The organism is Parapedobacter sp. 2B3 (genome assembly GCF_041925275.1).
Lineage (GTDB): Bacteria > Bacteroidota > Bacteroidia > Sphingobacteriales > Sphingobacteriaceae > Parapedobacter > Parapedobacter pyrenivorans_A.
Map to the genome: position 1 here is coordinate 57,672 of NZ_JBHEUZ010000013.1, position 102,551 is coordinate 160,222.

Below are 102,551 nucleotides of genomic sequence, written 5' to 3' on the forward strand. Positions count from 1 at the left end.
TACTTCGGGGTCGAATCCCGAGTACCGGGTAAACGTTGCCACGTTCTGTGCGCTAAATGACACCCGTACGCTTTGCAGTACTTTTTGCCTGGCGAGTAACGACGGCGGCAGGTTGTAGCCGAGGGTAATGTTCTTGATGCGGATGTAAGAGCCATCTTCCACCCATTTGTCGGTGTGGCGCTCATAATTCCCATTGGGCCCGTGTGAAATCCGTGCCACATCGGTACCGGGGTTTTCTAGCCGAACCACGCCATCGTCACCCGCGATGGGCCGTGCATACTCCATGGCGTGTATCATCAGGTTCCGGCTTAGGTTGATGTTGTTCGGGTTTGAGTTTACCCGGGCAATGTAGTTATAGATGTCGTTTCCGAAAGCACCGGTGAACAGGATGCTTAGGTCGACGCCTTTATAGCTGAACGAATTGGTAAAGCCTGCAAAGAATTTGGGGTATGGGTTGCCGATGTAAGTTTGGTCGTACACGTCGATGATACCATCCGGGGTGCCGTTGGGGCCGCTGATGTCTTTGAATTTGACATCGCCCACCCAAATGTTGGCTTCGTTGGTGGGCATCCGGTTGCCGTTGTTATCGGCCGGTACGGCACTGTCGTTGATTTCTTCCACCGATTGGAAGATGCCTTCTTCGATATAGCCGAGGAATTGCCAAGGGGCTATGCCCACCACGGATTGCTGTGTCCAATTATCCAGCCACCAGGATGTGCGGTTGATCTGGGCAGCGTCGGAATAGAATTTTTCGATCGTTGTTTTGAATCCGGAGATGTTGAAGTTGGTCTCCCAGGTGAATTGTTCATTCCTAATGTTCGTGGTGTTGAGCGTGATCCCCCATCCTTTATTCTGCAGCGACCCGATATTCACCTGCGGGGCCGCTACCGCGCCGGTGCCGTTGGTGCCCATATACCAGGGCAGCGGGTTTTCCATCAACAGGTTATCGGTGTTTTTGATGTAATAGTCGGCCTCGAGCTGAATACGGTTTTGCAGGAAGCCTATATTCAAGCCGTAATTGTAGGTGAGTGTCTCTTCCCATTGTAATCCCGGATTATTATACCGGCTAGGTAGGAAGCCCGTGCCGGTGGGTGTGGCCCCCGGTTGCATGGGCGAGTAAATGTATCCGCTGCCGCCTTGGTTTCCCGTGGTCCCGGTTTCAAACCGCAATTTCAGTTCGCTGATGGCGGGGATATTGAAAAATGGTTCTTGGGATACGCGCCAAGCTGCCGATACCGACGGAAATACGCCCCATTTATTTTCCTGTCCAAAATTTACGGAACCGTCGCTCCGGATGGTGGCCGAAACGATATACCGGTCGGCATAGTTGTAGTTAACCCTACCCAGGTAGGATTCCATCGCCCATTTACCGGAGCCGCCGTTGGCTAATGACGTCAAGGGATCCCCTGCTTCCAAGTCGAGGATGTCATTGGTAAGGAACCCTGTACGCCTACCGCCGAGGTTCTTCCAGGTGGATTCCTGTGCCTCATGGGTAACCATTACGTTCAGGTGGTGATTGCCGAACTGCTTGTTGTATTCTAACAGTTGATTCCAATTCCAATAGGTATTGAGGTTGGCGCGGCTTTGCAACGAAGCCGTGGCATTTTCGGCCCAGCCGATTTTATAAACGGGGATGTAATACGACGAGTTGGAAAAACCGAAGTTGGTATTGAAGGACGACCTGAATTGGAGCCCTTCCATCAGGTTGATCCCCAGATTGATGCCCCCGATAAATTGCCGCCTAACCAGGTTATTGGTTGTGAGGCTAGCGATGGCAAGGGGATTTACGGGAGCAAAATTATTGGCCCCGTTATTTTCATCGCCGCCGCCCCATGAACCGTCGAGGTTCTTAACGGGGATTTGCGGTGTCAATCGCAAGGCATTGGATATGATGTTTTCCTGGCTCGTCGTGAGGTTTTCATCCGTTTGGCTGAAACTGAGGTTGGTGCCTATGGAAAACCAGTCCCGGGGTTTCGTATCTACGTTGAGGCGGGTGCCGTACCGGTCGAACCCGGATCCTGCTGCAATGCCTTTTTGGTTGAGGTATTCGCCCGAGAGGTAATACGTGGTTTTATCATTTCCACCGCTAAGGCTCAACTGATGTTTGTGCATGGGCGCATTGTTGAACAACTCCCCTTGCCAGTCGGTACCTTTTCCCAACAGGGAAGGGTCAAGAAATTCTAGCGGCGTTTCGCCTCCCGCTATTTCGTGGTACTCGCCTACCATCTGCGCATATTGCCGCAGGTTCATCACTTCCATCCGGGGTGGGGCCGTCTGGACGGTATACTGGACACCGTAATCGATCTTCGTTTGGCCCGCTTTGCCACGCTTGGTAGTAATCAGTAGTACACCGTTGGTGGCTCTCGAACCGTAGATGGCGGTAGCCGAGGGTCCTTGGAGTACTTGGATATCCTCGATGTCGGCTGGATTAAGCCCCGCCAGCGGATTGGAAGAGCTCTGCTCGCCGAAAGATACCGCCTGACCGGCAATTTGTACGCCATCAATTACATACAGAGGCTCATTGGTACCGTTGATGGAGTTTATACCCCTGATGTTTACCGATATCCCACCGCCCGGCTGACCCGAGTTCTGGGTGATATAAACGCCGGCGGCACGTCCCTGGATGGCTTGTTCGATGGTGGTATTTATCGTTTTCCCGATATCATCGGCTGTTACCGTGGTCTGTGCACTAGTGAGATTACCGCGCTTATTGGTACCGTATCCGACTACGACAACTTCTTCTAGCGAGGAGGTTGCACTCGACAATGCTACGTTGATAATGCTGCGGTTGCCAACGGGTTCTTCCAACGTTTGCATGCCTAAATACGAAAATACGAGAACAGCATTGTCCGAGGGTACTGTCATCCGGTAGCTGCCGTCGGCCGCCGTGGATGTGGATTGCGATTGGCCCTTCACGCTGACGGAAACTCCGGATAGCGTCGCTCCGGACTCATCCGTTACATTTCCGCTTACTTGTCGCTGCGTGTTGCCTTGCCCGGCTACGAGCTTTGCGATAGCTAACATCACGAAAAGCAATCCTGCATTTTTTAATAAATGTGGAATCATAAGGTTAAAAATTGGTGGTTAACACTACTATCAAATATAGGCTGATTTTTGCTGTACTATTAATACTATTTTTGCCTATTGTTGTGAAAAATGGACAGTGATGTTTCCGTGTTTCACTGGTTTTCTTGTAAAAGATACACTTCATGGAATTTGGATTAAACAAGTTGTTCGTGTCATTGTAATTTATGTGGATCGTTGTGCGGTCTCGATGTTTATATCTATGTAATGGCGAGCAAATGGATCATCTGTAGGCAACAGCGGCTGTTGTGGTAAGGGCATTTCCAAAATCCGGCTTTGTCTTCGTGCGCCATTATGTGCCCGTTTTCATCCCTGCCCCAATACCACTCGCCGTTTTGATGGTCGATGAGGTTCTCCTTGGTGTATTGCCATACCCGCGACGCAATTGCCATGTATTTGCTGTCGCCAGCCAATAGCCCGGCGCGGTAGAAACCGACCAAAGCCTCTGCTTCTACCCACCAATGTTTCTCGGCAACCAATGTATTGGTAGCGGCACTGAATTCATAGAGCAAGGCACCCGATTGGTCTACCCACTTCGCGCTGGTGGCAGCCAAGCGCAAGGATAGTGTACGTACGGTATCGCTGAGTTGTCCATCGTCAACGGCGCGTGCCGCTTCGCAGAGCAGCCACGATGCCTCTATTTCGTGGCCGAACGAACGGAGGGATGATTTGGTTTGCCAATACTCATCAAAAAACAGGGAGAGGTGGCCATGGGGGTTGATAAAATGCTTTTCGAACAGTTCGAGTATGGCAATAATCCGTTGTTTCAGGGCATCATTTGGCCATATTTCATACAAACCCGTGTAGGCCTCTAATATGTGGAGGTGTGTATTCAGGGTTTTCTTTTCGTTGTCGTCTTTTTCACTAAGGCTCAGGTGTGCGGTGGGCGACCAATTCCTGGCAAGGGCCTCTATATATCCGCCATGGCGGGTATCCCAGCTGTATTTTTCAATGGCTTGGTACAGCGTTTTGGCAAGAGCTAGTACTGTACCGTCGTTATTGACTTTATAGTACGCTGCTAACCCGTAAATGGTAAAGGCCATGCCGTAAATCTGTTTGCGGCTGTCGGCCGGACTTCCATCGGGGTATACCGACCAGTATACGCCGCCGTACTCGGCGTCGATGAAATGTCGTTGGATGTATTGATAGGCAGCGTCTGCCAACTCCAGGTATCGGGGTGTGCGGGTATGGCGGTATCCTGCCGAAAAGGCCCACAAGATACGGGCATACATTACGGAACCCGAAACGGCGAGCGGATAAGGTGTGTCGGTATGGTCCACCTTCGGGTAAAAGCGGGCATTGGCACTGTCAAAAGCGGTGCTAGCCCAATAGTCCAATATGCGTTTGAGTTCACACTCAAATTCACTGACCTTCCAACCGTGTGGCTTTGCCGTGTTCAATATGTTCATTTTTCTGGGTGAGTCTTCTTATGTTGTCTACGGATCGCGCTGAAATGAACCCGTCTTCGGGTGTGTTTTTCACATAGTCGACCAGTTGTTCAATGGAGCTCGTTGCTACATGCATGCGTGTGTCTGATGATGCGTAGTAGATGTAAACGCGATCATCATCTACGATCCAACCGTTGCAAAACACAACATTAGAAACGTCGCCGATGCGTTCATCGCCCTCCGGTGCCAAAAAATAGCCGCCAGGCTTATGGATGATTTGTGAAACATCGTCAAGGGCTGTCATAAACAGATACAGCACATACCTTAGCCCCGCGGCTGTGTGGCGCACGCCGTGTGCCAAGTGTAGCCACCCCATGGGGGTCTTCAGCGGTGCAGGACCTTGGCCATTCTTAGCTTCGTATATGGTATGGTACTTCTTTGCATCGATAATGTGTTCGTCGTGTACTGCGGCATTTTCCATGCTGTCCGTTAGCGCAAATGCTATCCCGCCGCCCTTGCCGGTTTCGATGAAACCGTCCTGTGGACGGGTGTATAAGGCATATTTGCCATTTACAAACTCGGGGTGCAGCACGACATTGCGCTGTTGCGGTGAGTTTGTTTTCAGGTCTGGCAAGCGCTCCCAATGTTCCATATCCCGCGTGCGGATGATGCCGCACTGGGCAATGGCGGCAGATTGGTCGGCTTCGGGTGCGTCGGGGTTGCGGCGTTCGGTACAGAATAGGCCGTACACCCACCCATCCTCGTGGTGCGTAAGCCGTATATCGTATACGTTGGTGTCCGGATCGCCGAATTGGGGGATACTGATGGGATATTTACGGAACCGGAAATTGTCGATTCCATTGGGGCTTTCCGCGATGGCAAAGAACGATTTGCGGTCGGAAGCCTCTACACGTACCATCAGTAGGTACCGTCCTTGCCACTTGATGGCCCCTGCGTTGAATGTGGCATTGATGCCGATGCGCTGCATGAGGAATGGGTTTGCCAGGTGATCGAAATCATACTGCCATTCCAACGGCGCATGCGCTGCCGTGAGGACGGGGTACTTGAATCGGGTGTATATCCCATTGTCCGGCCATATGGCTTCGTTTTTCCTGCCAACGAGTTCCCCATGCTTATTCACGAGGGCTACCCTTTTTGCTTCGAAATCAGTTATTGATAATGACACGATCTTGTTTTGAACTTATTAATTTTCCAGTTTATTCCACCAAGTTTTCTTCAGGGTAATAGCTATAACGGCCAAAAGGGCTACGGTAACCCATAGTTCGGTTTCCATTTTCAGTACCAAATACATGGGCAAAATGGTGAGGCACAGCTGCCCGATGATGCCAAGCACCACGTTGAACAGATCCCTGCCGAGGTTCTTGTTAGGTATAAATGCGGGGTCTTCCGCGAGTACCATCAGCCGGACGGGTTTCCAGAAACCCCATGGCTTAACCGTGCGGTAAAATTCCTTCAGCACTTCGATATCGGTGGGTTTGGTACATAGCGACCCGATGATCGACCCTGCCAGCGACAAGGCAAAAAGTAGCGGGAAGTAATAGAGGTCCAGGAAGTCGAACAGCAACGGGAATACCAATGCAGGTAGAATGCCCGCTAGCATACCCCAGAAGAAGCCTGAAGCGTTGAACCGCCACCAGTACCATTTCAGCATGTTGGCAGCGATGTACCCGCCATACAATGCCGATACAATCCATTGCAGTACGCTATTTACGTCTTCCGCAAAAAAGCCTAGTGAAATGCCGATAACGGCAATGCCGACGCCGGCGATGTAATTGGTGTTGCGGATGGCCCGGTTCGAGGCGTCGGGTTTGAGGTATTTGAGGTAAATATCGTTGGTAAAGTAAGCTTGCGCCGCATTCAAGGTGCCTGCGAACGTGCCCATAAAGGCCGCCATGAGACCCGCTAGCAACAGCCCCATCAATCCTACCGGTACAAACTGGAGGATGGCGGAAGGTAAAATCCGTTCGAAGTCGACACCCGTGGCGGTTTGCAGATCGAGCTGGTTGTAGTACAGGAGACCCAACACGGCAAAGCCGATCACCATGGCGTAGCGGATGGGCAATAATACCACGGATACCAAACCACTCATCTTGGCAGCATCTTTGGGCGATTTCGTGGAAAGGATTTTCTGCATATCGTAGTTGGGTGCCGGGCCGGCAAGGCTCGCAAAAACGCCTTTGAAAAGCATCATCATGAAGAATATGGTGAACAGGTCGAACCCATCACTTTGGATTTTCGTATTCACCTCGTCAATGATGCCCGTCCAGTTCAGGTCGTCCAGCGTCCAACCGAAAAAAGGCGAGAGCCAGCCGTCAGGCACGCTAAGTGGCGTGAGGGCCAGGTGTTGTGCCGCGATAACCGCTACGACAATGGCTGCCGCCGACATGATGGTGTATTTGACCACATCGCCGATGACGATACTGGTCATACCCCCCAAGATGGAATAGAACATGGTGAGCAGGCAGAAGACCACGCCGTAAAAATGGGGTACATAGGGTGGCTCAATGGTGAATGGGAGATACGGCTCAACACTGTTCCAGGGAATGAAGATTTCGACAAACTTGCCCAATCCAATAAAGCCATACGCGAGGAAACCGAAGCAACTGATGAGCGCGAAGATGACAACGATGGTATGTGATGCCATTACAGCTTGCCCTTTGGTTCCAAAGCGCGTGCCCAGCCATTCCGCGCCGGTGGTGACATTGCTCCGCCGCAGCCATACCGATAGGTACATCATCAGGAAAATCTGGTTAAACACCGGCCAAAGCCAAGGTATCCAGATGCTTTTCATGCCATATACGAAGGCGAGCGTGACCATCCACATGGTGCCGGATATATCGAACATATCGGAGGCGTTAGACATGCCCAGCATATACCAAGGCAGTTTTTTGCCGCCCAACAAATAGGACTCCTTGTCGCGTTGGGCGCGTTTCTTCAATAAAATACCCAAGGCGATCATGGCGGCCAAATAGACCAGGATAACGATAATATCGATGGTTTGGAGTAACATGGCCGACTATGGTTTTGAGGGTTGATAGATATGGAGGGGAGCAAGCCCATCTTCGAACAGTACGTCCGGTAGCTGGTGAAATTTGCGGAAATCATCGGCAGCCGGATGGGTTGGATACGGCGCGTAAAAGTGGTTGGGGCGATTAATGGCATTGCGCCATAACAATACCCACGCTACGGGAGAATCCTGGAGGGTAGGGTAAAGTACCTGCGTAAACCAGTGGGGGTTGGGGATTTGCTCATACCCGGTTTCGGTAATGGCGGCAACCTTATCGCGTTCTTCAGCGATTTTTGTAAGGATACGCAGGCTGTTGATCATCCGCTCCTTATAGGCGGCTTCATCGCCCATGCAGTAGTCATCGAACCCCAAGATGTCCACATAGTCGTCGCCGGGATAGCGCGACAGGTAATGTGCTTCTGATTGGATGGTACTGCTGGAATAGGCAAACAGCAAGTTTGTCAGCTCCTTTCTGTTACGGAGGTAATTTACGGTATATTGCCACAGCGCCTTGTACTCCTCCGGTGTGCAAAAGGCTTCGCCCCACCAGAACCAACTCCCTGTATGTTCATGGAACGGGCGGAAGATGATGGGGATGGCGGTTCCACTGTCGGTTTTCAGGCTTTTGAAAAACGTGGCCAATCGATCGAGGTAGTCATTATAGGTGTCGTGGTGCAGGCCATTCGGCAAGATCTCGGCGATGCTGTGCTGCGTCGTGTCCCATGCGCTTTGTCCGTTTACGGGGTTGGTGGCATGCCAACTGATGGTGTTGATGCCGCCCCGGTTGTAGGCCTCGGTTATCCGGATGCGCATCAGATCGAAGGATACGTTGTCTAAATTGGCCGGCTTGCCTATTTCGAGGTGCCCCAGGTCCCATCCATAAATGGCCGGATATGCGCCCGTGGTACTTTTCACGTCCGACTTGCTGGGCTCAGCAGACCAGTCTACGCCGTAAGCCGTGGCATCCTGATGTCCCAATAATACGTATTGGCTACCTAGTGATTTCAGGGCGGCTAGTAAAGCGGCGGTTTCGGGTGAACGCTTTTCGACAGCCGTGCATGAAGCAAGGCTGACAGCAGCTACTAACATACCGATCTGTTTAACAATGTTCATTTCGGATCAATAATCGGGTCAATAATCGGGTTATTACGAAAGCAAACATACGGGATGCCTGCCGTCCGAAAATAATACTTTTTTAGCGTTTTGTAATAAACTTCTTGCCAACTCCCTTTTTATGCTGCTTCGGTAAGAACTTCCTTGGCGCGTAAAGGTGTATTATTTTTACATGGCCGCTTCTTTGTTTTCGGGCAACTTTAGCTAAGTTTGTACGGCCAGTTATAAGAGATGCCCATGACCCAGAAAATCACCAGGGAAGTAACGCCGCTTACGGAAAGTGACTGTTTTACACTCTTTTGGCGGGTGAAGGAACATTTTGATTTTCCACTGCATTACCATGATGAATACGAGCTGAACCTCATCCTGAATGCCGGGGGAGCGCGGCGCATTGTAGGCGACCATGTAGGCTGTATAGACGATGTAGAATTGGTGCTGGTAGGTTCCAATCTTTACCATGGATGGTTTGACGATGCGTGCGAAAGCAAAGAGATCACGGAAGTGACCATCCAGTTCCACCGCAATCTGTTCAACGAAGACTTCCTCCGCAAAAACCAGCTGAACTTTATCCGTAACATGTTCGACAAGTCGCAGCAAGGTATCCTGTTTAGCCGCGAAACCACCCTTTCGCTCAAAGACCGGTTGATGGGCCTTAAAGCCAAAACGGGCTTCGACTCGGTATTGGAACTGATGGCTATCCTGCACCGGCTTTCCCAATCGGAGGGGACACAAATGTTGAGCAGCGTCGGGTTCGATGACCACCACGCCCGGTCGAACAGCCGGCGGATCGTGAAAGTATTCGAATACCTGAACGAACATTACGGCGAGCCCATCACGTTGGCCGATATGGCGGCCCACGCCCATATGCATGAGGCATCGTTCAGTAGGTTTGTTAAAAAGAGCACCGGGAAGACATTTATCGATAGCCTCAATGAAATCCGGCTTGGGCATGCTACGCGATTGCTTATCGACACCAACCAAACGATTGCCGAAATTGCGTACGGCTGCGGGTTCAACAACATTTCAAACTTCAATAGGATATTCAAACGGAAGAAAAACTGTACCCCGCGGGAGTTCAGGGAGAACTTTTCGGGAGCGAGGGTTTATATCTAGCGTCGTAGGTCTTTAGTCGTAGGTCTCCGCAGTCGTAAGCCGATGGTCCCAGTGCAGGAGTTTCCTAATATTGTCATAATGTAACCCGTAGTTTGTAACTAACCGATGTAAATCGATACTTTTGTGGTTGCTTTTCAGGAGTTTTACGATGCGGAAACCTTTGGTGCTGTTTTATTTCCTTGTTTTTTATGCCACGGCGCAGCTGGTATGGTGGGGGGTGCTGCTTATTGAGGCCCAGCCCGACCGGAAGGTGATGATCATAGGCGAGGGTATATTCTTTATGCTGATTTTCGTGGTAGGGGCACTTAAACTGAAAAAAGCATTCGTGCGCGAGCATAAAATACAACAGCAGCAGCAAAATTTTCTGCTGGCGGTGACCCACGAACTCAAATCGCCGCTTGCCTCCATCAAGTTGGCTATCCAAACCATCCTCAAGCGAAGCCTGAGCGAAGAGCAGCGCAACCAGTTCCTATCCAACTCGCTCAAAGACATCGAGCGGCTGGATGATTTGGTGGGCAACGTGTTGATTGCCACTAAACTGGAAAACCTGCGCTATAACTTCCCCAAAGAAGACATTGATCTAAGTGAGTTGGTAAAGAACGTTGCGGGCCGCCTGCAAATCCACTCCTGTACCACACAGGTTATCAAAACCGAACTCGAGCCAGGCCTTCAAATCGAAGGCGATCGGTTTGCCATCACCAATGTGGTGACCAACCTGATTGAAAATGCCGTTAAATATTCACCACCGTGTGCACACGTATCGGTAAAGCTAGCACAGGGCAATGGCCACGTCATATTCAGCGTGTCAGACCACGGTATCGGTATCGAGGATACCGAAAAGAAATTGATTTTCAATAAGTTTTATCGGGTAGGTAACGAGGATACCCGAAAAACGAAAGGGACCGGGTTGGGATTGTACATTGTAAAAACAGTGCTTGAGCGGCATCGCGCACAGATCAGCGTGAAAGATAACGCCCCATCGGGAAGTATTTTTGAAGTCATGTTTCCGCTAACGAATGCCGTTGTTCTAGCGGCAGCGGAGAACCGGGCTTGCGAGCTCGCCGAAGGTAAAACGATGAAGTAACTTTATCTAAGTTTAATAATCACTATGCAACAAACGAAGCAACGCATCCTATTGGTGGAAGATGAGGAGCACCTGTTGGATGCCATCAAACTCAACCTCGAATTGGAAGGTTACCGGGTGTCTACCGCCACCGATGGGAAAAAGGCGCTGAAGATATTCAAGGAAGAGCGGTTCAATTTGGTGATATTGGATGTGATGATACCCGAGATTGACGGGTTCCAGGTAGCCGAAACGATACGGCTGCAAAATACGGAAGTGCCCATCATGTTCCTTACGGCCAAAAACAGCAGCGAAGACCGTATTACCGGGCTCAAAAAAGGGGCAGATGATTACCTCGTGAAGCCATTCAACTTGGAAGAATTGATCCTACGGGTGGGGATATTGGTACGCCGCGGGATGAAAGGGGATGACCTCAAAGAGCTCAATTCCTATCAGATAGGAGAAAAGACTATTTATTTCAACTCGTTTGAGCTCCACCATGCGGACGGCACGGTGACCTCCTTGACCAAAAAGGAAACCATGCTGCTCAAACTGCTCATCGAGCGGCGCAATGAAGCGGTATCGCGCGAGCAGATATTGGAGACCGTATGGAACTACGACGTGTACCCTTCTACGCGAACGATCGATAATTTCATCCTCACGTTCAGGAAGTACTTCGAGCCCGACCAGAAACACCCGATATACTTCCATTCCATCCGCGGGGTTGGTTATAAGTTTACCGACAATCAGCAGGCGTCATGATGACAAGCCGGGCACGTACCGTTGTCTTGGTACTTGCATTTCTGCTGTTGGCGTGGGCGGTCTATACGAAGGCATACCAAGTTGCTGCGATGGTGGCAGGAGCCATAGGTTACCTGGTATGGAGCCATTACCGCGAAGGTACGGTCTTTCTTGCTACCCAGGCGTTCCAGAAAAAGGATTATGAGAAAGCAGGGCGGTTGCTGTCGGATATCAAGCAGCCCGAATACCTGCGCAAAGGGCGACGCAATTACTACGAGTTTATGTGTGGCAATATTGCCTTGAAGGCCGAAGATTACGACGCTGCGGAACGGCATTTCCAGATTGCCTCTAGGCTCCCTTTCCGCCGCCCGAATGACAAGGCTATCGTCCTGGTGAATCTGGCCAACATCAATCTGCGCAAGAAGGACTACGAGCGGGTACGGGCCTATGTCGATCTTGCGCGCACATTGGAAGTAACCTCCCGTGTAGCACAGATCATCAATAAAATCGAAAACGAAATACCAAAGGAATAAGCGTGACAACTAATTTACAGAACGATTTGCTCATCCGGGCGGCTTTTTCACAGCCCACTGAGCGCCCCCCCGTTTGGATGATGCGGCAAGCGGGCCGGTTTATGAAGGAATACTGGGATATAAAAAACAAGTATTCTTTTCTCGAAATGTGTAAGACGCCGGAAATTGCGGCCGATGTGACCATGCTCCCGGTGGATTTGCTGGGGGTGGATGCTGCCATCTTGTTTTCGGATATCCTCGTTACAGGCGAAGCGATGGGTGGGCAGCTGAGCTTTGAGCAAGGGGTGGGCCCCCGCTTTGCCAATCCGGTCCGCACACAGGCGGATGCAGCGGCGCTGCGTACCGATGTGTTGGATAAGTTGCAATACGTAGGTGATGCCATCCGCGTCATCCAGCAACGTTTGGAGGGGCGCATTCCGCTCATCGGGTTTGCAGGGGCACCGTTCACCGTATTGAGTTACCTCGTAGAGGGCGGCTCCTCGCGCGATTTCAAGCGTACCAAGTTGCTACTCAATAACGAACCTGAGCTGGCGCACGTCATTTTGCAGAAAATTGCCGATGTGACGGTCGATTACCTCAATATGCAAATCGCTGCCGGGGTGAATGCGGTGCAGCTCTTCGATAGCTGGGCGCTGGCGCTGTCATGGAACGATTACCAGGCATTTGCCCATGCATATAATACGCAGATTATCTCCAAGCTCCATCGGAAGGACGTTCCCGTTATTTCATTCTGCAAAGGAAGTTCGGTGTTTGCGACACTCATGGCAGAAGCCGGTCCCGATGTGGTTTCCGTAGATTGGAACGCCGACCTGCGAAGCATCAAAGATAGCTTACCACAGGGCGTTGCTGTGCAGGGCAACTTGGATCCGTTTGTTTTATATGCAGATAAAAAGGTCATCAAGGAGAAAATATTGCAACTGTTTGAGCGCATGCGCGGACAGGATGGGTTCATCTTTAATTTAGGACATGGTATCATGCCGGATATCCCATTCGATCATGTGAAATACGCAATTGAAGTGGTGCGGGAGTTTAAGTATTGACGTAACCGTATCCTGATTTGTAACGGTACGTTTTCGAAACACAAATAGGCAAAACGCAAAAAGCAGTATGTTGTACCTTTACGCAAAAGCCATACACATCATTTTTGTTATCTGCTGGATGGCCGGGCTCTTCTACATGGTGCGGTTGTTTATCTACCATACGGAGGCACGTCAACGGCCGGAGGCAGAATACCAGGTGCTACATGGGCAGTTTGTGGTGATGGAGCGCAAACTTTGGTGGATCATTACCACGCCTGCCATGTACCTGACGGTAGCGGCGGGGCTCGTGATGCTCTACGTGAACCCGGCGCTCCTGCACATGGGGTGGATGCATGTGAAGCTGGTTTTTGTGCTCGGTTTGGTGGCGTACCACTTCGTGTGCCAGCGTATGCTATTCAACCTGCGTGCAGAAACGAGTACGTGGACTTCCTTGCGGCTGCGCTTGTGGAATGAGCTGGCTACCGTGCTGTTGTTTGCCATCGTTTTCGTGGTGGTGCTCAAAAGTGCCCTCCACTGGATTTATGGTGTAGCGGGCCTGTTGCTGCTGGGTGTGATGTTGATGGTTGCCGTGCGGTTATATAAGAAAATCCGGGAGCGGGGTTCGGACAACAGCAAAGCTTCTTAGCCAATAGGCAGCGTTAAATCCACTTTTCATTATCTTTGTTCGCTCGGGCGAAACAATCCGCGTTTCGCTTGGTTTCTTAAAAGTCCGTATTACATGAAGTTCCAACTCACATCCGAATATATACCCACGGGCGACCAGCCCGAAGCGATCCGTCAACTGGTGGAAGGCATCAATGCCGGAGAGACGTACCAAACCTTACTCGGGGTCACCGGATCGGGGAAGACGTTTACCGTGGCCAACCTCATCAAGCAGACCCAACGGCCTACATTGATATTGAGCCACAACAAAACGCTGGCGGCACAGCTTTACGGCGAGTTCAAGCAGTTCTTCCCCGAGAACGCCGTCAACTACTTCGTTTCCTACTACGATTATTACCAGCCCGAGGCGTACATCGCTTCGTCCAATACCTATATCGAGAAAGACCTGGCCATCAATGATGAGATCGAGAAACTCCGCTTACGAACCACATCGGCGCTGATGTCGGGCCGCCGCGATGTGATTGTGGTCTCTTCCGTAAGTTGTATTTATGGTATGGGTAATCCCGAGGATTTTTCGCGCTCGGTATTCCGGTTTGCCGTAGGCACCGTCATCAGCCGGAATGCCTTCCTGCATCGGTTGGTAGAAATACTATATGCGCGTACCACCACCGATTTCAAGCGTGGAACCTTCCGTGTCAAAGGCGACACAGTTGATATTTTCCCCGCCTACATGGATGAGGCGTACCGCGTTTCTTTTTTTGGCGACGAGATCGATGAACTCACCGTCATCGATCCTATCTCGGGCAAAACGCTGGAGAAAATGGAAGACATGGCGCTCTTTCCGGCAAACCTGTTCGTTACGCCGAAGGAAAAATTCACCCAGTCGCTATGGGCGATTGGTGAGGAACTGGAGCTACGTAAGGAGCAACTCTTGCTCGACGGGAAGCCGTTGGAGGCCAAACGCCTTGAAGAGCGGGTAAATTATGATCTTGAGATGATGCGCGAACTGGGGTATTGCAGCGGTATTGAGAACTATTCGCGTTTCTTTGATGGGCGGCAACCGGGTATGCGTCCGTTCTGCCTCTTGGATTATTTTCCCGATGACTACCTGACGGTCATCGATGAGAGCCACGTTACGATTCCGCAGATACGGGCCATGTATGGCGGTGACCGCTCGCGGAAACTCTCCTTGGTGGAGTATGGGTTCCGCCTGCCAGCCGCTTTGGATAACCGGCCGCTGAATTTCCCCGAGTTCGAGTCTATCGTTGGCCAAACCGTTTATGTGAGTGCCACACCTGGCGATTACGAATTGCAGCAGACGGAAGGCGTGGTGGTAGAGCAGGTAATCCGGCCTACGGGACTGCTCGACCCGATGATCGAAATTCGTCCGGTAGTCAACCAGGTGGACGACCTGCTCGACGAGGTGGACCGCGTAACCAAAGAAGGGGGCAGGGTACTGGTAACCACGCTTACCAAACGCATGTCTGAGGAGCTCACCAAGTACATGGCCAAGCTGGGTATCCGCGTGCGCTACATCCACTCGGAAATCAAAACACTGGAACGCGTGGAGATTTTACGCGGACTGCGGCTGGGCGAGTTTGATGTGTTGGTAGGCATTAACCTACTACGGGAAGGACTGGACCTGCCGGAAGTAACGCTGGTAGCCATCTTGGATGCTGATAAAGAAGGTTTTCTGCGCTCGGAGCGGTCGCTTATCCAAACCATCGGCCGCGCCGCCCGTAATGATAAAGGTCGCGTCATCATGTATGCGGATACGATTACGCAGAGCATGCGGGTTACCATCGACGAGACCGACCGTCGCCGTGAGAAACAAATCCGGTACAATGAAGCGCATGGCATCACGCCCCGCACGGTGGGCAAATCGCGGGAAGCTATCCTGGAGCAGACCTCGGTGGCCGACTTCAAAGGGGAGGGGGCCAAGATTTACGTGGAACCGGAGCCGACGAGCAGCGTTGCTGCCGATCCGCTGGTGCAATACATGAGCAAGCCGCAGCTGCAGCAAGCGGTCGATAAGGTACGTAAAGATATGAACAAAGCAGCCAAGGAGATGGATTTCCTGCAGGCGGCCAAGCTGCGCGACGAGCTGTTTGCGCTGGAGAAAACATTTGCCGAGCTGTTTGGTGAAGGGTGAAGTTGTGAATAGTTAACTTGCGATGTCGCCAAGCATCTATGATTATCCGTCAAATCTGTGTAATCCGCGTTCAATGACGCGCTGGTCAGCTCATCAATGAAACCGCTCGGGATCAAAGGACTGAATATCGGCGGATGTCCTTTCCTCATGTGCGAGTTCGGAGACAATCTTGCCGGCTGCCGGCCCGAGACTAAGGCCCATCATGCCCATCCCGCCGGCAATAATCAGGTTGGAGATTGATTTCGCTCGACCGAGATAGGGAAGCCCATCCGGCGAGCAGGGACGGAATCCATGCCAAACCGACTTCTCGTCGGGCATTGGCAGTTCATACCCTGCATAATACTGTGGTATGGCATTCACAATGCCTTCCACCCGTTTCCGATTAATGCGGTGATTGATGGAGGCGAGTTCCATCGTGCCACCGATGCGCACCTGCCCGCCCATGGGCGTGATTGCCACGCGGGCTTCCAGCAGCAGTGCGGGGTGCCGTAACTTGCCTTCGAATGCCGATGTCATGAAGGAGTAACCTTTGCCGGCCATCATCGGGATGGTGATACCTGCCTTATTGGCCAATTGGTCCAACCAAGCACCGCCGGTAAGTACGATGGTATCTGCCGTATACTCTTCGTCTGCGGTGGTTACCCGCGCGATTTTATCGCCGATGCGCACGAACCCCGTAACTTCGGCATGGGAAACGAGTGCTACGCCCAACTGCCTAAGCTGCTTCTGAAGTGCCGCCATCAACGCCGGGGGATAAAGATGGGCATCGCTGAGAAAATGGGTGGCGCCGAACACATCAAGCTCGACATCCGGTTCGAGGGCCTGCACTTGTTTACGGTCCAATACATCGACCTTAAGGCCCAAATCGGTGGCCCGTTCGGCCAGGTGGATTTCCTCTTCCCACGTTTTTTCTGTTTTGCACAGCATGAGGATTCCCCGGCGTGTTAGGCCGAAATCGTTACCCAAGTCGGATGCCAAGCCGGCGTAAAGGTCGCTGCTGAGGTTGTTAAGTGCGAGGATATAGGGTGCCGATCGCGTTACGTGCTTTTCATTGGCGTGGCCCATGAATTTGAGCCCCCAAGAGATCATCGAGCGGCTGAGGGACGGCTTCATGTAAAAGGGGCTACGGCTATCGAACAGCCATTTGATGCCCTGTGTTACCACGCCCGGTGCAGCCAGCGGTGTGAAATGGCTGGGCACAATCATCCCGGCATTGCCGTAGGAACAGTTGCCGGTGAAATCGTCCCGATCTAATACAGTAACTTTCCAGCCATCTTTGGCCAGGTAGTAGGCAGATGCGAGGCCGACGATGCCGCCGCCCACTATCAGGGCACTTCCTCGGGATTGGATGGCGGCAGGTATATGACTAATAGTCATTTTTTTGAAATGGGTTTTGAAATTAAACTAACGACTTACGACCAATGACTTACGACTTATGATTAAATAACCTGAAAGCCATGTGCATACGGATCGTCGTCGTCGATAATGATATTGTTGTAACCGGTTACCATGGCCCAGCCTTCTATCCCCGGCACGATGGCCGGCTTTCCGTCGCCGAAAGCGTTGGATATTTCTTCTTCTATCGTGCCAGTAAATTTGGAGCCGATGATGCTCTCGTGCACGAATGTGTCCCCCACCTTGAGTTTACCTTTGGCATGCCATTGCGCCATGCGTGCGGATGTGCCCGTGCCGCAGGGCGACCGGTCGATGGCCTTATCGCCATAAAAGACCGCATTCCGGGCGGTCGATGCTGAGTGGAGCGTGGCCCCCGTCCATTGGATATGGCTGAGCCCACGGATGTTGCTGTCTTCGGGGTGCACGAACGTATATTGGTCGTTCAGCCGTTGCCGCAGTGTCCGGCTCCAACTGATGAGTTGGTCGGCCGTATAGTGTTCCAATCCGGCGAAACCCGGTTGCGGATCGATGATGGCGTAGAAATTTCCGCCATACGCCACATCGACGGTCAGCATACCCAGATCGGGGCATTCAACGGTCAAACCCTCCGCGGCCAAGAAGGATTTTACGTTGGTGAGTTTCACCGATTGGACCTTTTTGCCTACTTGCTCATACACGACGGACACCAGTCCCGCCGGTGTTTCCAGCCGGAGCTTGCCGGGTGTTTTCGGAATAATCAACCCTTCTTCAATAGCGATGGTAACTGTGCCGATGGTGCCGTGGCCACACATGGGCAGGCATCCGCTGGTTTCGATGTATAGTACGCCTGTGTCGTTGGCCGGATCGACGGGCGGGTAGAGGATGCTGCCGCTCATCATGTCGTGGCCCCGCGGTTCGAACATCAGGCCTTTCCGTATCCAATCGTGTGCCGCCAGGAAATGAAGGCGGCGCTCCATCATGCTATTGCCCGTCAATTGCGGGCCACCCCCGGCTACGAGCCGCACGGGGTTCCCACAGGTGTGGGCATCGATGCAGAAGAATGTTTTTCTCATGAGTTGCCTTTTGTTTTTTGCGCTTTGCTTTTTTGCGTCAGCCGACTGTATTTTTAGTCAATTCGCCGTTCACCGTACGCCAGATGCCCAACGGATTGGAGTTTTTCAGTTCATCGGGCAGCAGCTCATCGGGCCAGTTCTGGTAACTGATAGGCCGAGCAAAGCGCTTGATGGCATCGGGCCCCACCGAAGTGAACCGGCTGTCGGTGGCGGCCGGGTATGGACCGCCGTGCTGCATCGATCCGCAGACTTCCACGCCTGTGGGGAAGCCATTGAACAGCAAGCGGCCACTTTTATCCGCCAATGCTGCAATGAGCTCCCGGTGGTGTTCCAATTCAGCAGGCTCGGCCAATACGGTCGCCGTGAGCTGCCCCTCGAGTTGGTTCGCTACGGCTAAAGCCTCCGTTGGTGTGTCATACGTTACCACAAGCCCGAACGGGCCGAACACCTCTTCCCCCAATTTCGGATTAGCCAAAAAATCCTGTGCCGAAACAGTGGCGACCGTGGCGTTGCCATGGGTTTGCGGTGTGGTCTCATCCACGGCAACCAATATATCTATTCCCACTTGGGCCAGCAAGTCGGTCTTGTTTTTATGGTAAGATGCCGCAATGCCCGGATGCAGCATCGCGGCGGGCGCTACTTGTTCGATCTGTGCTTTCAGGGTGTCAAGGAAACGCGGTAGCTCCGCGTTGTTGGGCGCTACGAATACACCGGGGTTGGTACAGAATTGTCCTACCCCCAAGGTAAGCGAACCGGCATATTGCGTGGCCACTTCTTCCGCACGGGTGGCTAGTCGCTCCGGAAGTAGGAAAACCGGGTTGACACTACCCATTTCGGCAAATACCGGAATCGGCTCCGGCCGTTGGCTGGCCAGATCGAACAGCGTCCTGCCGCCGTAGAGCGAGCCGGTGAAACCGACGGCTTTGACAAGCGGATGCTTCACCAGGTATTGGCCACCGGTGGCACCGTCGGTGGCTATGGCGGCAAAGAGGCCGCTGGGCATACCCGTTTTTTCCACCGCACGTTCAATGGCATTGGCCATGATAGCAGATGTTTTGGGGTGCCCCGAATGAGCTTTGAAAATAACTGTGCAACCGGCTGCGATGGCCGATGCCGTATCACCGCCGGCGGTGGAAAAAGCAAACGGGAAATTGCTCGCCCCGAATACAACCACGACACCTAGCCCGGTATACGCTTTGCGGATATCGGGTTTGGGTGGGGTGCGGTCTGGGATAGCCGTGTCGATCTGCACAGGTAGTACATTGCTATGCACCAACGCATCGGCATAGCAACGCCATTGGTATACCGTGCGCGCTTTTTCGCCTGTGAGGCGGGCCTCGGGGAGGTTTGTCTCCGATTGGGCGGCGGAAATCAATTCCGCGCCGAGGGCCTCGATTTCATCGGCAACGGCATGCATGACCGCCGCACGTTGCTTAATGGTCAATTGCCTGAAGTTTAAAAAGGCTTCCTGCGCCCGCTGCACGTAGGGGTCGATTTCCTGAATGGGGATGTTTTCGCTCATGATACTTGCTCAATTGTTTTCCGGAGCGGTAAATTTAAGTAATCTGGCAATACCGGACGAGTGGCGATGGCATCGCTGATAATTTTTTGTACACGGGCAAGCTCTTCGCCTTCCAATGGTAACCGTGGGGCCCGTACGTATTCATTGCTCAGCCCTTCGGCCGTCGCGGCCAATTTGATATATTGCACCAACCGGGGGTGGATGTCCAGTTCCAATAGAGGCATGAACCAACGGTATATGGCCAATGCTTCGTCTAACCGGCCCGCTTCGGCCAACCGGTAAATGGCAACCGTTTCGCGCGGGAACGCATCGACGAGGCCCGCCACGGAGCCATGGGCACCCATCAATTGGCTCTCCAAGGCGATGGTATCTACACCGCCCAATATCTTGAACCGATCGCCGAAACGGTTGACCATACGGGTAATGTTGGTCAGATCGCGCGTTGATTCTTTCACGGCATTTATATTCGGAGACGCTTCGAGCTGTTCAAACATTTCCACGGTTACATGGATGGCATAGTCTACCGGGTTATTGTAGATCATAATGGATAGGCGGGTTGCGGCGGCAACTGTTTTGAAGTATTCCACCACTTCGCGGTCGGACGCCCGATAGCGCATGGGGGGGAGCAGCATCAACCCGTCTGCACCAAGCCGCTCGGCTTCCTTGGCGGCATTAACCGCTTCCGCCGTGGACTGTTCCGCAATGTTAAGAATGACAGGTATATGCTGTGGTACATGTTCTTTTGCAAATATCAAGAGGTCGTATTTTTCCCGTGTACTCAACGTACTGACTTCTCCCAAGGAGCCCGCGATGATGAGTCCGGCGACACCTGCGTCGATCTGCGCAAGGAAATTCTTTTTAAACATGCCGTAATCGATTGTTCCCGCTGCGTTGAAAGGCGTCAGAAGTGCTGGATAAACCCCGTGCCAAAGTTCAGTTTTGTTCATGTCTTTGTTATAGTGTGTATTAAATTTAATGACGGGTGCCGATGCCACCCAGAAATGATTGATGCAAATATAGAGGTACCCCACCGCCTAAACCACCCGCTAATTAATCAATGCTATGCATATATTAACAAACAGGTTTATTTCATGTTGCTGAGGTATTTGGATAAGTATTCTTTTGGCGATGTGCCCGCTATGCTCTTGAATACCCGGTTAAAATTGGTGATGCTGTTAAAGCCGCAATTATAAGCTACTGTGGCAATGCTGTCATACTCGCCCGATGTGAGCCTCTTGCATGCTTGGTTGATGCGCATTTCGTTGAGGAATGTGACGAAGGTAACGCCTGTATGTTTCTTGAAATAGCGGCAGAAGGCTTGTGGGGTAAGATGGGCCTCTTCGGCTACATCCTCCAAGGTGAGCACGTTTTGGTAGCGTTGCAGCACGTAGTTATAGATATTGCCCATACGCATCCCTTCGCCATCGGTAATGGGTTCGCCACTGAATGCCGACAGGTGTTTTGGCTTGGGACTCATCCGGCAAAAGGTGCGCAGCATATGCAGGAAATGCAGCATTTGATCCATGTCGTTGGACTCCTTGAGTTTAAGGATGTGCTTGGAAACGGAGTGGAAATGGGGCTGCGGCAGTTTGAACCCCCCTTTGTATTCCTTGAGGAATGCATTCAGCTGGCTCAGCTCGGGCAATTGGAGGAAGTTGGCGAGGTGGCCATTGGGGTCGTAAAATACGGATATCGTATGGATGCCGTCATCGGCGGTCTGGCGACTGCTCTTAAATACGTGCGACTGGTTGGGGGCAATCATGAAAACGTCGTCGGGCCGGAAGGAATGCATGGTATTGTCGGCAATCAGCGTACCTTCCCCCCTGATAATCCAGATCAATTGTGCCTCCTTGTGCCGGTGCAAATATGGATAGAACTGAGGTAGGGTGTCTTCCTGTACAATGACAGTTTTGTCGGGTGTTACCGGAACGGTAAATTGAAGTGTCCTCATAGCATTGTATGATTGAAAGCCTCGTATAAACGTACGGATATTAACCTGATTTTTCCAACTATTTGGATAAAATGGTTAAAATATGGTTATTTGTGGGTAATAACTGGATAATACGAGAACATTGACAAAACGGATGTACGTATTCATATCATTTTTTAATAGAAAACTCTCCCTGCAAATCCATTACCATTGTTTTTCCATTGGGTGTTTTTAGTTGATACCACGGGGCATTTACCGTTGGAACATGAGAAAAATTGGCTTTTCCGAAATGGAATTTTCGGTTTTCTAACATGGCTTTCGGGTAGGTTTTGGTACGGTAAAGTCCAAAAAGAGACCAGGTTTTTACGGTTATTTCCGATTTATTTGTTTCGCTTTGAATGATTTCGAGGACGTATTTCCCGCTCAGCCAAAGCATACAAACCAACATTGCATTTCCCATCACGAGCATAAAAATCAGCCATGCAATTCCGGATGCTTTGGAGCTGTATTCTTCGAAAAACCCGTCCAAATCTGAGAAAATCATATAGGACACGAAAACTGACAATGCCAATGTCAGCACGCTTACTAAATGCAACGTAATAGCTCTTTTGTTATGGTATAGCATTTTTAGTCTATTTGGGTCTTTCAATAAATATTTTTAACAACAGAAACGGCAGAATGACCCATGTGGAAGCCCACGTATTTTCGAGATTGAAACGAGGCACTATTGCCAACTGTATCAAAGCTCCCAAAATAATGGAAACATGAAGAATAATGTGTCTTCGGCTGAATAATGGCATCTGCAAATTCGTATTGTCGGTCTGCTTACGGAAGTAAATGTATTGCGCCAAAAACAAAATCATATTGATATTGAAATACCAGTTTCGGAACATTATAACGAGGATATTTTGCCCGAGTAATTCACGGTTGTTCCAATTCAGCATAAAGCCGAATAGCAACACGATAAACACCACATATACAAACAGAATAAAGAAACTACCGAACGATATTTTTATGAAATCAAATTTCTCTTTGATGGTTTTCCTTTGCCAGATAAGACAGGTGAACTCTACCACAGTGCGAATAAGCTCCTGAAACCAGAACAGATAAATGATATAGAATACCGTTACCTGCCCTTGGGCAATGCCCAATAGTGTAATGACGAGTATGGTTAATATATCTACTTTATGGAGTTGCTTCATTCTTAATCTTGGTTTTTTCTTGCTTCTTCGGTTTCCTGTTTTTGTGGCAAAATATAGTCAGGGATTTCGTAGTTTTCCAGTGTTCGGGGCCGGTTTACACGGGTCGACATGTTGAGGTAAGACCACGCTCCAAGTAGCACTAACATAATCGGCAACAGCTTACCTGATAGCGGAATAATCGACCAAAGAAAATACAACAACAAAACAGACGCGACTATCAAAGCGATATTTCCAGAAAATGCAGACGGTTTTTGCCCGGTATTGATGATACAACTAGGGTTTTGGGATTTCAGGTTTTTGACGAATGCTTTTACAAATGGCGTATAGGTGTCGGCTCTGTCTTCAAATTCAGCAAAACCAACATAATGTGTGGAAAGTATCTGAAATACGCCCCTCACGGCAGTGATTTCGCAACAATAATTATTATGTCGGTAACGGAAGTAAGGCTGCGCCTGCAAGCGGATACTTAGTATTTCTTTGTACGGGATTTGCAGTTCGCTATGTTCATCGGTACGTACCACGCCTTGCTCTGTGACTGTCCAATGGCAAGGTTTTTCGAAAGCCGATTTGCGAAAGGCATATGTCAGTCCGATGCTCATTTTTTTACATTTAAACGTCTTTATCTTTGGTCGGGTTTTAGCGGGACAGGCTCGTTCCCCGCCAAGCCTCCACTACAGGCAGTACAACAGCAAGAGCATTGTAAGGGAAAGCAACAAACCTGCAACGAGGATTATCTGGGTTGCCCGGTTTCTTTATTTTCCAAGCAACTCTAAATAGGTTTTAGCACTCTCGTGTCCTTTATCTGCTGCTTTTTTATACCAATTATAGGCTTCGGCATCGTTTTTTGTTACGCCTCTTCCCGTAAAATATATCATACCTAGTTCATGCATTGCATCTGCATTTCCATTGTCTGCCGACTGCTTGAACCATTTCATTGCTTCGACTTCATTTGGCATTGCAGCCGTTTCTTGCATACCGAAGCGATAATATAAACCGACACTGTACATCGCTTCCGCGTTTCCTTTATCTGCCGAAAGTTTATACCATTTCATTGCTTCGGTATAATTTTTTACTTTTTCGGCATCATTTCCTTTTTGTAATTCGGTACTTCCGTTTTCTCCATATATAGTTTCATATAATGCGATTTCTTTCTCTAATGCGTTCAACATGATTACTGCCGTCAGGTTTCCTTTGTCTGCTGAAATTTTATACCATTTAATGGCTTCGGTATAGTTTTTTGCATCGTGGGCTTCGGTTCCTTTGTATAAATCTGATCTGCCGTCTTTATCAAGTTGTTGCAGGTATTTTTCAGCGGTTTCATTTCCTTTGTCTGCCGAAAGTTGATACCATCTGAGGGCTTCACTTCCGTCTGCATTTACACTGGTTCCGTTTTGGTGCATAGTCCCGATATTATACATGGCATTTGTGTTTCCTTTGTCTGCCGAAAGTTTATACCATTTCATTGCTTCGGCATAATTTTTTGCGTCAAAGGATTCATTTCCTTTTCTAAATTCGGCACTTCCGTTGTCGGTTTGCGCTGCAAGCTGCTGCAGGGCTTTTTTTGCACTTTCATCTCCTTTGTCTGCAGCTTTCTGAAACCATGCTATGGCTTCGGTTTCATTTTTGGCTACACCGAGACCATTGTAATACATTGCACCAATATTGAACATTGCGAGTTCAATTCCTTCGTATGCGGATTTTTTAAACCAATTCATTGCTTCGGTATAGTTTTGTGCCATACCTTGACCTTTGTAATAAAAAAAGCCCACGTTGTACATAGCCTTTGCGTTTCCTTTGTCTGCCGAAAGTTTATACCAATTCATTGCTTCGGCATAATTTTGTGCTTTTTCGGCTTCGTTTCCTTTTGCCAATTCGGTGTTCCCGTTGTCGGTTTGTGCAATGGTAGTTGTAGCGATTGTTGCTGTAGTAGTATTGCTCGAAGCAGAGACAATCCATTTTCCTTTTAGTCCGTATCCTATTTGTGGAGCATTGGTTGGATGTTGTCCGCCTGATTTCCAGTTATTCACGGTGTTTGTCGCAAGTGCCCTTACCAACGCTTGTTCATTTTTTGACAAATGGGTTTGCATCAACATTTTGGCGTCATCCAGATTTTTCACTTTCAGAAAAAAGTTATACGCTCCGTAAAAATCATAATCCACCAACTTTCTCAGGTGTGGAACGGTTTCGCTGATAGCGGTCTGCTTTCCTGCTTCGGCAGTACGGCTGTCAAAAAGCGCAGCAAGGGCTTTGCCCCTGTCCGTAGATTTTTGGGCTTCATCGGTAAGGGTCTCTATACGGCTCATTTCTGCCTCGTATTTGCCAAGAGCTTCCTGTGCATTTGCTGCCATTGCTCCGAAAAGCAGAAAGCAGATCGTGATTATTATTGTTCTCATATGTTGCTGTTATCCCGTATTGGTTGTTTTTAAATCTTGCTTTACTTTCCGCCAAGTTCGTTGTATCGCTGCATATCGGCGATGGCTTGCTGTGTCAGTCCCAATGCTTCATAAACCTTTGCCCGGTGGCGATAAGAATGTGCGGCTTCATATTGTATTGCCCCCAATCCTTGCGTAAAATCGTAGGCGTGATGATATTGGGGCTGTATCACCACATTGCCTTTGGCATCTTTATAACCGTAAAGCCCCCTTGTGTCCTTGAACGCTTTTAGGTCTTGTGCCTGCAATGCCCCGGCGCCGAACAAAACAAGGCAAATCAGGATGGGTATTCTTGCATTCATAACGGGTTGATTTTTAATGCCAAAAATACGCAAGTCCCATATTTGAGCAATACGGAAAATTACGTATTTATAGCCCCGCTATCCGTACAAGATTGCGGGTTCATCCGGCTAGCGTGAGCCATCACCTTTCCCGATTGTTTTCAGCATTCCCGAATAATTTTCAAGCGGTAAGTAGCGAGCTCATTGAAATTCTCGTTACTACCTGAAAGGCCAATTTTGAAAATTGGCAGGTTAATTGAAGAGTAACAGTTGTTTTTGACTTATCTACCAAAATAAATAACAGAGCTAAATGGCTATATTTAATGGAAAAACGATTATTTTAGGAGCACCAACTGCGTATGGTTTTTCTGAAATTATTGAGCGGGAGTTAAGGCATCAGGGTTTTGAAGTGTTTAATTTGTCGCTATCTCCCGGTCATTTCAAATACAGGAATATATTCGAGCGATTAAACGCTTATCTACATCGGAATTTTCTCGGCCATCCGGATTATAAGACTTACCTCAAATTTAAGCGGGTGGAGGGTGAGATGTTGGATCGCCTGGCCGAAATGCCCCGAGTGGATTATGCGTTGCTTATCCGCCCGGATCAGTATTCCGAAGATATCATCAATATGGTCAGCCTCAAGGCGAATAAAACAATCGGTTACCAATGGGATGGATTAAGTCGGTTTCCTGAGGTGTATAAACGGATTAATCTATTTGACCGTTTTTTTGTCTTTGACCCGAAAGACGCCCAACACCCCGCCATGCTACCTATCACGAACTTCTACACCAACTCTTTTGATGTGGAGCCTAGCGAAAAGCATAAATCGGATGTATATTATGTGGGCACTTACATGAAGCGGCGTGCCTCGCAGTTAGAGGAAATCATCACTACATTGCAGGCACGCGGACTTTCCGTGAGGTACCATATCTGTAAATCTAGGAAGCGGAAACCGTGTTTTAAACATCTTGATACGACGCGGAAGGATTTAACATACGGGGAAAATCTTCGGTTTGCATTCAACAGCAAGATATTGCTCGATGTTCTTACTACCCAACACCATGGCTTGTCGTTCCGTGTGTTTGAAGCCATTGGATTTGATAAAAAACTGATTACGACGAACCAAGAAATTAGGCAGTACGACTTCTACCATCCCAATAACATCTTCGTATGGGATGGGCAGCCGTTTGAAAAATTGAGTGCCTTTCTGGCGGCGCCGTATGTTAAATTGAATCCCTATATCAAAGAAAAATATAGCTTTAACCGTTGGATAAACCATTTGCTTGGCGAAGGGTCGGTTGAGGAAGTGAGCGTACAGAGCATGGTGTTGGAACCGGCGTTGGCTTATTGAGGTGGCTTCCCCTGCTCGTAACGGCTTTTCGCAAAGACAGGTTATAAAATAATTTTATGGGATATTTCGAAGGTAAGAAAATCATTTTAGGTGCTCCTACAGATTATAGCTTCTCAGATACGATTGAGAAGGAGTTGAGGCACCAAGGTTTTCAAGTGGTGAATATCTCTTATTTACGGCAGGGTAAGTTTGCGTATAAGAATATCTTCGAGCGACTTAAAAGCTTTGTTCATAAGAATTTTCTGGGGCATAAAGACTATAAAGATTACTTGAAGTTCAAGCGTGCAGAAGCATGGATGAAAGAAAAATTAGCGCAGGTGTCGCATGCGGATTACGCATTTCTTATTCGGCCTGATCAATATAGCGAGGAAATTATTCAGATGATCAAGCGTAAGGCGGCGATCATGGTGGCTTATCAGTGGGATGGGTTAGATCGATTTCCGGCTGTCAAATCGCTCGTAAAGTATTTTGATCGGTTTTTTGTGTTCGACCCCCATGATTTAGATGGACAGCATCTGCTTCCGATTACGAACTTTTACACCAGTTCATCCGTACCGCATGCGGATCCGGCGTTGGCTTCGGATGCCTGCTTTATAGGTACCTATGTGAGTGGTCGATCCCAGCAAGTGGAGCAGTTAATTGCAGAACTCACGGAAGTGGACCTACACGTGCGTTATCATATCTGCCACGGTAAGAAAGCGCACCCGGATTTTAAAACACTAAAAACGACGACGGAAAAGTTAACCTATCAGGAAAACCTCAAGCGAGCCTTTAATGCCGATATTCTTATTGACATCAATAACCAAGTGCACAATGGGCTGTCTTTCCGTGTTTTCGAGGCCATAGGATTTCAAAAAAAAATGATTACAACCTCACATGAGGTCAAAAAGTATGATTTCTATCATCCCAATAATTTTTTTGTTTGGGGGGATCATAGCAAGGAAACGTTGGATGCGTTTTTAGCTGCGCCGTTCGTTCCGCTGCCGGCCGACATTAGAAAAAAATATAGCTTTGAAAATTGGATTCGGTATTTGTTGGATGAGGGGGAGTATTCCCCCATTTATCTACCAAATTAATGTTGGTAGATTTAATTATCTTGGCTCCTAAAGAAGCCACGACCTCTTAACGTCTTTTATTATGTCAAATAGTTCAGGCCCGCAATCGATTTTGTTTTTTACTTCTTCTTCTGCCAGAACGGGTTCGGAAGTTCTGCTTTTTAGCTTGCTGACTGGGCTTGATAGAGACACGGTTACCCCTTATGTGTATAGTTTCAAAAAAGGGGAGCTTTTGGCAGAGTTGCCGGGTGATATCCCATATTATTTGCCTTACAGCAAGGAGAAAAAATGGTGGAAGAGGGTATGGAGGAGTGTTTTAAAAGGACTCAATATAGATCCGGTTGTCTATCAATTGAGAGCTTTACAGCGAAGCGTCAAAGCTGCTATTTGGTATGTCAATACCATCGTGGTGGACGAGCGGGTTTTAACTTTGGGCCAACAGCTAGGTGTTCGCATAGTTACTCATTTTCACGAGCTTTCTAATGCCTATCGATTTATCCGTAAAGATCATCTTAAATTAATTCTTCGGCACTCAGAAGTATGCATAGGTTGTTCTAATATCGTGTGCGAGAAAATCCGTGATATGGGGCATGAAAATGTTCTTTTGCAATATAGTTTTATTGATGAGTCAGCCATTGACCAGCAGCTTGAAAATGGAGAGATTAGCCGGGAAGAATTGGGCATTTCTCCGGAAGTTTTCGTTTGGGTCATATCAGGCACAGTGACCTATGAAAAGGGGTTAGACTATCTTCCGCAGATTTTAACCGCTTTGGAACGAGAAAACTGTTGTATCTTATGGTTGGGTAGAATAAACGAGGACGGGTTGTATCATTATGTCCAATCCGTGGTTCAAAAAAGGTGGCCGGGAAAAGTAATTTTTACCGGTGAACTCAAAGAAAGATATTATCAGTTCATTAAGCTCGGTGATGGGCTCTTAATGCCTTCTCGGGAAGATTCCTTTTCCTTGGTTATGTTGGAAGCGGCATACCTTGGGAAACCCATCGTTTCTTTTAATTCCGGGGGGGTCAACGAATTTGTAAACGAAGCTCGAGGCATTGTAGTTGATTCATGGAATGCAACTGATTTAGCGGAGGGAATGAAAAAAGTTATGGCAAGAAGACTAAATAATGATTCGATAAGCCACGACTTTGAGTTTACTAAGCGGAAACAACTTGTGCACTTCCATAACCTGATTAGGACGATTGGCCCTGCCCAAATTTAGGGGGAACTCGCTAATTATTATTAACCCATGATGATGACGGTTGACCATCCTGCAACCCCAGCTGTTTCCGTACTTATGACGGCATATAATGCGGCCTTGTATATCCGCGAGGCCATTCAAAGTGTATTGGACCAAACTTTCGGTGATTTTGAATTAATTGTGTATGACGACGGTTCCACGGATGGCACATCAGCTATTGCTAAGGGCTTCGGTGATCCCCGGATTCGGCTGATAGCCGATGTGAATAATAAAGGGATTACCCATGCCCGGCAAGCGGCGTTGAGAGCGGCGCGCGGAAAATATATAGCGATTTTGGATAGTGACGATGTTGCTTTTCCATCACGTTTGGAAAAACAGTATCAGTTTTTGGAAGCGCATCCCGACGTGGTGCTGTGCGGCGGAAATGCCGTCGTTATAGATGAAAGCGGAAATACGACTACCCAAGTACTAATCCCTTCATATAAACCTGAAGAACTAAAGGTCAAACTGTTCTTCAATAATATTTTTGTTAACTCTACCGTAATGTACAGAAGGGCGGAGGTATTGTCATTGGGCGGTTACCGGGATCGGGAACCGGCAGAGGATTATGACCTTTTTGTGCGTTTGGCAGACGTCTATGAAATAGGTATGCTCGTTGAAGAATATTTCGTCCGATATCGGCTGCATTCCAATAATAGTTCCTACATCAAGCATAAAAAGCTGATTGAACACGTACGTGAAATTAAAAGAGAACAATTGGCGTCAATCGGTGTAGCAAATACCGAAACTTACGTTTCTACTTTTGAAGCCCTTATAAGGGGCGAGTTTAAAGACCGTGCCATTGAAGATTTCTATGAGCTATTAGTGGCACTCAAATCAGCAAACTTGACGTCTAGCAAGCTCCCGCAAACAATATTTGAAAAAGAGTTGTTCGACCGGTGGTATCTGATGGTTACATCTATGATGCCCAAAAAGCAGACGGCGTCTTATTTGCTTAGGAAGGGCCTTTTCAAGGTGTCCCTAACTTCATTCAAGCAAAAGCGCCGTATCTTTAAATTTTGGTTGAGATCATTAGTTGGTTAGCTATGCGGTTCAGGCGATTTTGGCAATCGATAAAGGGCGGAAGCCAGGGGTTGCCTCGACACTTCCTCTCACAATATGAACGTTTGTCGGCCCAAGGGCTGGCTACGAACACCCGTTTTCGCCTATCCCCGGATTTGTTTTACCCGTGCCTGAATGACGCGACAGGGGAAACCGCTTTCGACAGGCATTATGTCTACCATCCCGCATGGGCAATGCGTATCATAAAATCCATTAATCCCGATCGCCACGTCGATATTTCTTCCACATTGCATTTTTGCACCATGCTTTCCGCGGTCGTGCCAACTGATTTTTATGATTATCGTCCCGCGGACCTCGTGTTGGACAACCTGACATCGTCTTTCGCGGACCTTATGAACCTACCTTTCCCGGATGATAGTATTGCGTCCGTCTCTTGCATGCATACCGTGGAACATATCGGACTGGGCCGGTACGGTGACCAACTTGATTACGACGGTGATCTGAAAGCGATTGCCGAGCTCAAACGGGTTGTCTCACCGGGTGGGTCGTTATTGCTTGTTGTCCCACTGGGGCGCGAAAGTATCCTCTGTTTTAACGCGCATCGGATTTATGATAAGCAGCAGGTGCTGGCGCTGTTCAGTGATATGGAATTGGTTGATTTTACATTGATTCCGGAAGACGGCAAAGATGGTGGATTAGTGCCCAACCCATCTGATGAGCTATTAAAAAGGCAGTTTTACGGGTGCGGTTGCTTCTGGTTCAAAAAAAGAGGATTGCCCAATGAAGGTCGTTGAATTTCTAGGTGGCCTAGGCAACCAGCTTTTCCAATACGCATTTTTCTGTGCATTGCAGCAAACCTTTCCAAAAGTCCGGGCAGATCTGTCCGGATACGATTCCTATGGACGTCATAATGGTTTTGAGTTGGAGCGGGTTTTCGATATCCGTCTGCCGCAACTGACGCCTTGCGAGCGACGGCTTTTTAACTGGGAGGACCGCCGGTGGGTGTCGCGCAAGCTGCGCAGGATTTACGGAACAAAAAGAGCATATTACGAAGAGAAGGAACTATTCGGATATGATGGGGCGATCTTCGGGGATTGGAAGCATCGTTATTATTGGGGGTACTGGCAGCACATTGGCTATATCCGACCGGTTGCCGACCAGTTGCGCACCGATCTTCGTTTCCCGGCCTTTGCTGACGCGAAAAATATCGAGTTGGCTAACATGCTTGTGGATGGAAACACGGTGAGTGTACATATCCGCCGAGGGGATTATTTGGGTGATCCCTTGCTGGGTGGGATTTGTGACGCCGATTATTACCAGCGGGCTTTAACTTATATCAGACAGCATGTCGATTCCCCTCTTTTCATCTTTTTCTCTGATGACATCCCTTGGTGCAAGGGAAATTTGCCGATTGCCAATGCCCTTTTCGTGGATTGGAATGCAGGCATGGAGAGTTTTCGTGATATGCAATTGATGAGCTTATGCAGGCACCATATCATTGCCAATAGCAGTTTCAGCTGGTGGGGCGCGTGGTTCAATCCGTATCCCGGCAAGATCGTTGTTTCGCCTAGCCGCTGGGTAACGATGGACGAATTGGATCTTTCCGGCATCATTCTGCCTGGATTCCATACTTGCTAGGCAGCAATTAACAGGCGTGGCTGACCGTGCTTCCGGATTTCGTGCCGGCTTTTTGCACTGTCATGAATTTTTTTGGAGCACTCACAGATTAGCTTATCTTTACCGGCTCCAATGAATCGGTATGCACAATAATTTCAAGAAAAGTATTACCCTTTTTTTTAATTCCTATTGGCTGGTTGAGTATGCCATGCTGCTGCGGTATCAGAGGTTTTCTTTCCGGACGTCGGATAAAAAGCCGATGTTGATTTCGATGGTAGACAGCAGAAGGCAAGCCAAGGGGCTTACCGATCGGTTCAAGGGTATGATTAGCACTTATGCATTGGCGAAGGCTACAGACGTTCCCTATCGTTGCATCTATAACCATCCGGTTTGCCTGACAGCTTTTCTGATTCCCAACCAATACGATTGGCTACCGCAAAAAGGAGAGTTAGGGGAAACGGTAAGGGACATGCGATTCAAGTTGATGCGGAAGCAACGGAAAATCAAACGTCTTTTGAATGTATTGCCCTTAAAAAGGCAGGTGCGTGTATACGCGAACGTCGATTACTTGGACGAAATCAACCGGATTTATCATACATCCTATAAGTGGGGCGAGCTTTTTGGGGAGCTGTTTAAAATCACCGCGCCGTTGGAGAAACACTTGCAGTTGCACCTCAATCGGATCGGTGGCCCTTATATTGCTTGTGTGTTCCGCTTTCAAGCCTTGCTGGGCGACTTTAAAGAATATCATTTCAAGCCGCTTGGCGAGACTGAACAACGGGAGCTGATTGAAAAGAACAAGAAAGCTCTTAGGCAAATAACAGAAGGAAGCACGGTGCCGGTGTTGGTAACTTCCGATAGCTCCACCTTTATTGACGAAATAAAAACACTGGACAATGTATATACCATTCCGGGCAAGGTGGTGCATATCGATAATATGGTAGATGAAACAGAAGAGGTTTATATGAAGTCGTTCGTTGACTTTTTTATGCTGGCTAGGGCACAGAAAGTGTATAGCATCGGCACGAAAATCATGTACCGGACCGATTTCCCAGCGTATGCCGCCAAGGTGAACGATGTGCCGTTTGAACGTATCTTAATCAGCGAGTATGAGTAGCAGCCATGTGAAGAAGGCGATTGTCCGTTTTTTCAACGCCTATGGGTTGAAAGAATACTACATGGTGTTGAAGCACTACCGATTTTCTGCTAAGCTGGTCGGCAAGCCGATGTTAGTTTCGGTGGTCGACAGCCGCCGGAAAACGAAGGGGTTGACGGATCGGTTTAAGGGGATTGTAAGTGTATATGCGCTTGCCAAGGTGCATGATGTGCCATTCAGGTGCATCTTTAACCACCCGATGGAATTGACCGACTTTCTGGTGCCCGATACATACTGTTGGGTGCCGACGCCGGGCGAACTGAGCGAGTCGGTATGGGAAGTCCAGTTCCGGATTATGAGTAAGCAACCGCCGTTGCGGCGATTGACCAGCCTGTTCCCTTTGAGAAAGCAGGTGCTGATATATGCTAAGGTGGATTATCTGGAGTTGATAAATCGGAGGTATAAACGGCACTATCAATGGGGGCAACTCTTCAACGAGCTATTTAAGCCGACCCCTCTATTGGAAGATCGGTTGCAAGCGCATCTTCGTAAGATAGGGAATGTATTTTACATTGCGTGTGTCTTTCGCTTCCAAGCCTTGCTGGGCGATTTTAAAGAGTATCATTTCAAACCGTTGCCGGAAGCGGATCGGGAGGAGCTGATAGCGAAGAATATCAATGCACTGCGGCAGCTTGCTGACCAGACCGATATGCCCGTATTGGTTACCTCAGACAGCTCGTCGTTTATCGAAGCGGTGAAAGGCCTGAAAAACATATACACCATCCCGGGGAAGGTAGTACACATAGACAACGTGGCCGATGCGGAAAGCGAGGTGTACCTGAAATCTTTTGTCGATTTCTTTATGTTATCGCGGGCACGAAAAATATATAGCCTGGGCACCGACATCATGTATAAGACCGATTTCCCGAAATATGCGGCGAAAGTCAATAACATCCCGTTTGAGCGGATTCTGATCGAATAACATGCTTCAAAAATAAAATCCCTAATTTTGCACGTTTAACGGGCCAGTATGGATATCGATTTTGTAATTACCTGGGTGGATATGAACGACCCGAAATGGCAGCAGGATTTTGCTTCCTACTCGGGCAAAATAGACAACAAGAAGAATGAGGTAACAGAGGCCCGTTTCAGGGACCATGGCCTGCTGAAGTATTGGTTTCGGGGCGTGGATAAATTTGCACCCTGGGTGCGAAACATCCATTTCGTTACCTGTGGTCAGCAACCCGACTGGCTGGATACCAGCCACCCGAAACTCCGGATGGTCAACCACGAAGATTATATCCCTAAGCAATTCCTGCCCTGTTTTAATTCCAGCCTGATTGAAATCTACTTGCACCGCATACCGGGGCTGGCAGAACATTTTGTTTATTTCAATGATGATTTTTTTATCATCAGCGACCTTCCACAATCACGGTTTTTTACTGATGGGGTGCCCAATGACATTGCCGCCTTCCGCATGAACATGGGGCTATCGCTATGGAGCAAATGCTTGAAAAACAATATCGAAATTATCAATCGGCGCTTTGATAAACGGGAGGTGACGGCGCGCGACCATGACAAATGGTTCCATGAAAGCTATGGAAAAAAAGCGCGCCTTACGCGACTTCTCAAACCTTATGGAAAGTTTGTGACGCTGCGGACGCCACACAACGCGCAGCCGTATACCAAAACAACGTTTGACGAGGTATGGGATTATGCAGGGAAAGAACTGACCGAAATGTCATCGCACCGTTTCCGGAGCCCGGAGGATTATACGCAGGAGCTTTTCCGCACCTGGCAGATATGCCGATCTAATTTCGAACCCTATAATACTTATCAGGACACGAAAATGTTCCCGCTCGTTTTCCGGGCGCCCCAGGCGATAAAAGCCATACGGGAGCAGTCATACAAATTGGTATGCGTGAATGACAATGAGCACATTATCAATTACGACAAGACCATGCAGGCAGTGAGCGATGCGTTCAATTATATATTACCCGAAAAATCAAGCTTTGAACGATGAAGATTTTAGTGACCGGTGCTACGGGTTTCATTGGGTTCCATTTGGTGAACGCCCTACTGAAAAGAGGCTACCACGTGGTGGGTATCGACAATATAAATGATTACTACGATGTGAACCTGAAATATGGGCGTTTAGCGGAATGTGGGGTACACCGGCATGCCATCAACGACAATACGCCCGTTCAAAGCCAAACCCATCCGGCTTATACATTTCAAAAAACGGACATCACCGACCTTGCTTGTCTTTCCGAATTGTTCGAAATCCATCAGTTCGACCGGGTTTTCCACCTCGCTGCACAGCCGGGCGTCCGCTACTCCATGGAAAATCCCCATGCTTATGTACAATCCAATGTGGTTGGGTTTGTCAACATGCTCGAATGTTGCCGCCATCATCAGGTCAAACACTTCGTTTACGCCTCCAGTTCATCCGTATATGGCACCAATACGAAAGTGCCTTTCCATGAGGACGATCGGGTAGACCACCCGGTAAGCCTGTATGCCGCCACCAAGCGGAGCAATGAATTGCTGGCACATACCTACAGCCACCTGTATCAGCTGCCCACCACCGGGCTGCGCTTCTTTACGGTGTATGGTCCCTGGGGCCGGCCGGATATGGCGCCGATGTTGTTTGCGGATGCCATCTGCTCGGGTAAACCCATCAAGGTATTCAACGGCGGCGATATGCATCGTGATTTTACGTATATAGACGATATTGTTGAGGGTGTTGTGCGGGCAGGCGAACAGGTTCCTGCCGCCACCGATATCGTTCCTTACTATCGGATTTTTAATATCGGCAATTCCCGGCCTATCCATCTCATGGAATTTATCCGTATCATGGAAACGGCGTTCGGCCTGACGGCCAAACTTGATATGTACCCCATGCAACCGGGCGATTTGAAAACAACCTACGCCGATACGTCGGCCCTGGCAGAAACGGCCGGCTATAAACCCGATACGCCGCTGCACGACGGTGTCGGCCGATTTGTATCCTGGTATAACGACGTTTACCGCTAACTATTTCTCGCAACTCGACTTATCGGGGAACAGTGCTTCCAGAAAAGGCTTGATTTTTTGCCGGTCGTCATCCGTTACACGTTGATTGTCGTTCAGGCAGAAGAGCTTGGGCCGGTAACGCTCCATGTATGCCATGAAATCGTGTTTATAAACCAGCATGCGGCTTGCCTCCCCGCGGCCCACGTATTTAAGATGGCCATGGCCGATAGCCAGTGCGTAGTATGAAAACGCCGATCGGTGGATGTCGCCAAACGTGCGCACGTGGTGCGTCTGCGACTCCGCCACGCGGTCGGAAAAAACGCGCTCCACGGCATCCCGGTAATCGGATTTGAGGAATGCATCAATGTTGTGGTGTGGCACGCCCGAGTAATAGGTGCCGAACTTCGCCTCCACCGCACGGGCCGAGTCGGCCAGCTTCTGCGCATACTGCCCCAACTTTTTACCCACCAGCCCCTTAAAAAAGGTCGTCAGCCGGGGATGCCACCGGCCGAAAAGCTTTCTTTTTAACCGCACGAAGGGGTAACCGTCGTCCGCAAAGAAAAAATCAGGGTGCAGGTCCGCATTAAAGAACATATCGTCGTTGGCGAACAGAAAATGTTCAGACAGGCCCGGAATCCGATACAAGAAATACTCGATAACGGTTGAGTTGAAAGAAGGTAACGCTGCCGGCGGCATAATAGTGGTATGATCGACCACCTGTATGCGGGGGTTGCTGGTATCCAGCCATGCCGGCTGCTGGTCGTCCGTGACGATAAAAACACGCCGAATCCAAGGGGCGTGCTTTTCTACCGACCTTAACGCGTACCGCAATTCGTCGTTATTGACATAGCGCCCCTTGTTGTTGGTCTCGGAATGGTCGCTCAATATGCCCGTAGCCGCCCTTTTTTTGGCTTGCCATTTGGGGTCGTTGCCATCTACCCACAGGTATATCAAATCTATATCCTTGTGTTGGTTGCCCATTTTTTTGGTGTCTTTCCCTAATCAGCAATGCCGCGCAGTACTGAAAAGATGGCACAATTATAATCATTGTGATTGTATTTACCCTACAGGTGGATGCATTAACCCTGTGTTAACTGTGGATGTACTTATTATACAACGCTTGATTTCACCTTTTCAAGCACTTATCTTTGGACAAGAGAAGGGGCTGAACCATTTATCAGCCGAAAATAGCGGCATGAGTTGTTCACGGAAATTTACCCGGCTTCATGTAAAAGCGGCTGTGTTTTTAAGTCGCTTCATCGGCTGGCTGCAAGGCGGCGATCCGCAAAGGAGTAAACATAAGGGCGACTTACGCAAGGCAAGCATATTGACGGACTATTTTGCCCGGAAATATTTGACGGCAACCGATGGCCTGGTTCAACAGGAAGTGACCGTAGCAACGCCGGAAACCATCTGGCAATTCTGGGATAACCCTGCCGGACGAACGACGCCGGAAATCGTGAAGGCTTCGTTGGGAAGCGTCGAGAAATTTAAAGGCAACTTTGCGCACAAGGTATTGGATAATGCGACGATGTCAGCTTATTCGGATTTGCCTGGCTATGTCATGGATAAATTCAAGAAAGGGCAAATTGATTATACCCATTTTTCCGATTTGCTGCGGTTGAACTTATTGAAAAATCATGGTGGCATCTGGCTGGATGCGACAGGCTATATGACGGATACTGTGCCGGGGTATATTCTTGACGAAGATTTCTTTGTATTGCTGACAGGAAAATTAACGCATTTTCCCTATTCTTTTATACAAAGCTGCTTCATACGCGCTAAAAAAGGCAGCTTTTTGTGCGATGCATGGTATCAACTGTGCGTGGAGTATTGGAAAAAGGAAATCAAAAAACTGGATTATTTTCAACTTCACCTGATGTTTAAAGCACTGGTCGAGAACGAACGGACAGCAAAGGATTTGTTCGAACAAATGCCCCATATCGCCGAAGACGACATCCAGCAACTTATAGGGAACAAGTTGCTCGAAAAATTTGACCCGAACGAATGGAGTCGCATAAAAGAGGTTTCCTTTTTTCAAAAGACTACCTATAAAGTGCCACAGGGAACCGACTACTCCGGCACGTATTTATCAGCACTAAGCAAAACGCAACTATGAACCCGATTCAAAAAATCAGTGTGATCATTCCGGTTTATAATGTAGAAAAATATGTGTTGCCCGCATTAAACACTGTTCGTTTTCAAACTTACCAGAATTTGGAGATTATATGTGTCTTGGATTGTCCAACCGATAAATCGGAAGAAATAGTAAAAAAAGTAGCTATGGAAGATAATCGCATAAAATTGGTCGTGCATCCGGAAAACAGAGGTTTGCCTACCGCAAGAAATTCGGGCGTTGAACATGCAACCGGTGAATACATCCATTTTATGGATTCGGACGATTTAATAAGCCACGATTTTTACGAGATTTTACTGAACGCGGCAACTGAAACAGGCGCAGATGTTTGTGCTTGCTCGGTATTCAATGAGAAAAAACCGAAACAAAGCATCTGGTTTACGAAAGCGGAGGTATTAACGGGGCAGGACAAGATGCATAAATCCGACGTGTTGTATAGGGGGTGGGCATGGCGGTATTTAATCAGAAAAAGTTTTTGGGACGCGCATGGTTTCTCCTTTCCGGATTTCGTCCCCATGCAGGATATCGTTGTTGCCATTTCAATGATATACTACGCCAATAAACTTGCCGTCTGCCCGGATGCGGTTTATTTTTACAAAAACCGGAGCGCTTCCATCCTGAACAGAGACAAAACGGGAGACCATCCGGCGCTTAAAAAGCAATGGAAGGAAAATGTAAGGAATGCCCGGAGGGCGATAAAAGACTTGGTGAGGAACTATAAGATTAAACGTCCGCTAAAGCATGTCCTAAGGGAAAAGGAGCGTATAAGGGGCAGGTTCATCTGCACCAACGACCCGATAACATACGGGGAATTCGATAAAAAAATCAGTGTGATTATTCCGGTTTATAACGTGGAGAAACACCTGGCCAGGGCGTTGAGTTCGGTTCGGTTCCAAACATACCGCAATTTGGAGATTATCTGTGTGTTGGATTGCCCGACGGATAATTCCGCTGAAATCGCTACCCGGATCGCCGCTGAAGATGAGCGCATCACGCTGGTAACGCACCCAAGAAACTGCGGCTTGCCAGCCGCGAGGCATTCGGGTGTTGAAAAGGCAACGGGGGAGTATATCCACTTTATGGATTCGGACGACTGGCTTAGCCCTGATTTCTATGAAACATTGATACATGCCGCGGAAAAGGCACAAGCCGACGTTGCGGCCTGTTCGGTATATTATGAGAAAAAGCCGCACAAAAGTATTTGGTTCCGGAAAAGCGAAGTCCTGGTAGATGCCCACGATAAACTTGAAAAAACAGAAGTGACCATGCGTGGGTGGGCCTGGAGGTACTTAATACGGAAAGATTTTTGGACAGAACAGCAACTTTCTTTTCCCGATTTAGTGCCCATGGAGGATAAGCCCGTCATGATGGAAATGATTTATCATGCAAGCAAGGTAACGTTATGCCCAGGTGCGTTCTACTGCTACAAAAACCGGGAAAACTCGATATTGAACAAGGAACTTGACCCGATTATAAGAAAGCGCGGTAGTGAAAACCGTCGGAAAGCACGCGGGGTTATAAGCGGTTTTATGAAAAAAAATAAGATTAAACAGCCGAGTAGATTGAAGTATTACCTACGGAAATATATGGCAATAGGCCTGTAGCGGTGTTTTTCGGTTTTGCGACAAGCAGAAAATTAAAGCGGAGGAAAAATAATGCGGGTTTTTGAAAAAATCGGTAGTATACACAGGCAGCTAAAAAAGGCTGGAAAAGCAAAAAGGGACCTCTCGTTGCAGGCCGAAGTGGCCGAAAAGTTGGATGGGTATATCGCGGAATTTCTAAACGGGAGAATAGAAAAGGTGGTTACCGTTGCCAAAAAGCCAGAACTGGTTGGGAAAAAGATAATCTGGCAGTTTTGGCAACAGGGAGTAGATGAAAACACCCCCCAAATAGTACGCACGTGTTTTGATTCCGTAAAAAAGTACCGCAACGGATATGAGGTGATTATCCTGTCGAAAGACACCTTACCTGAGTACATCGATGACTTGCCTGCTTTCGTTTGGGAAAAATTCGGAACTGGTGGATTTGATTTCCCCAAAATAGCGAATCTTGTGCGGTTGCAACTGCTTTCGGCCTATGGCGGTGTTTGGCTTGACTCGACCATTTACCTGACGAAGCCGCTGGCGGAAAGCTGGCTCCGACAGGATTTTTTTGCGCTTCAACGCTCTGAAACACCGCCTCCCGATGCCTCTTTTTTTAATAAAACCGACCCCTTATTTTTCAATTGGAGCCCCACCAGCCAGGTGAAGTTGCTTAATTCGTTTATCGTAGCGAGACCTCGCCACAAAATCATTGACGATTTGCTTTCCATTCATCTCGCCTATTGGAAAAAAGAGGCAGCAATCAATCATTATTTCTTTTTTCAGCTGCTGTTTAACCGCATGATGCGGAACGCGGAGTGGAAAAACCTGAACTGTGAAATTGTCGGGCACACCGCTTGCCACAAGTTGCAATTGGTCGCATTCGACAAGTTTGACCGGCAGGTTTATGAGAAAGTCATCGAAAAAAGCAACTTGCACAAGCTATCGCTTTACCTTTCAAGAAAAAGACTGCCTACCGGGTCATTTGCCGATGTGATCATTAACAAGAAAAGCGAACAATAGGACGACCTTGTCAACGTTGTATTGGAAAAAGGCTATCACGGAAAAAGCAAACCGTAAAGCACAACACCAATAAAATAAACCAAAAATGCCAACGCCAATATGTTCCCGTGTTGGGAGGAATAGATTGGTGTTCTTTCAGATGGATTCAAATGAAAAAGTTTCTTCTGAAGAAAGGCGAACAGCGCATACATAATCATTGCCAGGAGTGTGCCCGCCAACACGCCGCCTACGACATCTGAGATGAAATGTACACCGAGATAAATTCGCGAATAGCTGATTAATATGGCCCAGACAAGTGCCACAAGTGTTACCCAGCGATTCCGGAAGAGCAACGACAAAAATACCGCAAAGCCAAAACTGTTTGTCGCGTGCCCCGAAATGAAGCTAAATCCGCCACCCCGATATCCATTCACGGTATCCACGAGGTCTTTGAAATCAGGATGATGGGTAGGCCGAAGCCGCTCAAAAAAGGGCTTCATGAATCCGGATGAAAACTGGTCGCACAACACAATCATCAAAACGAAGAAAAACAGCGCAAGTGCTGCCTCTTTTTTCGACGTTTTGTAAAAAAGAAACAGTGCCACAAACGCATAGAACACAAACCATACGCTGGTTTTGCTTACAATCCACATTACATGGTCCCAAAAAACAGAATCGCTGCCGTTCAGTAAAAAAAACAGGTCGCGCTCATAGGGGAGTATGCTTTCTATAAATTCTTTCATTCGGCATTCTTTGATCAGGGATCAAGATTACACAATATTCCTGAAAGATTCGGGGAGTTTTACCACCAATTTCCAGTTTGCCATTGCTGGTTTATTCCACGCGTATGGCGGCCTTACCCACGTTTGGACAGAACGCGCCAGGGGGAGCCATGTATCTCCCTGTTGGGCCTTTTTTTTGGTGACAAAATCGATGGTCTTTGCCCTTTTTTCGATGTGCCGCTTGCGCCCCGTTGCCATCCGGTCTTTATCGAGGAACCGTTGCTGAATGATATCGTAATCCACGGAGCCAAAATGTAATAAATAGAGGTTGGGGTCGATGTTGAAATTATGCCCTAGAACCCGGTGGAAGCCCGAACCCCAACTTACCGGGCGTGATATGACCGATGGTTTGGTGTACCGCGACGATACCAACGCATACTGCCGCTGCACCAGAAAAGGGAGGGTGTCATCAAGTTTAGCCTCTTCGCCCAGCTTCTGTCCAACATCCAGGCCTAGGCCCGACACGGAAGGTGCAATCTTAATTTCGCTTAGGTATTCGACCAATGTTTTTCCGCACCGGGGGTCTACGGCCAGAAATTCATCGGCATCGACTCCGATGACCAAATCGTAGTACTGGAGCAGGTAGGCCGCTACCTCCGAAAGGAACCCTAAGCGACGTTTCTCTGCGCGGACTACATGTTCCACAATACGCTTTTTATGCTTCACATTCACTTTTCCCGCGTTTTTCGGGATGGGTTGGTCCTCCCCGTCGAGGAAGACATACAGGTGTTCCTCCCCGAGGTGTTTGGCATAATAGTCAATCCAGCGGTTTAAGAAGAAGTCGTCGTTACGCGCCATGGTCAGGGCACATATTTTTTTTATTCTACCCATTGTTCAACAACGTAATTTAAATGTCGGTATGCAGGTTATCTTTTCATTTCTACAACTGCTAAATTACGGGGCGAATATCTGCCCAATATTTAGGGAATATTATATTATTGTGAAACGGTGAAAGCCTTGATATTTTTGTTCATATTTTTGTGTTTTCTTCAAATCGGTACGGCGGTTGCTATACATAGGGGTAATTAATAAATTGAGGGGGTATGATGGCTAAGCATTTATTCATAATCAGGCACGCAAAATCAGATTGGAGTTTCGATGTGAGCGATTTCGATCGGCCGCTCAATGCGCGTGGGTTCAAAAATGCCCCCGAAATGGCTAAGCAATTGGCTGATTATGCCATTAAACCCCAACAACTGGTCAGCAGTCCGGCCAAACGGGCCGTTACCACCGCCCAGGTATTTGCGGAGCACCTGCATGTCCCTGTAAACGAGATCAAGCTCGAACCGCGGATTTATGAAGCCCTGCCGAATACCCTGTTGCAGATCATTGGCGAGTTGGACAACCACGTAGACAGCGTAGCTTTTTTTGGACATAACCCCGGCCTCACGTTATTGGTTAATTACCTGGCCGACGAAACGATCTACAACCTCGTCACATGCAGCATTGTCCATCTCCGTTTCGATGATGTAGACGATTGGGCATCGATATCGGGAGGAATGGGCACCAACGTTTGGTTAGCGGAACCCGGGGGAGAAGTCTGAACACCTTGTTCCCGTGTTCGACAGAAAAATTGTATCTTTACCCCCAGATGCCGAACAAACTCCATAGTGAGACCTCGCCCTATCTGAGGCAGCACCAGTTTAATCCCGTTGAGTGGTACCCATGGGGCGAAGAAGCGCTGCAGAAAGCCAAAACCGAGAATAAGCTTATCATTGTCAGTATTGGATACTCTGCATGCCATTGGTGCCATGTGATGGAGCGCGAAAGCTTTGAAGATGAAGCTATCGCCACGTTGATGAATGAACACTTTATTTCCATCAAAGTGGATCGGGAAGAGCGACCCGATATCGATCAGATCTACATGATCGCAGTACAGCTGATGACCGGCCGGGGAGGCTGGCCGCTCAACTGCGTTTGCCTGCCCGATGGCCGGCCCATTTATGGGGGTACCTATTTTCCGCCGACGGATTGGAAGCAATTTCTAAAGCAACTGGTTGCCATGTGGAACGAGAACCCGCAATTGGCAAACGAATATGCTGAGCGGCTAACCGCTGGTATCCAGCAGAGTGAGCAACTCCCTTTAGCGCCCGTTCCTGACGGCTATGCTAATGAAGATGTAGTTCGTATTGTTACCCCCTGGAAAGATCGGTTTGATAAGAAAGAGGGAGGGCACCGCGGAGCACCCAAATTCCCATTACCCAACAACTGGCTGTTTTTACTGCGTTACGGCGTACTGATGGACGATGCCGACGTGATAGATCATGTTCACTTCACGCTCCGAAAAATCGCTTCTGGTGGTATTTACGATCACGTTGGCGGAGGATTTGCGCGGTACGCCGTAGATGAGCGCTGGCATATCCCGCATTTCGAGAAAATGCTGTATGACAATGCGCAGCTGGTAAGCCTTTACGCCGAAGCCTGGCAGCACCGGCCGATAGCTCAGTATAAACGTGTTGTCAGCGAAACGTTGCAGTGGGTGCAACGTGAGATGACCAGTGCAGAGGGTGGTTTCTACTGCGCGCTGGACGCGGATAGTGAAGGCGTGGAAGGGAAATTCTACACCTTTCAACAGCGTGAAATTGAAGAAGTGCTGGGCGAAGATGCCGAGTTGTTTATTCATTACTTCGGGGTAACCGAAGCCGGTAACTGGGGCGAAGAACACACCAATGTATTGAAAATCGACATCGACGCAGATAAGATGGCTCAAGATGCGGGGTTTTCAGCGGGAGAATGGAAAGCCGTTTTGGTTGCGGCCAAACGCAAACTGCGCGACTACCGTAGTAACCGGGTACGTCCGGGACTGGATGATAAATTGCTGACCGCATGGAATGCGATGATGCTTAAGGGATTTGTTGATGCCTATCGTGTTTTTGATATGCCCGAGTATCTCGATGTGGCATTGGCGAATGCAGCATTCATCAAGAGGCAGTTATATGCCGACGATGGCGGCTTGTGGCGCCAACCACCGACCAATGGTAAGGGCATCGCCGGTTTTCTCGATGATTATGCATTTACCATCGAGGCCTATATTGCGTTGTATGAAGCCACCTTCGATGAGGCGTGGCTGCACGAGGCGAAACGGCTCATGGCGTATGTGCTGGCTCATTTTTACGACGATGGTGCTTCGGCTTTTTTTTATACATCGGTGCATGCAGAACCGCTCATTGCCCGGAAGACGGAAACCATGGACAACGTGATCTCTTCTTCCACTTCGACCATCGCCCGGCAGCTTCGTTGGCTCGGATTGGCGTTCGACGAACCGCGGTACACGAATATAGCAAACCAGCAGCTGGCCAATGTGGTGCCGCATATCGGCGCATACGGGTCGGCTTATGCCAATTGGGCAGCGCAGTTGCTGGAAGAAGTCGGCGGAAGCCTCGAAATCGTCCTTACTGGCCCCGAATGGCTGGGGTTCCGCCGCGAACTGGATCGACATTACGTACCCAATAAAATGATATTAGGCGGAACAAAAGGGGGGCTCCCCTTGTTGGCAGGACGAATAAGCGACGTGACAAGGGCTTACGTGTGCCGAAACAAAACATGCAGTCTGCCCGTGGAGCAGGCCGATGAATTATTGCAATTAATTACAAGTTGATAAACCGGTCACGCGTGGTGCGCGACCCTAATTTAAAACAAAATGACTATAGCACCCAACAGCGTGGTAACGCTGACGTACAAACTCCACACCGTTGAAAATGGTGAGAAAACCTTTGTTGAAGAAGCCGGCAAAGACAATCCGCTGGACTTCCTGTTTGGCGCGGGTATGATGTTGCCGAAATTTGAGGAAAATATCGCTGGTTTGGGAGCTGGGGATACCAAAGATTTTGAACTGGCTGCCGAAGACGCTTACGGTGACGTCAATGAACAGGCCATTGCGCCACTTCCTGCCGATATGTTCAAGGAAAGCGGTCTTCCCGCTGTAGGCGAGATTTTGCCACTACAGGATAATCAGGGTAACCAGTTCCGTGGTAAAGTGACCGAGGTGAGTCCGGAGACCGTGGTGGTAGACCTTAACCACCCCATGGCGGGCCAAAACCTGCACTTCGCCATCGAAGTATTGTCCGTTCGCGAAGCTACCGAAGATGAACTGTCTCATGGCCATTCGCATGGTCCCGACGGTACGCACGGGCATTAGTCAGTACGATTTATTGTTTCGTTGCCCGGAGCATCTCCCGTTTGCCGGGTGCTCCGGGCACTTTTTCTATGATAAACCCAAAAGACCTCAGCGTGCGTTTGAGGTGGCCGGTAATGGCGTAGGTAACGAATACCCCGCCGGGCTTTAGCAACGTGCAGACGTGTCGCAACGTTTCTTCCGTCCACATTTCCGGCTGGTGCACAGCCGCGAAAGCATCGAAATACAGCACATCGAACCTTTTTTCAGTGGTAAATTCCATCGCCGCGCAGTGCGCAATTTCAAGCGAACATCCATCGAGGATAACCTGCGGTGCTGCTAAACTGTCCGTATACCGGGCGAGGAAAGCTGTCCATACCTCCCGACTGACGTAATCATCGTATCCAGTTTGTGATAGGGTGGGGAGCGGTAGTGGATACGCTTCAACGCCGGTATAGTCCAGCGAAATGCCCTTCGCGTAGCAGCTATCGGCCGTGAAGAGAAAATTGAGTCCGGTGCCAAATCCGATTTCCAATACGCTGACTGCCAGCGGCTGGTGCTGCTCCATGAAATGGCCGAGGCCCATGCTGAGGAACACATGCCTGCTTTCCTGTACCGCGCCGTGACGCGAATGATAATGTTCGCCGATGGCGGGATGATACAACGTTTTGGAACCGTCTGCCGTGACAACAAATTCGACCATGTCGTGCAAACTTAAAATAAATCCATTACTTTAGTGGCATAAAATATGGAAGGGCGGCTATCCAATTTCCTGAAAAATTACGGCAGCATTTTGCTGCTATTGCTCGGTATTATGGTGGGAAGCATCGTGGGTGGTTTTTTCCCGGGCACGGTTGTTTGGCTCAAGCCGCTAGGCGATATTTTCCTCAATCTGCTATTTGCTGCGGTCATCCCCTTATTGTTTTTCGCTATCGCTTCTGCGGTTGCCAATATCGATGGATCGCAGAAATTGGGTCGCATCATCTCGGTGATGGCCGGGGTGTTCCTCGGTACGATCGTCATCGCGGCGATATGCACCATCATCGCGCTGTGGTTTTTCCCTGTGGAAGCTCCCCAAGCTGTACAGGAAGCCAGCAGCGAGCTCCTTCAGGGCAATCCCGACGATACGTGGGGCGATAAACTGGTACGGTTCGTTACGGTGAATGAGTTCTACAAGCTGCTCTCGCGGGAGAACATGCTGGCCTTCGTGATTTTTTCCTTTCTCGTGGGTATTGCCACCATGCGGGCCGGAGAGGCAGGCCAATCGTTCCGTACGTTCCTCACTTCGGGCAATGAGGTGATGAAGCACCTGCTTATATTGATCATGAAAATCGCGCCCATCGGTTTGGGCGCTTATTTCGCATACCAGGTTGGCACGATCGGTCCGGAACTCTTCGGGTTCTATGCGAAGCCGTTGGGCCTTTATTATGTGTTGGGTGCCTGCTATTTCATTGTTTTCTTTAGCATCTATGCATATATGGCAGGCGGCAGGCCCGGTATCAACCGGTTCTGGAAAAACAACATCCTGCCTTCGGCTACTGCCGTGGGAACCTGCAGTAGCATCGCTACCATGCCCGTGAACCTATCGGTAGCGTCTAAAATGGGTGTGCCACCCGCTGTGGCCAACGTGGTCATCCCGCTGGGCGCAACGTTGCATAAAGATGGATCGTCGATGTCGAGCATCGTAAAGATCTATGTGGCGTTCGTACTGATTGGTTGGAACTTCTTTGACCCCATGACCCTGCTTACCGCTATCGGCATCACGGTACTGGTCAGCATTGTGGCGGGCGGTATTCCCAATGGCGGCTATATCGGCGAAATGCTGATGATTTCGGTGTACGGGCTTCCTGCCGAGGCGATTCCGGCGGTGATGATCATCGGCACGTTGGTTGACCCGATGGCGACATTGCTCAACGCTACCGGGGATAACGTGGCGGCCATGCTGGTGGGGCGGTTTGTAGGGGCGAAGGGCACGGCCGTTTTAGCTGTTAGGGAGAACGCAGACGGTAGATTGGACGCAGATGACACGGATCGAGCGGATTGACACGGATTTACTTTTACCCTTTGTGCAATTCCAAACATCGCGTAGCGGCGGTGCCGGTGGGCAGCATGTCAACAAGGTAGAAACGAAGGTGACGTTGTTATTCGACATCGCGGCAGCTACGGTTTTTTCCGAGGAAGAGAAAGTACGTATATGGAAGCACGTATCCAACCGGATGCAGGCCGACGGCTTCCTGCAGATCAGTAGCCAGAAAACCCGGAGCCAGTTGCGGAATAAGGAACTTGCCCTCCTGAAGCTGGCTGAATTGCTTTCAAAAGCCCTGAAAATAGAAAAGCCACGCAGGGCCACCAAGCCCTCCAAAGCCGCTGTGCAGAAGCGCCTTGATGCCAAGCGACAGCAGGCGCTACGAAAGATCAATCGGCGGAAGGACTGGTTCTAAAACCGATACCCCATCCCTACGGAGCCATACCGATGGCGGAAAAACATTCCCGGAACCTCCTTGGTGTAGAAAATGTATTGAAGATGCAACGAGAGTGCCTGCTTGGCATACATCACACCAACCTGGTTATACCATACCCACCGGGCAGGAGTATGTGTTACCGGCCCCTTGTCGCGCAGGAACATGCCCCCTTGGAGGGTCGCATCGTAACCCACGAAATGCAGACGCGGGCGGTAATATAGGAAAAGCTCCCTAGCCATCGGGCTGTTGCGTGCCTGCAATCGGCTGGACGTATATACAGATTGGTGCAACGGGTTGATGCGGCCGAACCGGAAACTGGGAGCGACCGAAAACCCTGTATGATTGAAGCCCAATGTTGCCTCAACATGCCCGGACACGTCAAACCAACTGGCCGGATTCCGATATAGCAACCCACCATACCGTGCAGCAGCATCTATGCCGAGCGCGTCTTTCAACTGGTATTGCCAACCCGCAATGTCGTAAAGCCGAAAAGCCTTGTGGATACTTTCCTGGAATTGTTCCCCGAGGGCCCGCTGGCCAATCGTGCCGATCTCCGCGGTGACCGATACGAACTGCTCGCTCTCAAAGTAGCGATCGAAACTGGCAGCAAGGAACAGATAGGCGGTGATGGGGCGATCCACTTCCTCAATGTAGTGGATGTTGGCCGTATAGGCATTGTACATCTTCTGCCCGATCGTAATGCCCCATATCCGGTTGGCTTCGGCGGCTGCTAGCTTGGTGCTATCTGCCGTTTTGCGGATACTGAAAAATATTCCATTGGTATAATATTGGTCTTGTTTATTGAACAGGTAAAGGTCGTTATCGTTGCGGAAGTTGAACTCGGCGCGGGGATGGTGTTGAGCCATGCATAGCGTAAAGCCAATCAGCAATACCGATACCATGCAGATTTTACCGATGCGAAACAGGTGGCTGGTCATTGTATAGTTAGTGGCGTCATCAATCGTCCCGAAGGCAAACATACGGATTTTTCCCCTACACATTCAGTTTAGAACGATTCTAAAAGAGCCCAATCGCTTGCATTATTCGTGCCTTCATTTTCCAATTCGTAATTTTGCAATCCGGTATTAATCCATTGGAGGATAACGACATGAAGAAAAGTTCAGTAATAGGTATCATCGTTATCGCGATAGCCATTGCCATGATTATTGTGATATATGCAGATTCGAGCACGTACTCCACCTTTAACGAAGCCAAGGAGAAGCAAACCGAACTGTATGTGGTAGGTGTGCTCAACAAAGAGAAGGATTTGCATTACGATCCGAAGACGGACGCCAACCACTTTTCGTTCTATATGTATGACAATGACAGCACGGAGTGCCGGGTGGTTTTCCGGGGCGCGAAGCCGCAGGATATTGAACGTTCCGAGCAGATTGTATTGACGGGCAAGATGGTGGGCAATGAATTCCATGCAAGTAAGATTTTGATGAAATGCCCATCCAAATACAACGAGGATGAGGTAGAAGTGATAGAGGCGTCAACAGCGAGCACCATGGGCGCCGTTGTGCTGCCAACCGGTAATCGTTAGTGTACGTAGATGGATATAACTTATGTAGGCGAGAGCCTGTTGCCGGGTAAAATCGGCCAGTTCTTTGTCATTCTTTCCTTTGGCTCCGCATTGCTGGCATGCGTGGCGTACTATTTTGCCACAAAGCAACGAGAAGACCGTTCGTGGTTGCAGATTGCGCGGGCGTCGTTTTGGGTCAATGTCGTATCGGTGGTGGCTATAGGCTCTTGCCTTTTCTACATCATTTACAACCATTTATTTGAATATCATTATGCCTGGGCGCACTCGTCTATGTCGCTGCCCACCCATTACATCATTTCGAGTTTTTGGGAAGGGCAGGAAGGAAGTTTCTGGCTCTGGATGTTCTGGCAAGCATTATTGGGCACTGTGTTATTGTTTAAGGCCAAAAGCTGGGAAAGCCCCGTGATGACCGTGGTGATGCTTTGCCAGGCCGTGCTGGGTTCCATGCTTATTGGTATCGCCATCTTCGGTGAACGCGTGGGAAGTTCGCCCTTCATCCTGTTGCGGGATGCCATGGAGGCGCCGATTTTCACCGACCCCAATTACCTGGGGATGATTGCAGATGGCCGTGGCCTCAATGCCTTACTGCAGAATTACTGGATGGTCATCCATCCACCTACGCTGTTTCTGGGGTTTGCCGCCATGATTGTTCCCTTTGCTTACGCAACTGCCGGGTTGTGGACGCGGCGTTACAAGGAATGGATCACACCGGGTCTGCCGTGGGCACTCTTCGCCGTGATGACTTTGGGGGCGGGCATTATCATGGGTTCGTTCTGGGCCTACGAGGCACTCAATTTCGGAGGGTTCTGGGCTTGGGATCCGGTAGAGAATGCCTCCATTATCCCCTGGTTTACGCTCATCGCCGCGGTACACGTCATGGTGGCCTACAAGAACTCGGGGCATTCTTACTTCACCGCTACGTTTCTGGCGATGGTAAGTTTCGTGCTGGTTATCTATGCGTCCTTCCTTACCCGGAGCGGCGTGCTGGGCGAGACATCGGTGCACTCATTTACCGATCTAGGACTGTATTGGCAACTGGTGGCATTCAACTTGATTTTCCTAGGGGTGATGGTTTATTTTCTCGTAACGCGCAAGCGCGAGATGCCGTCGCATCAAAAGGAGGAAGATATCTATTCGCGCGAATTCTGGTTGTTCATCGGTGCGCTGGTGCTTACGGTAGCCTGTGTGCAGATCATTGCATCCACTTCGGTACCCGTATTCAATGCCGTCTTCGGTACGGACGTGGCTCCCCCCATCGATCCGGTGCAGCATTACAATAAGTGGCAGGCCGGCTTTGCCGTGGTGGTGGGCTTGCTTTCTGCATTCACGCAGTTCATGAAATACAAGCGGACCGACGTGCGTAAGTTTTTCACGGCAGCCATCGCGTCGTTGGTGGCTGCGGCGTTGGTTACGGCCATCGTGGTATACGTCACGGGTGTATATACCAATTTCATGTATATCCTGCTCGTATTTTCCGCAGCCTACACCATCGTTGCCAACGGGAAGATATTGGGCGAAGCCATCCGCGGCAAATGGAAGCTTACTGGGTCCGCTGTCGCCCACATCGGTTTTGGGTTGTTGCTTATCGGTGCGCTCGTAGCGGCAGCTACCAACGAAGTGATTTCCGTAAACAGTGCCAATTACATCGCTGTAGCCGGTTTTGACCAGGTGGAAAATCCCGGCGACAACTTATTCCTTACCGAGGGCGAACCTGTGCAGATGGGCGACTACCGCATTACCTACGTAGGCGACAGCGTGGCGCCGCCCAACGTGTATTACAAGATTAACTACGAAAAAGTCGACGAAGAGTCAGGCCGGATAACCGAGAGTTTCCAGCTACGGCCGTTTGCACAGAATAACCCGGATATGGGGGGGCTGATCGGCACACCGGATACACGCCACTACCTTACCCACGATGTCTATACACTCATTACCGCCGCCATGTCTGATTCGCATACACAGGCACAGGGCGATGGTACCCCGACCGGCTTTGAAAATTTTGAAGAGCCGGCCGTGTATGAAACCAATATCGGCGACACCCTGCGGTACCGCAACGGGTACATCGTGGTTGAAGGCATCAACCGCAATGCGTCGGTGCAGAACATTCCGCGTAAGGAAGACGATGTCATCGTCGGACTGAAGGTCAAAGTACATTCCGTAGGCGGCGAGACCTATGATGCCGAGCCGGTATTCCTTATCCGGGATGGCAATACGTTCGATCTGTTCAAGGATGTGGAAGAGCAGGGCCTCCGGCTTCGCTTCAGCAACATCATGCCGCAGAAAGACAAGCTGGAGCTGATGGTGTACCAGAAGCCCGTGCCCGAGAAGCGGTGGGTGGTATTCAAAGCCATCAAATTCCCGTATATCAATTTCTTCTGGTGCGGTGCCATCGTGATGACGATCGGTTTCCTGCTGTCTATCATCCGCCGCAACAAAGAAATCAAACCACAGAAAGCCTGATGGATATCGTACTGCTCGGTAGCGGCAACGTGGCGACCCACCTGGGCCATGCGCTGGCGCGGGCAGGTCACCCAATCAAGCAAGTCTACAGTCGAACGCGGGTGCACGCGCAGACCCTAGCGGCCAGCTTGGGGGCTGAGGCAACCAATGACCTTGCAGACATCCGTACGCAAGCTCATGTATACATCGTCGCTGTGAAAGACGACGCCCTTGCCACCGTGGTGGCACAGTTGCCCGTTGCATTGAAGGGTATGGTGATACACACAGCCGGGAGCGTAGATATGGCCGTGTTGGCCGCCACTAAGGACTATGGCGTGTTATATCCCTTGCAGACATTTTCGAAAGCGAAGGCCGTAGACTTTTCTACGATCCCCATTGCGGTGGAAGCTTCGGACGAAGCTGCTTTGGTACGGTTAGAAGCATTGGCGGGTAGCTTATCGGATCGTGTTTTTCGCTGCGATTCCCAACAGCGCCTTTCAATGCATGTCGCGGCCGTATTCGCCTGCAATTTCACCAACCACCTTTACGCCATTGCCGCGGATATCCTTAGTGAGCACGGCCTCGATTTCGACGTCATCCGGCCGCTTATCCTCGAAACGGCCCAAAAGGCGATGGAGCATCCACCCAAAGAAGTGCAGACCGGCCCCGCCGTGCGGAATGATGTGCATACCATGGAAAAACATTTGGCGCTGTTGAAAGTTAACCCTGCACTGGCGCAACTTTACCGGCTCATCAGCAAGCGGATTGGATAAGTTTGACCGTTGATGGAGTTGTGGAAATTCGATGAACTGATCGAAAACATCCTTTTGGAAGTCGAAAATTATTTCAACGGTACCTTCAACGGAAGTATCCGTATCAGGGAATTTAAAGATACCATTGTCAAAATGCCGTTCGTTTCCGGAAAATTGTAGGGAAGCTACTTAATTCGTATTTTCGCGCCCATGGACAACCAACTGGTGCTGTATAACACGCTAACAAGGGCTAAGGAAAAATTCGAGCCACTGAATCCACCTTTTGTAGGAATGTATGTCTGCGGCCCCACTGTATACAGCGATGTACACTTGGGCAATTGCCGTACGTTTGTATCGTTCGACCTCATATTCCGTTACCTCCAGCACCTTGGATATAAGGTGCGCTATGTGCGTAACATCACCGATGCGGGCCACCTGGAGGGAGACAACGACGAAGGCGACGACAAGTTCGCCAAGAAGGCGAAACTGGAACAATTGGAACCCATGGAAATTGTACAGAAGTACACCTTGGGCTTCCATGAGGTTTTGCGGTTGTTCAATACGCTGCCCCCCAGTATCGAACCTACGGCTACGGGCCATATTTCCGAGCAGATTGAGATGGTTAAGGGAATCATCGACCAGGGCTATGCCTACGAAGTGAATGGTACCGTCTACTTCGATGTCGAAAAGTATGTGAAAACATACGATTACACCATCCTTACCAATCGCAAATTGGACGACATGCTAAACAACACCCGCCCGCTCAACGGGCAGGATGAGAAGCGTGGCCGCCTTGATTTTGCCCTCTGGATCAAAGCGAAGCCTGAACACATCATGCGCTGGCCTTCGCCTTGGGGTATCGGTTTCCCCGGATGGCATATCGAATGTTCTGCCATGAGCAGTAAATACCTGGGCGATCAGTTCGATATTCATGGTGGCGGGATGGACCTCGCCGCAACGCACCACACCAACGAAATCGCCCAATCGCAGGCCTGCCACCATACCCAACCGGCAACCTACTGGATGCATACCAATATGCTGACAGTAAACGGCACACGGATGTCTAAGTCGGCAGGCAATGGGTTCCTGCCCCAAGAGCTTTTCAGCGGCAGCCATCCGTTACTGGAACGTGGCTACTCACCCATGGCCGTGCGGTTTTTTATGTTGCAGGCCCATTACCGGAGTACGCTCGACTTTTCCAATGAGGCGTTGGAAGCGGCAGATAAAGGCTATAAAAGGTTGATGAATGCCATGGCGTTGCTACCTAAACTGAAACCGGCTACTAAAAAGACCCATGTGGGCATCGATGATTTGAAGCAACGCTGTTATGCAGCGATGGATGACGACTTCAATAGCCCGGTATTGATAGCCGAATTGTTTGAGGCTGTGCGCATGGTCAATAGCGTATACGACGGTAAACTCGCCATGGATGAGCCCAGCCTAGCGGCATTGACTGCGTTGATGCAGGATTTTGTACACAATGTGTTGGGCTTGGTTGATGACAATACGGGTTCTGATGATTTCGAGAAACTGATGGAAGTCGTTATCGGTCTCCGGAACGAGGCAAAACAACATAAAGACTACGCCACATCAGACCGGATACGCGAAGGCCTCAATACGGTAGGCATTCAACTCAAAGATAGCAAAGAGGGTACGCTTTGGAATAAGATTTGATTGGTTGAGTTGCTTTTTAAAGTTTATTTATCAAACCCCTGGGGAATGACCGTTATTAGTAGGATTGGTTTTATTGTTTTGTTGCTTGTTGGCTCCCATTCGGTGAATGCGCAGGTACTGGGTAAGGTTGGAAGTTTATTGATGGCAGACCGTACCGCGGCGAGGCTTTCCGAAACGAAGGGGCCGTATGCGGCATGGAGCTCCGTAGTGGACCGCAATTCGACTTTTTTTACCCCCAAGCCCATTGATGCCCTCGAATACCTGAATAGCCGTCCGAATATTCCCGACGTGATGACGTGGAGGCCCACCTTCGCAGCCATTGCCAAGAGTATGGAGTTCGGTGTAACCGCAGGAACCCTTTCTTTCCAACGCATCGGCGCCATTAAACGATATGGCGAATACGTGACCGTATGGCGGCGCGACCGCAAGGGCAATTGGAAAATCGACCTCCGTGCCCAGATTGAACACCATGGTGGTAATGAGGAACCCGATCTTCACTACGTTGAGCCTGACAATAAAGATTACACGCGATTTAAAACGAAGGAGCGGATACAGCAGCGTAAAGAAATCGTAACGAGCAATGATCAATTGCTGTCTACTGTGCTCAAAACAGACGCTGCGATTGCCTACGGCGAGTTTTTGGCAGAAGATGCGCGGCTCTATTTCCCATGGAAAACTCCCATTATCGGCAAAGCGGCCATTCTCGATTTTGTGAAAGAGCAGGATTTGGCCGTACAAGCGAAATCGCTGGTAGCTAATCGGTCGTACAGTGGTGAGCTTGCCTATTCTTACGGCGAAGCCTTTGTGGCTACGGCATCAGAAACATTGCAATGTAATTACGTACGGATATGGCAACTACAACCCGATTTCCAATGGCGGGTTATCATTGAGATGTTGTTTGAGTCGTAAGTCTTTTTAGTCTCTATCCGTCAGACTTATGACTTACTTACGACTAATGACTTGCGACTAAAGCTTCGCGATCTTTCAGCCAGATTTTCAAATCGTCGCAATCGTGGTATGCTTCATTGATGTCGATAAACGTTACTTCGCGGCGTGTTTCAAACCATTCGCTCAGCTTGCGGTTAATCTTATCTTGGAGTGCGGCTTCCTTTATTTTGGCAAAATCCATATCAAGGCTGGCTTGATGGGGTGGTGTACGGGACTTAAGGTACGTAAATCGGTATCCGGTTTTTCCGGTGCGATCGGTAAACTGTGCTGGTCGCGAATACGCACCCGGTTGTAACGTATCGATGGCCGTAAAAATCGAGGCATCCAGCTTGTCGGCCGGAATCAGCGTGGTGCGGCTCTGTTGGCTCTCCATATTAAGCAACATACCCCCATTATATTTGGTTTCCTTATTATCGGAATGGAGTGTGGCCGCACTGTAGAAATCAAGTTTCTTGTTCACCACATTATCGTAGATGCTGTCGATGCGTGTTTTGGCCCGCTGCAAACTCGCTGCCGTGGGCTTGATTTGAATGAGTATGTGCCGGGTACGCACTTCTTCGCCTCGACGCTCCAACACTTCCAGGAAATGGAAGCCATGTTCGGATTCGAATACCGGCGATACTTCCCCCGGTTTCATCCGAAACGAAACGGCCGTGTATTCCTTTACCATCATGTCTCGCGTATGGAACCCCAGGTCGCCACCATAGGGGGCAGAGCCACCGTCTTGGGAATATAGCCGCGCTATCGTCGCAAAATCCGACCCATCTACCACCTGCTGACGGAGTTGTTCAGCGCGGTCGCGGAACTGCTGCTTTTCCTCACGCGTAAGCTGGGGGAATACCACCAATTCGCCAACCTCCACTTCGGTGTTGAAATAGGGAAGGCTGTCGGCATCGAGCGTTTCAAAATATCGCCGTACCTCCAATGGGGTCACATCGATACCCGATACAATATTTTGCTGCATCTTTTTGGCTTTGAGCTGTTCGTATACGCTCGGCCGCATCTCTTCCTTATACTGTAGTAACGAACGGTTGAGGAACTGCTCGAGGCGCTCTTGCCCGCCAGCTTGGCCTGACATGTAGCGCAGGCGGGCATTGATGTCGTCATCCACCTCGCCCTCGCTCACTTCGATCGAGTCGATAGCGGCTTGCTGGGCCAGTAATTTCTGGGTGAGCTGCTGCTGTAGGATGTAGCATTTGAAATCTGTGCTAGCCTTGTTGCCCTGGGCAAGGTATTGGGCATATTGCATTTCGATCTCCGATTCCAGGATGATGTTTGATCCCACAACTGCTGCCACCCGGTCGATGACCTGTGCTTCTTGGGCCGAGGCCCAACGGGATGTACCTATTAATGCCAAAACCAGGAAAATGCAGTTATGTCTACTCATTTAGTTGTATATTTCAATATTGTTCTTCTCGCGGGCATCTGCTACGATGCTCCGTTGCATTTGATCAATCAGATCGATCTTGCGTTTGTTCAAAATTAAATTGCGGATATGGTCCCGTACCAACGGCAGCGGCGAGCGTGCTTCCCTCAATTTCGAATCGTGCAAAATTATCAGATATAATTCATTATTTTCAATTATTTCAAAAATTCGCTCCGTTTGCGTGTAATTCGCTTCGCCGATCTTTGAAATAGGGATTTCTTTTACAAGGTCGTCAACGTAGTGCCATGAGGTATCAAGCAGTGCGTATTCCGATGCGTACATGGCGCAGTATTTGGTCAATAGATCCTGTGCTTCAAAATCCGGAGAAACGAGCATCCGCTTCACCCGCTCGAGCTCGGGTGCATCGGTTCGTAGGCGGATATAGGAGCGCTTGAGGATGGGCTGCTGGAGTATGAACAGTTCCGGTCGCCCATCGTAGTATTGCCGTACCTCATCGTCAGTGACCACGGTATCCAGTTTCTGGCTCACCAGTGCTTGTTCATACTCATATACGATAAGGCCATTTTTATACGTTTCGACCTGTTTGTTGAGGTGCTCGGTATTCATGTTGACATTGCGCTGCGCGTGGTAGAGCAGCGCTTGCTGGCGTAGCCATTGTTCGATGTAGGCACGCACCAATTGCGTGCTGTCATTGCCGGTTACCCCGGTAGGAACCACACCCTTCAGGTCTTCGGGATAAAGAAATTGATCAAATGATCGTGCCACAGGGGTCGGTTTTTCATGATCGCAGGCCGAAAGTAATGCGGTGAGGATCATAACCATCCATATACACACCCTGATCATTAGCTTTTCCATGCAACGCGCACAACCTACTTATACAAGTGGCTAAAATACATATTCGTGGCCAATACCTAATGAATTTAACCATTTTTAACACATCCCGGATGCTGTTCAGCAACGGTTGCAAAATCTTTGTAGCAATATGCACGATTCTTTTCATTAATGCTATTTTTGTGTACCCGGTAAGGAAGGGTAATGCCAACGATAGCAATGTGTCACTCATAACAAAATCAATATAATAATGGTCAATAAACCAATCAATCGCAAACTAAGGATGGGCATGGTAGGCGGTGGGAAAGGCGCCTTCATTGGTGAAATCCATCGTATCGCGGCTGTGATGGACGGTCAGATCGAACTGGTGTGCGGAGCATTCAGTTCCGATCCGGCTCGATCGAGGGAGAGCGGCGAGTCGCTGTACCTTCCTGCCAACCGCGTATACGGAAGCTACCAGGAGATGATAGCCGCGGAGCGTGAACTTCCTGAAGGTGAGCGCATGGATTTCGTCAGCATCGTTACACCAAACCATGTTCATTTCGAACCGGCTATGCTCGCACTGGAAAACGGATTCCACGTAGTACTGGATAAGCCGATGACGCTTGACCTGCAAGAAGCCAAAAAATTGCAGCAGCGGGTTGAAGAGACGGGGCTGTTATTTTTACTCACCCACACCTATGTAGGTTATCCCATGGTGCGGCAGGCTCGAAAGCTGGTACGCGATGGCGTGCTCGGCAAACTCCGTAAGGTCTATGTGGAATACCCGCAGGGATGGCTTAGTTGGCCTTCAGAGCGGGCAGGCGACAAGCAAGCAGCATGGCGTACCGACCCCGGCAAGTCGGGCAAGAGCGGCTGCATGGGCGATATCGGCACGCATGCCCTGCACCTTGCCGAGTTTGTTTCCGGCTTGCGTACCACGCAGTTATGTGCCTCGTTGTATACCTATGTGGAAGGGCGTAGACTGGAAGACGACGGGAATATCCTCCTGCAGTTCGATAATGGCGCCAGCGGCGTGCTGATGGCTTCGCAGGTGGCAGCTGGCGAGGAGAATGCACTGAAAGTGCGCATCTATGGCGAGAACGGCGGACTGGAATGGAACCAGCAGGAACCCAATACGCTAACGGTGAAATGGCTGGACGAGCCGGCCCAGCTATACCGTGCCGGGGGCAATGCAGCCATCTCGCCAGAGGCACGTGCCTTTTGCCGCACACCGGTGGGGCATCCGGAGGGTTACCTCGAGGCCTTTGCCAACCTGTACCGCAGCTTTGCCGACGCATGGCGTGAACGACGCAGCGGTGGGGTGGCTGAGGGGGGCGATTTCCCTTCCGTGGCCGACGGTGTGCGCGGAATGGCCTTTCTTGACAATGTGCTGCGCAGCAACGAAAGCACGGAAAAATGGACACCCTTTACGGTGTAGGGCGGTGCAGTCTACGATAATAATGAATCGATTAATTTTTTAAACTCAGAGTAACTATGCAAACGATTAAAGGTCCCGGTATTTTTCTTGCCCAGTTTTTGGGCGATCAGCCACCATTCAATTCGCTCGAATCCATTTGCCGCTGGGCGAAGGATTTGGGTTTTAAAGGCGTGCAGATACCTACGTGGGCTACCGATTACTTCGACCTGCAAAAGGCAGCGGAGAGCAAGACCTATGCGGATGAAATCAAAGGGCTGGTTAATGAAATCGGTCTGGAGATCACCGAGCTATCCACCCACCTGCAGGGGCAACTGGTAGCGGTGCATCCCGCATACGACGATCAGTTCGACGGATTTGCGCCGGCACAATACCACCATAATCCCAAGGCACGTACCGAATGGGCCGTGCAGCAACTGAAGTACGCGGCCAAAGCGTCGGCCAATCTTGGGCTCACTGCGCACGCCACCTTCAGCGGAGCGTTGTTATGGCAAACCGTGTATCCATGGCCACAGCGCCCCCAGGGGTTGGTCGATACGGGTTTTACCGAGCTGGCCAAGCGCTGGCGGCCGATATTGGATGCCTTTGATGAACAGGGTGTGGATGTATGCTACGAAATCCACCCCGGGGAAGACCTGCACGACGGGGTAAGCTATGAGCGCTTCCTCGAAAAGGTAGATAACCACCCGAGGGCCTGTCTGCTGTATGATCCCTCGCACTTCGTGCTGCAATGCCTGGATTACCTCGCTTACATCGACCATTACCACGAGCGTATCAAGGCGTTCCATGTGAAGGATGCCGAGTTTAATCCATCCGGCAAACAGGGCGTATACGGTGGTTATTCTGGCTGGGTGGAACGTGCCGGGAGGTTCCGCTCGCTGGGCGACGGACAGGTAGACTTCAAAGCCATATTCAGCAAGTTAACAGCATATGACTTCAAGGGGTGGGCGGTAATGGAATGGGAATGTGCGTTGAAGCACCCCGAAGATGGGGCCCGCGAAGGCGCGGTATTCATCCAAGACAACATCATCCGCGTTACGGAGAAAACCTTTGATGACTTTGCCGGTGGTGAAGCCGACGAAGCGAGTAACCGGCGCCTGCTGGGCTTGGGATAATCTACAGGAATGGGGCTTGGACGATTTCGTTACGGTTGGAATAGGGTGTCCGGCACTTGGGCATTTTTCCGCTGATTGGCAAAATCGATGCGGGTGCTGTCTCCCGTGGCATCGGTGAGGGTGACTTGGGTAAGCAACAGGCTGGTTGGGTCGAAGATGAGCTCCACTTGCTGGATGTATTTCCCAAGTGATTTGTCCTTCGGTGTCAGTATTGCTGCGCACCCGGCTTTCTCGCGGTAGTAGGTGATGTCGAACTGGCTTTCATCGAGCATATTACCCCCTTGTACGGATCCTATCAAGAGCTCGTTCAACCCTTTCATCCGACGGTTGGCGGTTAGGTTCGTTGTTTTGATGCGGCCATCGTGTATGGCATGCATCGTTTGGCCGTCGAAAATGACCGCATAGTTGGTAGGCGACACGTATTCCCACCGTATTTTGCCCGGAGCCTTGAAGTAGAGCTTCCCGGTGGAGCGGATGGCATTGTCCATGTAGCTGAGCTCCTTGGTCTGGGTAAAATCACTTTGCAGCGATTGCAGGTTTTTGGTCGCAGCCGTTATCGCTGCCTTCAACGCCGTTGATTCCGCCGTGTTGAGTGCCTTGCGTTGCGCGAATCCCACTGTGCAGCATAGCAATAGGGCTATAGCAACTATGTTATACTTCAGTATATGCATGCTTATCGATTAATTGAGATACGGTGACCAAATGATAACCATGTTGGTGGAGTTGGGGCAACAACTGTTCCAAAATCGGTACAATCCGGCCGTGCGTATCGTGCAGCAGAATGATGGCGCCCGGCTTTACCTTTTCCAATATCATGCGGACGATTTGAGCTGGCGAGCGGCTTTCCAAGGTGTCATAGGGGCGCACACGCCATCCGATGACGCGATGGCCGCTCATGCGGATCGCCTGGGCAAGGTGCGGTGTGGTTACGCCATATGGTGGCCGGAAAAATATCGGCCGTAGGCCGATAACCTGCCCGATTGCGGTATCGGTTTGCTGCAGTTCTTCGAGCCAGTTGGTTTTTCCATTAAAATCGATCGACCGTGCGTGGGAATAGGAATGATTGCCCACTGCGTGTCCGGTGTCATGGATTCGCTGCACGACATCGGGATGCTTTCTCACATTTTTCCCGATACAGAAAAAAGTTGCCTTGACGTTGTATCGGTCTAACAGTTCAAGTACCTGCGGCGTATAAACCGGGTGGGGGCCATCGTCAAACGTGAGAGCAACCTGGCGATCGGTAGCAATGCCTTGATGGGTTACTTTTAGGAAGAAGTTCGCTTGGATATGGAAGGCACCCCACGCGATGATGGTAAGGCCAATGACAAGCGCTGTAATCACCAACCAGCCAATCATAAGTCTACCTTTCCCATGCTGCAAACTTAACCAAATTGGATTTGAGATACAAATACCATAATCGGCTGGCGGTTGACCGCTCAACTGGTTTTGATGGGAATAACGACACCGATATCAAGTAGTCTCTGTCATAATTGTAATTAATCATATTCATTTTTTTTGCAATTCAATTTTTTATCTATACATTCGCCTTTGACCAATAGCGTGCCTTATACACTTAATGTATGGTAGATTGTAGCGTGCAGGGTCTAAATAGATTATTAACCTTTTTATTGTTAACCTTTTAAAATAAATCTGAATGATCGATAATTACCATTGACTAAACAATTTTCATCTTATTGCTTTTTGATTTAGATAGTCTAACCAAATTAGCGCTTTAGAAATGAAGCGGTCTGTTTCGTGTCGTCTAATGGCCGCATTACTATTATTTAATTGTATAATAATCAATCAATTAACTAAATTTATGAAGAAGTATTGTGTGAGAAAACAAACAACAACCTATTCAATTTGGGTAGTCTTGTTTTTATTTTCTATTTTTTTAGTTTCGCCGGCGATTCATGTTAAAGCAGCGGCGTTTTATCCACAAGAACAATCGCAGAATCAACAGCGGGTAAAGGGTAAAGTAACGGATGAGGGCGGAGATGTTGTCGCTGGGGCAACAATTTCGATTAAAGGAAGCACACGGGGGGTAATGACCGACGAGTCCGGTGATTTCGTATTGGATGATATCCCACTCAATACGGTATTGGTTGCTACGTTCCTCGGAATGATTCCGGAGGAAGTCGTCTATACCGGACAGGCAACGTTGAATATCGTGCTCAGATTCCAATCGAGTGAATTGGATGAAGTAACAATCGTTGCCTTTGGTAAACAAAAGAAGGAAAGCGTACTGGGTTCGATTACGACAATCAAGCCAAGCGAGTTAAAAGTGCCAAGCAGTAACCTGACCACCGCTTTTGCCGGCCGTGTTGCAGGTTTGATTTCCTTTCAGCAAAGCGGCGAGCCGGGAAGGGATAATGCAAGCTTCTTTATACGGGGTATTACCACTTTTGGGGCGGACGCAAAGAGAGATCCGTTGATCCTTATTGACGGGGTAGAGCTTACAACCGAAGATTTGGCCCGTCTTAACACAGACGATATCGCTAGTTTTTCGATCATGAAAGATGCTACGGCAACTGCACTGTACGGGGCTCGCGGAGCCAATGGTGTTATTGCCGTTACAACCAAGGAAGGAACGGAAGGGAAAGTCCAGATCAATGTCCGGGCCGAAAATTCATTCTCTTCCCCAACGAAACGGATCGATGTTGCCGATCCCGTTACCTTTATGCGCATGCACAACGAGGCCATTAAAACACGCGATCCGTTGGGTATACCCATTTATTCACAGGAGAAAGTCATCATGACCGAGCGCGGGCTTTACCCGGATATTTTTCCGGCTACCGACTGGTACGATGCGATGTTTGATGACGTAATATCTAACCAGCGGGTCAACCTGAGTTTAAGTGGAGGGGGTAAAGTAGCTAGGTACTACGTGGCGGCGAACGTGACACAGGACAACGGGAACATGAAAGTCGACAATCGGAATAATTTCAATTCGAACATTAGCCTGACAAAGTATGCTGCCCGCTCCAATGTGAATGTGAATGTGACCAACACAACGGAATTGATACTTCGCCTGAACGTGACTTTTGACGAATATATAGGGCCGATAGACGGTGGTACGCAAATGTACAATAAGGTGATGCAGGCAAACCCTGTACTTTTTAAGCCTTACTACGAGCCTGACGAACAGTTTACCTATGCCAAACATATCCTGTTCGGAAACTATGGAAATGCCGGATATACCAATCCTTATGCAGAATCATTGAAAGGGTACAGGGATTACAGCAAAAACCAGGCATTAACGCAATTTGAACTCAAACAGGATTTGTCTGGGGTAACCCAAGGACTGAGTGCACGGGCGTTGTTTAACATGAACCGCTATTCGGAATATACGGTAGATAGGCAATATTTCCCTTTTTATTATGATATGCAATCATACAGTTTGGCAGATCAAAGCTATAAATTGCAGCGATTGAATCCCGCCGGTGGTACCGAATACATCAATTATATCCCCGGCCAACGATACATCAACACCGTGTTTTACTTGGAAAGTGCGGTCGATTATAACAGAACATTCAACGACGTTCACAGCTTGGGGGGATTGTTGGTTTACACCATGAGAAGTCAAAAACAGGGTATTTCCGACAACCTGCAACTATCGCTGCCTAGTCGGAACATGGGTGTTTCCGGACGCTTAACCTATAATTATGATTCCAGGTATTTTGCCGAATTTAATTTTGGGTATAACGGATCCGAACGCTTTTCGGCGAACAACCGTTGGGGATTTTTTCCCTCCGCAGGCTTTGCGTGGATGATATCCAACGAGCGTTTCTTCGAACCGATGACCAACGTCTTCAGCCAACTGAAGCTTAAAGGTACTTACGGATTGGTAGGCAACGACGGCATTGGAAGTGGCTACGACCGCTTCTACTATTTGTCAGAAGTAAACATGGATGCAGGACGGGCGGTTAACTGGGGAACCCAACTGAATTATAATCCGCTGGGCATAAGTATCTCCCGATATGCTAACGATAGAATTGGTTGGGAAACAGCGTATAAATCGAATGTCGGGCTTGAGGCAACTACAGTTTTCGGTCTATCTACAACGATTGAATTTTTTAAGGAGCGGAGGGAAAACATCCTGCTGAACCGGGTTATTCCGGCAACGATGGGAATTATCCCTGATGTGAAAGCCAATTTGGGCAAAGCCGAAGGAAAAGGGGTCGATGTGGAATTGAACTATGAAAAAATCGTGAGCCCGGACTTCTGGTTCACCGGGCGAGGAACCTTCACCTATGCCACAAGCAAAGCCATAGAATGGGAAGAACCCGACTATTCGGCAACGCCGTGGTTATCGAAAATCGGGCAACCCTTGAGTCAACAATGGGGGTTTGTAGCGGAACGCCTCTTTGTAGACGACGAAGAGGTTGAAAATTCGCCCACGCAATTCGGTTCGTATATGGCCGGGGATATTAAGTATAAAGATATCAATAGCGATGGGCAAATCACCGATTTGGATAAAGTCCCGATTGGTTTTCCGACGACTCCGGAAATCAATTATGGGTTCGGTCTCTCCGTGGGTTATAAATCCGTTGACGTGTCGTTTTTCTTCCAAGGCTCAGCTCGTCAATCCTTTTGGGTTGATTTAAAGAAAACAACGCCGTTCCTGGATGGTAACTCGGGAATATCGGGAGAAGATGACGGCTTAATCGGGCATAACGCGATTATACAGGCCTTTGCAGATAGTTATTGGTCGGAAAGCAACCGCGATGTATACGCGTTGTGGCCACGGCTTGCCAACTACGAGATTGAAAATAACCGGCAACAAAGTACTTGGTATATGCAGGATGCGACTTTTCTACGCCTGAAATCCGCAGAGATCGGTTATACGCTACCTACAACACTAACGGAGAGATTCTTTGTGCGAAACCTCCGGGTGTATGCCAGTGGAACCAACTTGATGTCGTGGAGTGGATTTAAATTGTGGGATCCGGAAATGGCCGGAAATGGATTAGGATATCCTGTACAACGCGTATTCAACCTCGGATTGACCGTAAATTTATAACAAGCATGGAACGTAACATGAAATCAACATTGAAAAAATATATATGCTCGTTAGTCGTACTAACAACGATTTGCTCCTGCAATTACCTGGATGTGGTACCGGATAACATTGCAACGTTGGATAATGCCTTTTCTGATCGATACACAACAGAAAAATATTTAGCAACGTGTTATTGGGGAATGCCAAAATCCGCAGGTTGGAATGAAAACCCGGGTATTTTCGGCGCATTGGAAATGTGCTTCAATAAAGAAGGACAGACATCCGGGGGCATGCAATTTGGCCTCGGGGCAAATAGTGCAACATCTAATCGGATAGATTATTGGGGTGGGAAAGGTGATATGATCCGTTCGTTATACGCCGGGATAAGGGAATGTAACACGTTCCTGGAAAATGTGGGTGGTGTACAGGATCTGAATCAATATGAAAAGGAACGGATGATTGCGGAAGTAAAGCTGATCAAAGCATACATGCATTTCTACCTCATCACATTCTATGGGCCGATAACGCCGTTGAAAGAAAGCCTTCCGGTCAATGAATCGACAACCGGGGTACGGGTGACGCGCCAGAACGTAGACGACTGTTTTGCGTATACCTTGGAATTGATCGATGAAGTGATCGCTAGCGATGCGCTGCCCCTGTTTATACAGGCTACATCGACCCAACTCGGACGGTTTACAAAATCAGCTGCTTATATGCTGAAAGCAAAAGCACTGGTATACTGGGCCAGCCCGTTGTTCAATGGAAATACCGACTACAATAGCTTCCTTGACGAAAATGGCGAACCTTTCTTCAATCAAGTTTATGATGCCACCAGATGGGATCTCGCGGCAGAGGCGTGTAGAGAGGCTATTGAAATATGCGAACAATCGGGAATACGTCTTTACCAAATGGAAGACTACATTACGTCCAAACCGATATCGGATACCACCAGGCTTGTAAATACATTGCGTAGCAGTGTCAGCGAGCGATGGAATGTGGAGTTGATTTGGGGCAACTCTTCTTACCCGGTAAATTCAGGGTTACAATCCCCGGCATTACCCCGGTTCGAGCAAGGAACATCTTCGTCTTCGAGCGGTAGGATGAGCGTGAGTTTAGCCACGGTTGAAGAGTTCTATTCTAAAAACGGTGTACCCATCGACGAAGATATCGAGTATGATTATACAAACCGTTACAATATACGGGTAGGGGATGACGAACATGCACGGGTAATCCAAAAGGGAGAGCAAACGGCGGCATTAAATTTTGACCGGGAGCCCCGTTTCTATTCTACGTTGGGGTTCGATCGCGGAAAATGGTGGGGTAATTCCTATCGTAATGAACCTGAAAATGATTTGGATGCATTATACCCCCGAAACCGGTTTGGTGAATTTTCTTCGGTATTTAACCCGGGAGATTACAATGCAACCGGATATTGGCCTAAAAAACTGGTCTCCATGAACACGCAATTCAGGGACGCAAATAGTGTTTCTTATGAAACATTCCCGTTCCCCGATATGCGCCTAGCCGATTTGTATCTCTTTTACGCCGAAGCGTTGAATGAAAGTAAAGCAGCCCCGGATGCGGAAGTGTATAAATATATTGACTTGGTTAGGGAAAGAGCCGGCCTGGAAGGGGTCGTGGAAAGTTGGCAGCAGTATTCCAACAATCCAGGCAAGCCGACCACGAAAAACGGAATGCGCCAGATTATACAACAAGAACGGAAAATTGAGTTGGCTTGTGAAGGCCATTACTATTGGGATAGTCATCGGTGGAAAACAGCAGTACGCGAGCAGAACCGTCTGATCCAGGGATGGAATGTGTCGGCCAGTGACGTTAATGAATACTATACGGTCACTACGCTTTACGTACAGAAGTTTACATACAGAGATTATTTTGCACCGATACCGGAATATGATCTCGTCAATAACCCGCTCCTTGTTCAAAACCCAGGATGGTAGATTTTTTTCACGAATTTCTAAAGAAACCGACAATGAAACGGATAAATTTAGTGCTATTTTCAGTATTGATTTTATGGTCATGTGCTGAGAAGGATTTGGAACCGATCAGCTCTAGCTTAGGAAAACCCGGTGTGATAACCGATGTATCGGTAGAAGCGACACCCGGAGGAGCAATCGTCACCTATCGTATACCCAACTCCGAGGATATTCTGGGTGTGAAAGCCGTTTACACCATTTCCAATGGAAGTAAGCAGGAGGTATCATCTTCTTTTTATGACAATAAAATAGCCATCGTTGGGTTTGATGATATGTTGGAGCATACGGCCGACGTTTACGTGTTCAATCGGGCATTGGAGCTGTCAGACCCGGTGAAGGTAACCTTTACCCCCTTGGAGTCCCCGCTTAGTAAAGTGAGGAAGAGCATGAATATTGTCAATGACTTCGGCGGTGCCCAATTTCAGTGGTCAAATGAACTGAAAGCACCGGTTGTTTTTGAATTCCTCGCGGCCGACTCTACCGGTCAGATGGTTACTAGCCGGATCGCATCATCCGAAGCTGAGACGATGATGCAATCCATACGTGGATTCGCATCAGAACCGCGAAAGTTTGCGGTAATCGTCAGTGACCAATTCGGGAACTATACCGATACGATCACAGAGACCATTGTGCCGTTATTTGAAGAGGAAATTCCCAAAACAGGGATGTCCATCATGAAACTCGGCAGCGATGCCAGTTTCACAAACTGGGAGGGGATGGATAATTTCCTAATTGACAATGATCGGGATAATTTTGGCCATTCCGCGAACTCCTCCATTCCGGCGCCTTTTACAATCGACTTGGGAGTCGAGGCGAAGCTTAGCCGAGTAGTGATGTTTCAGCGATTTTTTAGTGGCCTTTACTATAACTGGGGCAATCCGAAAGAGTTTGAAGTCTATGTTTCAGCGACTAAGCCTGCACAGAATGGCGATTGGGCCGGGTGGACCAAGATCATGGATTGTGAGATAATCAAACCATCAGGACTCCCCATAACTAACTCTAGCGATGAGGATATTGCCTTGGCGCAAGAGGGACACGAGTTCGCATTTCCGTTGGATTTACCCCCGGCGCGCTACATCCGGATAAATATATTGTCTACATGGGGAGGAACGACATTCACTCACCCTGCAGAAATCGACGTGTTTGGCGAAGTACAGTAATAAGAAGAAACTAAAATCAAGAAAGAATGAAACAATCATATAGTATACTCCTGCTTTCCCTGGCTGTTCTCGTGACGTCCTGCGAAAGCTTTATGGATATCCATGAAGAATATGTCAAAAATGGAGAAACAATCTATGCGCCGAAGGTGGACTCCGTACAATTCATCGCCGGTAAAGGCCGTGTTCAGTTCGCATTTTGGTTAGAAAATGCGCCGAATGTGAAAAGCGTCGATTTGTATTGGAATGCCATGTCGGACTCGTTAATCACTACCGTTTCTCCAACAACTGGTTTGGATAGCTTCTATGTGGATGTGCCTGATTTGCCGGAAGGTGCTTATACCTTTGAAGTGAAAACGACGGATAATTTCGGGCACAAATCATTATATCTCACAGGCTTTGGTAACTCGTATGGCGAATTTTTTCAAAGCTCGCTAATCAACAGAAGGGTAAGGGGCGTTGATTTAGCAGAAAGCGGCGGTATTATTGAATGGTTCGGTGCGATAGATGGTATGACATGGACAGATATCAGATATACGATGACCAATGGCGAAACAAATACGGTAAGATTGAAGCCGGGCGAGCAGCGCATTGTCTGTCCTAATGCGAAAGCTGGAACAAGTTTCCAATTCTCATCGTCTTTCATCCCAGAGGAATTTGCGATCGATACATTTTCTACAGATTGGGAACAATATGACGGAAATTTCCCTTCGATATACAAATACGACCGGGGTTCGTGGAGCGTATTGGAAGTTTCTGATGAGACCGCTAGCGACGGCGGCGGTAAGAACACGTTGCTAGATGACAACCTAGGTACGTATTGGCATTCACAATGGGATGGGGGAAATCAGCCTCTTCCACATTGGGCTATTATCGATATGACCTCGCCCAAGAAGATTACTAAAATAGATACATATAGGCGACCTGGAAATGGAGATGCAAAAACAATCCGATACTTTGTTGGGCCAGATCCTGATGCCGATGCAACCACATGGACAGAAATCGGGGAAGCGGAATTTGTTTCAGGGAGAGATAATATCGAAATATCGATAAGCAATTCATCTTCTACGCTAACGGGCCGTTATCTGAAATTGGTATTACCTGATAGTAATCGGGATCCGTTTACTAGCATCGCCGAGATTTATGTCTACGGAGACTGATAGGGGTACGCGGGGAAACAGTAACATAAGCATTGCATAGTTAAAATGCCTCCTCGGAGGCATTTTTTGTTTTCGCTTATCCATAAATCATTCAATTTTTTGTGAGCGATGCACCGTCGGGCATAAATCCGGTGTAATTCCAGACTCAATATCATCCACCTGTCAACAATTGGGTAACTCCTTTCAAACACCGCTGGAATTTGCTATTATTACGGAAAATCAAAAAACTATGGCAACCATAACATTCAAAGGTACAGCAGTACATACCGCCGGCTCGCTTCCGGCTGTTGGGAGCAAAGCTCCGGATTTTAAATTGATAGCTGGCGACTTATCCACGAAGTCGCTGGGCGATTACCAAGGTAAAAAAGTGATCCTCAACATTTTCCCTAGCCTCGATACGGGCACATGTGCGGCATCCGTACGGACGTTTAACCAAAAAGCTGCCGGATTGGACAACACGGTGGTGCTTTGTATTTCAAGGGACCTGCCATTCGCCCAGGGGCGGTTCTGTGCAGCGGAAGGCATCAGCAACGTGGAAACCTTGTCGGAATTTAGGGACAGCAATTTCTCGGATACCTACCAATTGAAGATGACCGACGGACCCCTCGGTGGTCTACTAAGCCGTGCGGTAGTAGTTATCGATGAAGACGGCACCGTTAAATACACGGAGCAAGTTGCGGAGGTAACCAACGAACCCAAATACGACGAAGCGTTGGCCGCACTGGCGTAAATCCTGTTAGCGTGTTCGCCCACTATTCGCACGGTACCGGTTGAAAGACTTGGCCCGCTTCAAAATCAATGGCGCCGCGGTCCGTAAACCGGTACGTGTTTCCGACCGGTTTGCGGTCGCCAATCCCGCGTATCAGATTGGCCCCGCGCTTGAGAAACGCCTCCTCCGTGCGGTTTTGGGTGCCCTCGGCTTGGAAATCATAAACAACCAATAGCGTGTCCCCATGGAGTCGGCCCTCAACCGTGCCTTGGCTACCGTCTATCTGATAGTTTTCGAAATGTAGTGTGCCCGAAGCACTGTCGTTTGTTACCGTGATGCTGAAGCGCACCGAATCCCGTTCGCGTGTATAAAGATAACAGGAAGTCACCACTACCGGAATTACGGTGCCCTGTGATAGGGTGTCGCCCTGTGAACCGTTTTGGCCTTGAGATGATGATGACGGCCCTTGGCAGGAACCACCGGTTAGTAGGACAATCGCACCAAACATACCGATTACCACCCGCCACTGATGTTGTAAGCTCATACTAACCAAGTGGCAAATTCCGTGCAGAAAATCCAGTTTATCAAAAAAACCGCTAGGAGACTAGCGCCATGCTTTATAACGGTTGATCAGCCCGTTGGTCGAAGCGTCGTGCGTAGATACGGGTTCGTCGTTCCGCAGTTCGGGCAAAATCTTTCCAGCAAGCTGTTTGCCGAGTTCCACGCCCCATTGGTCGAAGCTGAAGATATTCCAGATGATGCCCTGCACGAAAATCTTGTGTTCATAGAGGGCGATCAATGACCCCAGCGTGAAAGGGGTGATTTTCTTGAGGAGGAACGAGTTGCTGGGCCGGTTGCCTTCGAACACCTTAAACGTTTTGAGGCGGGCAATTTCCCCGTCCGACTTGCCGGATGCTTTTAGTTCGGCAATAACCTCCGTTTCATCCTTGCCATTCATCAAAGCCTCCGTCTGAGCAAAGAAATTGGATAGTAGCAGCGTATGGTGCTCGCCGATAGGGTTGTGGCTTTGTGCAGGTGCAATGAAGTCGCACGGAATCAGCTTGGTGCCCTGGTGGATAAGCTGATAAAAGGCATGCTGGCCGTTAGTGCCCGGCTCGCCCCAGATGATAGGGCCGGTTTGGTAATCCACCGGATTGCCTTCGCGGTCCACATATTTGCCGTTGCTTTCCATATCGCCTTGCTGGAAATAGGCCGCAAACCGATGTAGGTACTGGTCGTAAGGGAGGATAGCCTGTGTTTCGGCGTCGAAGAAATTGTTATACCACACGCCCAGCAGCGCCATGATAACTGGAATATTTTCCTCGAACGGCGTTTCGCGGAAATGGGTATCGCTCGCATAGGCTCCTTGGAGCAGCTGCTCGAAGTTGTCATAGCCGATACTAAGTACGATGGAAAGTCCGATAGCGCTCCAAAGCGAATACCGGCCGCCTACCCAGTCCCAAAACTCGAACATGTTCTGCGTATCGATACCGAACTCGGTCACGGCCTTGGCGTTGGTAGAGAGGGCTACGAAGTGCTTGGCAACGGCATCTTGAGCGGCACCACTGTCGAGCAGCCACTGCCGTGCGGTATGCGCATTGGTCATGGTCTCTTGTGTGGTGAAGGTCTTGGATGCAATGAGGAACAAGGTGGTTGCTGGGTCCACTTTTTTAAGTGTCTCGGCGATGTGGGTGCCATCCACGTTGGACACGAAATGGATGTTCAGGCGGTTCTTGTAAGGCTTTAATGCTTCGGTGACCATCACCGGACCGAGGTCGGAGCCACCGATTCCGATATTGACCACATCGGTGATGGATTTGCCGGTATGGCCTTTCCAGTCGCCGTTGATGATCCGCTCGGAAAACTCACGCATCTTGCTTAATACGGCTTTCACATCGGGCATTACATCCTGGCCGTCTACCAGCACCGGGCTATTGCCTTGATGCCGCAAGGCGGTGTGGAGTACGGCACGCCCCTCCGTTTCGTTAATGGCATCGCCAGCGAACATTGCGTTGACGGCATCTTCCAGCCGGCATTCACGGGCCAATTGCAGGAGCAATGCTTTTGTGGTGTCGTCGATGCGATTTTTGGAGTAGTCGAACAAGATGTCGCCAAAATTGATCGAAAACTTGCCAAACCGGTCGTTATCTGCTACGAAGAGTTCCGCGAGGTGCTTCGGCGCGATATCGATGTAATGATTGCTGAGGTATTTGTATGCCTGTGTTGCTGTGAAATTGATACGGGGTAACATATGTGTTTTTTTAGATTATTCTTTGTTGGAATCCACCACGAGCCGTTGATCACGATTGGCGATTTCCCATGCGGTATGGAACACCAATCGGGCCCGTTTGGCAAGCATTTCGAAGTTGATTTTATCCACGGTATCTGCGGGCGTGTGGTAATCGGGGTGGAGGCCACTGAAGTAGAAAATCACCGGAATGCCGTGCTTTGCAAAGTTATACTGATCTGACCGGTAGTAGATGCGCATGGGGTCTTTGGGGTCATCATACATGTAATCTAGCTCCATGTGGGTGTAGTCGGCGTTGGCATTTTCATTGATAACCTTCAATTCGGAGCTCAACTTGTCCGATCCGATCGTATGCACATAGTTGTGGTTACCGCGGAGGTGCTTGTCGTCAATGCGGCCGATCATATCGGTGTTGAGGTTGACCACGGTATTCTCCAAGGGGAATACCGGATGACGTGAGTAGTAGTTGGAACCCAGTAGTCCTTTTTCTTCGGCGGTCACGGTCATGAAGAGGATGCTACGCCGGGGGCTATGCCCTTCGGCTTTCGCTTTCGTGAAAGCGCGTGCAAGTTCCAATATACCCGTCGTACCCGACCCATTGTCGTCCGCACCGAAAAATATCGTTCCGTTCTGGTTGCCCTCATGGTCGTAGTGCGCGGTAAGGACGAGCAGCTCGTCCTTGAGGTCGGTGCCCTCAAGATAGCCTAATACGTTGGCCGAGGTAAACGGCTCGGTGACCGAACCGAACGTCGTTTTCAACCGGACTTTATAGGTTTTACTTTGGCTCTTTTGTGTTTCGTCGATATGTTTGGCCAGCTTGCCAACAGAGGTTTTGGCACGTGCCAACAGCAGGTCGGCCATTTCGGGACTGATGTTGGCCACGGATGTGCGGGCTGCGGCAGGGCCGTTGTCGGTGCCTTCATCCAACGCGATGCGGGGCTGGGTCAGCCGGTTTCCGACACGCTCAAGTGTTTCTTTCACCGAGCCGGACACGGCGAGGATAAGCTTTGGGTTTCTCGACGTGATGTTCTGGAGCCGCTTGGTACGTGAGGTCACCCATTCCGATTCGGTATCGGTTCCGGTAATCAGGGAATTGCCCTGTGCATTCTTGGGCTCTCCATCGCTAAGCACCAATACAACCTTGTCGCTGATGTCGATTCCTTTCAGGTCGTCATAGTTGGTTTCACTGATGCCGTACCCAATGAAAACAATCTCCCTGGTATCGATGGTGGTTGTGGGTCCGCTGCCTACGAAATAAAAATCGCGGCCGTGAACGAATGGTTTGCCGTCGATCGTGAACTCACTGACATCAAACTTTGTGCGTATCAATTTGACCGGCTGGAAGTATGAACCGTCGACAGGGGCGGCCAGGCCCAACCGTTTAAATTCATCAGCAATGTATTCCGCGGCTTTCTCGCCCCCGGGTTCTCCCGTTCCCCGTCCTTCGAATTCGGCCGAAGCGAGGATGGATAGGTGTGCTTTGGCCGTTTCCGGCGTTATCTCCGCAGCGTATTTCAGCTGCACTGGATCTTGGGCCATGATGCATCCGCAAAAGGCCGGAATGAGGAATAAAGATAATAATTGTTTCATCGTGCTTTTTTTTAGATGTGAGACACTAGACAACAGGCATTATACCATTAACCATTGATAATTAACAACTCATTTTATTCACCCGATTGGCGTGCCGGCCACCTTCGAAATCGGTGGTGAGGAATTGATTGATAATGGCCTTTGCCAGCTCCACATCAATGAAACGGGCGGGTATACATACCACATTCGCATCGTTGTGTTGCCGGGCAAGGGAAGCCAGTTCTTCTTCCCAGCAGATGGCGGCACGGATACCTTGATGTTTGTTGGCGGTGATGGCCACACCGTTGGCACTGCCGCATATCAGTATGCCCCAGTCAAATTCGCCGCTTTCCACTGCCGTAGCTACAGGGTGGGCGAAGTCGGGGTAATCGACCGAATCGGAGTTATGGGTGCCGAAGTCTTTTACGGTATAGCCCGCATGTTCCAGAAAAGCCAACAGCTCGGTCTTGTATGTAAAACCAGCATGGTCTCCTCCAATGGCGATGGTACATGGCATAGTCATGGTTAATCTTATTGTTTTTCCGTTGTCTGTTTTTCGTCTCCGTTATAAAAGCCCAAATCGGTCTTCATACGCCGCCTGTGCACCCGTGAAGCAACGATGATACTCAGCTCGTAGAGTAAAAACATCGGAAAGCTAACCGTAAGCATCGTGATGATATCGGGTGTTGGCGTTATGATGGCTGCAATAATAAGGATTACAACCACCGCATATTGGCGCGACTTCCGCATAAACTGGGGGGTCATGATCCCCAATTTCGAAAGGATGAAAACGATAATGGGCAATTCGAACACGATTCCGCATCCCAAGGTCAGGGTCGCTACGAAAGACAGGTAATTATCGATGGTGATTGTATTGGATATTTCCCCACTGATGGAATAATTAGCCAGGAAATTCATGGCCAGCGGTACGACAATGTAGTATCCGAACAACACCCCTAAGACAAATAGGAAACTTGCATAGAATACGAAGCCGCTGGCCGATTTCCGCTCGATGTCGGTCAGTGCAGGCTTCACGAAGAGCCATACTTCATACAGCAGGTAGGGGACGCCCAGCATCACTGCGATAATCAAAGAGGAGTTGATCTGCAGGATGAACTGCCCCGCCATTTGGGTGTTGATGATAGTGCCCGGTACTTCGGTTACACAGAATCCTGGGGTATTGAGCCAGTCAGCAATCTTGCACATCATCCGGTACGTCCAGAAATTAGCGTCTTTGGGTCCCATGATGATGTCGTCAAAGATGAAGTCGTAGAAGGAAAATGCGACAATCATGAAGATCACTATTGCGATAGCCGATCGGATCAGGTGCCAGCGCAGTACTTCGAGATGATCGAAGAACGACATCTCGGCTTCGAGGTTTTTGCCTTTTTGTTTGATACTCTCGATCAGTTTCTTTCCGGATATTTTACTCATAGCAATCAGTAGCACGCAAAAATACTATTCTTATCGGTAAGAACGGTATTTTAGTATGGTATTTTACAGGGGTTCAATCTCAGCAGCGGCCGATCCGGTATAACAGCAGGCGTGGGTGTCCGCTGCGGTTTACCGTGCTGGTACAAAGGTGCGGCATCTGTTCCGGTTTTGGCCGTTTAAGCAGTTACTTATACGCGGGAAGTAGTCAGTCATGCACGGAAAGTAACCACTTATACGTCGAAAGCAACCGTCGGTGCGGCGGCGTCACGGACTACCGCCAACGTATCGGTAACCGGTTCCTGCGTATAAGTAAACGGTAAAAGCCGTGAAAAGCGCTATTCGCTCAGATCGAAGGTTTCCATGAACTTCGTCGTGAAGTTGCCCGCCCTGAAATTGGGGTCGCGCATCAACCGCAAGTGCAACGGGATCGTTGTTTTGATACCTTCTATTATAAATTCGCTAAGGGCACGCTCCATGGTTGAGATGGCCTCTTCGCGCGTTTGCGCCACGCAGATGAGTTTGGCAATCATGGAGTCGTAATTGGGCGGAATCACATAGCCGGAGTAAGCGTGCGTATCCACGCGTACCCCATGGCCGCCCGGCGAGTGGAAATTGGTGATCTTACCGGGGGAGGGCCTGAACCCTTGAAACGGGTCTTCCGCATTGATGCGGCACTCGATGGCGTGCATGGTTGGCTCGTAGTTGTTGCCCGAGATAGGAATGCCCGCGGCCACCTTGATCTGCTCTTTGATGAGGTCGAAATTGATCACCTCTTCCGTAACAGGATGCTCCACCTGGATACGGGTATTCATTTCCATGAAATAGAAATTGCGGTGCTTGTCTACGAGGAACTCGATGGTACCCGCACCTTCGTAGTTGACCGCCTTGGCACCCTTGATGGCCGCCTCGCCCATGGCCCGGCGTAGCTCGGGCGTAATGAACGGCGAAGGAGCTTCTTCGATGAGCTTTTGATGGCGCCGCTGGATGGAGCAGTCACGCTCGGAAAGATGGCACACGGTGCCGAATTGGTCGCCCACTACCTGTATTTCGATGTGCCGCGGATCTTCCACGAATTTTTCGAGGTAGATGCCGTCGTTGCCGAAGGCGGCACCCGCTTCCTGGCGTGCAGAATCCCAGGCGGGCTCAAACTCTTCGTCTTTCCAAACGATGCGCATCCCCCGTCCGCCACCACCAGCCGTTGCTTTGAGGATGACCGGATAGCCGATCTCATTGGCTATGGTTATGCCCTCTTTCACATCTTTCACCAGCCCATCCGAGCCGGGAATGGTGGGCACACCTGCATTTTTCATGGTTTCTTTGGCAGAAGCCTTGTCGCCCATTTGCTCAATCTGCTCGGCAGTAGCACCGATAAACTTGATGCCATATTGGTTGCAGATGGACGAAAAGCGTGCGTTTTCAGACAAGAAACCGTAGCCGGGGTGAATTGCATCTGCGTTGGTCAGCTCAGCGGCTGAAATGATATTGGGTATATTGAGGTATGAATCCTTACTAGCCGGCGGGCCGATGCATACGGCTTCGTCAGCGAAACGTACATGTAGGCTGTCACGATCGGCAGTGGAGTATACCGCTACGCTTTTAATACCCATTTCGCGGCAGGTGCGGATGATGCGTAGTGCAATCTCCCCCCGGTTTGCTATTAGTATTTTTTTGAACATGAATGTCTAGCTATCTTCGGTAGTATGTATTCGTCCATAGCGCACAAATACAATGTGATAAAAATGGATTTAGCGCGGCGATGTTATTTGGGTTCAACCAAAAACAACGGTTGGTCATATTCTACCGGTTGCGCGTCGTCAACCAATATTTTAACGATTTTGCCCGAAACTTCCGATTCAATCTCATTGAAAAGTTTCATGGCTTCTATGATGCAGACCACCTTTCCGGCGCTGACGTCATCGCCCACGTTTACAAATACGGGCTTGTCTGGAGATGGTGAGCGATAGAATGTACCGATCATCGGCGACTTGATGGTCACGTAGTTTGACGTGTCTTCCGCTTTGGGCGCCACCGGTGTCGGTGCCTCAGGCGCCGGGGCAGCAGTCGTAGCGGCAGGCAGCGCTGCAGGCGCGGCAACGGTCGGCACGGTTGCGGTAACGTACGTGGGCGCTTGGTTTGTTTTTATGGTGATCTTGAAATCTTCCTCTTCAATAGCTACTTCATTCACCCCCGATTTAGCCACAAACTTAATCAGGTCTTGAATCTGTTTGATATCCATGCTCATTGTTTAGTAGGTTTGATAATAAAGAATCAAAAATATTAGCTAATCTATTATATAACAAATAAAATCGGTATTTATTTTACCTTTTCAAAAATTGCTCGCTTGTGCCAGGGCGGTGCCTGCTTATCATCGCTGCGTGTCGTATGCCCATTTCAGGAAAACCGAACCCCACGTAAATCCACCTCCAAACGCAGCGAGTATGATGTTGTCGCCTTTTTTCAATCGGGTTTCCCATTCCCACAAGCAAAGTGGGATGGTGCCGGCGGTGGTGTTTCCATAGCGCTCGATGTTGACCATCACTTTTTCGTCGCTAAGTCCCATGCGGTCTGCGGTCGCATCGATGATGCGCTTATTAGCTTGGTGGGGAACCAACCAAGCCACGTCATCGGCCGTAAGGTTATTGCGGTCCATGATTTCCGCGGCTACGTCTGCCATGTTGGTTACCGCGAATTTGAAGACAGTGCGGCCTTCCTGGTAAGCGTAGTGTAGATCGGCATCCACGGTAGCATGGGAGGCGGGAAGTAGGGAGCCACCGGCCTTGATGTTGAGGTAGGGGCATCCCGACCCATCGCTTTTGAGGATGGAGTCCATCACGCCCAACCCTTCTTCATTCGGTTCGAGCAATACGGCGCCGCAGCCATCGCCGAAGATAATGCAGGTGGTACGGTCTTTATAGTTGATGATGGACGACATTTTGTCGCCGCCTACCACCAGTACTTTTTTGTGGGTGCCGGCTTCGATGAACTGTGCACCGGTGGTGAGCCCATAGATAAAACCCGAGCAAGCGGCTTGCAAATCGAACCCCCAAGCGTTCACCGCACCGACTTTGTCGGCCAGGATGTTGGCCGTGGCTGGGAAAGGCATGTCCGGTGTGACGGTACAGAAGATAATCAGATCGATTTCGTCGGCACCGATACCCCGTTTTTCCAATAAGCCGTTTACCGCAGGTACGGCCATGTCGGAGGTTGCTTTGCCCTCACCTTTCAGGATACGCCGTTCTTTGATGCCCGTACGAGTGGTAATCCATTCATCGTTGGTGTCGACCATGGTTTCCAGTTCCTGGTTGGTCAGGATATAGTCAGGTACGTACCCGTGTACAGCCGTTACGGCAGCATGAATTTTTGACATATAGCAAATTAGTTGAAAGCCCGTTTTATTCGTTCGATGATATCGGAGTCGATCATGTTTTTTGAGAGCAGCACCATGTTTTTTATGGCCTCCGGACTGGAAATGCCGTGCCCGATAATGACGGGCGCATTAACCCCCAGGATGGGGCTGCCTCCGTACTGCTCATAGTTAAAGCGGTCGAAAAACGAATCCTTGAATCCCTTCTTCCGCGTCAACACGTAGAATGATTCTGCCAGTTTGAGGACGATGTTACCGACAAAACCGTCGCATACCATTACATCGGCTTTTTCGTCGAAAAGCTCACGGCCCTCCACGTTGCCAACGAAATTGATGCGCTGACTTTCCTTCAGGAGGGGATAGGCCGCCAACGTGAGCGAATTGCCTTTCTCCTCTTCCTCACCGATATTTACCAAGCCTACCGTAGGTTTCTCGATACCATATACATGTTCGGAGAACAGGCTGCCCAGCAGGCCAAACTGTGGGAGCATCTCCGGTTTGCAGTCAGCATTGGCGCCCACGTCGAGGAGGATGCCAAAGCCGTTTTTGATTTTCGGCACATTGGTGGCGATGGCCGGGCGTATGACACCGGGTACGGTTTTAACGCTCAGTACCGCTCCCACCAGCATGGCACCGGTATTCCCCGCAGAAGCAAAGGAATCAATCACACCCTCTTTGAGCAGCTGGAATCCGCGGCTGATGCTCGAATTGGGTTTTTGGGCAATGGCTTTGGTAGGATGTTCGCCCATACCGATCAGGTCGGGGGCGTGTACATATTCAAAAAAAGCAGGATTTTCCCCTGCTTGTTCAATGTGCTGCTTCGCAATATCCTGGTCGCCGATGAGTACGATTTTCTGGTCTTCCGAAAGCTGTTTGGCCGCCAAAATAGCGCCCTGGATCGTTGCTTCCGGGGCAAAATCGCCACCCAATATGTCTAAACCAATCTTCATTCGTTATTGTCGCTGAATCCGATAATACGCAAAAACACCCCAAAGTAACGCATAAAAAACCAGTTACGCGTTATGGGATGTTCGATTTTTTTGAAAGATCAATTTAGGCGGAAGCAGTGTTTTCGATGATCAGTTTGCCGTTGTAATAAAGGTTGCCGTCTACCAAATATGCGCGGTGTGGCAAGTGCACAGCACCCGTTTCCTTGCAAGTTGCCAAGGTGGGGCGGTCGGCTTTATAATGTGTCCTTCTTTTGTCTCTCCGTGCTTTGGAGGTTTTACGTTTTGGATGTGCCATCTCGTATTATACTTATTTTATTAGTTGCTTTTTTTGTCAATTCGCTTTGCCGATTCGTTGACACGCCAATAACTATCAATTATCAACTACCAACCATCAGTTGTATTTAATCTTCTTCAATGCATCCCAACGGGGATCTGCTTGTTTTTCTTCCGCTTGTCCGGGTGCTGGAGCAAGGTTACTCAACTTTGCCAGTACGGTTTCGTCGCAAGTGACATTTTCCCCTTGTTCGCTGCATTTCATGTAATGCGGTACGGCTACATTGATGTATTCGTATAGCAGCCCCGCGATGTCCAGCTCGTGCTCGTGCTTCGCCAGCACGATGATTTCTTCCGTGCTCTCGGCAGCGCCCTCATCGGTGAATTTGACAATCAGTCTTTCCTGGATGTCGGTTTTTGAAGCGAAAGGTGACAAACACACATCGCATGTCAGCATCACGGTCCCAGCAATATGGAACTGCAAGACCATCATGTTCTCCTGCTTGAGCAGATTTACATTCGCTTTGAGGTTACCATCTTTTACAATGGAATAGTCATAGCAATCAAAGAACGCCTTGTCAATGTCAAACTCGAAGTCGTGCGTACCCAAACTCAGCCCCGTAAAGGGAATCCGATATTGCTTCAAATAATTCACCGCCCCACAATTGAGCCTGCAAAGGTATATATAAAATATAAAATATGAAAGTTTTTTGTCGTTAATGGAACGGCGTCACTCGCTGTAATAATTCTTGCCGATCTCAATCCGCTCGCGTCCATTCTCCAACCGCCAATGGTTCGTGTCGCGTAGGGAATAGGCGCATCCGCAATACTCCTGCATATAGAACTGCTCCCGCTTGCTGATTTCCAGCATGCGCGACGAACCGCCTTTCTTGCGCCAGTTGAATGTCCAATAGGAGATACCGGGGTAGTGGCCTGCGGCACGAACGCCGCAGTCGTTGATTTGCTCGAAATTCTTCCAGCGCGAAATACCCAATGAGCTGGTGATGATAGGAAACCCGTTTTCATAGGCATACAGTGCCGTACGTTCAAAGCGCATGTCGAAGCACATCGTGCAGCGGATGCCGCGCTCCGGCTCATGTTCCATGCCCTTGGCCCTGGCGAACCAGTCGTCCACGTCGTAGTCCGCATCTACAAAGGGGATATTATGTTGCTCTGCAAAGCGGATGTTTTCATCTTTGCGGAGGTCGTACTCCTTGCGTGGGTGGATGTTGGGGTTGTAGAAGTAGATGGTAAAATCGATGTCCGAGGCAATCAACGCCTCCATCACTTCGCCGGAACAGGGCGCACAGCACGAATGCAGCAACAATTTGCTTTCGCCTTCCGGCAATTCCAGTTTTTCGCGCTTGAATCCTGTATTATCCATATCCTTCCAACATTGGCCGAACGGCAAAATTAATGAATTTTCTTTATATTTCCTCTATAGCAGTTGTCGCTCAGTGGCAGAGGAGAGACCGATAAAGTTGCTTTTATAAGCAACTTTATCTAAGTTTGCGCAAAATCCTGTTGGATGAAGAAATCACTTGGTTTTCCATTGGTGGCACTTGTTGCATGGCTGGTTTTAGGCGGTTGCATGCGCAACGATGACGAACCTGAATACCCTACCCGGCCGATTGCGCGGCTGTACGTATCGATTGAGGATGTCCAATTGGATGCATCGAAAGACGATATCGACAACGTCGTGCTGATCGACCCCGCGGATACGTTGGATATGTATGTGGCATTGAATCACAACTCCAATGCTGTGGGAGGAGCCGGTATTTACTTCAATCCGTTCGTGAGCAGGCTATTTCAGGCCGGCTATAACGACACAACCATCCGCGTGATGACAGTAGGTAACCTGGGGACCCTGGGCAATTCAGGGAACATCGGGAATGAATTGCTGAAACAGATGCGGGGAATAGTGTATCATCATCCCACGCAACTGCTATACGTAGCAAGCAATGCTACGCCGACGACGATTTATGGCTTTTACCAACCCATGAACCGCAACGGTTTTACCAAGCCAGACCGTGTATTGCGGCTGGGTTCGGAAGTGCGACCCTGGAGTGTGTTGCTTTGGAATGATAGTTTGCTGGTATCCAATTCGGGAGAGAATGGTGGTGTCTCGCTTTACGGCAATCTTTCACAGGTCGATTCACTGGCGCCCAACTTCCAAGCTATTTCAACCGTCCGTATTGAAGGGGCCGCTACTATCCGGGGGATTGCCTTTGTCGATTCGTTGGACCTATTGGTTGCCGCCGACTACGGCGTGGTGACATCGGGAACTCGTATAACGGACGGGAAAGTGTACATCATAGAAGGCATCAAAGCACATTTGGCCAATCCGTCGGCCACGGTATCGCCCACGCGTACAATCAGTGGTTCGCTAACGGGCTTAACGGGGCCTGTCGACGTGGCAATCGACCCAAGAGGTACGGCGAGTAGGCGCACCATCTTTGTCGCCGACCGGGATGGGCGTACCATTTCGCGGTTCCCGCTGTCTGCAAATGGAAACGTGGCGCCCGAAACGACGGTTACGCTAGATACATTGGGAAATGTCCGCCGTCCCTTTGGCATTTACTTCGATGTGCGGGGCGACGCCGTACAACAATAACTAAGCTAAGAGGCCCAACATCCGATTGATTTCCTCGGTTTTAGCCGCATTGCCGGCCTGCGAATAGGAGGTTGTCAGATTGCGCAATACCCGAGTGATGATTTCGACGTTGCTGCACGGTAAAACGAAATCATCGTTGGGAGCGAGGTTGAGTTGTTTGAGGAATGCCACCACATCATGCCGTCCGAATATCTGACCCCTATTAAAGGCATTGATATAAAACAGGATGCCATCCTTACTTTCCACGGGTGTATGGTCTTCTGTGTACGCCAGTATGAAATGTTTCGGCAAATTAACACCATATATGGGGATGTCGAGCTTTTGGGCCACGATGCTATAAATACATGCCAGTAAGATAGGGTTGCCTTTGTGGGTTTCCAACACCTGCCCGACGTAGGAATTTTGAGGGTCGTGGTAATTGCTCGTATTGCCCGAAAAGCCGTGGGTATTGTACAGGATGTTATTGAGGAGACGCACTTTCTCGACGGCGCTCATGCTATAAATCATATCCAACCAGGCATCGCGTTTGATGGCCTCGATCTGATTGATGATCTTCTGTTCGTCGACATCCGGGTACTGGTATTTGTTGACAATGATCAATCCCTGGAGTAAATCGAAAGAACCACTCAGTTTCCAGAGTTCGAGTTCTTGCAGTACATCTTCAAATTGTATTTTGTGGATGAGGTTTTCGATGCGGGTTTGCAGCATCACGTCAAACGATTGCCCCCATACCGTTTCCAACCGGCCGATTACTTCCGGGCCCATCATGATGAGCTTCTGCTCTACATGGTGGAACACCTCCGCATCCGGATCGTCCAACAGTTTAATCAATGAATCAATTTCCCGCTCATTCATCTCATACAAACTTAGCTAATTAAACAATGATATGCAATATGCATCGGTTGAATATGACATGATTTTTATATAAGGAGAGTGGGGCAAAAGAAAAAAAGCCAGCGGGGAGTAGGGGTAGTCCACCGCAAAGTTGTCAATGTAGCTAAATGGAAGTAACTTTGGCCAAAAGCGAAACAGTGGCACATTACGGTCCCGAAATCGCCTTCGAGGAGGCATTTATGAGCAATTTCAAAGCATTGCACGCCTATGCGCATACCTTGCTTCAGGATGCGCTGATGGCAGAGGAAATCGTGCAGACCGTATTTTTGAAATTGTGGGAGAACCGGGAGCGGATGACCATCCATACCTCGCTGCGCGCATACCTCTATAAATCAGTATACCACGAAAGTTTGAATTACCTGAAACACAAGAAGGTGCAACGTAAGTACATGGAGGAAGCGATGGTAGAACAGAAACAGCGGCAAACGGACGAACTAACCGCCGACAGCGAGTTGCGACATCAATTGCATGCAGCACTGCAGCGATTGCCCGAAAAATGCCGGACCGTATTCCAGCTTAGTCGCTTCGAAGAACTACGGTACCATGAGATTGCCGAAAGGCTGGGCATTTCGGTGAAAACCGTGGAAGCACATATGGGCAAAGCCCTGAAGCTGCTGCGGCTGCGGTTGGCCGACTTCCTGCCTGTGTTGATTGTTTTATTGCCTAATGTATGATGCTATGGATGATGTATTGTTGACAAAATACCTGTTGAAGGAAACGAGCGAGGCGGAAGCGCAGGCGGTGCGTAACTGGCTTGCTGCCCATCCCGACAATGGACGATACTACGCCCGGTTGCAGCTGATATGGGATGCCAGCCGTTCATTTGCTGCAGAAAGCAAGGTAGATGAGCAAGCGGCTTGGGAGCGTTTTGTACAGCGCAGGCAGACAGGTGACGGTGCGTGGCGAAATGCTGCCAAACCGCTTATTAGGAAGATGGGATGGTTGCGCATTGCCGCGGCGGCCGTGCTGGTATCGATCGCTGCATTCGCTGGCTATTATTTGATCGGTTCTGATCGGCTGGCCAACCCCCTGTTGGGCGCCGTGCATGAAACAGCTGATGCGGTGACCACGGATACACTGGCAGATGGCTCGGTCATCACGCTCAGCAAGCATGCATCGTTGCGTTTTTCGCAAGGGCTGTTCCAGCAAAAGCGTGCGGTAGAGCTCCATAGCGGATCGGTGTTTTTCGAGGTGAAACCCGACCGGGATAAGCCCTTCGTCATCCAGTCGGGGGAGGTGACCGTGACGGTACTGGGTACGTCGTTCCATGTAACGCGCAATGGTGACGAAACGGCGGTCATCGTCGCGTCGGGAAAAGTGAAGGTGTTTGGCCTCAACAAAGCAGTGGAGCTGGAAGCCAGGCAAAAAGTAACCATCAATACCGCTACCCAGCGCTTTGAAGAAAGCAGGGTGATCGGTGTGCTCGACCACACGCCGCTATGGCAGATTGCCGCCATGCTGGAGGATACGTACAACGTGGAGATAACCATTGCAAACGACGCCATCCGGGACCTGCCGATGACGACGACCTTGCACCGGGGCACGCTTGATGAGACGTTGCATATCATTGCCGAGACCCTGGGGATAACGGCGACGCGAGAAGACAATCAGATTGTATTCAAGAAGTAGTCGGCGAAGGAATGCGGCACGGCGGTTCTGGATATATGGCCTTGTTCAACTGTTTGATGGTCGCCGGCGCGATGCTGACGGGGCTTACCTGCGTAGCCCAGCCCTACCTGGCGAGCGAAATTGCCGTTAACCGCGCGGATACCCAGCGACTGGGCGATTTGTTGGATGGGATCAGCAAGCAACAGGGGTTTTATTTTGCGTACAACAGCGACGCGCTGGATGCGGACCGACGGGTTGATATCCCGTACTACCGGGGGTCGTTGGTCGGTTTCCTCGAACAGCTGCTTGGTCCCGATTACGTATACAAAGAAAGTCCGGGTTACCTCATTATCCGCTATGCGCCCCGTCTGATGGACCTTACCGTGCACGTGGAGCAAAGGAGAGGTAGGCCGTTGGTGGTTGAGGGGCAGGTGAAAGATGCCAGCGACGGCACAGTGATTAACCAAGCCAGTATCTATGAGCGGAATGTGCTTGTCTCCACACTATCAGGCCCGACCGGTAATTTCAGGCTTTCGTTTAGGCGGCCCAACGAGACCATATGGCTTACGGTTAGCAAGGAAAATTATCGGGATACGACCTTAGCGCTATTGCTGCCCGTAGAGGTAGGCTCAAAACCTGCGGCCCGCCGTTATTGGTTCTTCCCGGAAGACGATGGCGGCAGGGGGTTGGAGGGAACGGCGTTGGGGCGGTTTTTCACCAATTCAAAACAACGGATACAACGGATCAACCTGGATGGGTTCTTCGCTTACAATGCGTATCAAATTTCCTTCACGCCCGGGATCAGTTCACAAGGGCTGTTCAATAGCCAGGTGGTTAACCAGGTTTCATTGAATATTATGGGCGGACATACCGCTGGGGTGAATGGTGTGGAGGTTGGCGGGTTGTTCAATGTCAATCAGCGGGATGTCCGCTATTTCCAAACCGCCGGACTGTTCAATCTGGTGGGGCGCAACGTGGAAGGTGTGCAGATTGCCGGCATATCCAATATTGTGGTCGGTGACGTTTCCGGCATACAAGTGAGCGGCGTGAACAACCGTTCCGGGGATGTAACGGGCATGCAGCTCTCGGGCGTATTTAATGTTGCAGCAGCTGTGCGGGGCGTCCAGTTAGCCGGTCTGGTTAATATTGCCGATAGCAGCGACTATCCGATCGGTCTGGTCAATCTGGTGAAGAACGGTAGGCGGCGTGTTGGGATAGGGGTTGATGGGGGCGGTATGGCGCAGCTTACGTTCCGGTCGGGCGGACGGGTACTGTATGGATTGGTGGGTGTTGGTTACAACCCGGGTGGGGGCACAGAGCGGTATGGCCTCGAAACCGGGTTGGGTGCGCGCTTGGTAACAGCGGGGATGTTGGGGTTGGATGCAGAAGTGACCAACCGGATCAGTACCGGTTTCAAGAAGAACGCCCTGTCGCAATGGTCCGTGCGGCTGTTGCCCCAGCTCCATATTGGCCGTCATTGGGGTATAGCGGCAGGCCCTGCGTTAACATACGGCCATCCGGATAACGAAGGCGAGCGTTCAAAAACAGCACGCGTAGGCCTGTATGGTGGTCTCTCCTACGGTTGGTAGGCTTGTGGGGGCATCGGTATTTATGCTATTTTTGTACCCGTGGCTCATTTACACTACTATCTCGATGGCTTGGTTCATTTTTTTGCGGCACATTCGCGCCACGGCACCCATTCGCCATTCGTTTACCGGTTGGTGGATGAGGTAATCTATCCCAATCGCGTCCCGGGTGAGCCGAGCGACAAGGAGGAACGACTGATTAAACGGCTCATCGATCGGTTTCAACCGGGGGTGGTATATACGCTCGGCAGTGGACCACCGCCGACGTCATCCATCGATTTTGTTATCGTGGATTGCGCTGCGCTCGAAGAACCCGCAACCCAAGTGGAGGCGTTATGGCCACGGTTCCATGCTGGAAGCGTGCTGGTATTTTTCGGTCTTCATCGAACGACGGCGGCAAAAGCGCTGTGGCGATCGACAAAGGCTAAACCCGATGTGACCGTGACCATCGATCTATTCCGCGCAGGGTTGGTGTTTTTCCGATCCGGGCAAGCGAAAGAGGATTTTAAGATCAGGTATTGATTCCCTTGTTGCATGGCTTGTTTTTTGCCGATCGTCCTATCCTTGTTTTTGGGAAAGAATATTATTTTTGACGGATGTATAAAATCCGCTCATGCCATCGTGGGACATTATCACAGCGCCTCATCGATTCCATGTACTCCGATACGCGACCGGAGCTTTATATGATATTGGAATAACGTTTCAAAATACCTAAGCATGACCAACCTTCGCACCGTTTTTTGGATAGCGTTTACCCTGCTGACCGTTGCCGCTTGGGCACAGCCGGGTGATGATTCCGAGGCACAACCTACCGAACTCTTTGGCAAACCCTATCATCAGAAACTGGATGCCATTCACCGGTTTTATAGCAAAGTCATTAATTTAAGAAACGACACTGCCAAGGCCTATGCCACCATTGATGAATTAAGACAGATCGCACAGCGGCACGGCGACAACGAGGTGGTGTTAGAAGCTGATCTCCTGGAGGCACTGTTTGATTTCAGGGGAAAGACCGCACCGCTTAAAAAAATGTACCGCATGGCTCAGCGGGGCAAGGAACAGCGGATTTGGCACATTGCCTGTCGGGCCACCTATGTGATCGCCCTGCATCATTGGGATGATCAGCAGTACGAACTCTCCTTCCGCTGGTATGCCTCCTTGGATAGCGTGCTGCAGCAAGTCACTGTGGAGGAGTTTCCTAACAAAGTTGCCTATCTACAGGAGATCGGTGAGAAATACATGCGTTTCGGCGACTACTCCCGTGCGATGGCTTATTTTGAGAAAGCTATCGGTGTGCCGAAGTCAGACTTTTATGAACGCGAGTGGAAGCATGCGATGAACAACATGGGACTTGTTTTTCAGCAGCAGGACAGCCTCGATAAGGCCGATGAATGCTTCAAAAATGTGCTTACGCGCAACGAAAAGGATTCGGAAGTTTGGGACGGTATCGTCTCGGGTAACCTGGGCTATAGTCAGTACCTCAGGGGAAATTACGCGGCTGCTATCCCGTTGTTCCAGCGGGATATCGATATCGCCATTAACTATGGTGACTATGCACTTGCGGCAGGTTCTTCCATTCCCATGGCCGATATCCTTATCCGCCAGCGATTGTTGCCGCAAGCTAAATCCTATATCGACAGTACGTATGTCTTTATCCGCCGTTCGGGACAGACCGATCGATTACGTAAGCTGTTTCCGGTAATGAGCAAATGGTATGCCGCGTCAGGTAACCCGGATTGGTCCGCTCGTTATATGGATTCGGCGATTACGGCCGGCGAGCAGTATCACCGGAAGTTCAACGCCCTGCAAATGCTGCGGGCCAACCAATCCATCATGGCCAGTCAACGCGAAGCGGCCCTTCAACAGCTCCGTGCCGATAGTCACCGTGAAATCAATAGGCGCAACCTGATCCTGGCTGGGCTGATATTGCTGGCTGTACTGGGTGTTTTTTGGACATATAAACAACGGAAAGCAAATGAAATCAAGCTCAAAGACCGTGACTTGCAACTCCTGGCGGCTGACCGAGAATTGCAGGAAGCACGTTATCAGCTCAATGAGTTTGCCCGTACCATGGCGGAAAAAAACCAGCTGCTGGAAGCCCATGCCAAGGCCGAAAAGACGACGGAGAGCCGTGAGCTCATCGAACAGTTGGCCAAGCAGGTGGTACTCACCAATGAAGATTGGGTCCGCTTCAGTACGTTGTTTGGTAAAGTCTATCCGGGCTTCCAGCATCAGTTGAAACTCCGTTATCCCGCCCTCACACCCGCGGAGATCCGTTGCCTAGCCATGGAAAAGCTACGTTTCAGCAATGCAGAAATGGCCGCCCTCCAGGGTATTTCTGCCAATGCCGTGATGGTGACCAAGCACCGCATCCGGAAAAAACTCGGTTTTCCGTCGCACGCTGAATTGGTGGGTTTTGTCCAGTCGCTTTGAGTGCGTTCGGCTCCCGTAATAGCCAAATTCCTGTATTCAAGTAACGCTTAGGGGTAACTGTAACGTAGGCGCAGGATTCTTTGTAAATCAGTATCTTAATCAATTGTAAGGTTTTTGTAAGGTGCCCGTAACACCGATGAATGACCGCGTCGGTTACATTTGCCGAAATTCTACGATGCGATGCCGGCCGACATACCGACTTATATTCCTCCTGCTGCTCTTTTTGCTAGCACTGGCATTTGTTGGCGTCGTTTGGTATTACCATGGTAGGCTGGAAAAAATTAACCGGGAAATACACGAATTGGATGAAACCTACAACTGATCAAACAATAGCGATGACGATTGACGCGCGACCCTATTCCGAAAAGAAAGTAACGATGCATCGTTGCGGTTTACTGGCCATCCTGTGCCTGTTGTTTTTCCAGTTGGCAAATGCCCAGCCGTACGTGCCTTCGGGTGGTATCCTGTATGTCGATCAGCGCGCCGGCACCGGAGGCGATGGCAGTTCGTGGGCCAACGCCATTCCCGAGCTGGCCGACGCCCTCCGATGGGCCCGCGACCAATGGGGCTCCGATGGCAGTACCGCGGCATGGGATGCTACCGACCCACTGAAGATATTCGTGGCCGAAGGTACCTACAAACCGCTATACAACGCTGCTGACGATTTATATGGGGAAGACGGAGAACGTGATAACGTATTCGTACTATTACCTTATGTGGAGGTCTATGGCGGCTTTGCCGGTACGGAAGCCAGTATCAGTGATCGGTCTGCAGCGGCGCTGGCCGGCGACGTGTACAAAACCATTCTTTCGGCCGATTTCAATGGCGATGATAACCCGGATAATTTTGATAACCATGCCGAAAACGCTTACCACGTAGTGCTTGCCCCGGCAGATGCGGTCGGCAGTGTGCTCGACGGCTTCACCATCAGCGGGGGCAATGCCGATGGTGGTCCCGACGGTCCCGAGGTATTTGGTCTGCCTCACGCCCGCCATTATGGGGGCGGGCTGCTCAATTACTCCGGCAACATCATCCGGAACGTGTCCATTATCCGTAACCGGGCGGTAGAAAATGGCTATGGTTACGTTGCCAAAGGCGGTGGGGTTTACAACAGCGGCAATGCGACCTATACCCGTGTGACCATTGCAGGCAATGCCACGGACGGCCCGGGAGGCGGGATGACTACCTTCGGTGCCCCAACGCTCCGGGAGGTGATGATCCGTAACAACTCGGCCGGAGATGGGGCGGGTATGGAAGTCACAGGTTCCCCTAACCTCATCAATACCGTTATCAGTGGCAATACGTTGCTTGGGAGTGGTTCCGGGCAAGCGGGAGGCATATATGCTGATCAGAATTATACCCCGCGGCTCATTAACGTGACCATCGGCGGTAATTCGGGCGCTGCAATCAAATATGGATTAGGGTCCATGCCCATCAGCCGACTAACGCTGCACAACTGTATCGTATGGGGCGGGATATCAGGTGCTAGGCCATCCACCATCGAGCACAGCTTAATCGAGGGCAACAGCAGCACAGCCGATGGCAACCGGGATGCGACCGGTCTTACCGCCGCCGACATCTTCCGCGATCCCGTTGCCGGGGATTACCGGCTACGACCGGGCAGCTTGGCGATTAATGCGGGTAGCAATGACCTGTATGAAGCAGCCGATGGCGATGAGGCGAACCATAGTTTGAACAACGATAATGATGCGGCGGGTAGTCAGCGGGTGCGGGGAGGTACCATTGATATGGGAGCCTATGAAAGCCTATATGCCACCATCAGTCCCACGGATGGTATCCTGTACGTGGATGCCGCTGTGGATGTGGGCAAGATAGAAGGAGTAGACCTGCTCTCCGATCAATCGGGCGATTCGTGGGCCAACGCCATTCCCGAGCTGGCCGACGCGCTCCAGTGGGCCAAAGAAAACGAAAGCAGCTGGTCTGCCGGCGCTCCCTTGAAGATTTATGTGGCGAAAGGTGTTTATACGCCGAAGTATGGTGCGCTTGACGTGGCGGGGCCCAGTACCAATCTCCGGGATCGATCGTTCTCGCTGGTGAACCACGTACAGCTATTCGGTGGATTTGACCCCGCCAATGACATCAACGACCTCAATGACCAGAGGCTGTTGCCCGACCCGCGCCCGGGTGCAGCAGCAGCCGGCACCATCCTCTCCGGAGATTTCGGCGATGGCTCCCACGCGTATCACGTTGTTTTGGCATTGGGGTCCACCGGATCGGACCCACTCCATATCCTGCTCGACGGCTTTACCATCAGCGGGGGAAAGGCTGATGGAAGCGGCAATATTCGGCCCAACGGCTGGTACACGGTTAATCAGGATTATGGCGGCGGTATCTGGTTGGCCTATACACACGGGCAGATCAGGCACGTCAAAATAACGGACAACCAAGCCGATTACGGCGGTGGCATCGCCATGGAATTTAGTGGCAGTGAGCTCACGCTGGAATCGGTTTCCATCTGTATAAACGACGCAGGAACGCGGGGTGGAGGAATATATACGGGTTCGAATGATGGCAAAATACGACTGACGAATACACTCGTCGCCCGTAACAGTGCATATAACGGCGGTGGAATGGCATTAAGCTTTGGCTCCGCGGGTGAACTAACCATGACCAACGTGACGTTGAGCGGCAACACCGTACGTCATCTTTCATCCGCCTCTTCGGGGATTGCTATTGATAATGGTCATCTAATCATCCGGAACAGCATCATCGACAACTATATTGATGGTGCCATCGATATCGCCGGCAGCGGCAATAGCCTTGTCCGCGGCAGCACGGACTTCTTGGATGCCTCTCCAGCGTTTGTAGACGGAGCCAATGGAGACTACCGGTTGCTGCGGGGTAGCCCGGCGATCGGTGCAGGGAACAACGTATATTATACCGACGCTGGTGGGGATTTAGCCGTTGACGCAGACCTCGGCGGCGAGGCAAGGCTGTGGGGTGCTGCCATCGACATGGGTGCGTTTGAATACGCGCTTGCGGCCAATCCCGATGAAAACAACATCCTCTACGTGGATAAGCATGTTGATGGCGGTGCTGGCGACGGCAGCAGCTGGGCCAATGCGATCCCCGAGTTGCGTGATGCGCTTGCCTGGGCAGCAGGTGAATGGGACGTGGCGGCAAATGGACCCCTCCAGGTCTGGGTGGCAAAGGGTACCTATACCCCCGTCCGGCCTGTCGACAATAGCAATGTGACGGTCGCGGAGCGGCAAGCCACCTTCCGGTTGGTGGGTGGCGTGGAGGTTTACGGCGGCTTTGCCGGCGGCGAAACGACACGCGATGAACGCGATTGGAAGACGAACACGACCATCCTGAGCGGGGATATCGATGGCAATGACACCGGAACAGATGGTGTCATTACCAATCCGGCAACACAGCTGCAGGGCCGCAACAGCTACCATGTAGTAACCGCTTCGGACGTGAATCAAACCGCCCTGCTCGACGGCTTCCTGATTACAGCCGGGCATGCCGACGACGCTTTCTCCACCTACGGTGGCGGTGGCGGCGTATTCAACAACGGTGGTCACCTGGCCCTGGTCAACCTCACCATCCAGGGTAACCGGGCCGTCAACACGGGTGCCGGGGTATTGAACGGAGCCGATTCCCGGGCGCGCCTGACCAACGTAACCATCCGTCACAATGCGTCAGGCGGATCCGGTGGCGGGATGCTCAATATGGCTGCCGACGTGTGGCTGACCAACGCGGTAATCCGCGACAACAACGCCGATGGCAACGGTGGCGGGATGACAAACAGCAGTGGCTCCACGCTCCGGCTGACCAATACCGAGATCAGCGGCAATACCGCCTACGATGGCGGTGCGATGTATACCTTTGGTGGTTCTTCGGTCGTACTCACCAACGTGACGGTAACCGGAAATAGCTTGGTAGGCGCCGGTATCGTAGGGGGGCTCTACTCCAATGACGCCACGTTGACGTTGGCCAATACGGTGGTATGGAACAACACCAAATCCGACGGTTCGCCGGATAACCTGTATACGCCCGCTGGTACCTTGGTTGTCAGAAGCAGCTTATTGCAGGGCGATCCGGAAAGCTGGACGTGGAGTACCGCCTGGACGGGTACCGACGGGGGCGGCAATATCATTACCGGTAGTTCGCCTTTTGCCGATGAGGCAGCAGGCGATTACCGGCTGCGCCCCGCCAGCCAGGCGCTAAACACGGGCAGCAATGAAGCGTACGAAAGCGCCGATGGCGACAATGGGAATAACAGCCTCGCCAATGACACCGATTTGGCCGGGAACCCGCGGGTATTCCGCGTGGCGGATGGCGGCGTGGTTGACATCGGTGCCTATGAAAGTGCCTATGCGTCCATCTCACCCACGGACGGCATCCTCTACGTGAATACCGCCGTGGATGCAGGTAAGGGGCCGGAGGAAGCGGTGTCTGACCAGTCCGGCAGCAGCTGGGCCAATGCCATCCCGGAGCTGTCAGCAGCACTGCAATGGGCGCAGGCCAATAAAAACGGGGGACTGTGGGATGCCGGCCAGCCGCTTCAGCTATACGTAGCCGAGGGCGAATACAGGCCGGGTATACACCCCACAACCAACAGTCCGGTCACAAACGAGCACGCTACATTTTTGATGGTTAAGGACGTACAGCTGTACGGAGGGTTCCCACAGAGCGGCGATCCGACCATGGACGACCGCGATTGGAAAACCCATACCACAACACTGAAAGGCGTAATGCCCAACGGCAACCCGGTCTACCACGCCGTGGTTTCGGCCGGCGATGTGGGCCGGGCGCTGATGGACGGATTCACCATTACCGGCGCCCATGCCAAAAGTGTGGGAAGCATCACCGTCAACGAAGAAACAATCGACGGATTAAGCGGTGGGGGGATGATTAACGTCCATTCGTCCCCTACGCTGACCAACCTCATCGTTGCCTATAATAGCGCAGAGTATATTGGCGGTGGGGTCTATAATTCCGGTTCTTCCCCGGTGCTGGCCAACGTAACCATTACGGACAATTCGGCCGCTGAGGGGGGCGGTATATGCAATAGTGCCTCTTCCCCTTACCTGACCAACGTTATCATTGCCCGGAATACGGGGCGTAACTGGGGAGGCGGGATATCCAATAGAGGTGGTTCCCCCAGACTGACCAATGTCCTCATTACCGGGAATGAGCTTGTTGGTTCGGCCGGCGGGACAGGAGCCGGCGGCGGAATGCTTAATTCGGGTAGTCACCCGGTCCTGACCAACGTAACCATCATCGGTAATTCGGCGCCGTCGCCTTCTGGCAGCGAATTAAGCAATAGAGATAGTTCTTTTCCAACCCTGCACAATTCCATCGTATGGGGTGCGGTAAACTTGGAAGGCGTTACGGCATACCATAGCCTGATCTGGGGGGAGAGCACGACCGACAATGGTAACATCGATGCGTCTACGGTCAGCGACGCATCTGTCCTGTTTGCCGACCCGGACAACGGCGACTACCGCCTGCTGCCGGGCAGCCCGGCCATAGACGCGGGCAGCAATGCCGGGTACGAAGCTGCCGACGAGGATGACGGCAACAACAGCCTGGGTACCGACATGGATTTGGCCGGTAACCCGCGGGTTACCGGCCTGGCAGCGGACGGCATCATCGACATCGGCGCCTACGAGAGCCCTTATATGCCCATCAGGCCAACCGCGGGCATCCTCTACGTGAATACTGCCGTGGATACCGGTAAAGGGCCAGAGGAAGCAGTGTCTGATCGATCGGGTAGCAGCTGGGACAACGCGATCCCCGAGCTACGCGATGCGCTCCGCTGGGCGGCAGATAACCAGGACAAGGGCCTGTGGAGTGCGGCGGAGCCGCTGCAGATCTGGGTAGCCGGGGGTAAGTACACGCCCGTGCAACCGGCGGATCCGGACAACGTGACGCCAAGTGAGCGCGGAGCTACCTTCCAACTGACCAGCGGCCTACAGCTCTACGGCGGTTTTGCCGGCGGAGAAACGACGCTCGCCGAACGCGACTGGAAGACGAACGTCACCATCCTGAGCGGGGATATCGACGGTAATGACACCGGCGCAGATGGAGTCATTACCGATCCGGCAACCGAAATACAGGGCGCCAATAGTTACCACGTGGTCACCGCTTCAGGCACGGATGAGACGACGGTGCTCAATGGAGTCACCGTAACGGCGGGGAAGGCGGATGGACCGGATGCGGACGCCAATGGCGGCGGTATATACATCCATGCAGGCAGCCCGGCATTGGTTTATGTAGACATCCGGGGCAACCGGGCATCAAACGGCGGCGGCGCATTCCATACCGCTAGCAGTAATCCCCGCATTACGAATACGATCATCCGCAACAACCATGCGGCATCCGGCGGTGGCATCTACAACGAGGGTTCCACCACCACGCTCACGAATGTAGTTATTGCCCGAAACACCGGTGTCGATGCGGGTGGCGGGATGTTGGTGAGCACAGGTAGCGTGACCATGAACAACAGCATCGCCTGGCGCAATGTCAATGGCGAGGGTACGCTGGAGCACCTGAAAACGATCGATGGAACGATGACCAGCAGCCACAGCATGTTGGAGGGCTTCACGAAGGTTGTTGCCTGGGTGAGTGGATGGGGATGGGATACCCCCACCACAGGTAACGATGGCGGCGGCAACATCATTGAGAACAATTCGCCTTTTGTTGATGAAGCAGCGGGCGACTTTTCGCTGCGGAGGCTTAGCCTGGCCGTCGATGCCGGCAGCAATGCCTTATATGAAGCTGCCGACGGTGATGCCGGCAACAACAGCCTCGCTGACGATGCCGACCTGGCCGGAAACCCACGCGTGTACGATCCGGTAGGGCGTGGCATCATCGACATGGGCGTATCCGAAAGCCCGTATGTGGCCATCCATCCCACCAATGGTATACTCTATGTAAACGCCGCCGTGGATGCCGGCAAGGCGCCGGGGGATGCACTGTCCGATCAATCGGGCAGCAGCTGGGAGAATGCGATGACCGTGCCGGGCGAAATACGCCAATGGTTGGCAGACCGGGTAGAATGTGATTTGCTGCCCACACCGGAGGCTCCTTTGCAGGTCTGGGTGGCTAAGGGTGTCTATACCCCCGCAACAGTCAGCACCGACCTCGGTGGGTTTTCATTGTACAATAACGTAGGATACTACGGCGGATTTGCCGGTGGCGAAACGGACTTGAACCAACGCGATTGGAAGGCAAATACCACCATCCTGAGCGGGGATATCGGAGGGGATGATACCGGTACAGGCGGCATCATTACGGATCCGGTAACCCAAATAAATGGCATCAACAGTGCTACCTTGGTAACCGCTGACGACATGAAATATAGTGGGAGCAGTGAGAAAATAAATCAATCCGCGGTGCTTGATGGGTTCACCCTGACTGCCGGATATGGTGGATTCGGGGGCGCGATAAACATTGCCAGTGGTAGCCCTACGTTAACCAACCTGGACATCCGCGGCAATTACGCGGCGTCAGGCGGAGGGGTAGCCATCAGTCGCGCTGTGGAGCCCCGTTTTACGAACGTAGCGATCCGTAATAACTATGCGGAAGCGGATGGCGGCGGGATGCACGTTAAAAACGTAAATAGTTCACCTGAATTCGTCAATGTCCTCATCAGCGACAACGTGGCCGATATGAAAGGTGGTGGAATATACAGTGAAGAGAACCTGTCGATGACATTTACCAATGTCACCATCACGGGGAATCAGGCGGAAACCGGCGGCGGTATGTTTAATGCGATCGTTCCTAGCGGTTCGCCGGTCCACTCGATGAACAATGTGATCCTATGGGGAAATACCGCGGTTGACGGACCTGATATTCATACCCGTTTCTACATGGAGGACAGGACACTTACCCTCAACGTTGCCCACAGCATCTTCAATAAGGATGGGATGGTAAGCACTTTCCAGCTTTTTGAAGTGGGAGAGATTTCTGACGGAAGCGATAGGGTCGTGTTCAATGAGGACGAGCCTTCACTGATCGTCAATCAGGATCCGGAATTTTTGGATCCGGCAGCAGGCGATTACCGCTTACGTCTTGGCAGCCCGGCCATTGATGCCGGCAGTAATGCCGGGTACGAAGCTGCCGACGGCGATGACGGCAACAACAGCCTGGGTACCGACGTTGATTTAGCCGGCCTTCCGCGGGTACACAGCCACGTGGGGATCGTGGATATGGGCGCCTATGAATACCAGCCCGTGGAGCAGGCCATCTCGGAGGTAATGGATGTTGGAAAGACCTATGGCGAAGCACCGTTCGATCCGGGCGCCACGGCCAATTCAGGTCTTCCGGTGAGCTATGCGTCCAGCGACAACACCATTGCCGAAGCGTTTGAGGATGCCGATGACGGCAATAAATGGAAAATTCGCATCCTGAAAGCCGGTGAAGTGACCATTACAGCGAGCCAGGCGGGCGATAGCGATTACCTGCCCGCCGATGACCAGACGTTCACACTGACCATTGCTAAACGGCCGGTGACGGTATCCTTTGCCGTTGATGCGGAGATTACGAAGGAATACGACGGCACGGCCGTGGCCACGGTGACGGCATCCGACCTGGCCTTCGGGGCGGGCGAGGTGGTCGCGGGCGACGAGCTGTCGGTAAGCCTTTCCTCGGGTGCGGGGAGCTATTCGGATAAACATGCGGGCACCGATAAAGCGGTGACGCTTCCGCTGGACGGCCTCACCTTGGGCGGTGCGGACAAGGATAACTACGCGATCAGCAACAACGCCCCGGTCACGGGCGATGCGGGTGTCATCACATCCCGTCCGCTGACCATCACGGCGAATAACCACACCGTGCTGTACAGCGGTACGGCCTACAGCGGGGGCAACGGGGTAGCCTACACAGGCTTCGTGCCGGGCGAGGATGCGTCCGTACTTTCCGGTACGCTGACCTACAGCGGCAGCTCGCAGGGTGCCATGGAAGCCGATACGTACACGATAACGCCGGGGGGACTGACCTCGTCCAATTATGCGGTCACGTTCGCGGACGGCACGCTGGTGATCTCGGGCGGTGCGGCAAACATTTTGTCGTTCAACGTGCAGCAGGCGGGTTCAACGGTGGCACGTACCTACGGCGACGGTGACGTGGACGGCTCGGCAGTAGCCAGCTCGGGTCTTACGGTGACCTACGGCAGCAGCGAGGAGGACGTTGCCACGATCGATGCCAACGGGCAGATCCGCATCAAGGGAGTGGGTACCACCATCCTCACAGCCAGCCAGGGGGGCAACGTGAACTATGCCCCGGCTGCGGACATCAGTTTTTCGCTGGAGGTACAGCCGAAGGCGCTGACAGTTACTGCCCGGAATGCAACCAGGGTCTACGACGGGGTGCCGTACAGTGGGGGAGCGGGTATTGACTACAATGGTTTCATCCCGGGCGAGGATGCGTCCGTGGTGAACGGCACGCTTGCTTATGGTGGTGGCTCGCAGGGCGCTATGGATGTGGGCAGCTATGCGATAATACCGTCCGGATTGAGCGCAGCTAACTATACCATTGCTTATACAGACGGCCGGCTTGACATTGTCCCTGCGGGGGGCAACGTGCTGACGTTCGACAGCCAGACGGCGGGCAGCACGGTGGCTGTGGTTTATGGAGCGCAGGCCCTGTCGGCAGCGGCCCGTGCGACCTCGGGTCTTCCGGTCACCTACAGCAGCAGCAACGAAACGGCAGCCATGGTATCGGCCGACGGCACGGTGACGGTGATGGGTACGGGCAGTACGGTGATCACGGCCGGCCAGCCGGGGGATGCCAACCACGACCCTGCCGCCGACATCAGCTTTGAGCTGCGGGTGTCGCAGAAGGAACTCACCATCACGGCCAATAACGATGGTAAAACCTATGATGGCGCCGCCTACAGCGGGGGCAACGGCGTTCAGTACACCGGTTTCGCATATGGTGAGGACGAATCGGTACTCTCCGGCACAATCATCTACAGGGGCAATTCACAGGGTGCCACGGATGTGGGCAGCTATGTGATTGAACCGGGCGGTTACACCTCGTCCAACTACGCGATTGCCTACCGCAACGGCAGCCTCTCGGTGACCAAGCGTCCGGTGACGGTTTCTTTTGCTGCAGGTGCAGCGATTACGAAGGAATACGACGGCACGGCCGTGGCCATGGTGACGGCATCGGACCTGGCCTTCGGTGGGGGCGAGGTGGTTGCGGGCGACGAGCTGTCGGTGAGCCTTTCATCCGGAGCGGGCAGCTACGCGGATAAAAATGCCGGCACCGATAAAGCGGTGACGCTTCCGCTGGACGGCATCACGCTGGGCGGTGCGGACAGGGATAACTACGCGATCAGCAACAGCGCCCCGGTCACGGGCGGTGCGGGTGTCATCACCTCCCGTCCGCTGTCCATCACGGCCAACAACCACACGGTGCTGTACAGCGGCACGGCCTACAGCGGGGGCAACGGGGTGGTTTACGCAGGCTTCGTGCCGGGCGAGGATGCGTCCGTACTTTCCGGCACATTGACCTACGGGGGCAGTTCGCAGGGTGCTGTGGAAGCCGATACGTACACGATAACGCCGGGGGGACTGACCTCGTCCAATTATGCGGTCACGTTCGCGGACGGCACGCTGGTGATCTCGGGCGGTGCGGCAAACATCCTGTCGTTCAACGTGCAGCAGGCGGGTAGTACGGTGGCACGTACCTACGGCGAGGGTGACGTGGACGGCTCGGCAGTAGCCAGCTCGGGTCTTGCGGTGACCTACGGCAGCAGTGACATGGACGTTGCCATGATCGATGCCAACGGGCAGATCCGCATCAGGGGAGTGGGCACCACCACCATCACGGCCAGCCAGGGGGGCAACGTGAACTATGCCCCGGCTGCGGACATCAGTTTTATGCTGGAGGTACAGCCGAAAGCGCTGACGGTTACTGCCCGGAATGCGACGAAGGTGTACGACGGGGTGCCGTACGGCGGGGGCAACGGGGTTGCCTACACGGGCTTCGTGCCGGGTGAGGACGAATCGGTACTCTCCGGCACAGTCACCTACGGCGGCAGCTCGCAGGGCGCCACGGATGTGGGCAGCTATGCGATTGCACCGTCGGGATTGAGCGCAGCCAACTATACCATTACGTATACAGACGGCCGGCTTGACATTGTCCCTGCGGGTGGCAACGTGCTGACGTTCGACAGCCAGACGGCTGGCAGCACGGTAGCGGTGGTTTATGGAGCGCAGGCGCTGTCGGCAGCGGCCCGTGCGACCTCGGGTCTTCCGGTCACCTACAGCAGCAGCAACGAAACGGCAGCGATGGTATCGGCCGACGGCACGGTGACGGTGATGGGTACGGGCAGTACGGTGATCACGGCCGGTCAGCCGGGGGATGCCAACCACGACCCTGCCGCCGACATCAGCTTTGAGCTGCGGGTGTCGCAGAAGGAACTCACCATCACGGCCAATAACGATGGTAAAACCTATGATGGCGCCGCCTACAGCGGGGGCAACGGCGTTCAGTACACCGGTTTCGCATATGGTGAGGACGAATCGGTACTCTCCGGCACGCTCACCTACGGGGGCAGCTCGCAGGGTGCCACGGATGTGGGCAGCTATGTGATTGAACCGGAAGGATACACCTCGTCCAACTATGCGATTGCCTACCGCAACGGCAGCCTTTCGGTGACCAAGCGGTCGGTTGAAGTCGGTTTTGCCGCTGATGCGGAGATTACGAAGGAATACGACGGCACGGCCGTGGCCACGGTGACGGCATCCGACCTGGCCTTCGGTGGGGGAGAGGTTATCGCGGGCGACGAGCTGTCAGTGAACCTTTCATCCGGAGCGGGCAGCTACGCGGATAAACATGCGGGCACCGATAAAGAGGTGACGCTTCCGCTGGACGGCCTCACGCTGGGCGGTGCGGACAAGGATAACTACGCGATCAGCAACAACGCCCCGGTCACGGGCGATGCGGGTGTCATCACCTCCCGTCCGCTGACCATCACGGCGAACAACCACACGGTGCTGTACAGCGGCGGAGCGTACAGCGGGGGCAACGGGGTGGTTTACGCAGGCTTCGTGCCGGGCGAGGATGCGTCCGTACTTGGCGGTGCATTGACCTACGGGGGCAGTTCGCAGGGTGCTGTGGACGTGGGCAGTTATACCATCCTGCCTTCCGGATTGCTGGCGACCAATTATGCTCCGGAATACCGGGCCGGTAGTCTGGCGGTTACCCCGGCGATGCGCACGCTGGACTTCCCGGCATTGCCCGCGAAGACTTACGGCGAGGGCGACTTCGACGGAGGCGCTGTTGCAAGCAGCGGCGAGGATATCATCTATGCGAGCAGCAATCCTGCCGTGGCCACTGTTGTAGCCGGCCTTATCCGCATCACGGGTGCCGGCACGGCCACCATCACGGCCACGGTGCCGGAAAATAGGAATTATAGTAGCCAACCTGAGGTATCACATACGCTGACCGTGCGCAAGGCCGCCCAGACCATCACGCTCGATGCTCCAGCGGAAGTCCATCGTGATATGGGCAGTGTCCCGGTAACGGCAGGCTCCAGCAGCGGCCTACCGGTGACACTGGCGGTGGATGATCCGGAGGTGGCCACTTTGGACGGCACCTCGCTCAACATCCTGCGCCTGGGTACGGTGCGCATCACGGCCACGCAGGCGGGCGACGCCAACCACGAAGCGGCCGAGCCGGTGGCGGTCACGATCCGGGTCACTGACCCGACCTCTGACATGCCCATCCGGATACACAGGGCGGTTTCGCCCAACGGCGACGGCATCAATGAGTACCTCATCATCGAGGCCATCAAGGACTATCCGGAAAACCGGGTCCGCATCTTCAACCGCAATGGCACGGTGGTGTACGAAGCCTCGGGCTACAACAATGGCACGGTGGCCTTCCGCGGCATCGGCACCGGACAGCAGCGGGTTCCTGCGGGCACGTACTTCTACGTGGCCGAGATCCGGGTGGGTGGCGAATGGAAATACGAGAAAGGATGGTTTGTGTTGAGGTATTAGGTTTTGCCGTTTGCTCTTTGCCTTTTTGCGGAGATTAAAGCACCTCGCAAATAGGCAGACAGCGAATAGCATAAAGCAAACAGCGTATAGCAAACAGCAAAGAAAGAAATGAAACGGATACAACTTATATTCATGGCGATGCTTGCTGCGGCCACTGCCACGCAAGCCCAGCAGCCGCTCACGCATACCCAGCACGGGCAGCTACGCACGGTCATCAACCCGGCGGCGAGCCTGCTGCGCACGGGCGGGGAGGTATCGGTGATCGGCCGGCGGCAGTGGGTGGGCTTGGACGGCGCCCCCACGGTGTTCTGG

At 50.8% G+C, this 102,551-nt stretch carries 83 protein-coding genes (1 of these 83 only partly in view); 46 read left to right on the forward strand and 37 right to left on the reverse strand.

Features of this window, described 5'->3' with window-relative positions:
- The 5 genes from ACEVG1_RS15080 to ACEVG1_RS15100 form a co-directional block, all read right to left on the reverse strand.
- Nucleotides 1-3,024, reverse strand: partial view of a SusC/RagA family TonB-linked outer membrane protein gene (locus tag ACEVG1_RS15080; RefSeq protein ID WP_374744623.1) — the 5' portion only. The gene continues 111 nt to the left of window position 1, outside the view; the window shows 3,024 of its 3,135 coding nt (coding positions 1-3,024); it begins with the start codon at nucleotides 3,022-3,024; its stop codon lies beyond the left edge, outside the window.
- A 260-nt stretch (nucleotides 3,025-3,284) separates the two neighbouring features.
- Nucleotides 3,285-4,493 (reverse strand): AGE family epimerase/isomerase, encoded by a 1,209-nt coding sequence (locus ACEVG1_RS15085; RefSeq protein ID WP_374744583.1) that lies wholly within the window; start codon nucleotides 4,491-4,493, stop codon nucleotides 3,285-3,287.
- Nucleotides 4,447-5,613 (reverse strand): glycosidase, encoded by a 1,167-nt coding sequence (locus ACEVG1_RS15090; protein ID WP_374744584.1) that lies wholly within the window; start codon nucleotides 5,611-5,613, stop codon nucleotides 4,447-4,449. The genes ACEVG1_RS15085 and ACEVG1_RS15090 overlap by 47 nt, the downstream gene beginning before the upstream one ends.
- Before the next feature lie 63 nt (nucleotides 5,614-5,676).
- Nucleotides 5,677-7,503: a sodium:solute symporter family protein gene (locus ACEVG1_RS15095; RefSeq protein WP_374744585.1), complete on the reverse strand. Its 1,827-nt coding sequence runs from the start codon at nucleotides 7,501-7,503 to the stop codon at nucleotides 5,677-5,679.
- 6 nt (nucleotides 7,504-7,509) lie between these two features.
- Nucleotides 7,510-8,613: a glycoside hydrolase family 26 protein gene (locus tag ACEVG1_RS15100; RefSeq protein ID WP_374744586.1), complete on the reverse strand. Its 1,104-nt coding sequence runs from the start codon at nucleotides 8,611-8,613 to the stop codon at nucleotides 7,510-7,512.
- A gap of 237 nt (nucleotides 8,614-8,850) precedes the next feature.
- On the opposite strand from ACEVG1_RS15100, the gene ACEVG1_RS15105 reads away from it, so the two are divergent.
- From ACEVG1_RS15105 to uvrB, 7 genes are all read left to right on the forward strand, one after another.
- Nucleotides 8,851-9,726: a helix-turn-helix domain-containing protein gene (locus ACEVG1_RS15105; protein ID WP_374744587.1), complete on the forward strand. Its 876-nt coding sequence runs from the start codon at nucleotides 8,851-8,853 to the stop codon at nucleotides 9,724-9,726.
- Between the two features lie 148 nt (nucleotides 9,727-9,874).
- On the forward strand, nucleotides 9,875-10,810 hold the full coding sequence (locus ACEVG1_RS15110; RefSeq protein ID WP_374744588.1) for a sensor histidine kinase: 936 nt from the start codon (nucleotides 9,875-9,877) through the stop codon (nucleotides 10,808-10,810).
- A gap of 24 nt (nucleotides 10,811-10,834) precedes the next feature.
- On the forward strand, nucleotides 10,835-11,551 hold the full coding sequence (locus tag ACEVG1_RS15115; RefSeq protein ID WP_374744589.1) for a response regulator transcription factor: 717 nt from the start codon (nucleotides 10,835-10,837) through the stop codon (nucleotides 11,549-11,551).
- Nucleotides 11,548-12,063 carry a hypothetical protein gene (locus tag ACEVG1_RS15120; protein ID WP_374744590.1) on the forward strand — a complete coding sequence of 172 codons (516 nt, stop codon included), beginning with the start codon at nucleotides 11,548-11,550 and terminating at the stop codon, nucleotides 12,061-12,063. Before ACEVG1_RS15115 ends, ACEVG1_RS15120 begins: the two co-directional genes overlap by 4 nt.
- Before the next feature lie 2 nt (nucleotides 12,064-12,065).
- Nucleotides 12,066-13,103 carry a uroporphyrinogen decarboxylase gene (gene hemE, locus ACEVG1_RS15125; RefSeq protein ID WP_374744591.1) on the forward strand — a complete coding sequence of 346 codons (1,038 nt, stop codon included), beginning with the start codon at nucleotides 12,066-12,068 and terminating at the stop codon, nucleotides 13,101-13,103.
- A gap of 67 nt (nucleotides 13,104-13,170) precedes the next feature.
- Nucleotides 13,171-13,728: a CopD family protein gene (locus ACEVG1_RS15130; RefSeq protein WP_374744592.1), complete on the forward strand. Its 558-nt coding sequence runs from the start codon at nucleotides 13,171-13,173 to the stop codon at nucleotides 13,726-13,728.
- Nucleotides 13,729-13,821: 93 nt separating this feature from the next.
- The gene (gene uvrB / locus ACEVG1_RS15135) at nucleotides 13,822-15,858 is read left to right on the forward strand and encodes an excinuclease ABC subunit UvrB (protein WP_374744593.1); all 2,037 of its coding nucleotides are present in this window, start codon (nucleotides 13,822-13,824) and stop codon (nucleotides 15,856-15,858) included.
- 93 nt (nucleotides 15,859-15,951) lie between these two features.
- On the opposite strand, the gene ACEVG1_RS15140 is transcribed toward uvrB, so the two are convergent.
- The 10 genes from ACEVG1_RS15140 to ACEVG1_RS15185 all read right to left on the reverse strand — a co-directional run bounded on the left by ACEVG1_RS15140 (nucleotide 15,952) and on the right by ACEVG1_RS15185 (nucleotide 25,693).
- Entirely contained in the window at nucleotides 15,952-17,235 is a 1,284-nt protein-coding gene (locus tag ACEVG1_RS15140) for an NAD(P)/FAD-dependent oxidoreductase (protein WP_374744594.1), read from the reverse strand.
- A gap of 62 nt (nucleotides 17,236-17,297) precedes the next feature.
- On the reverse strand, nucleotides 17,298-18,305 hold the full coding sequence (locus tag ACEVG1_RS15145) for a 4-hydroxyproline epimerase (protein ID WP_374744595.1): 1,008 nt from the start codon (nucleotides 18,303-18,305) through the stop codon (nucleotides 17,298-17,300).
- Between the two features lie 37 nt (nucleotides 18,306-18,342).
- The gene (locus ACEVG1_RS15150) at nucleotides 18,343-19,827 is read right to left on the reverse strand and encodes an aldehyde dehydrogenase (NADP(+)) (protein ID WP_374744596.1); all 1,485 of its coding nucleotides are present in this window, start codon (nucleotides 19,825-19,827) and stop codon (nucleotides 18,343-18,345) included.
- Nucleotides 19,824-20,774 (reverse strand): dihydrodipicolinate synthase family protein, encoded by a 951-nt coding sequence (locus tag ACEVG1_RS15155; RefSeq protein WP_374744597.1) that lies wholly within the window; start codon nucleotides 20,772-20,774, stop codon nucleotides 19,824-19,826. Before ACEVG1_RS15155 ends, ACEVG1_RS15150 begins: the two co-directional genes overlap by 4 nt.
- 137 nt (nucleotides 20,775-20,911) lie before the next feature.
- On the reverse strand, nucleotides 20,912-21,778 hold the full coding sequence (locus tag ACEVG1_RS15160; RefSeq protein ID WP_374744598.1) for a helix-turn-helix domain-containing protein: 867 nt from the start codon (nucleotides 21,776-21,778) through the stop codon (nucleotides 20,912-20,914).
- 148 nt (nucleotides 21,779-21,926) lie between these two features.
- Complete coding sequence (locus ACEVG1_RS15165) at nucleotides 21,927-22,301, reverse strand: hypothetical protein (protein ID WP_374744599.1); 375 nt, start codon at nucleotides 22,299-22,301, stop codon at nucleotides 21,927-21,929.
- Between the two features lie 88 nt (nucleotides 22,302-22,389).
- Nucleotides 22,390-22,959 carry a DUF6498-containing protein gene (locus ACEVG1_RS15170; RefSeq protein ID WP_374744600.1) on the reverse strand — a complete coding sequence of 190 codons (570 nt, stop codon included), beginning with the start codon at nucleotides 22,957-22,959 and terminating at the stop codon, nucleotides 22,390-22,392.
- Nucleotides 22,960-22,961: 2 nt separating this feature from the next.
- Nucleotides 22,962-23,558 carry a hypothetical protein gene (locus tag ACEVG1_RS15175; protein ID WP_374744601.1) on the reverse strand — a complete coding sequence of 199 codons (597 nt, stop codon included), beginning with the start codon at nucleotides 23,556-23,558 and terminating at the stop codon, nucleotides 22,962-22,964.
- Between the two features lie 153 nt (nucleotides 23,559-23,711).
- Nucleotides 23,712-25,352, reverse strand: a complete 1,641-nt coding sequence (locus tag ACEVG1_RS15180; RefSeq protein ID WP_353124364.1) for a tetratricopeptide repeat protein — start codon at nucleotides 25,350-25,352, stop codon at nucleotides 23,712-23,714.
- 41 nt (nucleotides 25,353-25,393) lie between these two features.
- On the reverse strand, nucleotides 25,394-25,693 hold the full coding sequence (locus ACEVG1_RS15185) for a WG repeat-containing protein (RefSeq protein ID WP_353124363.1): 300 nt from the start codon (nucleotides 25,691-25,693) through the stop codon (nucleotides 25,394-25,396).
- A gap of 289 nt (nucleotides 25,694-25,982) precedes the next feature.
- Here ACEVG1_RS15185 and ACEVG1_RS15190 point away from each other — a divergent pair, with 289 nt between their 5' ends.
- The 10 genes from ACEVG1_RS15190 to ACEVG1_RS15235 all read left to right on the forward strand — a co-directional run bounded on the left by ACEVG1_RS15190 (nucleotide 25,983) and on the right by ACEVG1_RS15235 (nucleotide 36,093).
- On the forward strand, nucleotides 25,983-27,026 hold the full coding sequence (locus tag ACEVG1_RS15190; protein ID WP_353124362.1) for a hypothetical protein: 1,044 nt from the start codon (nucleotides 25,983-25,985) through the stop codon (nucleotides 27,024-27,026).
- A gap of 56 nt (nucleotides 27,027-27,082) precedes the next feature.
- Nucleotides 27,083-28,102, forward strand: coding sequence for a hypothetical protein (locus tag ACEVG1_RS15195; RefSeq protein ID WP_353124361.1), 1,020 nt, complete (start codon nucleotides 27,083-27,085; stop codon nucleotides 28,100-28,102).
- Between the two features lie 61 nt (nucleotides 28,103-28,163).
- Complete coding sequence (locus ACEVG1_RS15200) at nucleotides 28,164-29,303, forward strand: glycosyltransferase family 4 protein (protein ID WP_374744602.1); 1,140 nt, start codon at nucleotides 28,164-28,166, stop codon at nucleotides 29,301-29,303.
- A gap of 27 nt (nucleotides 29,304-29,330) precedes the next feature.
- Nucleotides 29,331-30,365, forward strand: coding sequence for a glycosyltransferase (locus ACEVG1_RS15205; RefSeq protein ID WP_353124359.1), 1,035 nt, complete (start codon nucleotides 29,331-29,333; stop codon nucleotides 30,363-30,365).
- Nucleotides 30,366-30,367: 2 nt separating this feature from the next.
- Nucleotides 30,368-31,138, forward strand: a complete 771-nt coding sequence (locus ACEVG1_RS15210) for a DUF268 domain-containing protein (protein ID WP_353124358.1) — start codon at nucleotides 30,368-30,370, stop codon at nucleotides 31,136-31,138.
- A complete protein-coding gene (locus ACEVG1_RS15215; RefSeq protein ID WP_374744603.1) occupies nucleotides 31,125-31,982 on the forward strand; it encodes an alpha-1,2-fucosyltransferase in 858 nt (285 codons plus the stop codon). The genes ACEVG1_RS15210 and ACEVG1_RS15215 overlap by 14 nt, the downstream gene beginning before the upstream one ends.
- Nucleotides 31,983-32,103: 121 nt before the next feature.
- Nucleotides 32,104-33,078, forward strand: a complete 975-nt coding sequence (locus tag ACEVG1_RS15220) for a hypothetical protein (RefSeq protein ID WP_353124356.1) — start codon at nucleotides 32,104-32,106, stop codon at nucleotides 33,076-33,078.
- Entirely contained in the window at nucleotides 33,071-34,039 is a 969-nt protein-coding gene (locus ACEVG1_RS15225; protein ID WP_353124355.1) for a hypothetical protein, read from the forward strand. Before ACEVG1_RS15220 ends, ACEVG1_RS15225 begins: the two co-directional genes overlap by 8 nt.
- A gap of 48 nt (nucleotides 34,040-34,087) precedes the next feature.
- Nucleotides 34,088-35,080 carry a Stealth CR1 domain-containing protein gene (locus tag ACEVG1_RS15230; protein WP_353124354.1) on the forward strand — a complete coding sequence of 331 codons (993 nt, stop codon included), beginning with the start codon at nucleotides 34,088-34,090 and terminating at the stop codon, nucleotides 35,078-35,080.
- On the forward strand, nucleotides 35,077-36,093 hold the full coding sequence (locus ACEVG1_RS15235; RefSeq protein ID WP_353124353.1) for an NAD-dependent epimerase: 1,017 nt from the start codon (nucleotides 35,077-35,079) through the stop codon (nucleotides 36,091-36,093). Before ACEVG1_RS15230 ends, ACEVG1_RS15235 begins: the two co-directional genes overlap by 4 nt.
- Here ACEVG1_RS15235 and ACEVG1_RS15240 read toward each other — a convergent pair whose 3' ends face one another.
- Nucleotides 36,094-37,053 (reverse strand): Stealth CR1 domain-containing protein, encoded by a 960-nt coding sequence (locus ACEVG1_RS15240; RefSeq protein WP_353124352.1) that lies wholly within the window; start codon nucleotides 37,051-37,053, stop codon nucleotides 36,094-36,096. It abuts the gene before it with no gap.
- Nucleotides 37,054-37,159: 106 nt separating this feature from the next.
- Between ACEVG1_RS15240 and ACEVG1_RS15245 the strand changes: the two genes are divergently transcribed.
- Genes ACEVG1_RS15245 through ACEVG1_RS15255 form a run of 3 tightly spaced genes read left to right on the forward strand, consistent with a single transcriptional unit; the run spans nucleotide 37,160 to nucleotide 40,812 of the window.
- Nucleotides 37,160-38,191, forward strand: coding sequence for a capsular polysaccharide synthesis protein (locus ACEVG1_RS15245; RefSeq protein ID WP_374744604.1), 1,032 nt, complete (start codon nucleotides 37,160-37,162; stop codon nucleotides 38,189-38,191).
- A complete protein-coding gene (locus ACEVG1_RS15250) occupies nucleotides 38,188-39,813 on the forward strand; it encodes a glycosyltransferase (protein WP_353124350.1) in 1,626 nt (541 codons plus the stop codon). The genes ACEVG1_RS15245 and ACEVG1_RS15250 overlap by 4 nt, the downstream gene beginning before the upstream one ends.
- Before the next feature lie 51 nt (nucleotides 39,814-39,864).
- The gene (locus ACEVG1_RS15255; protein ID WP_374744605.1) at nucleotides 39,865-40,812 is read left to right on the forward strand and encodes a capsular polysaccharide synthesis protein; all 948 of its coding nucleotides are present in this window, start codon (nucleotides 39,865-39,867) and stop codon (nucleotides 40,810-40,812) included.
- A 35-nt stretch (nucleotides 40,813-40,847) separates the two neighbouring features.
- On the opposite strand, the gene ACEVG1_RS15260 is transcribed toward ACEVG1_RS15255, so the two are convergent.
- Both ACEVG1_RS15260 and ACEVG1_RS15265 read right to left on the reverse strand, forming a co-directional pair.
- The gene (locus tag ACEVG1_RS15260; protein WP_353124348.1) at nucleotides 40,848-41,534 is read right to left on the reverse strand and encodes a phosphatase PAP2 family protein; all 687 of its coding nucleotides are present in this window, start codon (nucleotides 41,532-41,534) and stop codon (nucleotides 40,848-40,850) included.
- 27 nt (nucleotides 41,535-41,561) lie between these two features.
- The gene (locus ACEVG1_RS15265) at nucleotides 41,562-42,404 is read right to left on the reverse strand and encodes a glycosyltransferase family 2 protein (RefSeq protein ID WP_353124347.1); all 843 of its coding nucleotides are present in this window, start codon (nucleotides 42,402-42,404) and stop codon (nucleotides 41,562-41,564) included.
- 212 nt (nucleotides 42,405-42,616) lie between these two features.
- Here ACEVG1_RS15265 and ACEVG1_RS15270 point away from each other — a divergent pair, with 212 nt between their 5' ends.
- From ACEVG1_RS15270 to ACEVG1_RS15280, 3 genes are read left to right on the forward strand one after another with little or no spacing between them, the layout of a single operon-like run.
- A complete protein-coding gene (locus ACEVG1_RS15270) occupies nucleotides 42,617-43,117 on the forward strand; it encodes a phosphoglycerate mutase family protein (protein WP_353124346.1) in 501 nt (166 codons plus the stop codon).
- Between the two features lie 47 nt (nucleotides 43,118-43,164).
- Nucleotides 43,165-45,171, forward strand: coding sequence for a thioredoxin domain-containing protein (locus tag ACEVG1_RS15275; protein ID WP_353124345.1), 2,007 nt, complete (start codon nucleotides 43,165-43,167; stop codon nucleotides 45,169-45,171).
- A gap of 42 nt (nucleotides 45,172-45,213) precedes the next feature.
- Nucleotides 45,214-45,711 (forward strand): peptidylprolyl isomerase, encoded by a 498-nt coding sequence (locus ACEVG1_RS15280; protein WP_353124344.1) that lies wholly within the window; start codon nucleotides 45,214-45,216, stop codon nucleotides 45,709-45,711.
- A 10-nt stretch (nucleotides 45,712-45,721) separates the two neighbouring features.
- On the opposite strand, the gene mnmD is transcribed toward ACEVG1_RS15280, so the two are convergent.
- Nucleotides 45,722-46,390 (reverse strand): tRNA (5-methylaminomethyl-2-thiouridine)(34)-methyltransferase MnmD, encoded by a 669-nt coding sequence (gene mnmD / locus ACEVG1_RS15285; RefSeq protein ID WP_353124343.1) that lies wholly within the window; start codon nucleotides 46,388-46,390, stop codon nucleotides 45,722-45,724.
- A gap of 45 nt (nucleotides 46,391-46,435) precedes the next feature.
- On the opposite strand from mnmD, the gene ACEVG1_RS15290 reads away from it, so the two are divergent.
- Together ACEVG1_RS15290 and arfB are read left to right on the forward strand one after the other, a co-directional pair.
- Nucleotides 46,436-47,731, forward strand: coding sequence for a dicarboxylate/amino acid:cation symporter (locus ACEVG1_RS15290; protein ID WP_353124342.1), 1,296 nt, complete (start codon nucleotides 46,436-46,438; stop codon nucleotides 47,729-47,731).
- Nucleotides 47,709-48,128, forward strand: coding sequence for an alternative ribosome rescue aminoacyl-tRNA hydrolase ArfB (gene arfB, locus ACEVG1_RS15295; protein WP_353124341.1), 420 nt, complete (start codon nucleotides 47,709-47,711; stop codon nucleotides 48,126-48,128). Before ACEVG1_RS15290 ends, arfB begins: the two co-directional genes overlap by 23 nt.
- Here arfB and ACEVG1_RS15300 read toward each other — a convergent pair.
- Nucleotides 48,125-49,150 carry a lipid A-modifier LpxR family protein gene (locus tag ACEVG1_RS15300; protein ID WP_374744606.1) on the reverse strand — a complete coding sequence of 342 codons (1,026 nt, stop codon included), beginning with the start codon at nucleotides 49,148-49,150 and terminating at the stop codon, nucleotides 48,125-48,127. The genes arfB and ACEVG1_RS15300 overlap by 4 nt on opposite strands.
- 107 nt (nucleotides 49,151-49,257) lie before the next feature.
- Between ACEVG1_RS15300 and ACEVG1_RS15305 the strand changes: the two genes are divergently transcribed.
- The 6 genes from ACEVG1_RS15305 to ACEVG1_RS15330 are packed head-to-tail and all read left to right on the forward strand — an operon-like array spanning nucleotide 49,258 to nucleotide 55,469.
- Entirely contained in the window at nucleotides 49,258-49,695 is a 438-nt protein-coding gene (locus ACEVG1_RS15305) for a cytochrome c maturation protein CcmE (RefSeq protein ID WP_353124339.1), read from the forward strand.
- Between the two features lie 9 nt (nucleotides 49,696-49,704).
- On the forward strand, nucleotides 49,705-52,155 hold the full coding sequence (ccsA, locus tag ACEVG1_RS15310; RefSeq protein ID WP_353124338.1) for a cytochrome c biogenesis protein CcsA: 2,451 nt from the start codon (nucleotides 49,705-49,707) through the stop codon (nucleotides 52,153-52,155).
- On the forward strand, nucleotides 52,155-52,907 hold the full coding sequence (locus tag ACEVG1_RS15315; protein ID WP_353124337.1) for a Rossmann-like and DUF2520 domain-containing protein: 753 nt from the start codon (nucleotides 52,155-52,157) through the stop codon (nucleotides 52,905-52,907). The genes ccsA and ACEVG1_RS15315 overlap by 1 nt, the downstream gene beginning before the upstream one ends.
- A gap of 12 nt (nucleotides 52,908-52,919) precedes the next feature.
- Nucleotides 52,920-53,066, forward strand: coding sequence for a hypothetical protein (locus ACEVG1_RS15320; protein ID WP_353124336.1), 147 nt, complete (start codon nucleotides 52,920-52,922; stop codon nucleotides 53,064-53,066).
- A gap of 30 nt (nucleotides 53,067-53,096) precedes the next feature.
- Nucleotides 53,097-54,560, forward strand: a complete 1,464-nt coding sequence (gene cysS / locus ACEVG1_RS15325; protein WP_353124335.1) for a cysteine--tRNA ligase — start codon at nucleotides 53,097-53,099, stop codon at nucleotides 54,558-54,560.
- A gap of 45 nt (nucleotides 54,561-54,605) precedes the next feature.
- On the forward strand, nucleotides 54,606-55,469 hold the full coding sequence (locus tag ACEVG1_RS15330; protein ID WP_353124334.1) for a DUF4440 domain-containing protein: 864 nt from the start codon (nucleotides 54,606-54,608) through the stop codon (nucleotides 55,467-55,469).
- Between the two features lie 43 nt (nucleotides 55,470-55,512).
- Here ACEVG1_RS15330 and ACEVG1_RS15335 read toward each other — a convergent pair whose 3' ends face one another.
- Together ACEVG1_RS15335 and ACEVG1_RS15340 are read right to left on the reverse strand one after the other, a co-directional pair.
- Nucleotides 55,513-56,895, reverse strand: a complete 1,383-nt coding sequence (locus ACEVG1_RS15335; RefSeq protein ID WP_353124333.1) for a peptidylprolyl isomerase — start codon at nucleotides 56,893-56,895, stop codon at nucleotides 55,513-55,515.
- Nucleotides 56,896-57,660, reverse strand: coding sequence for a hypothetical protein (locus ACEVG1_RS15340; RefSeq protein ID WP_353124332.1), 765 nt, complete (start codon nucleotides 57,658-57,660; stop codon nucleotides 56,896-56,898). It lies immediately after the preceding gene.
- 316 nt (nucleotides 57,661-57,976) lie between these two features.
- Between ACEVG1_RS15340 and ACEVG1_RS15345 the strand changes: the two genes are divergently transcribed.
- A complete protein-coding gene (locus ACEVG1_RS15345) occupies nucleotides 57,977-59,146 on the forward strand; it encodes a Gfo/Idh/MocA family protein (protein WP_374744607.1) in 1,170 nt (389 codons plus the stop codon).
- Nucleotides 59,147-59,202: 56 nt separating this feature from the next.
- Nucleotides 59,203-60,258: a sugar phosphate isomerase/epimerase family protein gene (locus tag ACEVG1_RS15350; RefSeq protein ID WP_353124330.1), complete on the forward strand. Its 1,056-nt coding sequence runs from the start codon at nucleotides 59,203-59,205 to the stop codon at nucleotides 60,256-60,258.
- A 29-nt stretch (nucleotides 60,259-60,287) separates the two neighbouring features.
- Here ACEVG1_RS15350 and ACEVG1_RS15355 read toward each other — a convergent pair whose 3' ends face one another.
- Nucleotides 60,288-60,929, reverse strand: a complete 642-nt coding sequence (locus tag ACEVG1_RS15355) for an outer membrane lipoprotein carrier protein LolA (protein ID WP_353124329.1) — start codon at nucleotides 60,927-60,929, stop codon at nucleotides 60,288-60,290.
- On the reverse strand, nucleotides 60,910-61,614 hold the full coding sequence (locus ACEVG1_RS15360; RefSeq protein ID WP_353124328.1) for a polysaccharide deacetylase family protein: 705 nt from the start codon (nucleotides 61,612-61,614) through the stop codon (nucleotides 60,910-60,912). The genes ACEVG1_RS15355 and ACEVG1_RS15360 overlap by 20 nt, the downstream gene beginning before the upstream one ends.
- 463 nt (nucleotides 61,615-62,077) lie before the next feature.
- Between ACEVG1_RS15360 and ACEVG1_RS15365 the strand changes: the two genes are divergently transcribed.
- The 5 genes from ACEVG1_RS15365 (at nucleotide 62,078) to tpx (ending at nucleotide 70,301) form a co-directional block, all read left to right on the forward strand.
- Nucleotides 62,078-65,281, forward strand: a complete 3,204-nt coding sequence (locus ACEVG1_RS15365) for a TonB-dependent receptor (RefSeq protein WP_353124327.1) — start codon at nucleotides 62,078-62,080, stop codon at nucleotides 65,279-65,281.
- A gap of 179 nt (nucleotides 65,282-65,460) precedes the next feature.
- Entirely contained in the window at nucleotides 65,461-67,218 is a 1,758-nt protein-coding gene (locus ACEVG1_RS15370) for a RagB/SusD family nutrient uptake outer membrane protein (RefSeq protein ID WP_374744608.1), read from the forward strand.
- Nucleotides 67,219-67,250: 32 nt separating this feature from the next.
- Complete coding sequence (locus ACEVG1_RS15375) at nucleotides 67,251-68,414, forward strand: DUF5000 domain-containing lipoprotein (RefSeq protein ID WP_374744609.1); 1,164 nt, start codon at nucleotides 67,251-67,253, stop codon at nucleotides 68,412-68,414.
- Between the two features lie 26 nt (nucleotides 68,415-68,440).
- Complete coding sequence (locus ACEVG1_RS15380; protein WP_353124324.1) at nucleotides 68,441-69,571, forward strand: DUF4998 domain-containing protein; 1,131 nt, start codon at nucleotides 68,441-68,443, stop codon at nucleotides 69,569-69,571.
- A 229-nt stretch (nucleotides 69,572-69,800) separates the two neighbouring features.
- On the forward strand, nucleotides 69,801-70,301 hold the full coding sequence (tpx, locus tag ACEVG1_RS15385) for a thiol peroxidase (protein ID WP_353124323.1): 501 nt from the start codon (nucleotides 69,801-69,803) through the stop codon (nucleotides 70,299-70,301).
- Between the two features lie 22 nt (nucleotides 70,302-70,323).
- Here tpx and ACEVG1_RS15390 read toward each other — a convergent pair whose 3' ends face one another.
- The 12 genes from ACEVG1_RS15390 to ACEVG1_RS15445 all read right to left on the reverse strand — a co-directional run bounded on the left by ACEVG1_RS15390 (nucleotide 70,324) and on the right by ACEVG1_RS15445 (nucleotide 81,502).
- The gene (locus ACEVG1_RS15390; RefSeq protein WP_353124322.1) at nucleotides 70,324-70,824 is read right to left on the reverse strand and encodes a hypothetical protein; all 501 of its coding nucleotides are present in this window, start codon (nucleotides 70,822-70,824) and stop codon (nucleotides 70,324-70,326) included.
- Nucleotides 70,825-70,884: 60 nt separating this feature from the next.
- Entirely contained in the window at nucleotides 70,885-72,531 is a 1,647-nt protein-coding gene (gene pgi, locus ACEVG1_RS15395; RefSeq protein WP_353124321.1) for a glucose-6-phosphate isomerase, read from the reverse strand.
- A 15-nt stretch (nucleotides 72,532-72,546) separates the two neighbouring features.
- The gene (locus ACEVG1_RS15400) at nucleotides 72,547-74,118 is read right to left on the reverse strand and encodes a M28 family peptidase (protein WP_353124320.1); all 1,572 of its coding nucleotides are present in this window, start codon (nucleotides 74,116-74,118) and stop codon (nucleotides 72,547-72,549) included.
- A 61-nt stretch (nucleotides 74,119-74,179) separates the two neighbouring features.
- Nucleotides 74,180-74,620, reverse strand: a complete 441-nt coding sequence (gene rpiB, locus ACEVG1_RS15405) for a ribose 5-phosphate isomerase B (protein ID WP_353124319.1) — start codon at nucleotides 74,618-74,620, stop codon at nucleotides 74,180-74,182.
- Between the two features lie 8 nt (nucleotides 74,621-74,628).
- On the reverse strand, nucleotides 74,629-75,531 hold the full coding sequence (tatC, locus tag ACEVG1_RS15410) for a twin-arginine translocase subunit TatC (protein WP_353124318.1): 903 nt from the start codon (nucleotides 75,529-75,531) through the stop codon (nucleotides 74,629-74,631).
- Between the two features lie 335 nt (nucleotides 75,532-75,866).
- Nucleotides 75,867-77,207: an acetyl-CoA carboxylase biotin carboxylase subunit gene (accC, locus tag ACEVG1_RS15415; protein ID WP_353124317.1), complete on the reverse strand. Its 1,341-nt coding sequence runs from the start codon at nucleotides 77,205-77,207 to the stop codon at nucleotides 75,867-75,869.
- Nucleotides 77,208-77,290: 83 nt separating this feature from the next.
- Nucleotides 77,291-77,773 (reverse strand): acetyl-CoA carboxylase biotin carboxyl carrier protein, encoded by a 483-nt coding sequence (gene accB, locus ACEVG1_RS15420; RefSeq protein ID WP_353124316.1) that lies wholly within the window; start codon nucleotides 77,771-77,773, stop codon nucleotides 77,291-77,293.
- A 123-nt stretch (nucleotides 77,774-77,896) separates the two neighbouring features.
- A complete protein-coding gene (locus tag ACEVG1_RS15425) occupies nucleotides 77,897-78,898 on the reverse strand; it encodes a beta-ketoacyl-ACP synthase III (RefSeq protein ID WP_374744610.1) in 1,002 nt (333 codons plus the stop codon).
- An 8-nt stretch (nucleotides 78,899-78,906) separates the two neighbouring features.
- Nucleotides 78,907-79,845 carry a phosphate acyltransferase PlsX gene (plsX, locus tag ACEVG1_RS15430; protein WP_374744611.1) on the reverse strand — a complete coding sequence of 313 codons (939 nt, stop codon included), beginning with the start codon at nucleotides 79,843-79,845 and terminating at the stop codon, nucleotides 78,907-78,909.
- Nucleotides 79,846-79,948: 103 nt separating this feature from the next.
- Nucleotides 79,949-80,140 carry a 50S ribosomal protein L32 gene (gene rpmF, locus ACEVG1_RS15435; protein ID WP_353124313.1) on the reverse strand — a complete coding sequence of 64 codons (192 nt, stop codon included), beginning with the start codon at nucleotides 80,138-80,140 and terminating at the stop codon, nucleotides 79,949-79,951.
- A gap of 96 nt (nucleotides 80,141-80,236) precedes the next feature.
- Nucleotides 80,237-80,773, reverse strand: coding sequence for a DUF177 domain-containing protein (locus tag ACEVG1_RS15440; protein ID WP_374744612.1), 537 nt, complete (start codon nucleotides 80,771-80,773; stop codon nucleotides 80,237-80,239).
- Nucleotides 80,774-80,848: 75 nt separating this feature from the next.
- On the reverse strand, nucleotides 80,849-81,502 hold the full coding sequence (locus ACEVG1_RS15445) for an epoxyqueuosine reductase QueH (protein WP_374744613.1): 654 nt from the start codon (nucleotides 81,500-81,502) through the stop codon (nucleotides 80,849-80,851).
- 144 nt (nucleotides 81,503-81,646) lie between these two features.
- On the opposite strand from ACEVG1_RS15445, the gene ACEVG1_RS15450 reads away from it, so the two are divergent.
- Nucleotides 81,647-82,732: a hypothetical protein gene (locus ACEVG1_RS15450; protein ID WP_374744614.1), complete on the forward strand. Its 1,086-nt coding sequence runs from the start codon at nucleotides 81,647-81,649 to the stop codon at nucleotides 82,730-82,732.
- Here the strand turns inward: ACEVG1_RS15450 and ACEVG1_RS15455 are convergent, their stop codons facing one another.
- On the reverse strand, nucleotides 82,733-83,587 hold the full coding sequence (locus tag ACEVG1_RS15455; RefSeq protein WP_374744615.1) for a transglutaminase-like domain-containing protein: 855 nt from the start codon (nucleotides 83,585-83,587) through the stop codon (nucleotides 82,733-82,735).
- Between the two features lie 146 nt (nucleotides 83,588-83,733).
- On the opposite strand from ACEVG1_RS15455, the gene ACEVG1_RS15460 reads away from it, so the two are divergent.
- The 7 genes from ACEVG1_RS15460 to ACEVG1_RS15490 form a co-directional block, all read left to right on the forward strand.
- Nucleotides 83,734-84,300 carry an RNA polymerase sigma-70 factor gene (locus ACEVG1_RS15460; protein ID WP_374744616.1) on the forward strand — a complete coding sequence of 189 codons (567 nt, stop codon included), beginning with the start codon at nucleotides 83,734-83,736 and terminating at the stop codon, nucleotides 84,298-84,300.
- Nucleotides 84,301-84,304: 4 nt separating this feature from the next.
- Entirely contained in the window at nucleotides 84,305-85,255 is a 951-nt protein-coding gene (locus ACEVG1_RS15465) for a FecR domain-containing protein (protein WP_374744617.1), read from the forward strand.
- 56 nt (nucleotides 85,256-85,311) lie between these two features.
- Nucleotides 85,312-86,823 carry a hypothetical protein gene (locus ACEVG1_RS15470; protein ID WP_374744618.1) on the forward strand — a complete coding sequence of 504 codons (1,512 nt, stop codon included), beginning with the start codon at nucleotides 85,312-85,314 and terminating at the stop codon, nucleotides 86,821-86,823.
- 39 nt (nucleotides 86,824-86,862) lie between these two features.
- Complete coding sequence (locus ACEVG1_RS15475; RefSeq protein WP_374744619.1) at nucleotides 86,863-87,342, forward strand: hypothetical protein; 480 nt, start codon at nucleotides 86,863-86,865, stop codon at nucleotides 87,340-87,342.
- A 195-nt stretch (nucleotides 87,343-87,537) separates the two neighbouring features.
- Nucleotides 87,538-89,253, forward strand: a complete 1,716-nt coding sequence (locus ACEVG1_RS15480; protein ID WP_374744620.1) for a hypothetical protein — start codon at nucleotides 87,538-87,540, stop codon at nucleotides 89,251-89,253.
- A 305-nt stretch (nucleotides 89,254-89,558) separates the two neighbouring features.
- Nucleotides 89,559-102,239: an MBG domain-containing protein gene (locus ACEVG1_RS15485; RefSeq protein WP_374744621.1), complete on the forward strand. Its 12,681-nt coding sequence runs from the start codon at nucleotides 89,559-89,561 to the stop codon at nucleotides 102,237-102,239.
- A 108-nt stretch (nucleotides 102,240-102,347) separates the two neighbouring features.
- Nucleotides 102,348-102,551: type IX secretion system membrane protein PorP/SprF (locus tag ACEVG1_RS15490; protein ID WP_374744622.1), on the forward strand; the 204-nt coding region annotated here is incomplete at its 3' end.

What these genes read in the sequence shown, in the direction of transcription:
- ACEVG1_RS15085 (WP_374744583.1), bottom strand. Translation starts at nt 4,493, where the DNA reads ATGAACATATTGAACACGGCAAAGCCACACGGTTGGAAGGTCAGTGAA.
- ACEVG1_RS15095 (WP_374744585.1), bottom strand. Translation starts at nt 7,503, where the DNA reads ATGTTACTCCAAACCATCGATATTATCGTTATCCTGGTCTATTTGGCC.
- ACEVG1_RS15100 (WP_374744586.1), bottom strand. Translation starts at nt 8,613, where the DNA reads ATGAACATTGTTAAACAGATCGGTATGTTAGTAGCTGCTGTCAGCCTT.
- ACEVG1_RS15105 (WP_374744587.1), top strand. Translation starts at nt 8,851, where the DNA reads ATGACCCAGAAAATCACCAGGGAAGTAACGCCGCTTACGGAAAGTGAC.
- ACEVG1_RS15110 (WP_374744588.1), top strand. Translation starts at nt 9,875, where the DNA reads ATGCGGAAACCTTTGGTGCTGTTTTATTTCCTTGTTTTTTATGCCACG.
- ACEVG1_RS15115 (WP_374744589.1), top strand. Translation starts at nt 10,835, where the DNA reads ATGCAACAAACGAAGCAACGCATCCTATTGGTGGAAGATGAGGAGCAC.
- ACEVG1_RS15120 (WP_374744590.1), top strand. Translation starts at nt 11,548, where the DNA reads ATGATGACAAGCCGGGCACGTACCGTTGTCTTGGTACTTGCATTTCTG.
- ACEVG1_RS15130 (WP_374744592.1), top strand. Translation starts at nt 13,171, where the DNA reads ATGTTGTACCTTTACGCAAAAGCCATACACATCATTTTTGTTATCTGC.
- uvrB (WP_374744593.1), top strand. Translation starts at nt 13,822, where the DNA reads ATGAAGTTCCAACTCACATCCGAATATATACCCACGGGCGACCAGCCC.
- ACEVG1_RS15140 (WP_374744594.1), bottom strand. Translation starts at nt 17,235, where the DNA reads ATGACTATTAGTCATATACCTGCCGCCATCCAATCCCGAGGAAGTGCC.
- ACEVG1_RS15145 (WP_374744595.1), bottom strand. Translation starts at nt 18,305, where the DNA reads ATGAGAAAAACATTCTTCTGCATCGATGCCCACACCTGTGGGAACCCC.
- ACEVG1_RS15150 (WP_374744596.1), bottom strand. Translation starts at nt 19,827, where the DNA reads ATGAGCGAAAACATCCCCATTCAGGAAATCGACCCCTACGTGCAGCGG.
- ACEVG1_RS15155 (WP_374744597.1), bottom strand. Translation starts at nt 20,774, where the DNA reads ATGAACAAAACTGAACTTTGGCACGGGGTTTATCCAGCACTTCTGACG.
- ACEVG1_RS15160 (WP_374744598.1), bottom strand. Translation starts at nt 21,778, where the DNA reads ATGAGGACACTTCAATTTACCGTTCCGGTAACACCCGACAAAACTGTC.
- ACEVG1_RS15165 (WP_374744599.1), bottom strand. Translation starts at nt 22,301, where the DNA reads ATGATTTTCTCAGATTTGGACGGGTTTTTCGAAGAATACAGCTCCAAA.
- ACEVG1_RS15170 (WP_374744600.1), bottom strand. Translation starts at nt 22,959, where the DNA reads ATGAAGCAACTCCATAAAGTAGATATATTAACCATACTCGTCATTACA.
- ACEVG1_RS15175 (WP_374744601.1), bottom strand. Translation starts at nt 23,558, where the DNA reads ATGAGCATCGGACTGACATATGCCTTTCGCAAATCGGCTTTCGAAAAA.
- ACEVG1_RS15180 (WP_353124364.1), bottom strand. Translation starts at nt 25,352, where the DNA reads ATGAGAACAATAATAATCACGATCTGCTTTCTGCTTTTCGGAGCAATG.
- ACEVG1_RS15185 (WP_353124363.1), bottom strand. Translation starts at nt 25,693, where the DNA reads ATGAATGCAAGAATACCCATCCTGATTTGCCTTGTTTTGTTCGGCGCC.
- ACEVG1_RS15190 (WP_353124362.1), top strand. Translation starts at nt 25,983, where the DNA reads ATGGCTATATTTAATGGAAAAACGATTATTTTAGGAGCACCAACTGCG.
- ACEVG1_RS15195 (WP_353124361.1), top strand. Translation starts at nt 27,083, where the DNA reads ATGGGATATTTCGAAGGTAAGAAAATCATTTTAGGTGCTCCTACAGAT.
- ACEVG1_RS15200 (WP_374744602.1), top strand. Translation starts at nt 28,164, where the DNA reads ATGTCAAATAGTTCAGGCCCGCAATCGATTTTGTTTTTTACTTCTTCT.
- ACEVG1_RS15205 (WP_353124359.1), top strand. Translation starts at nt 29,331, where the DNA reads ATGATGATGACGGTTGACCATCCTGCAACCCCAGCTGTTTCCGTACTT.
- ACEVG1_RS15210 (WP_353124358.1), top strand. Translation starts at nt 30,368, where the DNA reads ATGCGGTTCAGGCGATTTTGGCAATCGATAAAGGGCGGAAGCCAGGGG.
- ACEVG1_RS15215 (WP_374744603.1), top strand. Translation starts at nt 31,125, where the DNA reads ATGAAGGTCGTTGAATTTCTAGGTGGCCTAGGCAACCAGCTTTTCCAA.
- ACEVG1_RS15220 (WP_353124356.1), top strand. Translation starts at nt 32,104, where the DNA reads ATGCACAATAATTTCAAGAAAAGTATTACCCTTTTTTTTAATTCCTAT.
- ACEVG1_RS15225 (WP_353124355.1), top strand. Translation starts at nt 33,071, where the DNA reads ATGAGTAGCAGCCATGTGAAGAAGGCGATTGTCCGTTTTTTCAACGCC.
- ACEVG1_RS15230 (WP_353124354.1), top strand. Translation starts at nt 34,088, where the DNA reads ATGGATATCGATTTTGTAATTACCTGGGTGGATATGAACGACCCGAAA.
- ACEVG1_RS15235 (WP_353124353.1), top strand. Translation starts at nt 35,077, where the DNA reads ATGAAGATTTTAGTGACCGGTGCTACGGGTTTCATTGGGTTCCATTTG.
- ACEVG1_RS15240 (WP_353124352.1), bottom strand. Translation starts at nt 37,053, where the DNA reads ATGGGCAACCAACACAAGGATATAGATTTGATATACCTGTGGGTAGAT.
- ACEVG1_RS15250 (WP_353124350.1), top strand. Translation starts at nt 38,188, where the DNA reads ATGAACCCGATTCAAAAAATCAGTGTGATCATTCCGGTTTATAATGTA.
- ACEVG1_RS15255 (WP_374744605.1), top strand. Translation starts at nt 39,865, where the DNA reads ATGCGGGTTTTTGAAAAAATCGGTAGTATACACAGGCAGCTAAAAAAG.
- ACEVG1_RS15260 (WP_353124348.1), bottom strand. Translation starts at nt 41,534, where the DNA reads ATGAAAGAATTTATAGAAAGCATACTCCCCTATGAGCGCGACCTGTTT.
- ACEVG1_RS15265 (WP_353124347.1), bottom strand. Translation starts at nt 42,404, where the DNA reads ATGGGTAGAATAAAAAAAATATGTGCCCTGACCATGGCGCGTAACGAC.
- ACEVG1_RS15270 (WP_353124346.1), top strand. Translation starts at nt 42,617, where the DNA reads ATGATGGCTAAGCATTTATTCATAATCAGGCACGCAAAATCAGATTGG.
- ACEVG1_RS15275 (WP_353124345.1), top strand. Translation starts at nt 43,165, where the DNA reads ATGCCGAACAAACTCCATAGTGAGACCTCGCCCTATCTGAGGCAGCAC.
- ACEVG1_RS15280 (WP_353124344.1), top strand. Translation starts at nt 45,214, where the DNA reads ATGACTATAGCACCCAACAGCGTGGTAACGCTGACGTACAAACTCCAC.
- mnmD (WP_353124343.1), bottom strand. Translation starts at nt 46,390, where the DNA reads ATGGTCGAATTTGTTGTCACGGCAGACGGTTCCAAAACGTTGTATCAT.
- ACEVG1_RS15290 (WP_353124342.1), top strand. Translation starts at nt 46,436, where the DNA reads ATGGAAGGGCGGCTATCCAATTTCCTGAAAAATTACGGCAGCATTTTG.
- arfB (WP_353124341.1), top strand. Translation starts at nt 47,709, where the DNA reads ATGACACGGATCGAGCGGATTGACACGGATTTACTTTTACCCTTTGTG.
- ACEVG1_RS15300 (WP_374744606.1), bottom strand. Translation starts at nt 49,150, where the DNA reads ATGTGTAGGGGAAAAATCCGTATGTTTGCCTTCGGGACGATTGATGAC.
- ACEVG1_RS15305 (WP_353124339.1), top strand. Translation starts at nt 49,258, where the DNA reads ATGAAGAAAAGTTCAGTAATAGGTATCATCGTTATCGCGATAGCCATT.
- ccsA (WP_353124338.1), top strand. Translation starts at nt 49,705, where the DNA reads ATGGATATAACTTATGTAGGCGAGAGCCTGTTGCCGGGTAAAATCGGC.
- ACEVG1_RS15315 (WP_353124337.1), top strand. Translation starts at nt 52,155, where the DNA reads ATGGATATCGTACTGCTCGGTAGCGGCAACGTGGCGACCCACCTGGGC.
- ACEVG1_RS15320 (WP_353124336.1), top strand. Translation starts at nt 52,920, where the DNA reads ATGGAGTTGTGGAAATTCGATGAACTGATCGAAAACATCCTTTTGGAA.
- cysS (WP_353124335.1), top strand. Translation starts at nt 53,097, where the DNA reads ATGGACAACCAACTGGTGCTGTATAACACGCTAACAAGGGCTAAGGAA.
- ACEVG1_RS15330 (WP_353124334.1), top strand. Translation starts at nt 54,606, where the DNA reads ATGACCGTTATTAGTAGGATTGGTTTTATTGTTTTGTTGCTTGTTGGC.
- ACEVG1_RS15335 (WP_353124333.1), bottom strand. Translation starts at nt 56,895, where the DNA reads ATGAGTAGACATAACTGCATTTTCCTGGTTTTGGCATTAATAGGTACA.
- ACEVG1_RS15345 (WP_374744607.1), top strand. Translation starts at nt 57,977, where the DNA reads ATGGTCAATAAACCAATCAATCGCAAACTAAGGATGGGCATGGTAGGC.
- ACEVG1_RS15350 (WP_353124330.1), top strand. Translation starts at nt 59,203, where the DNA reads ATGCAAACGATTAAAGGTCCCGGTATTTTTCTTGCCCAGTTTTTGGGC.
- ACEVG1_RS15355 (WP_353124329.1), bottom strand. Translation starts at nt 60,929, where the DNA reads ATGCATATACTGAAGTATAACATAGTTGCTATAGCCCTATTGCTATGC.
- ACEVG1_RS15360 (WP_353124328.1), bottom strand. Translation starts at nt 61,614, where the DNA reads ATGATTGGCTGGTTGGTGATTACAGCGCTTGTCATTGGCCTTACCATC.
- ACEVG1_RS15365 (WP_353124327.1), top strand. Translation starts at nt 62,078, where the DNA reads ATGAAGAAGTATTGTGTGAGAAAACAAACAACAACCTATTCAATTTGG.
- ACEVG1_RS15370 (WP_374744608.1), top strand. Translation starts at nt 65,461, where the DNA reads ATGCCAAAATCCGCAGGTTGGAATGAAAACCCGGGTATTTTCGGCGCA.
- ACEVG1_RS15375 (WP_374744609.1), top strand. Translation starts at nt 67,251, where the DNA reads ATGAAACGGATAAATTTAGTGCTATTTTCAGTATTGATTTTATGGTCA.
- ACEVG1_RS15380 (WP_353124324.1), top strand. Translation starts at nt 68,441, where the DNA reads ATGAAACAATCATATAGTATACTCCTGCTTTCCCTGGCTGTTCTCGTG.
- tpx (WP_353124323.1), top strand. Translation starts at nt 69,801, where the DNA reads ATGGCAACCATAACATTCAAAGGTACAGCAGTACATACCGCCGGCTCG.
- ACEVG1_RS15390 (WP_353124322.1), bottom strand. Translation starts at nt 70,824, where the DNA reads ATGAGCTTACAACATCAGTGGCGGGTGGTAATCGGTATGTTTGGTGCG.
- pgi (WP_353124321.1), bottom strand. Translation starts at nt 72,531, where the DNA reads ATGTTACCCCGTATCAATTTCACAGCAACACAGGCATACAAATACCTC.
- ACEVG1_RS15400 (WP_353124320.1), bottom strand. Translation starts at nt 74,118, where the DNA reads ATGAAACAATTATTATCTTTATTCCTCATTCCGGCCTTTTGCGGATGC.
- rpiB (WP_353124319.1), bottom strand. Translation starts at nt 74,620, where the DNA reads ATGACTATGCCATGTACCATCGCCATTGGAGGAGACCATGCTGGTTTT.
- tatC (WP_353124318.1), bottom strand. Translation starts at nt 75,531, where the DNA reads ATGAGTAAAATATCCGGAAAGAAACTGATCGAGAGTATCAAACAAAAA.
- accC (WP_353124317.1), bottom strand. Translation starts at nt 77,207, where the DNA reads ATGTTCAAAAAAATACTAATAGCAAACCGGGGGGAGATTGCACTACGC.
- accB (WP_353124316.1), bottom strand. Translation starts at nt 77,773, where the DNA reads ATGAGCATGGATATCAAACAGATTCAAGACCTGATTAAGTTTGTGGCT.
- ACEVG1_RS15425 (WP_374744610.1), bottom strand. Translation starts at nt 78,898, where the DNA reads ATGTCAAAAATTCATGCTGCCGTAACGGCTGTACACGGGTACGTACCT.
- plsX (WP_374744611.1), bottom strand. Translation starts at nt 79,845, where the DNA reads ATGAAGATTGGTTTAGACATATTGGGTGGCGATTTTGCCCCGGAAGCA.
- rpmF (WP_353124313.1), bottom strand. Translation starts at nt 80,140, where the DNA reads ATGGCACATCCAAAACGTAAAACCTCCAAAGCACGGAGAGACAAAAGA.
- ACEVG1_RS15445 (WP_374744613.1), bottom strand. Translation starts at nt 81,502, where the DNA reads ATGGATAATACAGGATTCAAGCGCGAAAAACTGGAATTGCCGGAAGGC.
- ACEVG1_RS15450 (WP_374744614.1), top strand. Translation starts at nt 81,647, where the DNA reads ATGAAGAAATCACTTGGTTTTCCATTGGTGGCACTTGTTGCATGGCTG.
- ACEVG1_RS15455 (WP_374744615.1), bottom strand. Translation starts at nt 83,587, where the DNA reads ATGAATGAGCGGGAAATTGATTCATTGATTAAACTGTTGGACGATCCG.
- ACEVG1_RS15460 (WP_374744616.1), top strand. Translation starts at nt 83,734, where the DNA reads ATGGAAGTAACTTTGGCCAAAAGCGAAACAGTGGCACATTACGGTCCC.
- ACEVG1_RS15465 (WP_374744617.1), top strand. Translation starts at nt 84,305, where the DNA reads ATGGATGATGTATTGTTGACAAAATACCTGTTGAAGGAAACGAGCGAG.
- ACEVG1_RS15470 (WP_374744618.1), top strand. Translation starts at nt 85,312, where the DNA reads ATGGTCGCCGGCGCGATGCTGACGGGGCTTACCTGCGTAGCCCAGCCC.
- ACEVG1_RS15480 (WP_374744620.1), top strand. Translation starts at nt 87,538, where the DNA reads ATGACCAACCTTCGCACCGTTTTTTGGATAGCGTTTACCCTGCTGACC.
- ACEVG1_RS15485 (WP_374744621.1), top strand. Translation starts at nt 89,559, where the DNA reads ATGAAACCTACAACTGATCAAACAATAGCGATGACGATTGACGCGCGA.